The 101,106-nt window shown below is 50.2% G+C and carries 85 protein-coding genes, 2 tRNA genes and 1 riboswitch; of the genes, 19 read left to right on the top strand and 68 right to left on the bottom strand.

The genetic code is table 11. The annotated features are described in order from the left end of the window. Positions 1-181: 181 nt before the first annotated feature. The 17 genes from JKK62_RS00650 to JKK62_RS00570 form a co-directional block, all read right to left on the bottom strand. A complete protein-coding gene (locus tag JKK62_RS00650) occupies positions 182-1,480 on the bottom strand; it encodes an RING finger protein (protein WP_201426515.1) in 1,299 nt (432 codons plus the stop codon). A gap of 963 nt (positions 1,481-2,443) precedes the next feature. Next, positions 2,444-2,518: transfer RNA gene (locus JKK62_RS00645), tRNA-Gln, on the bottom strand. Between the two features lie 91 nt (positions 2,519-2,609). Then, positions 2,610-4,961, bottom strand: coding sequence for an ATP-dependent Clp protease ATP-binding subunit (locus JKK62_RS00640; protein ID WP_186833633.1), 2,352 nt, complete (start codon positions 4,959-4,961; stop codon positions 2,610-2,612). Between the two features lie 12 nt (positions 4,962-4,973). Then, on the bottom strand, positions 4,974-5,624 hold the full coding sequence (locus tag JKK62_RS00635; RefSeq protein WP_201426514.1) for a CDP-alcohol phosphatidyltransferase family protein: 651 nt from the start codon (positions 5,622-5,624) through the stop codon (positions 4,974-4,976). Between the two features lie 106 nt (positions 5,625-5,730). Beyond that, positions 5,731-6,435, bottom strand: a complete 705-nt coding sequence (locus JKK62_RS00630; RefSeq protein WP_186833631.1) for a CvpA family protein — start codon at positions 6,433-6,435, stop codon at positions 5,731-5,733. 10 nt (positions 6,436-6,445) lie between these two features. Next, positions 6,446-8,035 (bottom strand): DUF5711 family protein, encoded by a 1,590-nt coding sequence (locus JKK62_RS00625; protein WP_186833630.1) that lies wholly within the window; start codon positions 8,033-8,035, stop codon positions 6,446-6,448. 35 nt (positions 8,036-8,070) lie between these two features. After that, complete coding sequence (truA, locus tag JKK62_RS00620; protein ID WP_186833629.1) at positions 8,071-8,811, bottom strand: tRNA pseudouridine(38-40) synthase TruA; 741 nt, start codon at positions 8,809-8,811, stop codon at positions 8,071-8,073. Continuing rightward, a complete protein-coding gene (locus JKK62_RS00615; protein ID WP_186833628.1) occupies positions 8,808-9,617 on the bottom strand; it encodes an energy-coupling factor transporter transmembrane component T family protein in 810 nt (269 codons plus the stop codon). The genes truA and JKK62_RS00615 overlap by 4 nt, the downstream gene beginning before the upstream one ends. Further along, positions 9,614-10,477 carry an energy-coupling factor transporter ATPase gene (locus JKK62_RS00610; RefSeq protein ID WP_186833627.1) on the bottom strand — a complete coding sequence of 288 codons (864 nt, stop codon included), beginning with the start codon at positions 10,475-10,477 and terminating at the stop codon, positions 9,614-9,616. The genes JKK62_RS00615 and JKK62_RS00610 overlap by 4 nt, the downstream gene beginning before the upstream one ends. After that, positions 10,474-11,325 carry an energy-coupling factor transporter ATPase gene (locus JKK62_RS00605; RefSeq protein ID WP_186833626.1) on the bottom strand — a complete coding sequence of 284 codons (852 nt, stop codon included), beginning with the start codon at positions 11,323-11,325 and terminating at the stop codon, positions 10,474-10,476. The genes JKK62_RS00610 and JKK62_RS00605 overlap by 4 nt, the downstream gene beginning before the upstream one ends. Positions 11,326-11,369: 44 nt before the next feature. Next, positions 11,370-12,233: a class I SAM-dependent methyltransferase gene (locus tag JKK62_RS00600; RefSeq protein WP_186833625.1), complete on the bottom strand. Its 864-nt coding sequence runs from the start codon at positions 12,231-12,233 to the stop codon at positions 11,370-11,372. Between the two features lie 100 nt (positions 12,234-12,333). Next, a complete protein-coding gene (gene ruvB / locus JKK62_RS00595) occupies positions 12,334-13,353 on the bottom strand; it encodes a Holliday junction branch migration DNA helicase RuvB (protein WP_405357134.1) in 1,020 nt (339 codons plus the stop codon). Positions 13,354-13,541: 188 nt separating this feature from the next. Further along, positions 13,542-14,132, bottom strand: coding sequence for a Holliday junction branch migration protein RuvA (gene ruvA / locus JKK62_RS00590; RefSeq protein ID WP_186833623.1), 591 nt, complete (start codon positions 14,130-14,132; stop codon positions 13,542-13,544). Then, positions 14,132-14,641 (bottom strand): crossover junction endodeoxyribonuclease RuvC, encoded by a 510-nt coding sequence (gene ruvC / locus JKK62_RS00585; RefSeq protein WP_186833622.1) that lies wholly within the window; start codon positions 14,639-14,641, stop codon positions 14,132-14,134. Before ruvC ends, ruvA begins: the two co-directional genes overlap by 1 nt. Before the next feature lie 210 nt (positions 14,642-14,851). Further along, positions 14,852-15,493, bottom strand: a complete 642-nt coding sequence (locus JKK62_RS00580; RefSeq protein ID WP_186833621.1) for a formate/nitrite transporter family protein — start codon at positions 15,491-15,493, stop codon at positions 14,852-14,854. A gap of 120 nt (positions 15,494-15,613) precedes the next feature. Next, positions 15,614-15,874, bottom strand: coding sequence for a hypothetical protein (locus JKK62_RS00575; protein WP_201426513.1), 261 nt, complete (start codon positions 15,872-15,874; stop codon positions 15,614-15,616). A 144-nt stretch (positions 15,875-16,018) separates the two neighbouring features. Then, positions 16,019-16,504, bottom strand: coding sequence for a hypothetical protein (locus tag JKK62_RS00570; protein ID WP_186833619.1), 486 nt, complete (start codon positions 16,502-16,504; stop codon positions 16,019-16,021). A 144-nt stretch (positions 16,505-16,648) separates the two neighbouring features. Between JKK62_RS00570 and JKK62_RS00565 the strand changes: the two genes are divergently transcribed. Next, positions 16,649-18,298, top strand: a complete 1,650-nt coding sequence (locus JKK62_RS00565) for a DUF1653 domain-containing protein (protein WP_186833618.1) — start codon at positions 16,649-16,651, stop codon at positions 18,296-18,298. A 171-nt stretch (positions 18,299-18,469) separates the two neighbouring features. Here the strand turns inward: JKK62_RS00565 and JKK62_RS00560 are convergent, their stop codons facing one another. From JKK62_RS00560 to yfbR, 3 genes are all read right to left on the bottom strand, one after another. Continuing rightward, positions 18,470-18,952: a GtrA family protein gene (locus JKK62_RS00560; protein WP_186833617.1), complete on the bottom strand. Its 483-nt coding sequence runs from the start codon at positions 18,950-18,952 to the stop codon at positions 18,470-18,472. A gap of 81 nt (positions 18,953-19,033) precedes the next feature. Beyond that, positions 19,034-20,266: an LCP family protein gene (locus JKK62_RS00555; protein ID WP_186833616.1), complete on the bottom strand. Its 1,233-nt coding sequence runs from the start codon at positions 20,264-20,266 to the stop codon at positions 19,034-19,036. A gap of 311 nt (positions 20,267-20,577) precedes the next feature. Then, positions 20,578-21,150, bottom strand: a complete 573-nt coding sequence (gene yfbR / locus JKK62_RS00550) for a 5'-deoxynucleotidase (protein WP_186833615.1) — start codon at positions 21,148-21,150, stop codon at positions 20,578-20,580. 170 nt (positions 21,151-21,320) lie between these two features. Here yfbR and JKK62_RS00545 point away from each other — a divergent pair, with 170 nt between their 5' ends. The 6 genes from JKK62_RS00545 to JKK62_RS00520 all read left to right on the top strand — a co-directional run bounded on the left by JKK62_RS00545 (position 21,321) and on the right by JKK62_RS00520 (position 28,895). Continuing rightward, on the top strand, positions 21,321-23,816 hold the full coding sequence (locus JKK62_RS00545) for a YfhO family protein (RefSeq protein WP_186833614.1): 2,496 nt from the start codon (positions 21,321-21,323) through the stop codon (positions 23,814-23,816). Beyond that, positions 23,813-25,174, top strand: coding sequence for a Sapep family Mn(2+)-dependent dipeptidase (locus tag JKK62_RS00540; RefSeq protein ID WP_186833613.1), 1,362 nt, complete (start codon positions 23,813-23,815; stop codon positions 25,172-25,174). Before JKK62_RS00545 ends, JKK62_RS00540 begins: the two co-directional genes overlap by 4 nt. Positions 25,175-25,180: 6 nt before the next feature. Continuing rightward, entirely contained in the window at positions 25,181-25,954 is a 774-nt protein-coding gene (locus JKK62_RS00535; protein ID WP_186833612.1) for a DUF975 family protein, read from the top strand. Further along, complete coding sequence (locus JKK62_RS00530; protein WP_186833611.1) at positions 25,954-27,048, top strand: glycosyltransferase family 2 protein; 1,095 nt, start codon at positions 25,954-25,956, stop codon at positions 27,046-27,048. Before JKK62_RS00535 ends, JKK62_RS00530 begins: the two co-directional genes overlap by 1 nt. Continuing rightward, positions 27,045-27,890 carry a LicD family protein gene (locus JKK62_RS00525; protein WP_186833610.1) on the top strand — a complete coding sequence of 282 codons (846 nt, stop codon included), beginning with the start codon at positions 27,045-27,047 and terminating at the stop codon, positions 27,888-27,890. The genes JKK62_RS00530 and JKK62_RS00525 overlap by 4 nt, the downstream gene beginning before the upstream one ends. A 164-nt stretch (positions 27,891-28,054) precedes the next feature. After that, a riboswitch (THF riboswitch) is annotated at positions 28,055-28,249 on the top strand. 91 nt (positions 28,250-28,340) lie between these two features. Next, positions 28,341-28,895 carry a folate family ECF transporter S component gene (locus tag JKK62_RS00520; RefSeq protein ID WP_186833609.1) on the top strand — a complete coding sequence of 185 codons (555 nt, stop codon included), beginning with the start codon at positions 28,341-28,343 and terminating at the stop codon, positions 28,893-28,895. Positions 28,896-29,040: 145 nt separating this feature from the next. Here JKK62_RS00520 and JKK62_RS00515 read toward each other — a convergent pair whose 3' ends face one another. The 4 genes from JKK62_RS00515 to pulA (JKK62_RS00500) form a co-directional block, all read right to left on the bottom strand. Further along, a complete protein-coding gene (locus JKK62_RS00515; RefSeq protein WP_186833608.1) occupies positions 29,041-29,712 on the bottom strand; it encodes a hypothetical protein in 672 nt (223 codons plus the stop codon). A 25-nt stretch (positions 29,713-29,737) separates the two neighbouring features. Then, positions 29,738-30,337, bottom strand: coding sequence for a bifunctional phosphoserine phosphatase/homoserine phosphotransferase ThrH (thrH, locus tag JKK62_RS00510; RefSeq protein ID WP_186833607.1), 600 nt, complete (start codon positions 30,335-30,337; stop codon positions 29,738-29,740). A gap of 501 nt (positions 30,338-30,838) precedes the next feature. Beyond that, positions 30,839-34,012 (bottom strand): type I pullulanase, encoded by a 3,174-nt coding sequence (gene pulA, locus JKK62_RS00505; RefSeq protein ID WP_186833606.1) that lies wholly within the window; start codon positions 34,010-34,012, stop codon positions 30,839-30,841. A gap of 114 nt (positions 34,013-34,126) precedes the next feature. Then, complete coding sequence (pulA, locus tag JKK62_RS00500) at positions 34,127-37,180, bottom strand: type I pullulanase (protein ID WP_201426512.1); 3,054 nt, start codon at positions 37,178-37,180, stop codon at positions 34,127-34,129. Between the two features lie 133 nt (positions 37,181-37,313). On the opposite strand from pulA (JKK62_RS00500), the gene JKK62_RS00495 reads away from it, so the two are divergent. Beyond that, positions 37,314-37,625 (top strand): LysM peptidoglycan-binding domain-containing protein, encoded by a 312-nt coding sequence (locus tag JKK62_RS00495; RefSeq protein WP_186833604.1) that lies wholly within the window; start codon positions 37,314-37,316, stop codon positions 37,623-37,625. A gap of 137 nt (positions 37,626-37,762) precedes the next feature. Here the strand turns inward: JKK62_RS00495 and spoVM are convergent, their stop codons facing one another. After that, a complete protein-coding gene (gene spoVM / locus JKK62_RS00490) occupies positions 37,763-37,855 on the bottom strand; it encodes a stage V sporulation protein SpoVM (protein ID WP_186833603.1) in 93 nt (30 codons plus the stop codon). Between the two features lie 30 nt (positions 37,856-37,885). Further along, the gene (locus JKK62_RS00485) at positions 37,886-38,023 is read right to left on the bottom strand and encodes a hypothetical protein (protein ID WP_186833602.1); all 138 of its coding nucleotides are present in this window, start codon (positions 38,021-38,023) and stop codon (positions 37,886-37,888) included. Between the two features lie 236 nt (positions 38,024-38,259). Here JKK62_RS00485 and JKK62_RS00480 point away from each other — a divergent pair, with 236 nt between their 5' ends. Beyond that, a complete protein-coding gene (locus JKK62_RS00480) occupies positions 38,260-39,204 on the top strand; it encodes an RluA family pseudouridine synthase (RefSeq protein WP_186833601.1) in 945 nt (314 codons plus the stop codon). Between the two features lie 36 nt (positions 39,205-39,240). On the opposite strand, the gene pgeF is transcribed toward JKK62_RS00480, so the two are convergent. Further along, positions 39,241-40,068: a peptidoglycan editing factor PgeF gene (pgeF, locus tag JKK62_RS00475; protein ID WP_186833600.1), complete on the bottom strand. Its 828-nt coding sequence runs from the start codon at positions 40,066-40,068 to the stop codon at positions 39,241-39,243. 308 nt (positions 40,069-40,376) lie between these two features. On the opposite strand from pgeF, the gene JKK62_RS00470 reads away from it, so the two are divergent. Both JKK62_RS00470 and JKK62_RS00465 read left to right on the top strand, forming a co-directional pair. Beyond that, a complete protein-coding gene (locus JKK62_RS00470) occupies positions 40,377-40,583 on the top strand; it encodes a hypothetical protein (RefSeq protein WP_186833599.1) in 207 nt (68 codons plus the stop codon). 70 nt (positions 40,584-40,653) lie between these two features. After that, the gene (locus JKK62_RS00465; protein WP_186833598.1) at positions 40,654-42,237 is read left to right on the top strand and encodes a glycosyltransferase family 39 protein; all 1,584 of its coding nucleotides are present in this window, start codon (positions 40,654-40,656) and stop codon (positions 42,235-42,237) included. Between the two features lie 208 nt (positions 42,238-42,445). On the opposite strand, the gene JKK62_RS00460 is transcribed toward JKK62_RS00465, so the two are convergent. The 5 genes from JKK62_RS00460 to typA all read right to left on the bottom strand — a co-directional run bounded on the left by JKK62_RS00460 (position 42,446) and on the right by typA (position 48,119). Beyond that, positions 42,446-44,317 carry a hypothetical protein gene (locus JKK62_RS00460; protein WP_186833597.1) on the bottom strand — a complete coding sequence of 624 codons (1,872 nt, stop codon included), beginning with the start codon at positions 44,315-44,317 and terminating at the stop codon, positions 42,446-42,448. Between the two features lie 162 nt (positions 44,318-44,479). After that, entirely contained in the window at positions 44,480-44,776 is a 297-nt protein-coding gene (locus tag JKK62_RS00455; protein WP_186833596.1) for an RNA polymerase sigma factor, read from the bottom strand. Then, positions 44,766-44,984: a hypothetical protein gene (locus JKK62_RS00450; RefSeq protein ID WP_186833595.1), complete on the bottom strand. Its 219-nt coding sequence runs from the start codon at positions 44,982-44,984 to the stop codon at positions 44,766-44,768. Before JKK62_RS00450 ends, JKK62_RS00455 begins: the two co-directional genes overlap by 11 nt. Before the next feature lie 316 nt (positions 44,985-45,300). Then, entirely contained in the window at positions 45,301-46,188 is an 888-nt protein-coding gene (locus JKK62_RS00445; protein WP_186833594.1) for a 3'-5' exonuclease, read from the bottom strand. A gap of 110 nt (positions 46,189-46,298) precedes the next feature. Then, positions 46,299-48,119, bottom strand: a complete 1,821-nt coding sequence (gene typA, locus JKK62_RS00440; protein WP_186833593.1) for a translational GTPase TypA — start codon at positions 48,117-48,119, stop codon at positions 46,299-46,301. A gap of 547 nt (positions 48,120-48,666) precedes the next feature. Between typA and JKK62_RS00435 the strand changes: the two genes are divergently transcribed. The 3 genes from JKK62_RS00435 to JKK62_RS00425 all read left to right on the top strand — a co-directional run bounded on the left by JKK62_RS00435 (position 48,667) and on the right by JKK62_RS00425 (position 52,617). After that, a complete protein-coding gene (locus tag JKK62_RS00435; RefSeq protein ID WP_186833592.1) occupies positions 48,667-50,598 on the top strand; it encodes an aconitate hydratase in 1,932 nt (643 codons plus the stop codon). Positions 50,599-50,747: 149 nt separating this feature from the next. Beyond that, complete coding sequence (locus JKK62_RS00430; protein WP_186833591.1) at positions 50,748-51,962, top strand: NADP-dependent isocitrate dehydrogenase; 1,215 nt, start codon at positions 50,748-50,750, stop codon at positions 51,960-51,962. 13 nt (positions 51,963-51,975) lie between these two features. Further along, on the top strand, positions 51,976-52,617 hold the full coding sequence (locus JKK62_RS00425) for a redox-sensing transcriptional repressor Rex (RefSeq protein WP_186833590.1): 642 nt from the start codon (positions 51,976-51,978) through the stop codon (positions 52,615-52,617). Between the two features lie 128 nt (positions 52,618-52,745). Here JKK62_RS00425 and JKK62_RS00420 read toward each other — a convergent pair whose 3' ends face one another. From JKK62_RS00420 to JKK62_RS00400, 5 genes are all read right to left on the bottom strand, one after another. Next, positions 52,746-53,336 carry a hypothetical protein gene (locus JKK62_RS00420; RefSeq protein ID WP_186833589.1) on the bottom strand — a complete coding sequence of 197 codons (591 nt, stop codon included), beginning with the start codon at positions 53,334-53,336 and terminating at the stop codon, positions 52,746-52,748. A 109-nt stretch (positions 53,337-53,445) separates the two neighbouring features. After that, entirely contained in the window at positions 53,446-55,125 is a 1,680-nt protein-coding gene (locus tag JKK62_RS00415; protein ID WP_186833588.1) for an ABC transporter ATP-binding protein, read from the bottom strand. 64 nt (positions 55,126-55,189) lie between these two features. Beyond that, on the bottom strand, positions 55,190-55,861 hold the full coding sequence (locus tag JKK62_RS00410; protein ID WP_186833587.1) for a hypothetical protein: 672 nt from the start codon (positions 55,859-55,861) through the stop codon (positions 55,190-55,192). Between the two features lie 179 nt (positions 55,862-56,040). Then, positions 56,041-56,490 (bottom strand): hypothetical protein, encoded by a 450-nt coding sequence (locus JKK62_RS00405; RefSeq protein WP_186833586.1) that lies wholly within the window; start codon positions 56,488-56,490, stop codon positions 56,041-56,043. After that, entirely contained in the window at positions 56,483-56,746 is a 264-nt protein-coding gene (locus tag JKK62_RS00400; protein WP_186833585.1) for a PqqD family protein, read from the bottom strand. The genes JKK62_RS00405 and JKK62_RS00400 overlap by 8 nt, the downstream gene beginning before the upstream one ends. A gap of 1,147 nt (positions 56,747-57,893) precedes the next feature. On the opposite strand from JKK62_RS00400, the gene JKK62_RS00395 reads away from it, so the two are divergent. The 3 genes from JKK62_RS00395 to JKK62_RS00385 all read left to right on the top strand — a co-directional run bounded on the left by JKK62_RS00395 (position 57,894) and on the right by JKK62_RS00385 (position 65,260). After that, positions 57,894-63,914 (top strand): pullulanase X25 domain-containing protein, encoded by a 6,021-nt coding sequence (locus tag JKK62_RS00395; RefSeq protein WP_186833584.1) that lies wholly within the window; start codon positions 57,894-57,896, stop codon positions 63,912-63,914. A 1-nt stretch (position 63,915) separates the two neighbouring features. Beyond that, positions 63,916-64,095 (top strand): hypothetical protein, encoded by a 180-nt coding sequence (locus JKK62_RS00390; protein ID WP_186833583.1) that lies wholly within the window; start codon positions 63,916-63,918, stop codon positions 64,093-64,095. Positions 64,096-64,207: 112 nt separating this feature from the next. Beyond that, positions 64,208-65,260 carry a leucine-rich repeat protein gene (locus tag JKK62_RS00385; protein ID WP_186833582.1) on the top strand — a complete coding sequence of 351 codons (1,053 nt, stop codon included), beginning with the start codon at positions 64,208-64,210 and terminating at the stop codon, positions 65,258-65,260. Positions 65,261-65,307: 47 nt separating this feature from the next. On the opposite strand, the gene JKK62_RS00380 is transcribed toward JKK62_RS00385, so the two are convergent. The 16 genes from JKK62_RS00380 to JKK62_RS00305 all read right to left on the bottom strand — a co-directional run bounded on the left by JKK62_RS00380 (position 65,308) and on the right by JKK62_RS00305 (position 82,500). Then, positions 65,308-66,297 (bottom strand): leucine-rich repeat protein, encoded by a 990-nt coding sequence (locus JKK62_RS00380; protein ID WP_201426511.1) that lies wholly within the window; start codon positions 66,295-66,297, stop codon positions 65,308-65,310. 134 nt (positions 66,298-66,431) lie between these two features. Beyond that, positions 66,432-66,575, bottom strand: a complete 144-nt coding sequence (locus tag JKK62_RS00375) for a hypothetical protein (RefSeq protein ID WP_186833580.1) — start codon at positions 66,573-66,575, stop codon at positions 66,432-66,434. A 12-nt stretch (positions 66,576-66,587) separates the two neighbouring features. After that, entirely contained in the window at positions 66,588-72,641 is a 6,054-nt protein-coding gene (locus JKK62_RS00370; RefSeq protein WP_186833579.1) for a fibro-slime domain-containing protein, read from the bottom strand. 1,513 nt (positions 72,642-74,154) lie between these two features. Beyond that, the gene (gene rpsR / locus JKK62_RS00365; RefSeq protein ID WP_186833578.1) at positions 74,155-74,388 is read right to left on the bottom strand and encodes a 30S ribosomal protein S18; all 234 of its coding nucleotides are present in this window, start codon (positions 74,386-74,388) and stop codon (positions 74,155-74,157) included. 149 nt (positions 74,389-74,537) lie between these two features. Then, positions 74,538-75,038, bottom strand: a complete 501-nt coding sequence (locus JKK62_RS00360; RefSeq protein WP_186833577.1) for a single-stranded DNA-binding protein — start codon at positions 75,036-75,038, stop codon at positions 74,538-74,540. Between the two features lie 54 nt (positions 75,039-75,092). Then, complete coding sequence (gene rpsF, locus JKK62_RS00355; RefSeq protein WP_186833576.1) at positions 75,093-75,491, bottom strand: 30S ribosomal protein S6; 399 nt, start codon at positions 75,489-75,491, stop codon at positions 75,093-75,095. 352 nt (positions 75,492-75,843) lie between these two features. After that, entirely contained in the window at positions 75,844-76,716 is an 873-nt protein-coding gene (locus JKK62_RS00350; protein WP_186833575.1) for a YitT family protein, read from the bottom strand. Positions 76,717-76,783: 67 nt separating this feature from the next. After that, positions 76,784-77,170: a Mini-ribonuclease 3 gene (locus JKK62_RS00345; protein ID WP_186833574.1), complete on the bottom strand. Its 387-nt coding sequence runs from the start codon at positions 77,168-77,170 to the stop codon at positions 76,784-76,786. 187 nt (positions 77,171-77,357) lie between these two features. After that, on the bottom strand, positions 77,358-78,623 hold the full coding sequence (obgE, locus tag JKK62_RS00340) for a GTPase ObgE (protein WP_186833573.1): 1,266 nt from the start codon (positions 78,621-78,623) through the stop codon (positions 77,358-77,360). 138 nt (positions 78,624-78,761) lie between these two features. Next, positions 78,762-79,046, bottom strand: a complete 285-nt coding sequence (gene rpmA, locus JKK62_RS00335; RefSeq protein ID WP_186833572.1) for a 50S ribosomal protein L27 — start codon at positions 79,044-79,046, stop codon at positions 78,762-78,764. 4 nt (positions 79,047-79,050) lie between these two features. Next, complete coding sequence (locus JKK62_RS00330; RefSeq protein WP_243411701.1) at positions 79,051-79,368, bottom strand: ribosomal-processing cysteine protease Prp; 318 nt, start codon at positions 79,366-79,368, stop codon at positions 79,051-79,053. Further along, positions 79,368-79,676, bottom strand: coding sequence for a 50S ribosomal protein L21 (gene rplU / locus JKK62_RS00325; RefSeq protein ID WP_186833571.1), 309 nt, complete (start codon positions 79,674-79,676; stop codon positions 79,368-79,370). Before rplU ends, JKK62_RS00330 begins: the two co-directional genes overlap by 1 nt. 451 nt (positions 79,677-80,127) lie before the next feature. Continuing rightward, entirely contained in the window at positions 80,128-80,976 is an 849-nt protein-coding gene (folD, locus tag JKK62_RS00320) for a bifunctional methylenetetrahydrofolate dehydrogenase/methenyltetrahydrofolate cyclohydrolase FolD (RefSeq protein WP_186833570.1), read from the bottom strand. Between the two features lie 4 nt (positions 80,977-80,980). Beyond that, entirely contained in the window at positions 80,981-81,838 is an 858-nt protein-coding gene (gene lgt, locus JKK62_RS00315) for a prolipoprotein diacylglyceryl transferase (RefSeq protein WP_186833569.1), read from the bottom strand. A 63-nt stretch (positions 81,839-81,901) separates the two neighbouring features. Beyond that, a complete protein-coding gene (locus JKK62_RS00310) occupies positions 81,902-82,252 on the bottom strand; it encodes a four helix bundle protein (RefSeq protein ID WP_186833568.1) in 351 nt (116 codons plus the stop codon). Positions 82,253-82,416: 164 nt separating this feature from the next. Beyond that, positions 82,417-82,500: transfer RNA gene (locus JKK62_RS00305), tRNA-Leu, on the bottom strand. A 180-nt stretch (positions 82,501-82,680) separates the two neighbouring features. On the opposite strand from JKK62_RS00305, the gene ade reads away from it, so the two are divergent. After that, positions 82,681-84,402 (top strand): adenine deaminase, encoded by a 1,722-nt coding sequence (ade, locus tag JKK62_RS00300; protein ID WP_186833635.1) that lies wholly within the window; start codon positions 82,681-82,683, stop codon positions 84,400-84,402. A gap of 125 nt (positions 84,403-84,527) precedes the next feature. After that, entirely contained in the window at positions 84,528-85,901 is a 1,374-nt protein-coding gene (locus JKK62_RS00295) for an NAD(P)/FAD-dependent oxidoreductase (protein ID WP_186833567.1), read from the top strand. A gap of 62 nt (positions 85,902-85,963) precedes the next feature. Here JKK62_RS00295 and JKK62_RS00290 read toward each other — a convergent pair whose 3' ends face one another. The 15 genes from JKK62_RS00290 to JKK62_RS00220 all read right to left on the bottom strand — a co-directional run bounded on the left by JKK62_RS00290 (position 85,964) and on the right by JKK62_RS00220 (position 100,881). Next, positions 85,964-87,286, bottom strand: coding sequence for a D-alanyl-D-alanine carboxypeptidase family protein (locus tag JKK62_RS00290; protein WP_186833566.1), 1,323 nt, complete (start codon positions 87,284-87,286; stop codon positions 85,964-85,966). A gap of 162 nt (positions 87,287-87,448) precedes the next feature. Then, complete coding sequence (gene plsY / locus JKK62_RS00285) at positions 87,449-88,150, bottom strand: glycerol-3-phosphate 1-O-acyltransferase PlsY (protein WP_186833565.1); 702 nt, start codon at positions 88,148-88,150, stop codon at positions 87,449-87,451. After that, entirely contained in the window at positions 88,147-89,466 is a 1,320-nt protein-coding gene (der, locus tag JKK62_RS00280; protein ID WP_186833564.1) for a ribosome biogenesis GTPase Der, read from the bottom strand. The genes plsY and der overlap by 4 nt, the downstream gene beginning before the upstream one ends. A gap of 122 nt (positions 89,467-89,588) precedes the next feature. Further along, a complete protein-coding gene (locus tag JKK62_RS00275) occupies positions 89,589-90,899 on the bottom strand; it encodes a DUF512 domain-containing protein (RefSeq protein ID WP_186833563.1) in 1,311 nt (436 codons plus the stop codon). Between the two features lie 229 nt (positions 90,900-91,128). Then, positions 91,129-91,314 carry a 50S ribosomal protein L32 gene (gene rpmF, locus JKK62_RS00270; RefSeq protein ID WP_186833562.1) on the bottom strand — a complete coding sequence of 62 codons (186 nt, stop codon included), beginning with the start codon at positions 91,312-91,314 and terminating at the stop codon, positions 91,129-91,131. A gap of 59 nt (positions 91,315-91,373) precedes the next feature. Next, positions 91,374-91,868: a YceD family protein gene (locus JKK62_RS00265; RefSeq protein WP_186833561.1), complete on the bottom strand. Its 495-nt coding sequence runs from the start codon at positions 91,866-91,868 to the stop codon at positions 91,374-91,376. 599 nt (positions 91,869-92,467) lie between these two features. Continuing rightward, positions 92,468-92,884: a hypothetical protein gene (locus JKK62_RS00260; RefSeq protein ID WP_186833560.1), complete on the bottom strand. Its 417-nt coding sequence runs from the start codon at positions 92,882-92,884 to the stop codon at positions 92,468-92,470. A gap of 49 nt (positions 92,885-92,933) precedes the next feature. After that, the gene (locus JKK62_RS00255; protein WP_186833559.1) at positions 92,934-94,271 is read right to left on the bottom strand and encodes a glucose-6-phosphate isomerase; all 1,338 of its coding nucleotides are present in this window, start codon (positions 94,269-94,271) and stop codon (positions 92,934-92,936) included. 575 nt (positions 94,272-94,846) lie between these two features. Beyond that, positions 94,847-95,980: a D-alanyl-D-alanine carboxypeptidase family protein gene (locus JKK62_RS00250; RefSeq protein ID WP_186833558.1), complete on the bottom strand. Its 1,134-nt coding sequence runs from the start codon at positions 95,978-95,980 to the stop codon at positions 94,847-94,849. A gap of 217 nt (positions 95,981-96,197) precedes the next feature. Then, positions 96,198-96,671, bottom strand: a complete 474-nt coding sequence (gene ispF / locus JKK62_RS00245; RefSeq protein WP_186833557.1) for a 2-C-methyl-D-erythritol 2,4-cyclodiphosphate synthase — start codon at positions 96,669-96,671, stop codon at positions 96,198-96,200. 21 nt (positions 96,672-96,692) lie between these two features. Further along, complete coding sequence (gene ispD / locus JKK62_RS00240; RefSeq protein WP_186833556.1) at positions 96,693-97,382, bottom strand: 2-C-methyl-D-erythritol 4-phosphate cytidylyltransferase; 690 nt, start codon at positions 97,380-97,382, stop codon at positions 96,693-96,695. A 1-nt stretch (position 97,383) separates the two neighbouring features. After that, entirely contained in the window at positions 97,384-98,649 is a 1,266-nt protein-coding gene (locus tag JKK62_RS00235) for an O-acetylhomoserine aminocarboxypropyltransferase/cysteine synthase family protein (RefSeq protein ID WP_186833555.1), read from the bottom strand. 87 nt (positions 98,650-98,736) lie between these two features. Further along, positions 98,737-99,255, bottom strand: a complete 519-nt coding sequence (locus JKK62_RS00230) for a hypothetical protein (RefSeq protein ID WP_186833554.1) — start codon at positions 99,253-99,255, stop codon at positions 98,737-98,739. Positions 99,256-99,450: 195 nt separating this feature from the next. Next, positions 99,451-100,026, bottom strand: a complete 576-nt coding sequence (locus JKK62_RS00225; protein WP_186833553.1) for a dipicolinate synthase subunit B — start codon at positions 100,024-100,026, stop codon at positions 99,451-99,453. Between the two features lie 12 nt (positions 100,027-100,038). Continuing rightward, on the bottom strand, positions 100,039-100,881 hold the full coding sequence (locus JKK62_RS00220; RefSeq protein WP_186833552.1) for a dipicolinate synthase subunit DpsA: 843 nt from the start codon (positions 100,879-100,881) through the stop codon (positions 100,039-100,041). Positions 100,882-101,106 lie beyond the last annotated feature (225 nt).

Below are 101,106 nucleotides of genomic sequence, written 5' to 3'. Positions count from 1 at the left end.
GAATAATCGTGAACCAGTCACCGAAGTAATATACGATCAGCTCAATCATATTAGAGGCAGAAGCCGCCGTAAAGAATATGCCGAGAATCAGTAAAATGACATTCTTCACTTTTAAAAATGAAATAAGACCGTTTTTAAGATACATAATGAATCCTCCAACATATGAGAAGTGATTTGACTGTTAAACCTTCTCAAATCTTCTTACCACCCAATCGTGCTTATAATGCTCATACGGGCTTGAACAATGCGGGCAGCGCCTGATTCGTGAAGCGTCGAAGCTTGCGCCGCAGCTGCGGCAGGATACCGCGTGGATCGTAAAACCGTAATCGATCTCGGCGCTCGTGCTTTTGCAGAGCAGGAGATTGAATTTATCCTTTTTTCTGAAGATCCTGCTGCCTTTGCAATGGATATCGTCCATATGCACCACAACATCCAGATATACCAAGCCGTTTTCGACAAAGTATTTCTTCACATCGAAAAGACTTCCATAGCGAAGGTCGATAATATCATCAAAGGTATTTTTCATGGGTTCCCCGTCATAGACTGAGAGCTCGTCGTAATTATCCGAGTACACCATAATACTTGTCAAATAAAGGAGCTTTCCTAACAGGTGATCGATGGAAAAGTTCGGTTCGAAACTCCGCATAAAGCCCGGGAGATGCTTTCTGACGCGACGATACCGGAGAATCAGCGGCAGACTTATCAGCGATTTCAAGAGCACATAGCCTACTGTCGCTACGGCAAGAAGAATATATCCGCCTGCCAGACCGACCGCCGCGGCAACAGCGAGATAGAATATGCATTGAATGATGCCGAGGACGTCTGCGGTTTGGAACGCCTGTGCAAACAAATCCATATTCGTGAGATATGTGATCGACGGACCGAGAATGCCGCCGAGGATCACATAGGGCAGTACATGACGGGCGTAGCTGAAGGTCCCGACTGTATAATAATTGGTGATCTTCGGATAAAGATCGTTCAGCAGGAACCGCGTTCCGCAGAACTCGCAGCCTTCGGCGAGCTTTCTGACGACCGTCGGAGCGCCGCAGTGAGGGCACACATAATTGGCGTCTGCGTCGATCTCGGAGTTCTTCTGACCCTTGAGCCATAACGCAAACGCGTAGATATTCTCCTTTTCATGGATCTCCTTTTTCAGCTTGCCGTGAACGGAGTATCCGACCCTCGCGTCAACATTGTGAAAGGGGATCCTCGTCACGTAACGCGTATCGACGTCCATCTTCCACGCGATCCCCTTGAACATCTTGTCGAGATTATGTGTGTAATCCAGAGAGATGGAAGCGCCCTTTTTGTTGAGCCTTTCTCTTTGCAGAGACCGCGTATATTTCAAATCTGCCGACGCGTCGTCGGGATCGGCTTTTTCATTCGGCGTGTTCAGCTGAGAGATAAATCTGTCGAGCATGATCTTTGCCTGCTCGTCGTAGTTATAGTTGGTGTTGTTCGGATCGGAATACATTATCATATCATTCCTTTGTTAGAGTCACCCTAAGAATATCACAAAGCATGACAGGTTTCAACAACATTTCCATCTTGCAAGTCACATTTTTGGTTATCGTAATCATTGAACTGCTGCGATAATCATGCAATAATTTACTTGAACAGCTCACAAATAAGCAGTATCATTCTGCAAAATCAAAGGAGAATAATCATTTGCACACTCCTAAAACAAAAATGATGATTACTTCTTATAACAAAAAGTAATCATCACAGGAGCGAAAAAAGTCGGTTAACAACTTAGTAAAAAAACGGATTTTCAGACCAAAAATAATGGAAATGACCAGAATAGTATGTGGTAATTTCATTTTCAAAAAGAAGAAAAAGCACCTTTTACAGTGCTTAAAATAATCGAGATAAAAGAAATACTCACTATCAGATGTTGGCATCTTCCTATTTTCCCGGGCCGTCGCCAGCCAAGTATTTTCGGCACTACAGGGCTTAACTTCCGTGTTCGGGAAATGTGGTCTCCGAAAAGCCCCGCTTTTTGGAGAAAGGACGAGTGACGAAGCGATACGAGAGCGGATAGCAAGATCTGCTCTCAATGAGCGAAGTCCGCGAGGACGCGGGGTAGACCCCTGCGTCATCAACACCAACTGTTGATAGTGACATCTTTTGGCTCCCCAAGTTGGACTCGAACCAACGACCCTGCGGTTAACAGCCGCATGCTCTACCGAGTGAGTGTTAACCGAGTGATAATGTAATATTACATATATTATATAATTCTCTGTAATCTTCATACAAATAAACATGTTTTTTTGAAAAGTTTTAAGTAAAAAATGAGCTATTCGAGGGTTCGAAACCCGACAGACAGGGAAAACACCCGAAAAATATCTATGTTTCACGCAACAGAAAAACACGTTCTTTATACGACAAAAAGCCCGATAAAATCGGGCTTTTTGGGGTGAATATCTTTTTTATTCACTTAGTATGGCTGGGAAGGCGGGGTTCGAACCCACGAATGACGGAGTCAAAGTCCGTTGCCTTACCGCTTGGCTACTTCCCAACGACAGTAATAGTATACCATAATTTTTGATAATGTCAACATCATTCGCGCGGGAGAAAAAACATCCCGCGCGAATGGATTAATATCAATATCAGATCGTTTCGACCGTCAAGCCCTCGTCGTTTGACGACAGCGCGATCGCGGATATTCCGCCCTCACCGTGCAGGATCATCTGCTCGGTGATCTTATCCTCTACCTCTTTACGGATCAGGTTGCGCAGATCTCTCGCGCCGGACTGACCATTGCAGGATTTTTCGGCAAGATACTGGCAGGCGGCGTCATCATAGCGGAATTCGATACCCTTTTCGCGCAGGGTCTCGACATATTCGCTGAGCATCAGATCGGCGATCTTGATGAAGTCCTCTTCTTTCAGGCTGCGGAAGATGATGATCTCGTCAACGCGGGCGATGAACTCGGGACGGAGGAATTCGCGCAGCCCCTTCATCATGCTCTCACGCTCGGCGTTCTCCTGCGTTTTGCCGAAGCCGAGGGCATTCTCGCGATTCGCGGAACCGGCGTTCGAGGTCATGACGATGACCGTATTGGAGAAATCAACAGTCCTGCCGTGCGCGTCGGTCAGCTTGCCCTCATCGAGGATCTGGAGCAGGATATTCATCACGTCGGGATGCGCCTTTTCGATCTCGTCGAACAGCAGTACCGAATACGGTCTGCGGCGCACCTTCTCGGTGACCTGACCCGCTTCGTCATAGCCGACATAGCCGGGAGGTGAACCGATGATCTTGGAGACAGAATGCTTCTCCATGAACTCGGACATATCCAGACGGATCAGGGTCTCGGGCGTATCGAACAATTCGAGCGACAGCACCTTGACCAGCTCGGTTTTACCCACACCGGTGGGTCCGACAAAGATGAAGGACGCGGGTCTGCGGCGGGGTGAGATCTGGACGCGGGAGCGCTTGATCGCTTTGGCGAGCGCGTCGACCGCTTCATCCTGACCGATGATCTTCTTTTTCAGCGAATCCTCGATATCCTTGAGCTTCAACAGCTCGTTCTCGCGGACTCGGGACTGCGGGATACCCGTCCACAGCTCGATGACATTGGCGAGATCGACCTCGGTGACCTCAGCAGTGAGCGTCGCTTCATCAAAGCCCTTGAGCTGTTCATCGACACGCGCCAGCTCGGACGTCACGGTAGCGAGCGCTTCGTAATCGACGTTTTCTTCGCCGGAGATCGCTTCTTTTGAGGTCTGGAGCGCTTTTTTCTCGTCCATCAGGTTCTCGTATGTCTCACGCTCTTTGTTGCGCAGAGAAGCGCAGGCGCACGCTTCGTCCAGCAGGTCGATCGCCTTATCGGGCAAAAATCGATCGGTGATGTATCTTTCGGAGAAGACCGCCGCCTTGCGGATAATGTCCTCCCCTACCTTGACGTTATGATGATTCTCGTAGTATTCCTTGATACCCATCAGGATATCGATGGTATCGCCGATGCTCGGCTCCGCTACCTTGACGGGCTGGAAACGGCGCTCTAAAGCGGAATCCTTCTCGATGTATTTGCGGTATTCGTTAAAGGTGGTCGCGCCGATCACCTGGATCTCGCCGCGCGATAAAGCGGGCTTGAGGATGTTGGCGGCATTCATGGTTCCTTCGCTGTCACCGCCGCCGACCAGATTGTGTACCTCGTCGATGAACAGGATGATATTGCCGGCTTCCTTGACCTCCTTGGTCAAGCCCTTGATACGGCTCTCATACTGTCCGCGGAACTGTGTGCCCGCGATCAAAGCGGTCAGATCAAGGAGCTGGATCTCCTTATCCTTCAGGCGATGAGGGACGTTGCCCTTGGCGATACGCAGCGCGAGACCCTCCGCGATCGCGGTTTTACCGACGCCGGGTTCACCGATCAGACAGGGATTGTTCTTGGTGCGGCGGGAAAGGATCTGGATCACGCGCTCGATCTCTTTATCTCTGCCGACGACGTTATCGATATTGCCACCGCGCGCTTTGGCGGTCAGATCCTCACAGTAAAGACCGATGTACTTGCGGTTCTTTCGATTCGGCTTTTTGCCCTTACCCTTCTTATCTGAGTTATCGGCAGTTTTGTTCGCGTTATTCGCGTTGCCGAACATATTGAAGAAATTCGGGAAGGAAGGCGCGCCTCCGGGAGTAAAACCGTCCTCTTCCTCGTTGTTATCGTTATCATTATTGTCGGTGGGCTCGAGCTCCGCGTTGGGATTCTGGATACCCATATTGGCAGCCAGCTCGGACATATCACCCATGTCGCCCATATTCTCCATGATGGAATCCATCTGCTCCTGTACCGACTCAAGATCGTCGGGCGAGATACCCATCTTCTTGATGATATCTTCTACAGGTTTAATGCCCAATTCCTTGGCGCACAGCAGACAATAGCCGCGGGGCTGCTGATCGTCCTTATTGCTGGACACAAATACGACAGCGGGGCGCTTTTGACATCTTGAACAAACCATATACCTTCTCCTTTACTTTTTAGTCGTGATCGAAGCCTGAACAGGAGGATTGGAAGCGTCCTTGGTCTTCTTTTCCTTCTGCTGCTTCTGTATTCTGAAAAAGATGATAGCGTAATTGACCAACGCGAAAATCATCATGCCGGCAGTCACGCCGAGGATGGTCAGCGAAAGCGTCTCGTTTCTGAAATCAAAGATCGCCATCGCCACGACCAGCACGACGGAAACATAAAACATAAATGTACTGATCTTTCCGTACCATGATGACTTAGGCGGGATAATACCCTGATTGATGATAATAGTACCGCCGATGATCATCAACACATCCTTGATGACCATCACGATCATCAAAGGCAGTACGTACGGCTCGATGCAGATCAGGCAAACGCCGACAGCGATCAGCGTCAGCTTATCCGCCAATGGATCGAGCACCTTGCCCAGCTCGGATTCCTGATGGAACCTACGGGCGATAAACCCGTCGAAAAAATCAGAAACACCGGATATCACCAGTATGATGATCGCGGGCGTATAATCCATTGTAATGTACCTTCCAACGATAAACAACGCGACAAAAGGCGTGATCAAAATAATTCTGAAAAACGAAATCGCATTGGGTATGGTCATCAGATCCTTACTGATGACCTCGTTTTTCTGTTCGTTGCTCATAATCTTTTCCTCAAAAACTTCCATGAGATTTCCTTATCCCCTAACGTGTTAACGTCACGTACTCAGTCGAATCCATACGAAATCAACCAAAACCAATGCGGATCCATCAACTCTTTCCCGAAATCAAAGAACCGATCCAGGTAAATATATTACCACTATAGAAGTGGTAGAATATGAAGGAATTGTTAATTGTTGACTCATTGAACCATGAAGAGTTGGATCCGACGTTAACGATAATGAGTTTTGTTAAATAAGCCAGCATACATACCAGCAAGACCGCGTCGATCAATCCGATCACCGCTCCGCCGACGCGGTTGACCACGTTCAGCACCGGAAAACGGAACAGACGGACAAGCGGTCTTACCAGGATCCTCTGCAGGATCATCATCAAAAACAAGAAAATAATGATCGTGATAAAAAATGTCAGGATACCGCAGGCAACCGGCTTGACAGCAGTGTTGACCGCCTCGGTGATCGTACCGGTCGCATTGGAGATCGGCCCCGAAAACGCATTGGTGAGATCCTCTGCTTTCAGATCGGTGATCCCCGTCAGCCATGATGGCAAAGCCGAAATAATACTGTCCGCCGCTTCGGTACTGACGCCGTTTACGGCATTGGTGACCGCTTTTTCCATCGCGGGTCTTACGATAGAATTATAGGACAACAGCGAAAGCCACTGTCCGAGCGCGGTAGCGCCCAGATATGAGATCAGCGTCGCGATAAAACGTGCCAAAGATCTGGCGGCTCCGCGAAAAACATTCAAAGCGATCAAGCCGATAAAGATCAGGATGACAATAATATCAAAAATCATATAACATACCTCACATTGAAACAGCGTCGATATATCCCGTACACAGGACATATACGTCGGATGATGTATACATGATAACGGAATGCGGATCCGAATTCAGCTCTTTTTCGGAATATGCTTTACCGTCCTTGGAATACAGCATGACCGAGTCGCCTGTCAGCAGCGCGACCCTGCCTTTATATGTAGAAAGATTAATGATCTTTTTGTCGACTGAGAAAGACTTGGATTCTTCACCGGAGGCGGTATATGAAAGGATATCACAATTTCTGCCGTCGCCGGAGCTGGACAGAGACACCGTATAGGTATTGGTATCGTCGTTGATATCAAACGCCGTCAGGGAGCGACCCTCATAGGAATTGGTCTGCAAGCCACCGTCTTTACCGGTGTTCAATACATAAGAGGCGTTACGCCCGACAGCACAGGCGTATTTATCATTCAGGTACTTTACCTGATAGATGATATCGTTATTAACCTCCTGGATCATCAGCGGCTTCTCCTGTGTGAAATCAAGTACATAAAGCGCCGATATCTCGGAGCCGTTCAGTGCGGACAATCCCGCTACGACGGCCTTTGTCCCGCTTGAATTCAGTGTAACGGAGGTGACATAATAATCAGCGAACGAGTAAGCAAAGATCTGCTCATCCTTTTCATTATACACATAAAGCTTCGATAAATATCCGCTGCTCTGGGTCACCAGCGCATAGTAGCCGTTATCGATATAATCCGCCGTTAAGAGGTTATCCTTTGCTTCAAAGCTAAAGGTTTTCCCCTCTTTGTTGATCAGCTGATAGCCGGTTCCGCCCAGATTATATACCAAAGCGCCTTTATCACAGACCGTCAGCACGGGGTTGATGAAAGCGTGCTGTTCGCTGAAAAGAGATCTTCCGTAATTGTTGAGCAGCTTCGTCTTGGTGTCAGACGCATAACAGATATCCTGTCCGATCACATCAAAGTTGCCGGCGTTGACGCGTTCTCCCTTGATATCAAGAGGGAATTTTTCTTCGCTCTGTTGATTGAACACGCCATACTTGAAGAAGTTGGAGATGTTGTGGAAAGAGAATTTATCGGCGTTGAATACCGCGAACACGACCGCGAAAAGGATCACAACGATAATAGAAACCACAACGATCCTTTTGACCGGCAGCTTTTTCTTGCCGGAGGGCGCTTCCTGTTTCGCGTGACCGAAAGCGGGTCTCTTTTCGGGGAGTTCTTCTTCCTCCTCTTCTTCCTCTTCGTACTCTTCGTCCGGCACGCCCTCTACGTCGTGTATCGGTTCCTTCTCTATAGCCGGTTTTTCATCCACGGCAGATTCCTCTTCGGGATGATTGTCCGGAACTTTCTCTTCTTCCGGTTCCTCCTGAGGAGTATCCTGTGCAGGCAGTTTCTCCTCGATCTCATCCTCATCCGGGAACTTTTTACGAGCGCGAAGCTCTTTCCGTTTTTGTTTTTTCAAAAGCCTTTTCAGCTTTTTCGCGTTTTTATCTTTTAAACGCTTATCCTGTTCAAGCTTTGCGTTATCTTCGACCTCTGATTCATGCTCAGGATCTTTGAACTTGATGATCTTTTCATCATCCGCAAAGCGTCTTCCTTTTTCATCCATATTGTCACCCAATCCAGGTTTATTATTGACTGATATCACTCATAAAATACTTTGTTCAGATACAATCCGCAGGACGGCGCTGTCGGACCGGCGAGCTTACGGCTTTCTCCCTCGATGATCTGAGGAAGCGTGCCGAATTCGATCCTACCGTTGTTCATCGCGAGCAGCGTACCGACCATGATGCGAACCATATTATAGAGAAAACCGTCTGCCGCGACCGTAAAGGTCACCAGCTCGCCTTCTCGTTGGATATAAAAATACTTTACCGTGCGGGTAAAATCTCCTTTTTCACGCTTATCCAAGGTGCAGAAGGAAGTAAAATCATGCGTGCCGACAAACGCCTGCGCCTCGCGATCAAGCTCTTCCACATCCATTTCATATCGATAATGAAGCGCCAGATCCTGCAAAAACGGATTGCGCACACGGCTGTTCCACACCTTATAGACATACTCCTTGCCCTTGCAGGAATAGCGGGCATGGAAATCATCGGGCACCTGCCGCACATCGGTGACGGCAACGTCATCGGGAAGATAACGGTTCATCGCCATCATCAGGTGATCCTCGGTGATCGGATGCGCGATTTTCATCGAAACGCAGTACATATTGGCGTGGACGCCGCTGTCGGTTCGTGAACAGCCCTTGATATCCGGGCGCTCATGAATGATCTGATACAGCGCCTCCTGAAAGACCTCCTGTACGGTAAGCGCGTTGTCCTGGATCTGCCAGCCATGCAGATCCTTACCGCAGTAAGTCAGCGTTAACAGTAAGTTTCTCATACAGTAATATTGACAAATACATTCAGTAATACGACTCCCGCGATCACCAGCAGCGTGAACACGATGCTCAGGTAATCACGTGTCGCGAGGTGGAGTTGTTTCATGCGGGTACGTCCCTCACCGCCGCGGTAGCAGCGACATTCCATCGCGACCGCCAATTCATACGCGCGTCGGAACGCGGAGACAAACAGCGGAACCAGGATCGGTACCAGCGCCTTGACGCGTGTGATCAGATTACCGCTCTCCATATCGGCGCCTCTCGCCTTCTGCGCCGCCATGATCTTGTCGGTCTCCTCCAATAAGGTAGGCACAAAACGCAGCGCGATGGTCATCATCATCGCGATCTCATGCACCTTGACATGGAAGATCGTCAGCGGCTTCATCAGCCGCTCAAGCGCGTCGGTCAGATCCGTCGGAGAAGTGGTGAAGGTCAGCACGGAGCTGCACAGGATCAGACATACGATGCGCACGCAGACGAATACCGCGTTATGGATACCCGCCCATGTGACCTTGATAAAGCCCCATTGAAAGATCGGCTCACCTGTTCCGTAGAACAGATTCAAGAGCGACGTGATGATCACGATGACGATGATCACCTTCAGGCTCTTCAAATACATTTTCAGCGGCACCTTTGACAGTATCACGATCATCAACACGACCGCCGCCATCAGCGCCAACGAAACATAATTAAACGTACAGAAAACCAGTATGATGTAGGCGATCAGGCTGAGGATCTTGACGCGGGGATCCAGTCGATGGATCACAGAATCCGCGGGAAAGTACTGTCCGAGGGTAATATCTCTCATAGACGACCCTCCTTTTTCAGATACTCTGTGATATCGTGGACGGCTTTTTCAACCGTCAGCGTACCTTTTTGCAGGGGATATCCCGCGTCTATCAGAGAATCGACGATCGAGGTGATCTGCGGGATACGCAGTCCCATCTCAGCCAAACGATCTCCTTGTGAAAAGACACGTTCGCAGGAATCGATCATCTGCAGATGAGAATGATCCATCACAAGCGCCTTGTCACATACCGCCGCGACGTCCTCCATCGAATGGGATACGAGCAGGACGGTATTGCCGCGCTGTTGGTGATAACGATAGATCTGGGTGAGCAAAACATCTCTGCCCAAGGGATCCAGTCCCGCGCAGGGCTCGTCGAGGATCAGGATATCGGGATCCATCGCGATGACGCCCGCGATCGCGGCACGGCGCTTTTCGCCGCCGGAAAGATCGAACGGAGATTTTTGGAGCAGCTCTGTATCCAATCCGACAAACTGAGCGGCACTGAGCACACGCTCTTTGATCTCATTTTCACTCAGCCCCATATTCATCGGGCCGAAGGATATATCTTTTTCTACGGTTTCTTCAAACAGCTGATACTCGGGATACTGGAACACCAGTCCGACCCGGAATCGGATCTTTCTGATCTCCTTGGGCTTATCCCAAATGTCGATCCCGTCCAGTATGACGGAACCCGATGTGGGCTTTAACAAGCCATTGAGCATCTGCACCAGTGTGGATTTGCCGGAACCGGTATGACCGATAATGCCGATAAAATCACCCTGCTCCACATCAAAGCTGACATGATCAACAGCCGTATGCTGAAACGGCGTTTTCTGTGAATAGATAAAGGAAGCGTCTTTCACGCTGAGTAAACTCATCGAAGCACCTCCTTGAGCATCGAGGTACATTCTTCCTCGGTCAGGGGCAGTTCGTTGATCTCGACGCCGCAGGCGCGCAGCTTATGGCACAGCTCGGTCGCCTGCGGGACATCCAGCCGGTGCTTTTTGAGCAACTCCACCTGAGAGAAAACCTCCCGGGGTGTGCCTGATGTAAGCATCCTGCCGTTATCGACCACATAGACCCGATCGGCAAGCACCGCCTCTTCCATATAATGCGTGATCATCACGATCGTGATACCGTTCTCACGGTTGAGTTTGATGATCGTGTCGAGCACTTCCTGTCGTCCCTTGGGATCGAGCATCGCAGTCGGTTCATCCAGCACGATACAATCGGGCTTCATCGCGATGATACCGGCGATAGCGACACGCTGCTTCTGTCCGCCGCTGAGCTTATGCGGCGCGTTGAGACGACAATCATACATGTCGACAGCTTTGAGCGCGTCATCGACCCGCTTGCGGATCTCATCGGAGGGAACGCCGAGGTTCTCGGGACCGAAGGCAACGTCCTCCTCTACAATACTCGCGACAAGCTGATTGTCGGGGTTTTGCAGTACCAGACCGACCTTGCGTCGGATATCATAGGTGACCTTTTCATCGGAGGTATCCAGTCCGTCGATGAACACTTTTCCGGACGCGGGCAGCAGCATGGCGTTAAGATGCTTTGCCACCGTGCTTTTACCGGAACCGTTATGTCCTAATATCGCGACGAACTCGCCCTTCTTAATATCAAAGCTGATATCGTTAAGGACGGGATCTTTGATCACGGTACCCGATTCGTTCTGCGATTCATATTGAAATGTAACGTTTTGTACAGAAATATAATCCATATACTCTCCAAATCACTCGCAGGCTCATTTGAAGCAATATCAAATCACCTGCGCCATATCGCGGTGGAACCGCAAGGCAGGGTCAGTCCTGATTCGGTAACGTCCAGTCCGATCTCATCGGATGAAACGGCGCCGCCGAATCGGCTTTGTACGACTGTCCCCAATAAATATTCCATCACCGAGGGAGATAATCCCGTGGTGTAAGAATTCAAAATCACAAATTCCGCGTTGTCGGCGATCACACCGGAGCACAGCTCAACGAACTCGTAGATACGTTCTTCGAGCTTCCAGACCTCGCCGTTCGGACCGCGTCCGTAGGACGGAGGATCCATGATGATACCGTCGTAATGATGGCCGCGGCGGATCTCACGCGCGACGAACTTCGCGCAGTCATCCACGATCCAGCGAACCGGTCGATCGGCAACGCCGGAGGAGATCGCGTTCTCCTTTGCCCAGTTGACCATGCCCTTTGCCGCGTCGACATGACAGACCTTCGCGCCGGCTTTCAGACAGGCGATGGTCGCGCAGCCGGTATAGCCGAACAGGTTGAGGATATTCAGCTGACGGTCGGATCTGCGGATGATATCCGCCGCGAGATCCCAGTTAGCCGCCTGCTCCGGAAACACACCGGTATGCTTGAAGCCCATCGGCTTGACGTTGAAAACAAGATCACGGTATTTTACCTGCCACGAGGCGGGTACTTTTTTGAACATTTGCCACTTACCGCCGCCGGTATTCGAGCGGATGTAGCGCGCGTGGGCGTTATGCCAGAGCGGATTTTTGCGCTCGGTATTCCAGATGACCTGCGGATCGGGACGGATCAGGATGACGTCGCCCCAGCGCTCCAGACGTTCTCCGCGGGAGGAATCGATGAGCTCATAATCGCTCCAATAGGTTGTTTTTCGCATGTTGGTTTCTCTCTTTTATGAAATCGGTTGAGATTGCCACAGTCCTGACACGTGTGTCCACGCGTGTCCACGCATGTCAAGGACTTCGCAATGACGATCTTTAGTCAAACAGGCTGCCTTGCGCCGCCGCGGTATTGGCGGGGACTTTGTAGCCGAGGTGCTCATATGCCGCCGCGGTGACACAGCGTCCTCGCGGTGTGCGGGATAAAAAGCCGATCTGCATCAGATAGGGTTCATAGACGTCCTCGATGGTCACAGCCTCTTCGCCGATCGCCGCCGCCAGTGTTTCCAGTCCGACAGGGCCGCCGCGATAATACTTGATCATCGCCTCGAGCATACGTCTGTCATTCTGATCCAGACCCAGTTCGTCGATCTCTAAGCGATCAAGCGCTGTCTGCGCCACTTCAAGGGTGATCACGCCGTCGGAGATGACCTCGGAGAAATCACGCACACGCTTCAACAGGCGGTTGGCGATTCGAGGTGTGCCGCGGGATCGGGAAGCGAGCTCCAAAGCGCCTTCTTCATCGATCTTGATGTCCAGAATACCCGCGGAACGGGTGATGATCTGCGCCAGTTCTTCGGGTGTGTACATCTCCAAACGCAGTACAACGCCGAAGCGGTCGCGCAAAGGAGCAGTCAGCTGACCCGCCCTTGTCGTCGCGCCGACCAAGGTGAACTTCGGCAGCGGCAGATGATAGGAAGCCGCCATTTGACCTTTACCGGTGATGATATCGATCGCGAAGTCCTCCATCGACGGATAGAGGATCTCTTCAACGGATCGTGACAGTCGGTGGATCTCATCGATGAACAGCACGTCGCCGGGGTTCAGGTTAGTGAGCAGCGCCGCCAGATCACCGGGCTTTTCGATCGCGGGGCCCGAGGTGATGCGGATATTCACACCCATTTCATTGGCGATGATACCCGAGAGCGTCGTTTTACCCAGTCCGGGAGGGCCGTACAACAGCACGTGGTCGAGTGATTCGCCGCGCTTTTTTGCCGCTTCGATAAATATCCTAAGATTCTCTTTTGCTTTATCCTGACCGATATAATCCTCCAGCGTTTTGGGTCGCAGAGGGTTATCGGAGTCGATCGTGTCGGATGGGATCTCGGAGGTATCCATGATACGATCCTCAAAATCCATCTCAAAATCGGTATTATAATCCATTATACAGTTCCTTTCGGGAGGAGTACAGTGGCGCTTAACCAATCACAGGCTTTGCCTGTTCTTGGAGCGCTGTTGCATGAGAGTTGTAAACCAAATCAAAGATTTGGACAACTCCTCAAAGCCCCTCCCCTACACAAGTGATATTATGCCATTTGCTTCAAGGTCGCCGCGATCATCGCTTCTACCGGCATGGTCGGGTCGAGCTTGGAGAGGATCGGGGTGACGTCAGCGGCGGAATAACCCAGCACGGCGAGCGCCGCGACCGCCTTGGGCACGTTGCCGGTATCCACGATCACACTGCCCTTGCCGACGTCAAAGCCGGCTGTATCGGTCACGCCTTTGATCTTATCCTTGAGCTCCAGCACGATACGCTGTGCGAGCTTCGGTCCTACGCCGTTAGCGCGGGTCAGGGTCTTGCTGTCACCGGAGGATACGCACATCGCGATCTGCTCGCTTGTCAGATCGGACAGGATCGCCAGCGCCACCTTGGGGCCGACGCCGGTGATGCCGATCAGCATCTTGAAGGTGGATAACTCGCCCTTCGTGGCAAAGCCGAACAGCTCCATCGCATCCTCGCGGACGTTCATGTAGGTATAGAGCATGGTCTCGGTATTCAGCTTGAGCTGTTTTTGCGTGGTGATCGAGGTCTGCACCCGATAACCGACGCCGCCGCATTCCACTACGGCGAATCCGGCGTCCATCAATATCAGGTTGCCTCTGACGGAATATATCATTACTTGATCCCTCGTTTCATCATCGTATCGCGCAGATTCGTACCCGCCGCCTGCGTATGTGTGATCGCGATCGCCAAAGCGTCGGCGGTATCATCGGGCTTGGGCACTTCTTTGAGATGCAGGAGCCTGCGGGTCATCTCCATCACCTGCGGTTTGAGCGCTCTGCCGTAACCGGTCACAGCGGTTTTGACCTGCAAGGGTGTGTATTCATACACCGGGATGCGCGCTTGTTGAGCGGCTAACAGGATCACGCCGCGTGCCTGCGCGACCTGGATCGCGGTCGTGGTATTCGTGTTGAAATAGAGCTTTTCGATCGACATCGCGTCGGGCTTTGCGTGCCCGATCAGCTCGACGGTATCGTTATAGATCTGCTCAAGGCGCTGATTGAAATCCGTATGCGCTTCGGTCGTGATCGCGCCGAACGCGACGGGACGGTGCGAGGTGCCTTTGTATTCGATTACGCCCCACCCGACGATCGCGTAGCCGGGATCGATACCGAGGATGATCAAAAGCTCAGCTCCTTCTTTGATCGGTTGAAATCACTGAGGATCGACATCAATATCAACCGCTCAGAACCTCAGCAACGGCTCTCTTAAGAAAGGGAGCCTGAATGTGCATAATTTGACAGTTTATTATAACACAATTACACCGTTATAGCAATAATAAAATGAAAAAAGTCGCACCAAACTGCGACTTTTTCAACCATGATATTTATGCAATTATTTAGCTGATACCGCTTTTTTCACCATGTGGAACGCCACCGCGCCGATCAGGTTGCCGAGCGATACCAAGAGGATGTATACGATACCCTGTACCGAATACAGTGAATAGGCGGATGACGCGGCAAAATAGAACATGTCCGCTACGCTGTGTTCAAAGCCGCACAGGACGAAAGCAGGTACACAGGTAAATACCAAAATATACTTGGGAAGTGACTTCTTATCCTTATCGCTCCTGAAATAATCCACCGCGATATACACGAGGATGCCGCATAACGCGCCCAAAATGATCGTCTGCCACCACGACTGCGTGAGCTTGTTATCGCAGATCGTCTTGGCGGTTTCGGCGAGATTTGGTTTTGCGAACATGACGAGCGTTCCCATCAGCATACAGCCGAGGAGATTGCCCAGCCAGATCGTGCACAGATACGGGATGTAGGACGGCTTATTCTCGAGCAGATAGGCGGTTTTGCCGGTGAACAGCAAAAAGCCCATGATCAGGATCACCGACAGTCCCAGTGAGAACATGATCGCGCCGAGCTGTGCTTTTTCCGCCGCGACACACGCCAGATATACCGCCCCGCCGAACGAGATCATGATGCCCGCCAGCACGGCGGAAAACAGATTTTTTACAAATTTCATTTTATTAGACCCTTCTTTTATTCGTCTTTTTCACGCCACACTACTATAGCAAATCCGACTTCATTTTACAATAGCGTAAAAGAATTATAATACTAATCCTTGATAATCAGTTTAAATAATTCAATCGGATTCGTCTTTTTTCAGCGTCAGCACACTGCCGTCGCGGTTCAGCTCTACCCTATCGCCGTACAGACGATAACCAAAGGAGTAGTTCATGCCGCTGTTTTCGTCAAAAATCAACAGCTCGTCATCCGTCAGCATACATAATCCGCCGATAGAAAGAGAGCTGTCATCATTCTCGATCTCGAGATATCCTTCGGTCTGTGTAAAGGACAGTGTTACCTCCGCTCCGTGCTCAAAAGAACCGCTCCATGTATACATCTTCAATTCATCCGCGGGTCGCTGAATACTTTTGACACAGGACGAAAGACTGAGTACTACTATCAAGAGAAGTAAGATCCGCAAAAACTTACCGCGCATAACCATCACCATGACAGTATATGCGCGGGATCGTGCGATAAGAAGTTATTCGGTTTTCTCTTCCGCGTCGGCTCTTTCTCTCATGCGGGTCGCCTGGAAGCCCTGCGTCGTCATGAACATGATCACGAGGATCAGGATCAGGCTGATGATGCCGCCGTAAGCGATCGAGGAGCCGGGGCCGAAGCAGATCACAACGGCGCTGAGGATACAGGTGATATAGCTGATGACATACTTTTTCTTGGATTTTTTATCCAAAAGGAAGAAGAAGAACGATACGATCGGCAGGATGACCAGAATCGCGCCGTAGATCGCGCTCATCACCTGACCGGCACTGCCGTAACCGTTGGGCTGTATCAGGAGATTGACCGCGGTGAGGATGGAATACTGTCCCTCGTCATTCACAGGGCCGTACATCAACGGCATCCATACTTCCGTCAGCACCAAAAGAAAATACATCACAGCTAAAAATATGCGGATTTTCTTTTCGGAGCTTGACTCCTTGATCTCGTCTTTATCGAAATATTTCGCCATCATTGCACCTCAATCATGTAATTTATTGATCATCACGCTCTTTATATTAGCACAAACCGACGATTAATACAACAATAATTTGACTTTATACGAAAAAATGCTATACTTCAAAGTGAATTTGTGCAAACAAAGGAGGTATCATGTATGCACTGGATTCATAACACCGTCATCTATAATATCTACCCGATCGGCTTCTGCGGAGCACCGAAGGAGAATGATTTTCAGCTGAACTACCGACTGGACAAGATCTATGACTTTATCCCCCATTTCAAAAAGATGGGCGTAAACTGCATTTTGTTCAACCCGGTATTTGAGAGCACCCGTCACGGCTATGATACGATCGATTACAGAAAGATCGACAGCCGTCTGGGCGATAACGAGAGCTTCAAAAAGATCTGCGACACCCTGCATCAAAACGGGATCCGCGTGATCCTCGACGGCGTGTTCAACCATGTCGGACGCGATTTCTTTGCCTTTAAAGATATTCAGGAAAAAGGCATGGGCTCCCCCTATACCTCATGGTTCCAGAATATCCGTTTTGATCAGCAGAGCCCCTACGGCGATCATTTCAGCTATGAGGGCTGGGCGGGATTCTATGATCTTGTCAAGCTTAATCTGCAAAACGAGGATGTGCTGAACTATTTGTTTGACGCGGTGCGCTACTGGATCGACGAATTCGATATCGACGGTCTGCGCCTGGACGCCGCCAATGTCATGGACGTGAACTTCTTCAAGCGTCTGCGCGGCGTTACAAAAGAGAAAAAGCCTGATTTCTGGATGTTCGGCGAGATCGTCGGCGGCGATTACAACCGTCTGGCGAACGCGGAAACGCTTGATTCCGTCACCAACTACGAGATCTACAAGGGATTGTTCTCCAGTCACAACGACCGCAACTATTTTGAGTTCGCTCATTCCGTCGATCGTCAGTGCGGCGACTGGGGTATGTACAAGAACATCTACATGTACAACTTCGCGGATAATCACGACGTCACACGACTGGCGAGTATCATCCGCGATAAAGCGTTACAGAAAAATGTATACACCATGCTCTACGCAATGCCGGGTGTTCCCTCGGTCTATTACGGCAGTGAGTTCGGCATGGAGGGCAAAAAGCAGCGTCATTCCGATGATGATTTGAGAAGAGAACTGAATCTGAACGCGTTGGAGAATCCCGATTACGCGCTGTTTGAGCACATCTGCAAGCTCGGCAAGATCAGACACAGTCTGGAAGCGCTGCAGTATGGCAAGTATAAGAATGAACAGATCCAGCTTGAGCATATGTGCTTTTCGATGAAGACCGACAATCAGAAGGTCTATATCATGCTCAACCAGAGCAATGAACCGCGCAGCATCGGCGTCAACACAGACTTCAACGGCGTTCTGACCGATGTGCTCAACGGCAATCAGCAATACAGCTGCAACGGCTGGTGTGAGATCAGCGTACCGCCGATGAGCTCGATGATCCTTGTCGCGAACGACGGTTCTTTTCAGATCGATTTTTCGGACGACGAGTGCGATGTAACTCTACCTGCTGTTGAGGAATCGACCGCTCAGCCTGCTCCCGAAGAACCCGAGTTAGTGCCCGAGGAGATCGTCAAGGGACGATACAGACATTTCAAGGGCAACGAATACGAAGTGGTCGACTTTGCCAAGGACAGTGAAACGACGGAACAGATGGTCATCTACCGCGCGCTGTACGGCGAGCACGATCTGTGGGTGCGCCCCTACAAAATGTTCCAGGAGATCATCGAAAGAGACGGAAAGAAAATGAGAAGATTCGAAAGGATCGACTGAGCCGCATCATAAATTATTTAGTTTCTCCCTTCGGTTGATCAATTATGCAATTCCTCAGTCCCCATTCGGGGACAGCTCCTTTTACCAAAAGGAGCCTATGAAAGCAGCTACGAATACTGCTTTTTCAACATAACAGAAAGGCTGTCACACATTTGATGTGACAGCCTTGTTTTATGCCTGTTTATTCAGTTCCTCGTGATTCTGCTCAAGCTTCTTCTTCGCGCGCTGCGCTTCTTTTTCGATGTACTTCTTGTCATTGTCCACCTGCTTGCCGTATACAACAAATCGGGTAAACAGGAATTCGGTGATAAAGTTCAGCAGCATGCTGAGAATCTCGACCAAGTAATCATTCCAGCCCAATGTCTCGACCAGAAAATTTCCTCCGATCGTGGAGAGCGGTGTGAAGATCAAATAGTAGATAAAGACCTTGAGCATTGCGATCGGGACGTTCGCCGCCGAATGGAAGGTGAATTTACGATTGATCGTAAAGTTATAGAGCACCGACAGCACCAATGAGATCAAATAACACGGCCAGTAGCTGAGCCCCGAAAACTCGGTCAGCAGTGTAAAGCTGACGATCTGGATGATTCCCGCCGACGCGGAGAACAGCACAAATTTGATCGTGCGGATTAATTCTTTCTTTTTGTTATTCATAAAACCCTCAAAAAACCATCAATACCGATTTTCATTACATATTAAGATCGCGGAAACCGAAGCTGGTTTCCGCGATCAACATTAATATTGAGCAACAGAATTAGCGGTCGGCGCGGTAGTCGCCGCAGCGGAAGAAGAGGAAGCGGAGGAAGATCCACCGGATACAGAATCCTCATAAATGAACTTCGCAACGTCCTTACGAACACCGTCCCAGTCATGGATCGCTATAACACTCTGACCGTCGGGCGTCGTGCCGTATCCCCATTTACCCTGAGTCGGCAATGAAAGCTCCTCCATATCATATTTGATATAAGTCATCATGTTGGATACAAGGAAGGTGATATCGCCTTTCTTCAGGTTTGTGGTGACCAGAGGACCGATCTTATTCGCAATAGATACCAGTTCGGTCAAAGAAGCGTTCTCACGCAGGCTCTTGACGATCGTTTGGATCAGGTTGCGCTGACGCGAGGTACGATCCCAGTCGTCGCCGGAGAAGCTGTATTCGGGGTTACCGCCCAAGCTCTCCTCGCCGCGATCTCGTGCGTACCACAGCGCCTGATAGCCGTCGAGATGAACCATCTGCTTTTCTTTGGTCTCGTCATACTTTAAGAACGAGGTAACGTCGGTCTGATCGTTGACGTCGATCTGCGCGTTGATATACTTGATCTCCTCAAGCGTCAACTCGATATCGACGCCGCCGAGCGCCTCGATGATTTCTCTGAATGAAGAAAAGTCAACCGTCGCGTACTTATCGACCTTGATACCGAAGTTGGTTTCAATCGTATCGATCGACAATCTCTCGCCGCCGAAGGTGAAAGCGGAGTTGATCTTGTTTTCACCGTGACCGGGAATGCTGACGTAGGTATCACGCTGGAAGGAAGTCAGCTTCAGCTTCTTGTGAACGTTATCGATCGAGAGCAGGATCGTGGTATCACTGCGTCCGTGATCCTCTTCGGTCGCGGGAGAATCCTGACCGAAAAGCAGGATATTCAAAACATTATCACTCGAAAGCAATGTGTTGCCGCCGTTAGCGACGGAAACAGTCGTTTCGGTGGTGACAGTGGTAGCGGCGGGAGCCTCAGCGGGTTCTAATTCTTTGAAGTGCATCGAATCCAGAACCTTGTAGTAATAAACCAATCCGGAACCGACCAGAAGCATGATCAAGGACAGCACCAGAACAAATATCCTGCGTCCGAGACCTTTATTCTTTTTCGGCTTACGGGGAGCCGGTTCTCGCCTTTCTCTATCGTCGTATATCTTATCCATGTCATCAGATGATGAAATATCTACATAATCGTCATCATATTTAGCCATATAAGATACCGCCTTTCGTCATAAAATCTATGTAAGCGGACAAACTCTTACATTATAAATCATTCTTATATTATACTCAAAAAGAATTATTTAATTTTCTATAAAAGAATATATGTCGAAATTCATACTTTTTTTACAAGTTATGGCGTATATTAGCGCAACGGGATATGAACATATACTAAATCTACTTCTTCAATACAAGTATTCAAGCGTTCGGAAAAGCACAGTGATTCATATAGTTCGCTGTTATTTCGGTCGAGATTACCACAGCATAAACACACTTGTTTGCCCTTCGTAATGACCGTTTTCAATCAACCCAGCTCATCCAGCGTCAGATAATATGCCGGGATACACTCTTCCATAAATATCTTTAACGCGGGCAGCTCCATCTTTTCGATCGCCGCTTCGGTAGCTTCCTTTGCTTTCAGGAATTCATTATTCCCCATGCGGACTTCTTCGATACATTTGATCAGGGCGGAAAGTTTATCCGCCGCCTTGACATACCGCTCCAAAACAGCGTCATCATTGGAGATCAGCGGACGGTAGATTTCTTTCAAATCATCCGGCAGCATACTGATCAAGCGCTCCTCCGCTACCTTTTCGACCGTTTTGTACGCGTTCTTGATATCGGGGTTATAGTACTTGATCGGCGTGGGCATATCGCCGGTGACGATCTCGCTCGCGTCGTGGAACAACGCGATCACAGCCGCCTTATCAGCGTCAAGCTCCTCATGCAGACGAGTATTCGCGATCGTGACCAGCGCGTGCGCGAGGATCGCGGTTTCGAGGCTGTGCTCGGAAATATTCTCGGTTTTTGTATTATTCATCAATCCCCAGCGGTCGATATATTTCATCCGTGATATCATAGCGTAAAAACGATTCATTGACCAATCTCCTTTAATTTGACAAAAAACTTAAAATTTTTAGTGCATTTTATCATATTATGTGTTATAATACATTAGTTAAGGTGCGTATTCTTGCTGCGCCTTCCGTGTTAAGAACATTTTAACACATTTTCCTACGCTCGTAAAGACTTTTCACAGGAGGAACAGAAATGGTTTTGAATCGCATCGATCACGATAAACAACCATATTCGTTATATGCCTTTTTATGGGCGTTTCTCCTCTCTGCTGTCCTGATTGTTCCTGTCATGATCTATGATCAGGGATACTTTTTATACTACGGTGATTTTAATGTCCAGCAGATCCCTTTCTATCAACTGGCTCATGATTCCATCCAAAACGGTGAGATGGGATGGAGCCACTTGACCGATCTGGGCGCTAATTTCATCGGCAGCTACAGTTTTTATGTACTGGGATCTCCGTTTTTCTGGCTGACCGTTCTGCTGCCCTCTGCGTGGGTCCCCTACTGTATCGGACCGCTGTTGATGCTGAAGCTGGGCTTCGCGTCGTTATCCGCCTACATCTACATACGCAGATATGTACGGCATAAGAAATTCGCGGTCATCGGCGGCGTACTATACGCGTTTTCCGGATTTTCCGTCTATAATATCTTTTTCTTCCATTTTCATGAAGCGATCATCATCTTTCCGCTGCTATTAGCGGCGTTGGATGAATTTCACGCGACAAAGCGGAAAGGCGTCGTGGCGCTGGCGGTATGTGCCGCCGCATTGGTCAACTACTACTTCTTTTTCGGACAGGTCGTCTTTGTCATCATCTACTATGTTGTCAAACTGATCTCAAAATCCTATCGCTTTCATTTCCGTGAATTCTTCGCGCTCGCTTTTGAATGTGTCGCGGGATTCGCGATGTCGATGATCCTGCTCCTGCCGTCGGTCGCCGCCATTACGGGTAACTATCGTGTCGCGGAATTCCTGTACGGTTGGGACGCGGTCGTATACCCAAAGGGGCAACGATACGTCCAGATACTGGTCAGTCTGTTCTTCCCCGGTGATGTGCCGGCAAAAAACAACTTCACGCCGTCAGCGGGTGCGAAATGGTCATCCGTCGCCGCGTACATCCCGATGTTCTCCATGACCTACGTGATCGCGCATCTGCGGCTCAAGAAGCGCGGCTTCTTCCGCAGGATGATCATCATTCTGCTGATCATGGCGGGGATCCCGATCCTCAACAGTACCTTCCAGTTCCTGAACAACAATTATTACGCGCGATGGTTCTATATGCTGACGCTGTTGATGGTACTGGTCACTGTTCAGTCGCTCGATAACTTCAACATATATGAATTCAAACGCGGGTTCATTCCGACCGCTGTCATCACACTTGTCATAACGGCGTTGATCGGCTTAATGCCCGATGAAACGGACAAGCCCATCAAATCCTTCCATATCGGCATTGCGGAATCTCCTAAACGCTTCTGGGTATTCGTCATCGCTGCGATATGCGGTCTGGCTCTGACGCTGCTCATCGCTTTTTGCTATCAAAAGAAACGCAAGTGGTTCTTTCGGATCACGGTCATCGCGCTGAGCTTATTTGTCGCGACATACAGCACGATGTATATGTGGTCGGCGCGCAGCTATGCCGATCGTGACGATGAATTCATGATCAACTACGCACTCAACGGCGGTAAGGATATCACGATCGACGACGTCAAAGAGGTGCGATCCGATTTCTATCAAACCTCCGATAATATGGGAATGTTCTGGCAAATACCTAATATACAGGCTTTCCACAGCATCGTACCGGGGTCTTTGATGAATTTCTATAATAATGTCGGCGTTCAGCGTGACGTCGGCTCCCGCCCCTCAACGGATCATTACGGATTAAGGGGACTTTTATCTGTTAAGTATCTGTTCGAGGAGGATGATCCCGATGCTGCCGCTACGGCGTATTCCACACATATGCCCGGCTATCGTTACCTCAGAACCGAAAACGGCTTTGACGCCTACGAAAACGAGCATTATGTTCCGATGGGCTTCACCTATGACCGTTTCATCACTAAAGAGGAATATGATGATCTGAGTAAAGACGTCCGCCATTTAGCCTTATTGAAGGCGATGGTGCTGACGCAGGATCAGATGGAAAAATACGCGGATATCACCGGCTATACAGATGGGATGTACCTCAACCTCAACTTCTCGCATGATCCCAACAAATCACAGGACGTCCATTATCCCAAATACGAAGGCTTCAAAAGCATCACCGGTGATTTTGTTTACGATGAAACAAGCTATTTTGCGGATACAGAACAGCTCAGAGAGCACTCCTGTACCTCGTTCCGCTACACAAAAGACGGCTTTGAAGCACAGTTTGACAATCAAGGGATGGATAATCTTTTGTTTTTCAGTATTCCGTATGAAGAAGGCTGGACCGCCTATGTCAACGGAGAAAAGACTGAGGTTGAAGAGGTCGACGCCGGTCTGATGGCGGTGCGTGTACCGGGACGTCAAACCAGCGAGATCAAATTTGTCTATCACACGCCTTTGCTGAAAGAAGGCTGTATCATATCCGGCGCGGCTGTCGTCGCGCTGGCGATCTACCTGATCATCTTCAAGGGTTTTCGCGCTAAACGAAAATTCCGCAGGACATACAGAATAAAACAGAACACCAAGAAAATGAGGAGGATGTTATGAGTTTCGGCGAAAAAATACTTGACTACAAAGAGGCGATCATCACCGATCTGGCGGAACTGATCGCCATCAATTCCGTTACCGGTATCCAGGACGGCTGTAAAGAGGCGCTGGACTGGATGATGAAGAAAGCGATCAGCTTCGGGCTGAAAGCGGAAAGCATCGAAAATGAGGCGGGTCACGCTGAGTTGGGCGAAGGCGGTAAGCTCTGCGGCGTGCTGGCGCATCTGGACGTCGTTCCCGAGGGCAACAACTGGGACTCTCTGCCGTTTGAGCTGTCGATCGGAGACAACGGATATATGTACGGCCGCGGCGTTGCCGACGATAAGGGCGCCGCGCTGATCAACCTGTATTGTCTGAAAGCACTCAAGGATAACGGCGTTGTCGGTAAAAACACCCTGCGCGCCATCTTCGGCACCAGCGAGGAACGCGGCATGACCGACATGGACAAGTACTTTGAGTACGAACCGATGCCGGAGCTCTCCTTTACTCCCGATTCGGAATATGGTATTTGTGTTGGTGAAAAGGGTATTTTACAATTAGAGCTGTACGCGGATACCCATGACGGCACCACGCTGACCCAGTTCCACTCCGGCAAAGCGACCAACGCTGTCCCCGATACCGCCTACGCGCTTCTCGACTGTACCGAAAACGAGGATCATCAGCTGGCGCGTCTTGCCGACGCGAAGAGAGGTTCTTTCGAATTCTATTACACCATCGACGGCATGATGGTGCTGTCACGCGGTCAGGCGGCTCATGCCGCGGATCCCGAAAAGGGCTTGAATGCCGCTACGGCGCTGATCGATCTGCTGACCTCCAATTTCGCGCTTCCTACGATGGGCTCTCTCCCCTCTTTCATCAGCCACTACATCGGTCTGGACACCGACGGCGTGATGCTGGGCATCAAACAAAGAGATAAGGAATCCGGTTCTCTTTCCGTCAATGTCGGCACCGTCCACATCGACGAGGGCTATGCGACCTGCACGCTGGATATCCGTTATCCGGTGACTGCCGACGGCGAAAAGGTGCTCGAAAAGATCACCCGTCAGGCTCAGAGAGAAGGCATCCATGTCAAGGTGCTGTCGCACTTGAAGCCGCTGTATTTGAGCGAGGATTCCGATATCGTTCGCATCCTCTCCGAATCTTATGAGGCGGTCATGGGCGAAAAGCCGAAGCTCTATACGACCGGCGGCGGTACTTACGCGCGTAAGCTCGGCGGTAAGGGCGTCGCGTTCGGCCCCGTATTCGAGGGAGAAGTCAGCAACATACATAACGCCAACGAATGTATCAATGTTGAAAAATTCTTCCAGCATGCCCAGATCTGTCTGGAAAGCATGTACAATCTTTACACTAAGGGATGATGAACGATGTCTGCTGAAGCAATCATCAAATCACAGGCGCGCGGGATACTAAAGCAAAATTATGTGAGAGCGATCATGGCGCTTTTGATCATTTGTATCCCTTACGCCATCATTGACGGCACGACAACGATCATCTCCTGTCTGGTGCCTCAATTCGTCACGGATGAAACGACAAGTATGATCCTCGTCTATTCGATCGGTTATCCGGTAGAGGTGATTATGGGATTCCTGTTTTCACCGATCATCAACGGCTATATCCGCGCCTTTTATAAAGCGGCGTACACCGAGAAGATCGACTTAAAGGACGTATTCTTTTACTTTGGATCAGGACGTTATATCGACGCGCTCGGGCTCAACGTTCGTTTTATCCTGCGTATGCTGTTGCCGACTTTGCTCCTGTTCTCTCCGCTGATCGCGTACGGCATCATCGTTTCAGCCTTTGCGCCAAACTTTGCCAAGACCGTTATCTACTACGATTGCTACTTTATTCTGGCGGTATTATCCACGATCACGACGGTGCTGTACTCCCTGCGCTACTTTACGGTATTTACCGTCAGCGCCGATAATCCCGACTTTTCACCGAAACAGGTATTTCAATACAACAAATATATCATGAAGCACAGAACCGGCAGCGCCGCTAAGCTGATCTTCAGCTTTACGCCGTGGATACTGCTGTGTCTGTTGATTCTGCCTATGCTGTATGTCATCCCCTATATGACGCAGTCACTGTGCGTGAGCGCGAAATGGATGACAAAGGCGGCGTTGGAGGAGAATGAATAATGAGAGTTTCACTATGTACGATCGCGCGGAACGAAGAAGAAGCGCTGCAGGGCTTGCTCAGAGATTTTGAGGATCAGAACTACCCTCATAATAAGATCGAGGTCATCATGATCGACTCCGACTCCAGCGACCATACGCATGATGTGATGGAGGAGTTTAAAAACGCCGACAACGGTTTTTATGATGTGAAGATCTATAAGACCAACGGTAAAAATCAGGCGTGCGCGTGGAATGTCGCGATCGAACACGCAACCGGCGATATCATCATCCGCGTAGACGCGCACTCCAAGATCCCGCGCCAGTTCGTTTCCCGCAATGTGTTCAATATTCAGGAGGGCGAGAACATCGTCGGCGGCGGTCGTCCCAATATTTGCGCCAACCCCAATCCGTGGACAAAAACGCTGTTGGCGGCTGAAGAAAGCCTGTTCGGCTCGTCGGTAGCGGATTACCGCAGACCTGCCGCGCAAAAGGAATATCACGACAGCCTGTTCCACGCGGCGTATAAGCGCGAGGTATTCGCCACAGTCGGCGGCTTCAACGAGGATCTGGGTCGAACCGAGGACAATGAACTGCACTATCGTATCCGCAAGGCGGGCTACAAGATGTGCTGTTGCCCCGAGATCATCTCGTTCCAGCACACCAGAAGCACCTTTTCACGAATGATCAAACAGAAATACGGCAACGGCTACTGGGTCGGGCTGACGCTGGGCGTATGTCCCGGATGTCTGAGCTACTTCCACTTTATCCCCTTTGTCTTTTTGCTGAGCATCGTCGGCACGTTATTATTGTGGGCGCTGTTGAACCAGCCGGTATTTTTCGCGGTTATCATGGCGATGTATACGATGTTCAACTTCGTCAACACTGTCGGCGCGTTCGTCATCAAAAAGACCGTCAATCCGCTGTTTTTGATCTTACCGCTGCTCTTCCCCGTTCTGCACATCAGCTACGGTATCGGAACACTGATCGGATTGATCAAGCTGCCCTTCTGGAAACACAGTCTGGACGGCAGCGCGCAGAGAAGGATCGAAGAAATCAAAGAGGCGGTCAAGAACAACACCGTTATCTATGACGATGAAAAAGAAGAAATATTATGAGTGAGATCATTAATGTAGACAGAGATACGCTCAGAAAGCTCCAGCTCAAGGAGCTCGAATCACTGGTGTATTTCGATGAATTCTGTAAAAAACATGAGTTGACCTATTTTTTGCTCGGCGGCTGCGTGATCGGCGCGATCCGTCACAACGGCTTTATCCCGTGGGATGATGATATCGACGTGATGATGCCGCGCAGAGATTATGAGCGGATGCTCAAGCTCTGGAAGCAGCATGAGAGCAACGAGAGATTCCTGATGCTGAAAACCGACGGCGACAAGGTATTCACCGGCAACAGCTTCGCGACGTTGATCGATACCTCGGCGACGATGGTCAAAGAGAACCAGAAGGATATCGATGTGCCGCACGGTATCGTGACGGACGTTTTTCCGCTGGACGGATGCCCCGACAGCAAATGGCAGCGCTATTTACAATACTATCACGCGATGATGTACAGCCTGTATATTACCGAAGTGGTGCCCAGTAAGCACGGCGGTCTGATCAAATTCGTCAGCTCGGTACTGTTGAAGCTGGTACCCTCACGCGAAAGACGCACCAAAATCTGGCAAAAGCACGAGAAAAAGATGACCCGCTACGGTTTCCGCACCCATAAAAAGAGCACGGAACTTTGCGCGGGCCCCGGATATATGAAGAATGAGTATCCGCAGGAGGCGTTCAACGAGGTGATCTATCACGAGTTTGAGGGCTTGCAGATGCCGATCCCGAAGGGCTATGACGCATACCTGAAAATGGCGTTCGGCGATTATATGGAGCTGCCGCCGGAGGATAAGCAGGTACCGCACCATGATCTGGTGGCGCTGGATCTGGAAACGCCGTGTCGATAGGCTATTGACAAATCACTGTTCCATGAGTATAATGGATGACGGTTAAATTTGGTTGAAAACACCTTAGAAACCCTCAGGCGCTTCGCGCCAGCTCCCTTAGGAAAGGGAGCCTTTGATTGAGATCGGACACATGCGTCCTTATTCTCGCAATGACGATAAAAATAAACAGAGTAAAAGAATACGCGTTAAGTGTTTGCCGAACGGGGAGTTGACGGCAGAACGAAAGCGGCGCGCCGCTTTTTCAGTCAATGACTGACGCTTGATGAAAGCAACTAAAAATGCTTCAAAAAGCTGACATTCAGTCTAAGACGGAAAAAGGGCACGCGTGCCCTGCGGTGTATTCTTTGCATCCCGCTGTTGCATACGGAAACCTCCTTATGCGATGGAAGCACACGTGTTCCATACGATGACCGCACGGTGCTGAATGAGATGCGCAAAGGAGGTATTTTTATGACTTATCTGAAAAAATTCGCAAGTTCATCCAAGGAATTGACCCATGTGCAGACGCTCGCCGTATGCGCGATGATGCTGGCGCTGAGAGTGATCCTCGGCATCTTCACGAACTTCACGCTGGCGTTCATGCCGTTCGTCAAGATAGGGTTTTCCTTTATCCCCATCGTGATCACCGCCTATCTGTACGGTCCCGTATGCGCGGCGATCGTATCCGGCGCGGGTGATGTGCTGTCTATTATCCTGGCGAACCCGACCGCCTTTTCCATGAATCCCGCGCTGACGGCGTGCTATGTGTGGGAGGGCATCATCTACGGCGTAGTGCTGTATCAGAGCGAGTTCAAGCTCAAAGACATCATCATCGCCAAGGCCGCGGTATTGCTGCTGTGCTCATTGCCGCTGACTACACTGATCCTCAGCGGGATGATGAATATTCCGTACTTTACGCTGCTGCTCTATCGCGCGGCTGTGCTGATACCGTTCGGCGTGATCGAAGTACTGATCACACGATTGATCAAGCCCCTGCTCAACAGGATTAAAGCCATCAAGACATAAGATAAATCAAGGCTGTCACTTCGTTCCATTGATACAATCCCTCAGTCGTCCGACACGCGTGTCGGACGACAGCTCCCTTTACCAAAGGGAGCCACATAAAGAAAAGCACCTCGAAAAGAGGTGCTTTTTGCTTTAGATGTGAATACTATCTCACCATTTTGAAGATTACTTTTTCTCCTTTTTGATAACAAGGAATTGATGGGTCGCCATATTTTGAGTTCCATTTTTCTACAGTAAATGATTCAATAGATTCAGATTCAGATAAAAAAGGTACGGAGAAAACTTCTGAACCGGATGTAACGGTAAACGATTGTTCGTCGTGATCGTATTCAAATGGTCCTGAAAGAATGATTGTGTACTTGTTTTCTGTTGAGGCTGTCATCTCAAATCCAACATTAACATCAAAAGATATTTCAGTATTATATGCTTTGCCATCAATATAGTATTGTGCATGTGTTTTCGTGTAACCGAATGGTCCGTACTTTGCATCAAGAATAAACGAAATCTTTCCATCTGTACTTTTCCATTCTTTTGCATATTCGCTACCTGTAGTAAAAAACTCACCGTTACCTACATCTTCCGATCTTTTTACTTCTTTTTGATACATTTCATAATAGTTGAGATCGTCGGCTACTGTTGGGGGAATAGTTGTTTCCGCTTCCGTAGGAACGCTTTCGGTATCCTTTTGAATTTCGGTAGAAATAAGCTCCGTAGCCACAGTGGTTTCCTTCGTATTCCTGTCTATTTTTTCCTGCTGCTGAGAACAGGCGGTTAACAGCAAAGCTATCAATAAAACTATAATAAAATACTTTATCATCACAGTTAATCCTACTATTCAAATTTTACAGTGCCGATTTGATCAGGGTCAACAGCTCGTCATAGGTATCGCACGCGGGGATGTCGGGATAATCCGCTTTGATGCTGTCGGGAGCGCGGAAGAGGAATCCCGCCTTGCTCGCTTGGATCATTGCGAGATCGTTGAAGCTGTCGCCGGACGCGATGGTCTCAAAGCCGCAGGACTGGAGCGCGCGGACGGTAGTGAGCTTGGTCTTTTCGCAGCGGAGCTTATAATCGGTGATCTTGCCGTTTTCGTCAACGACCAATTCATTGCAGAAGATCGCCGGCCAGCCGAGTTTCTCCATTAGAGGCTTCGCGAACTGAGAGAAGGTATCACTGAGGATGACCGCCTGTGTGGTGGCACGCAGCTCATCCAAAAACTCTTTGGCGCCGGGCATGGGATCGATCGTGGCGATCGTCTTCTGGATCTCCTTGAGTCCCAGACCGTGCTGATTGAGGATATCCAGACGATATTTCATCAGCTTGTCATAATCCGGCTCGTCACGGGTCGTGCGCTTTAATTCCGGAATACCGGACGCCTCCGCGAACGCGATCCAGATCTCGGGAACCAATACGCCCTCTAAATCTAAACATACAATATTCATAGCAGTACCTTCCTTATAATAATATTACTCTATTATTAAACTACACAGAGAGATGTTTGTCAAGAGAAAAGGAAAGATGGATGGCTTGCGGATAGAACGGATATAGATACGGGAGGAGTGCAGTGGCGTTTATCCAATCACAGGCTACGCCAGTTCTTGGAACGCTGTTGCATGGGAGTTGTATACCAAATCATAGATTCGGACAACTCCTCAAAGCCCCTCCCCTACGATGTGATTTGCTTCGCGAGTAGAGAGATGAAACGGTAAGGTATCGGCGGGAACAAGCCCCCGCCCTACAGGGTTGCATCTGCTTCGCGCATAGAGAGAGGAAACGGAAAAGTGTCGGTACGTCGGCAAGCGCCGCACCCTACAATGAGTTGCATCTGCTTTGCACTTAGAGTGATAGTACGGAAGGGTTTCGGGAGAGTCAAGACCCTCCCCTACATAGAGTTTTTACAGAATGAGAGCCCATCCTTGCGGATGGGCTCCTGTCATTGATTATCAGTTTGCTTCGTCGGGATTGTAGTTGTAATACTTACACCAGTCGCCGTTGTTCTTGCCTACCAGATCATCCTGGATAACGACCCAGATCTCGGGATAATCGTCATACGAAATACCGATATTCTGACCGTCGACTACGCCGTAGTCCTTAGTCTGCGGGGTGCCGTTATTGCTGATGATGAAGTAGTAGTTCAGACCGCCGGGGATCGGGAAGGTCACATCATACCAGCCGTTTTCATCGGGATTCGTCAGCAGTAAGCCGGGCCAACCGTCATAGCAGTTGATCGCCTGACCCGCGCCGTCGTATGCCCATGCCCACAGATTGGGCGCCCATGTCTGGTCGCCGCTGTGCTTGACATGCATCTTGGGGCTTGCGACGCTGTAGGAATACCAATAGTTGACAACGATCCTCTTGTTGACGGTGCCGGAAGCGTTAGCAGGCATTTCGTCGAGCTTATAATAAGCAATGGTCAGCGGATCGGTGGAGTATTTCTCACCGTAGCGATACTTCGTAACGGTTGAGTTAGCGATCGACTTGAGAGTACCGTCATCCTGTCTGCCCAGATAGCGGGTGGTGACAGTATAGGTAGAGTTGATCATACCGGCAAGATAACGCTGGAGCAGAACGACATCAGCGATATCGGTCACGCCGTTCTGATCATAATCGCCGCGAGCGGCATGATCTTCATCCAGTTGGATCATATTAGCATCATATCTCTGGAGAGTGGTAACATCGAGGAGGTCAACAACACCGTCGTCGTTGACGTCGCCATAAGGCGCTCTGAATCTCTCGGGGATATAATCAATATAATTGAAGGTCACGGTCTTGGGCTGTTCGGAGAAGGTACCGTCGACATCGCCTTCAATGGAGTCGAGCTCATATTCGATCGGGATGGAACCGTCAGCCTCTACCGAATAACCCTCGCCGGGCTTGCCGATCAGGGTGTTGGTGGAGAGGATCTCACCGGTCTTTTTGTAGACGCTGTTGATCGTCAAAGTAGAGAAATCGGAACCGATCGCGCACTCTTCAAAGGTGCTCTTTTCAACCGCGATCACAGCGGAGTATGCGGGTACAGTAAAGGTTTTGCCCTTGAACTCGCCGAGCTTCTGTACACCCGCGACCTGATCGTTCGCGACGATGACCCACTCGGTATCATCGGTAACGCCGGAAGTCGCCTTGGTGAAACGATAGTTCTTCTCAACATTAGTGCCGTTATAGACAACAGCGATCTTGCTCCATTCACCATCGGTCCGGTTGTCAACGGTGTAAGCGATCGGGTTCACGGAACCGGTAGCGGAAGTATCGAAGTTGTACTTGTAGTTGCCGCCGTCAGCCTCTGTTACATTGGCGGTAAAGGGAGAGAACGCCTTTCTCAACTCGAACATACCTCTGTAATAGGATACGATATCGGCGTTGGTCTTTAAGAGCGACCAGTCGATCATGTTCAGGGTCGCGGCACTCTTGTAGGAGTTCTCGTCGCCGTCCTTAGAACGACCCATCTCTTCACCCGCGAGGATGAAATCCATACCCTGACAGGAGCTGATGATCGCGCCGGTGAGCTTATTCTGCTTGACAACGTTCGCAAAACGCTGACGATAGTTAGCGATCGTACCTGCCTGATCTACATAAGCGAGCTTATCGTAAAGGGTGTAGTTATCGTGGCAGGACGCATAGGTCAGGCACTGCTCGGGAGTGACCGCGTGCCATCTTGACTTACCGACGGTATTCGCGCGAATACCAAAGTTGACGCCGGGAGCGGCAGTCTTGACGTTCTGTACAAAACCGCCCTCTTCCTTATGGAAGACATTACCCTTGATCGCGTCACGGATCTGATCGTTGAAGAAACCGATTCTGGTTGAGAGCTTATCGGAGTTGCCCTGAACGGTCATGAAGGTATCGGTACCGGTGCAGGTGGTGGGATCGTATACGGTGTCGCCCGACCAGCCTTCGCCGTACATGATGATACGGGAATCGATCGCGTCCATATCATCACGGATCAGGTTCATGGTCTCGCCGTCATGTACGCCCATCAGGTCGAAGCGCAGACCGTCGATGTGATACTCTTCGGTCCAGTATTTGATCATTTCGCGCATATACTTACGATACATCGCGCGCTCGGAAGCGGTGTCGTTACCGCAGCCGGACTGCTGGCTGTAGCCGCCGTCAGCCGCCATACGATAATAATACTCGGGGACACATGCGGTGAAGCACGAGTCTACGGAGTAGGTGTGGTTGTAAACAACGTCCATGATGACGCCGATGCCAGCGTCATGGAGCGCTTTGATCATCTGCTTGCACTCGTTGATACGAACATTGCCGTCGTAGGGATTCGAGGAATACGAACCCTCGGGAACGCCGTAGTTCTTGGGATCATAACCCCAGTTGAACTGAGTGGGATCACCGGACTCGTCGATGGTCGCGAAGTCATACATCGGGTTGATCTGAACGTGGGTAACACCGAGGCTCTTTAAGTAGTCGATACCGGTGGAGATAGAACCCTCGTTGTCAAGGGTAGTACCGGTCTCGGTGAAGCCGAGGAATTTACCGCGGTTCTCAGCGCTGACGCCGGAGTTCTCCGCATAGGAGAAGTCCTTGACATGAACTTCCCAGATGATCGCGTCAGTTTGCTTGTCGGTGAAAACATGGGAATCTCTATCCCAGTCCTCGGGATCGGTCTTGCTGAGATCGACAACCATGGAACGGTTTCCGTTCACGCCTACCGCATAGGAATAAGGATCCTGCGTCTCGACCGTCTTGGTGCCGGTAGAGTTGTAGATGTGGTTGGGATTAGTGATGGTGTAGGTGTAGTAGGTGTTGACGATATCGCCGCTAACGGTGATCGTCCATACGCCTGTCCATCTTTCGTTTTCCATCAGCTTTTCCATCTCGACTGTGCCGAGATCCTGTGCGCCGTCTTCGTCATCGGAGCCGGTCGCGTAGCGGTTGAGCTTGACCTCAGTTGCCAGCGGCGCCCATACCTTAAAGGTAGTGGCGTCGGGGGTGTAGAGAGCACCCAACTCACCGTCATAGGCATATTCCGAATCCAGCGCCATAGCTGCAACACTGTAAGGATTGGCAACGGCAGCAGAGGTAGATACCATCGCTACGGATACCATCGATACAACGAGCATCACGCATAGAAGCAGAGATATGATTCTTCTTGTTTTTTTCATGCATTTTCCTCCTTAAAAAAATATTTATGAAAAAACACTTTCCAACAACTTTATTACAAACGCGGATCCGACCGCAGTCACGGCGAAAGTTCGCGTTGTCATCTTATCAGATCATCAATCCTCGATTTGGATCGACATCATCTTTCTCTTCTTCGATACGCGTCGAAGAATGATCACAGCGGCGATGATGACCGCGATGAATCCGACGAACACCAGAATGATCGTCAGCAGATTGTTTTTGACCGTCAGCCAAAATGCCCTCTGCGGATTCTGATAGTATACGAGAACATTCAGCTCGTTTTCGGAGAAAACGGCGTTTTCGTTGGAGATATCATAATATTTGTATCCGTCAAACTCCATTTCCTCGATTTCGAGCTTATCCCCTTCGACGCCCCTGTAGGATTTCAGCGACAGGATCGTGCCGTCATCCGCCAAATAGATCACGTTAGCGGGACAGGTGAATTCGGAATCCCCGTTATCCGTGCTTGCCGCGTCTTTATAGGTGTAGACCACTTCGATGGGATCCTTCGTATACAATCCGGCGCCGTTTTCGGGCAGGTTGTCCAGATCCAGTGAATATCCCTTGATACCGGGGATCGACGGCGTGTAGTACTGCTGTCCGACACGGTTCGTCATCACGATGGTATTGGCGATCACCTTATTATCCGCGTTGACGAATTTGACCGTCACCGTGGAATATTCGCCCTTGTACGCAACGCAGCTGACGTCGATGATATCAAAATCTTTGGACAAGGTTCCGCTGAGTCCAGAATCGGAGAGGATATTATAGTTGAACAGGATCTCGGAGGGAGTTGCCGCTACGTAGGATTCGTTTTTCGCACCGGTCAGGCGTTCTTCACAAACGACAGAGCCGTCATTCGCCTTATCCTTGTAGCGGATATAAAGCAAGCATTCCGGCGCTTCCTGCTCGAGATCGGCAAAGCTCTTGGCGTCCACCAAAATGCGCGCCGATGTAGCGGGTACGCTGACAGTGCCGTTGGCGTCACCGAGCTTGGTTAAGCCGGCACGCCGGTCATCCGCTACGATCACCCAATCGCCTTCGGGCAGTGAAATGGTAGAGGGCTTGGACGGATCGCCGTTGAGCGCCACGACAACAGACGGCATATCGGCTCCTGTGACGGAATACGCAATGGTATTTTTGGAGGAGCTCTCGAGATAATTCAGCTCGGTGCGTTCACCGGTGCCGTCACGCAGTGTGGGGATTGCCTTGCGGATACTGATCAGACCTTTATAATAATCGGTCATGATGGTGTATCGATAACGCGACAGCCAGTCGATCTGATTGATCTCGACCGACGACTGATAGGAATTTTCATCACCCTGCTTGGTTCTGCCGAGTTCCTCACCCGCGAGCATAAACGGTACGCCGCGCGACATGAGAACCGCCGCCGCGGACAACTGATTCATCTTCAAGAGATCCTCTCGCCGCAGGGTATACTTCCCGTCATCCTTAACAGAGGCGGTCAGCTTATCATAGAGGGTCAGGTTGTCGTGACAGGACGCGTAGTTGACGCATTGCGCGGGGATGGAAGCCCATCCGTTGCCGGTGCCCTCGATCGCGCTGCGGACGCCTCCCTTGGAGGAACCCTCCTGCACAAAGCCCTTGCCGGACGCGTCAAAGTTGGAGCCCTTGATCGCGTCGCGACCGGTATCGTTGAACGCGCCGATCCGCTTGGACATCTTATCCATGTTGTCCTGATTCGCCAGAACGGTATTGGCATTCACGGTAGTCTTCATGTTCCACGCTTCGCCGTACATGATGATATGTTCGCCGTCGGACAGCGCGTCCAGATCCGTGCGGATGCCGTTCATGGTATCGACGTCCATCAGACCCATCAAGTCGAAGCGGAAACCATCGATATGGTATTCATCCGCCCAGTACGCGACGGATTCACGAATGAACTTACGCGCCATATAGCGCTCGGTGGCGACGTCGTTACCGCAACCGGAGCCGTTCGACCATGATCCGTCCTCATTGAAGCGGTAATAATAGTAGGGCGCGATATGGTTGAAGAACGAATTATCGGATTCGTAGGTATGGTTATAGACAACATCCATGATCACGCCGATGCCGGCTTCATGGAGCGCCTTGATCATCTGCTTGCACTCGGTGATACGGGTCCTGCCGTCATAGGGATCGGACGAATAGGAGCCCTCGGGCGCGTTATAGTTCTTGGGATCATAGCCCCAGTTATACTGCATATCGAGCGAATCCGCTTCGTCGATGGACGCGAAGTCATAGAAGGGATTGATCTGCACATAATTGACGCCCAGTTCCTTGAGGTAGCTCACACAGGTCGAAACGCTGCCCTCTTCACCGTCGAGCGTAGTATCCTTCTCGGTGAACGCGAGGAACTTGCCGCGGTTCCTTTCACTAACGCCCGAGGATTCCGCCGCGGAAAAATCACGCACGCTGACTTCCCATACGATCGCGTCGGAGGCTTCACTCACACGCTTGAAGCTGTCATCCGACCAGCCCTCGGGATCGGTATCGTCCAGATCGACGATCATACCACGGTCGCCGTTCACTCCGACAGCCTTGGCGTAGGGATCGACCACTTCATAGGTATTGTCCCCGATCGTGATCTTATAGGTGTAGTACATATTCTTGAAGTCGCCCTCAAGCGTCACATACCATGTACCGACGCTTTTGGAGAAGCTCATCGGCTTGACGGCGATGGTATTGAAGCCCTCCTCCTTATCGGAACCGGTCTTATAGATGCACACCTTCACATCATCCGCCGTAGGCGACCAGACCTTGAAGGTCGTGTAGTCCTCGGTGTAGGTCGCGCCCAAGTCGGATTCACGATAGACCGTTTCATCCAGCTTAGCCGCGTATTTGGCGTAGCCCAGCCTTTTGGGATCGGGCTTCGGGGGTTCTGTGGGAGGCGGATCTGTCGGCTCCTCGGTCGGCTCTTCAGTTTCTTCTTCCGTCGGTGCTTCGGTCGGAGGCTCTGTGGGAGGCGCTTCGGTAGGCGCTTCCTCGACGACTTCTTCCACCTGCTCAGCCGGCTGCTCTTCTTCATCGGCATAAAAACAAGTCGCCGTGACAGACAGAAGCAACAGCAGCGCTAAAATCAGTGAAATCACACGTTTTAAGATCAATTTATCAACCTCGAATTTCACGTTATTATACGCGTTTATCATATCAAAAAAGTAACTATATTTAATTCTGTATTAGAAATATAATGATAATATTCAATATTTTTCTACGATGAACCGTCACGATTTTTTGTCATATTCATATAATGTAATACCGATTATGGAAAAGAGGTAGAGTATGGAAACGGTAACCTATACAGTACGCCCCGGCAACACGCTGTACGCGATCGCGCAGTTCTTCGGCACAACGGTGAAGAAGATCGCTCAGGCGAACGGGCTGAGCTGTCCTTACACGATCTATCCGGGTCAGGAGCTGATACTGCCGATCGAGCAGATCCAATCGCCGCGGTACTATGTGGTGCGGCCAGGCGATACGATCGTCGGTATTGCGGACCGCTACGGGCTGGAGATCGAAAACATATTGGCGCTGAATAATCTGGAGGATCCCAATATCATTTATCCGGGACAGATACTCAGACTGACAAAGTGAACGGAGCCGCTGCCTTTTTGGCGGCGGCTTATTCTATTGATCCGAAGCATGATAAAGAATACGGGAGGAGCACCCCTCCCCTACAATATCCATTCAAATTACAAAAGCGGCAGATGTCTGCCGCTCTATGTACTTCCCTATTCTTTTGTTTCCTTTATCTTTTTGATACCGTAGATCTTTCTGAGAAAGAAGCCCAGTATCTTTGGATGATCGAGTACGACTACCTTCATCACTGCCTCCTTATCGACCGCGCCGACACATCATCGACGGCGCGCTATACAGGTGATGATCAGAACGACCGCCGCGATCACGCACACCGCCTTTGCGGGCAAAAGCGACGCGACGAGCAGTCCGGCTGAGAACGCGATCGGTACGCTGCAATTCTTACATTTCTGCATGATCATCACCTCTTTACATACTACGCAGACAATGATCAAATGTTACAGTTGAATTGTCATAGGGATTTTGGTATAATAAACTTCCCCGGTACATTTGACCCTTTTTAATCGGTTGAGATTGCCACAGGGCGCATTACAGATTGTCATTGCGAGGAGGAACCTCGTTCCGACGCGGCAATCTCAACCTTAACCAATGCGCCCTTCGCAATGACTTTTTTGAAAAAAACGGTGAGAACATGCGACAATTAACCATCAATAAGAACGACGCGGGTCAGCGCTTGGACAAGTATTTATCCAAGCGTTTTAAAACCATGCCCAAAAGTCTGATGTACAAATATCTGCGCACCAAATATATCAAGCTCAACGGAAAGAAGGTCACCCCCGAAGTCTTTCTCAATGAGGGCGATGTGCTGACCTTCTATATCAAGGACGAGTTTTTTGAAGAAAAAAAGCATTATGACTTTCTCAAAGCGGGAAAGGAGCTCGATATCGTCTATGAGGACGAGAACATCCTCCTGCTGGACAAAAAGGTCGGCGTGATCTGTCATCAGGATAACCGCTACGACGCGGACGCGCTGAATCTGCGGGTACTGCGTTATTTATATGAAAAGGGCGATTACGATCCCGAGAAGGATCAAAGCTTCACCCCCGCTCTGTGCAATCGTATCGACCGCAACACCGGCGGCATCGTGATAGCGGCGAAGAACGCCGAGGCGCTGCGCGTGATGAATCAGAAGATCCGCGACAATGAGCTGAAAAAGTATTATCTGTGCGCGGTCAAGGGCTGTCCGAAGCCCCGGCACGCGACGCTCACCGCATATCACCGCAAGGATGAACGAACCAACACCGTGCAGATCGTCGATAAAGAGCGTGAGGGATTCAAAAAGATCATCACCGAATATACCGTATTGGAGCCATCCCCTACCCTTTCCGTGTGCGAAGTTCTGCTTCACACAGGACGCACCCACCAGATCCGCGCGCACATGGCGCATATCGGGCATCCGCTGCTGGGGGATGAAAAGTACGGCGATAAAAAATACAACGCCCGCTATCATATGAAGCGGCAAGCGCTGTATTCGTATAAGCTGCAATTCTGTTTCACGACCCCGGCGGGGTGTCTGGAAAACCTCAACGGTCAGACCTTTGAAGTCAAAAAGGTCAAATTTCTCGATAAAATATAAAGACATTCCTTCAAACAGGGAATGTCTTTTTCTGCATTATTCCGCGTTGATGCGCAGCATGGCGCACATGGTGCCGCGGTCGCCAGCTGTCGCGCGATGGCTCCACAAGAGATCGCTGTTATGCTTGGTGCATACGTCGCTGACGGTGATATTCTCCGGCTTGACGCCGCAGGAGATCAAAATCTGACGGTTACACTCGAGCATATCCACCATGAATTTGCCGTCGTCTTTCGGAAATACGAATCGATCACTGTTGAGTCCCAGCGCGTAGAATTCATCGGCACACGCCTTGTCGACCTCGTAACAGCAAACGGAGATATTCGGCCCGACGGCGCAAATCAGATCGGCGGGATCGGTACCGAAGCTGTCGCGCATGGCGTCGATCACCTTTTCGGCGATCCTGCCCACCGTACCGCGCCATCCCGCGTGCGCCAGACCGATCGCGTGAGTACGGCTGTCGACAAAGAACAGCGGCGTGCAGTCGGCATAATAGGTGCACAAGGTCACGCCCGGCTCGATCGTCACCAAGCCGTCAACACTCATGATGTCCTTTTCACGATAGATGCCGATCCCCTTCTCGGCGGAGGTCACGACGCGCACAAAGGTATGATGATCCTGTGAGGACGCGACCAATGAGCGGTAGTCAAAGCCCGCCGCTTTGCAGAACATCCGATAATTCTCCGTGACCGCCTCACGGTCATCATGGTCAAAGCTCATGTCCATCGGATGGATGGTGCGGGTACCCTCACCGTGCTTTGTCGAAAAAGCGTGACGGATGAAAGGGATCCCGGATAAACGGTCATATGTCAGGAACGACACACCGTCTACGGTATTTAAAGTAAAAACGTTCGATTGAAAGTCCATAAAAATCTCCATTAAGATATAAATAAAAGAGGAAACAAGACAACCCTCCGGCGCTTTGCGCCACCTTCCTCGCCGGAAACGGCTTCTTCTGCGAAGACAGCCGACCCTTTTGTCCGCTTTGCGGACATTTCCCCTAACAGGGGAATCTCCCCTTGTGCTTTGGACATTCCCCCAACGGGGGTACCTTAGGAAAGGGAGGCTAAAATATTATACTACGTTCATCAATGACTTGCAATAGTCAAAATATAATGCTATACTATTTTAGTTAAGTCAACTTTTACAAAGATTACTGCTATTTGGTGATAGAAATGAAAAAACAACTGTTCGGGAAGAATATTGTTCCCTCCTGCGTGTATTGTGAATATTCAAAGAATGAAGGCGAGTCACAGTTTTGTACCGTTAACAAACAGCTGAAAAACGGTAAGTGCAAAAAGTTCAAATACAATCCCATCATGCGCGAACCGAAGGGCATGGCGCCGCTGAAGTCCTTTGATAAAGAAGATTTTTCACTCTAATCCGATCCCCGCAGCCCTGATCAAAAGAAGCATAGGGCTTTATCAAGAAGTATCAACAAAGGAGAATAACGTGGATAAGACACTCAATGCGAGAACAAAAACCGTACAGATCTGCTCCTGTATCGCGATCTATCTGATCGCGGTGCTGTTTGCGTTATTGTCGGTCGCATCCATCTTACAGACCTGTCGCATCGATCCGGCGAATCCCTACGCGGAGATCGTCAACTTTGATAAGGATCTGGTGCTGACGAATATCGCGCTCATCGGCTTGACGATCTTGGGCGCGCTTGTTGCGCTGAGAAAGAACTTTTCCATCAGCAAGCTCAACACCAAATTCATCGTCGGCGTGATGCTGTTGGTGACAACGATCCTGTCGCTCGTATGGATCACGCTGGTCAAGTCGATCGCGAGCGGCGACGCGATGATCCTGCTCAATACGGCGCGTGACGCGGCGAAGAACAATTATCAGAGCTTCCACACCTCATGGGAGTATTACGGCAACCACAGCTATTACCTCTTCTATCCGTTCCAGCTGGGTTATGTATTCTTTGCCGAGATCCTGTACCGCATATTCGGCACCGGCAGCTCGGACATCCTTTTCCAGATCCCGAATGTGATCGCGCTCGACTGCATCTATGTCGGACTGGTGATGATCACCAAAAAGCTCTTTGACCGCAAATCGGTCACCAATATCACGGCGATCGCGCTGACGATCTGCTTCCAGCCGATGTTCATGACCACCTTCACCTACGGACTGATCTTAGGTCTGGCGTTCTCGGTATGGAGCGTGTACTTTGTGATCCGCTATATGCGGGAGAACAAGATCAAATTCGCCGTATTCGCCGTACTGCTGATGGCGGTTTCGGTATTGCTCAAGTATAACAACATGATCCTCATGGCGGCGGTATGTATCGCGCTTTTGCTGCACGTGATCGGCAAGAAGCGATTCCTCGCGCTGGCGGTCATCGCCGCGATGATCCTGTGCTCCGTCGGACTGCAGAAGCTCGTGATATACAGCTACTCCGCCCGCAGCGGTGTGGAGCTGAACACGCAGGTGTCGCAAAAGATGTACGCCTACATGGGCATCTGTGAATCCGGTATGGCGCCGGGCTGGTACAACGGTAAGGCGATGGAAACCATGCGAGACGCCAATATGGACGTCGAAAAAGCAAACAAGGTCGCGTCAGAGGGCATCAAACAGCGTTTTGACACGCTGACAAAGAATAATCAGTTCGTTGAGTTCTACAAGCAAAAGCTGATCAGCCAGTATAATGAACCGAGCTTTGAATCCATCTGGATCAGTCAGGTGCGCAAGCACGATTATCCCGAGGGTGAGCAATTGCCCAAGCTCGTGGACTCTGTCTACTCCGGCGGATTGTCAAAGGTATTCGACAACTGGTTCAACTACTACGTGATGATGACCTACATTTTCTTTACGGCGGGGATGATCTGGTTAATCTTCCGCAAAAAGCTCAATACGGAGAGTTTGATCCTGCCGGTCGCGATCCTCGGCGGCGCGCTGTATCACTTGATATTCGAGGGAAAAAGTCAGTATATCCTCCCCTACTTCATCCTGCTGATTCCCTTTGCCGTGTACGGATTTGTTGAGAGTATGCGAGCGCTGCACAAGAAGAGCAAGGTACTGTTTGAATAAGAATGATTCAGTAAAACCACAACAATAATCACGTATCATGGGACTGTGAAACACCTCGGTGTTTTTACAGTCCCATTTTCTTTTTTATTCTAAGTCGGGCGGGTTATTTATCCATCAACTGCTCACTGACCACTGATCACTAAAGCTGTGGACAAATCCGAACAGCATAACGAAAGACGGCGAGCTAACCCGCCGTCTTTCTATTTCGTTATACATTTTTGACTGTCGTATTGACAATGTCCATGTTGAATGTATCGTTTTGGATGAAGGTACCAGGCCATTGTGGATTTTCGTGGGAATATCTGTTAAGCGCACTGCTACCTTTCAGCGTAATATCACAGTTTTTTACATAGGCATTCGTTTTGATATCTGTTGATAAGGTACTGAACATAAACAATGCCTCGGAAAAAGGTTTTGAATCTGTTACTTTATTCAACTTCACATCGTTCACATTGAGTGTCAACCCGAAGTTGTTCCTTGAAAAGAAATCCGTTACTTCGATGCAATCAACATTCAGGGTGCTGTTCCGATCGGGATCGCCGTTGATGTTCAGCGTGTAGTCCTGCTTTGTATTAATATACGAGAGCTCCGGCCATACATCGTTTTTCCCGCCCAATGTATACCCGTTCAGATTCAGGTCAAAGGTCATGGCATAATCTCTTGTTGGCTGTTTATCATCAGTCTTTCTGTAGGCCGGAAGCATCAGCTGCGGATGTCCCATATTAGAAGCTCTTTCAGGAGAAACATCATACTTCTCCATGAGCGTTTTGTAAGCAGAAGCGGTGTTGATGCCGACGCCTTCGGGAATGAAGCCATTTTCGGCGTCCTTTACGATCCAATCTCTGTCAAGCGTGAAAGAAGCGTAGGTAACGGGCTCTGTTGTATCGTATGCCGTCATGGTATCGATCACCATCCAGCCTCTCATTGCATCGTCAACGGTGAACTGATACTCGTTTCCGCCTGCTGTGATCTTGATTTCCGCCGCCTTGCTGTTATTGAAGTCGGAAAGCATACTTTTGTAAGCTTCGGTGATACTATTCATCGTTTCGACGTCACTATTGATCTCACTCTCCAGCATGTTGTTGCTCAGGGTGATCGCGGCTCTGAAATCACTCAGCCTTGTATCTAAGGTGCTGTTGAGATAATCGGAATATGCGGTGTAATTCCTTGACTGATAATTCAGCTGCGCGATTTGCAGACAATCGAAATAATACAGAAGAGCTACACATTCGTAGCCGGTAGCCAAACCGACAACCTTTTCATCGTAATTCGGGAGCTGCTTCAACATTTCAGTGCTGCCAAAGCCCTCGCCGTTGGCTGTGATCATTCCGTCAACCGTTTCATCATAATGACGTTTGGCGATCTTTTCAATCACACTGAAGTAATCGCTTTCATAACCGCAGGTGCTTTTGTCGAGATACTTCTTCATCCGGGTAAAGCCCTTTGTGATATCGCTATGCTCGACAATATAGTCATAGGATGCTTTCGTGGTCTTATCGATCACCTTGATCGTTTCTGTGTCATTGTCATTCAATTTGATGCCTGTATCTGTCAGGTTTGAGTTAATAGCGGCTTCATTCTTTGCGATATTATTTCTGAAATACTCATGATCTGCAGCCACATCTCGTTCCATGGTATAAAAGGTTGACATTTTGATTTCGTCACCCTGCTCATCAAGCATGGATTGGATGTTGCCGAGTGTCTTCATTTCTTCATTGTGATAAGCGTCCATATTCGTTTCGATCGTCTTTAACTCCGTCATGATCTCGTCGGTCGATCGAGAGATTTGTTCGCCGGGATCCCAACCGGGTTGCTCCTCATCAAAAAGGTTAGCGCAAAGGCGCTTGAGCACCTCCATGCCGCCCGACGCCATTAGCTTTACCATCGGCGTAGAATCATCCACAGCGATATCTACCATCTTGTCTATCATTTCCACCACGTCACAAGCAGACACGTTTTTGACCGCGTTGCTGTTAACCTCGGCAGCGCAGACAGGCGTGATTACCGCGCCGGCGGTAGAAAACATTGTGATTACTGTGAGCATACCTGCAATGATCCTGGTTCTGAATTTCTTTTTCATCTTTCATTACTCCTTACAGTCGATTATTCAGAAGTTGTTTTCGCTGAACTGAATAGATAATATACGATCCACTATGACAAAACCGGGACAAAAGAAAAAGAAAGTTTTAAAGTAAGCAAAAACGCCGCTTTTCAGCGGCGTTTTCATTATTCTTTTTTCATATCAGCGCTGATAGTAGGAGGCGATCCTTTGCAGCTTATGCGTGGCTGACTGGATATGTCGAGTGACAGTGGATTTAGAAAGATGCAACGCTGTCGCGATATCCTTCATCTTCATACCTTCCAAATAATACATCGTGATACAGTCACGCTGGCGATCGGTCAGCTCGCGACGGATCGCGCGGGAGAGGATACGCTTCATCCGCTCGCGCTCCATGCGATTGGAAGAACCCTGCTGATACAGCGAATACGCGATGAGATCGCTGTTCTCTTCATCGAGGAACATCCTCTCACGCCGCATGAGCATTTCCTCCGCGCGTGCGCAAATGCTCGGCAGTTTTCAGCAACTCCCGATAGATCCGACGATATTCGATGATCGTATCGCCGATTGATTTGCGCGCGTCAGCATTCAGTTTTTTGTCATTCAATAACGCCTTTTTCTTCTCGATCACGCTTAGTACGCGACAGGCGTCCTCTCGGTACGCCGCCGCCCATTCACAATAATTCATTCAATTGTCCTTTCGATAGACTGCGTTTTAAAACATAGGTTGGCAACAGAGAACCGATTTGATCGATGACATCATCCGTTTGCGGAAAATCAAATCTGTTCCCGATCGCGTTAACGTATTCAATTGAGTATGGGGCTACTCGCGCCGTTTCGGCAGTTTCAAAAGCGTAGCATCACCGCTTTTGAACGGGATCATTACGATCGATCATATGTTCCCTACTATTATTATAGCAGAATTTCTACCGTAAATCAATAGATTTTCGAATATTTGTTCTAATTCTTTAAAAAAATATAACGGCAGAATGATCTGCCGTTTTTTATGATGTGGTTTTAGGTTCCGCGCTTTTGCGCTTTTTCTTATCCTTGCGTTCGATCTCCGCGGTCTTTTTTGAGACATTGACGTGATCGTAACACTGCTTGAATGTGATGCGTCCCTCAAAATCCCTGCGGCATCTCAGACAACGGAAGTTTGCGCGGAAGGAGCGGTTTTTCAGCCGCCATTTTGATCGGCGCAGCGCGCGTCTGCCGCATTTCTCACAGTTGAAGTACATCTCGTGCCTGTTGATATTGGGGTTCTTGAGATCACAGATATTGTAATTCTTGAAGTTGACGCGGCGATAAAAATCATCGTCACAGGTATAGATGTACTGCTGCAGCAGTTCTTTGTCATAGAGCGCCTTAAAGCATGCCGCCGTCAGCTCCGCGTCATTATACGCGCGATGCAGGCTGTTTTCCTCAAACGTGATGCCCAGCATCTCGGCGCAGGCGGACAGTCCGAGCTGTCTGGCTTTGTCGCTGTAGCCGATCGCCCTCTCGCAATACTTTTGCAGGTTGACATAGTACTTCATAAACGGCAGCTTGTCATTGCCGTAAAAATACTTGTAATTCTCGATCAGCACCAGCACATCGCTGTTGCTCCATGTCATCAAAACGCCGTCGCCGAGGAACTTGCGGAATTTCGACATCACGTGAGAGAATGAGTTGTTGCTCTTTTTCAGCTCATCGATGGTGATATGGGTCAGAGCGCTGACATGAGAATTGAGCTTTTTGGAGATCTGGGGCTTGACCAACTCCGAAAAGATCTCGATAATATTCAGTTGTTCGTCACATTTGACCGCACCGAACTCGATGATCTCGTTCACAAACTTGTGACGATGCTTCGAGTAGGTGCCGTTAAACTCCAAATCAAGTATGATGTATTCCATGGCAGTATTCAAATTATTTGGATTCTCACTTACGTTCGATCAATTATACAATCCCTCAGCCACATGACACAATGTCATGTGACAGCTCCCTTTACCAAAGGGAGCCTGAATCACTTATTCCTGAACTGGTGCTTCATGCGCTGTTCCTTGCTGAGGATCTCCTTGCGCATACGGATGCTCTCGGGTGTGACCTCGACCAGCTCATCATCCGCGATAAACTCAAGACACTGCTCGAGCGACAGGATGGACGGCGGGGTGAGCTTGAGCGCTTCATCCGAGCCCGAGGCGCGGGTGTTGGTGATATGCTTCTTTTTGCAGACGTTGACGGTGATATCCTCCGCCTTGGGACAAGCGCCGACGATCATGCCTTCATAGACGTCCACACCAGGTCCGACAAAGAGTCTGCCGCGTTCCTGAGCCGCGTACAGACCGTAGGTGACGGTCTCACCGGTCTCAAAGGCGATCAGAGAACCCTGATGACGGGTGACGATATCGCCCTTGTACGGCTCATAGGAATCGAATACGTGATTCATGATGCCGTTGCCGTTGGTATCGGTCAGAAACTCCGGACGATAGCCCATCAAACCGCGGGACGGGATGCGGAACTCGATATGAGTGGAGCCGCCCTCACGCGTGCCCATATTGATCAGCTCCGCTTTGCGGGAACCGAGCTTTTCCATGACGGCGCCGACGTAATTCTCGGGCACCTCGATCATCAGATATTCGATCGGCTCATGCAGAACGCCGTCGATCATCTTGGTGATGACCTGCGGACGACTGACCTGAAACTCGTAGCCCTCACGGCGCATGGTCTCGATCAGGATCGAAAGATGGAGCTCGCCTCTGCCGGAAACCTTGAAGGTATCGGCGGAGGCGGTCTCCTCCACGCGGAGCGCCACATTGGTCTCCACCTCTTTGAACAGCCTGTCGCGGATGTTGCGGGAGGTGACATACTTGCCCTCTCTACCCGCGAACGGCGAATTGTTGACGATGAAGTTCATCGATACGGTCGGCTCGTCGATCTTGACGAACGGAAGCGGATCGATATGATCGGGCGCGCAGATGGTTTCGCCGATGTTGATATCCGCGATACCGGAGATGCAGACGAGATCGCCCATTTTCGCCTCGTCACATTCGACGCGCTTCAAGCCCTCGAACTCATAGAGCTTGCTGACTTTTACATTGGAGGTGGTGCCGTCCTGATGGCACAGCACCGCCTGCTGACCGGACTTGATCTGTCCGCGTTCCACTCTGCCGATGCCGATGCGTCCGACATATTCATCATATTCGATATTGGATACGAGCAGCTGTAAGGGAGCGTCGATCTCACCCTCGGGAGCGGGGATCTCGCGGATGATCGCCTCAAACAGCGGCTTCATATCGGGAGTCATCTCATAGGGATCGAGCGAGGATACGCCCTCACGCGCCGACGCGTAGACAACGGGGAATTCGAGCTGATCGTCATCCGCGCCGAGCTCGATGAACAGATCAAGCACCTCGTCGATGACCTCTTCGGGACGAGCGCCGTCACGGTCGATCTTATTGACGACGACCAGCGGCTTCTTGCCCAGTCCCAGCGCCTTTTTCAGCACGAAACGCGTCTGCGGCATACAGCCCTCGAACGCGTCGACCAACAGCAGTACGCCGTCGACCATCATCAGGATACGCTCTACCTCGCCGCCGAAATCGGCATGTCCGGGGGTATCGACGATATTGATCTTGGTATCTCCGTACATGACGGAGGTGTTCTTCGACAGGATCGTGATACCGCGCTCACGCTCCAGATCGTTGCTGTCCATGACGCGCTCATTGACGACCTCATTGGTGCGGAAGATACCCGACTGTCTGAGGAGCTGATCGACCAGTGTCGTCTTGCCGTGGTCAACATGCGCGATGATCGCGATATTGCGCAGATTTTCTCTTTTCTCCATACTATCACCTTGTTTTTTCATCAACGCTCACGACAATATGCCATAAGCGCAAACTTCCTTATTTTACTTATATATTATATCATTCCCGTATGATAAATGCTATGTTAAAAATCACCGAAAAAGGAATCACTTCACCGCAGATTATGTGAGTTCCTTTGCTAATACATAGGATATATCACTTTTTTGTTATAAAAAAGCGGTGCGCCGCCTTTACTTTGTCGACAAAAAGTAGTATAATATCCATGTGTGTGAAAAGAGTGACAAGCCGGATCAGGATTTTCACTGAGCCGGTTTTGCTTTTTTATAAAAATACGATCACACAAGATTCGTAAATACATCTTCGATTCAGCGGCAACCCTCAGTCCCCTTGCGGGGACAGCTCTCCGGTGTATGGATTCTGTAACCCAAAACAAGTTTTGGAAAGAATCTCACCTTAGGAAAGGGAACCTTGAAACAATGACAAAATAAAACACCGGCGGACTGAGGGTCGCTACTTTCAGACTGCCTTACCACATATAACATTTCTTTATGATATAGGAGGAACATTATGGGCTTAACTTTAGCGGAAAAAATCATTAAAAATCATCTGGTCACCGGCGAGATGATCAAGGGCACCGACATCGGTATCCGCATCGACCAGACGCTGACACAGGACGCCACCGGTACGATGGCTTATCTGGAATTTGAGGCGATGGGTATCGACCGCGTTCGCACCGAGCGCAGTGTCGCTTACATCGACCACAACACCTTGCAGACGGGCTTTGAGAACGCCGACGACCATCGTTTCATCCAGACGGTGTGCAAAAAGCACGGCATCTGGTTCTCGCGTCCCGGTAACGGTATCTGCCATCAGGTTCATTTGGAGCGCTTCGGCATCCCGGGCAAGACCCTGATCGGCTCCGACTCCCACACTCCCACCGGCGGCGGCATCGGTATGCTGGCGATCGGTGCGGGCGGTCTGGACGTAGCGGTCGCGATGGGCGGCGGTGAGTATTACATCACCATGCCCAAGATCGTTAACGTTGAGTTACAGGGTGAGCTGCAGGAGAACGTCTCCGCAAAGGATATCATCCTTGAGGTGCTGCGCATCATGTCCGTCAAGGGCGGCGTAGGCAAGATCATTGAATATACGGGCGAAGGTATCAAGACACTGAGTGTCCCGCAGAGAGCGACCATCACCAATATGGGCGCTGAGCTCGGCGCGACCACCTCGATCTTCCCCTCTGACGAAAACACCCTCGAATTCCTGAAGGCTCAGGACAGAGCGGACGCATATACCGAGCTGAAGGCTGACGACGACGCGGTCTATGACGAGCACATCGTGATCAACCTTTCCGAGCTGGCGCCTCTGGCGGCTTGCCCCCACTCCCCCGACGCTGTCAAGAGCGTTGAAGAACTGGCGGGTATGAAGGTCGATCAGGTTTGTATCGGCTCCTGCACCAACTCCAGCTACGCCGATCTGATGAAGGTCGCGCATATCCTGAAGGGTAAGACGGTTGCCGACGGCGTATCTCTCGCGATCGCGCCCGGCTCCAAGCAGGTGCTCAATATGCTCGCGCAGAACGGCGCGCTATCCGATCTGATCGACGCGGGCGCGAGGATCCTCGAGAGCGCGTGCGGCCCCTGCATCGGCATGGGTCAGTCCCCGAACTCCAAGGGCGTTTCTCTGAGAACCTTCAACCGCAACTTCCTCGGCAGAAGCGGAACCAAGGACGCTGAGATCTATCTGGTATCTCCCGAGGTAGCGGCGGTCTCCGCACTGACCGGTGTTATGACCGACCCGAGAGCATACGCGGACGGCTACAAGGTCGATATGCCCGAGCACTTCCTGATCAACGACAACATGGTCATCGAGCCCGCGTCCGTTGACGAGATGGACAAGGTCGAGGTACTGCGCGGCCCGAATATCAAGGAATTCCCCAAGACCTCCGGGATGGCTCAGGATATCAGCGCTTCCTGCTCCTTGAAGGTTGAGGACAACATCACCACCGATCACATCATGCCCGCGGGCGCGAAGATCCTGCCCCTGCGCTCCAATATCCCCGCGATCTCCGAGCACTGCTTCACCGTATGCGATACCGAGTTCCCGACCCGCGCCAAGGCGCTGGGCTCCTCGATCATCGTCGGCGGCTCCAACTACGGTCAGGGCTCATCCCGTGAGCATGCGGCTCTCGCTCCGCTGTACCTCGGCGTTAAGGCAGTACTGGTCAAGAGCTTCGCGCGTATCCACAGAGCGAACCTGATCAACGCGGGTATCCTTCCGCTGGAATTCGCGGATGAAAACGATTACAACAACATCGATCTCGGCGATAATCTCTATATCGAAAATATCCGTGATCAGATCGCGGCAGGCAACGGCATCACCATCATCAACAAGACGAAGAATGTTGAGATCAACACCAAATGCGCGTTGACCGAGCGCCAGAAGGATATCATCCTCGCGGGCGGTCTGCTCAATTACACGATGATGAACAAATAATTCCGTTCGAACGTCACTGTCAAGCGGACGACCGATGGTCGTCCCTACGGAAGCGTATCATATGCTTCGCTGATACACATGTTCTTATCAAAGGTTCACGGGAGGAGCAAGCCCCTCCCCTACATTAACATCGATTACCGGAGGTAACTATGGCTAAAATTCAAATGAAAACACCGCTCGTCGAGATGGACGGCGACGAGATGACCAGAGTCATCTGGCAAATGTTAAAGGATAAACTCATTCTCCCCTTTGTTGACCTGAAGAGCGAGTATTATGATCTGGGTCTTGAGAAGCGCAACGCGACCGACGATCAGATCACCGTTGACTCCGCAGAGGCGACAAAGAAATACGGCGTAGCGGTCAAGTGCGCGACCATTACTCCGAACGCCGCGCGTATGGATGAATACAAGCTCAAGGAGATGTGGAAGAGCCCCAACGGTACGATCCGCGCGATCCTCGACGGCACCGTTTTCCGTCAGCCGATCCTCGTCAAGGGCATCACTCCCTACATCCCCACATGGACAAAGCCCATCTGCATCGCCCGTCACGCATACGGCGACGTTTACAAGAACACTGAAATGATCGTCAAAGAGGGTTCCAAGGCGGAGCTTTGTGTGACTGATAAAGACGGCAACGAGAGCCGTCAGCTGATCCACAGCTTTGACAACAGCGACGGTATCATCCAGGGTATGCACAACCTCGACAACTCTATCGCGTCCTTCGCGAGAGCCTGCTTCAACTACGCGCTCGATCAGAAGAAGGATGTATGGTTCGCGACCAAGGATACCATCTCCAAAAAATACGATCACACCTTCAAGGATATTTTCGCGGAGATATTCGAGAATGAATACAAGGCGAAGTTCGATGAAGCCGGTATCGAATACTTCTACACCCTGATCGACGACGCTGTCGCGCGTGTAGTACGCTCCGACGGCGGCTATATCTGGGCTTGCAAGAACTATGACGGCGACGTGATGAGCGATATGATCGCTACCGCGTTCGGCTCTCTGGCGATGATGACCAGCGTACTGGTATCCCCCACCGGCGTCTATGAATATGAGGCGGCTCACGGTACCGTACAGCGTCATTACTACAAGCACCTCAAGGGTGAAGAGACCTCCACCAACTCTGTCGCGACCATCTTCGCGTGGTCGGGCGCACTGAGAAAGCGCGGTGAGCTGGACGAGATCCCCGAGCTGGTCGATTTTGCCGACAAGCTGGAAAAAGCCACCATCGATACCATCGAGAGCGGTATCATGACCGGTGACCTCTATCTGCTGAGTACCCTCGAGAACAAGAAGAAGGTCAACACCGAGGAGTTCCTCGACGCGATCCACGACAAACTGACTGAAATCGTTGCGTAAGGAGTAAGCACCTATGCCAAAAGAAGGCGTTTCCATACAGGTCATCAGACGACTGCCCCGCTATTACCGTTACCTCTCCGAGTTGGATTCGGAGGGCATCGAGAAGATCTCTTCTACAAAGCTCGCCGTTATGATGAATTCCACCGCGTCACAGATCCGTCAGGATCTGAACTGCTTCGGCGGATTCGGACAGCAGGGCTACGGCTATTCCGTTGCGGGACTTCGCACGGAGATCGGCAAGATCCTCGGCCTGGAGCAGCAGCACAACATGATCCTGATCGGCGCGGGCAATCTCGGCAAGGCGATCGCGACGCACCTGAGCTTTGAAAAGCTCGGATTCAAGCTGACCGCGATCTTCGAGAAGGACGAAAAACTGATCGGGACATCACTGCGCGGGATCGAAGTGATGTCGGATGATAAGATCGAAGACTATGTCAAAGAGAATCAGATCGACACCGCAATCCTGACAATGCCGAAGGAGGCTGTGGAAAAGATCATCGACAAGCTCTATGCCTGCGGTATTCGCAGCTACTGGAATTTCAGTCATTATGATATTTCCAAAAAGTATCTGGACGCCACTGTCGAGAATGTACACCTCAGCGACAGCTTGATGACCCTGTGTTACAGAATCACCGAAAAGAATCAAATCGGTTAAAACACTACGGTCCTGACACACGAGGAATACGCGTATGCAAGGACTTCGCAAGAAAACATCATAAACGTTTAAAGCCGGCGCTGATCTCAGTTGAGTTCAGCGCCGGCTGTCTGTTTTTGTAAATATTATTATGCTTCGGTTACGGTGCGGCTCCATTGGAGGAACTTCGACTCATATTTCGAATACTGTTCTTTTGAAGTGTAGAACTGAACAAACCAGTAGTAATCATCACTTTCAAATGCTGTTGAAAAATACTTGTATATTGTGCCGTTGGTACCCTCAGCTTCATAGTCAAAGTATTTAAGACCGTTATCTTCTTTGATCTCACTTGTTACCGAGCCCTTCGAGTTGGCATGCTGAACCTCCAGATAATCATCAAGAGATTGCACTTTGGTCTTCGCAAAATCGCTTTTTTCCTCATTAAGCGCGGCAAAAGCCAACTCCTCTTGCATATTTGTGTAATAACACTTTATGTCAGAGTCACTCGGGATCAAGGCTTTATTATCGACGAACTCCTTGGGAAGGGTGATTTTCATATCACCGAAGACAACTTCTTTATCCGGAGATTCCGTCGGTTGGGGAGCCGTAGTGGGAGCAGCAGAAGAGGAACTGCTGCTATTATTGTTGTTATTATTGGTGTTGTTCGGTTTTTTACTGCCGCATGCCGCAAGAGCACATACCAACACAGCTGCTAATAAGACCGCGATCCATCTTTTCATTCAGTATCTCTCCTTACAGTTTATTTGCTATTATCATAACACGGGATAAACTGAATAGCAATCCAAAAAATCATTCGTGTATTTGTGTACTTTGCACACAAGAAACAAGCTATTCGTGGATCTTGATTTTTTTATTCTCTATCGTCACCGTCTTGTCGCAGAAGCGCTCGGCGGCTTTTTTATGTGAAATAAGGATACAAGTCTTATTCTTCAATTCTCTCAAATTACGCAGCAGATCAAGCTCTGTCTGCTCATCCAACGCTGACGTCGCCTCATCCAGCAGGATGATCGGCGCACCGGTCAGAATAGCGCGCGCGATCGCCACACGCTGTACCTGTCCCTCACTCAGTCCTCCGCCATGCTCTGAGATCACGGTATCGAGTCCCTGCGGCAGCTCGGCGATGAACTCCTGCGCGCAGGCGATCCGTGCCGCCTCCATGATATCGTCATCCGTCGCGTCAGGCGCTACAAACGCGATATTCTCGCGCAGTGTACCGGACAGCAGGAAATTACCCTGCGGCACATAGGAAAAGAGCTTTCTCAGGCTTTTATCCATAATGAGCTTATCATTCTCGGTTTTGATATAGATCTCACCGGATTTCGGCTGATACACGCTCAGCAACAGCTTCATCAAGGTGCTCTTGCCGATACCGGAGATACCCTCTATCGCGACAAACTCATACTTATCGATGGTCAGCGAGGTGCTGTCCAGAACGATATCCCGGTCAAAGGAGAAGCTGATATCATCGAAGCAGATCGACTTCATATCACGATAGACCTGCGCCGTGTCCACATCACTGTGAAGGATCTGCTCATCCGGCATATTCTCGATCTCCATGATCCTCTCGGCGGACGCCAACGCGTTGAAGTAGGTCGGAAAGATATTCGCCATGCCTTGGATCGGGGTGCGGATCTGACCGATCAGCGTAGTGATCTGCATCAGAACACCGTAGGAGATCAGCCCGTAGAAGAGATTATACGCGCCCCAACCGAGTCCCCATACAAACGCGAAGGAGAACACCGCGCTCATACCGGTACCGGTGATGATGGAGAAGATATTGCGCTTGCGCTGGGCACGATAGGATTCCTCCTGCAGTTCAAAGGCGGAATCTCTCATCTTTTCCTGCGCGTCAAAGGTCTTGATCATCAAAAGGGAGCTGAGACCCTCCTGCATAAAGGAGCGCACCTTGCCCTCTCTCTCCTGCACATTCTTGTGCATTCTCTTGGTCATCGGCTTAAACAGAGTGGAGATCAGGAACACAAGAGCGCCGCCGATCACAAATACCAGCGCGAAAATGACGTCGATGCGTATCAGTACGACGAAGATACCGATGATCTTGACGATAAAGAACACCAGACTCGGGATGATAGAAACAATCGCGGACGTAACGACGTTGATATCGTTAGTCAAGAGGTTCATCAATTCGCCGGAATGATACTTTGAGATATCACCGTACTCCTTCATCATCATCGTGTAGAAGAGGTCGGATTTCATACTCATATCCAGACGCGCGCTGACCTTGAAGCCAAAATCACGCGCCAGAATCAGCGTGATGATCTGAATCACCGTCACACCGAAATAGAGCAAGCCGTAGCGGATCACCTCGTCGAACGATCCGCCCTTCGCGCCGTTGACAGCCGCGTCGACCAACTCGCGCGCGTATTCGGTGTTATACACGCCGATGAACGCGTTCACGCCGTAGACGATCGCCAATATAATAATGTTGATAAACTGAGGCCTTGAGCTGCGAATGATCCAGCTCAAGGCGCTTTTATGTTTTTTGGACACAAGTCCCTCCGAAAAATAGGTTGAGATAGCCACGGAGCGAAGCTCCTCGCAATGACAGGAATAATTACACTCGCTCCAGAATGAAGTCGAGATCGTTAACGTCGCCGACGCCGAAGAACTTCACACGATGCATCACGCGCTCGAGGATAAACAGCGTATGCTTGGTGCGTTCCTGACGAACGTTCTGTGACACGGCGCGCATGAACAGCGGCACAAAATCCTTAGCGTCGATCGCTCTGAGCGAATCAAAGCGCCTGCTGTCGACAAAGACGATCGATTTCAACACGAGCTTTTTGCCGGTCACAGACAAGCCGCCGAGCTCTCCGAACGGTGTGTCAAACACATAATAATCATCGTCCTGCATACGGATGCCGGGATAGTAATAGACAAACGCCTTATCCTGCGGGATCATCAGCGACAGATCGATCGAGCTGTCATCCGGCGCGGCAAACAACGTGCATTCGCCGTCGTTCTCCACACCGACCGCACGGATGGGAAAGCCGTTGAAGTCGAAGATCGCCCATGAATACAGGGTCGCCATATACAGGGATTCCACCTTATCGGCGGTCATTCCCTCATATTCCTCCATCATCTCGATCATGCGGTCATCACTCATCTCGAGCGTGATGTTCGGATCCGCCTGATAATCCACCTCATACCGACGGATATTCTCGGCAAAGGACGGTGAATTCGTTTTGATTTCTACATTCAAATCAGAAATACGATATAAAGCCATAATGATTCTCCGTTTTCGTTTTTAGGTCATCTAATAAAGGTTAAACTTAGCATAGCAACCCTCCGCCCCTTGACACGCGTGTCTCGGGGCACCTCTCCGGTGTATGGAATCTGTTTCCCAAATCAAAGATTTGGACAGAATCTCACCTTAGGAAAGGGAGGCATGAAACGTCGCAATAACTATTTAAAAATCTTATGATAAATCATTGAAGCAAACCGTCTCAGCCGCTTTTTTAGCATCATGCGGCGGATATAGAAGCGATACGAAAGATCGCTTGTCCGATAAGTCTTTCCGTTGTGGGTAAACGAGGTCATCAGCGCGAGGACGTCGTCATCCCCTACCCCATACTCATAGTCATACTGGTTATCGCCGGAAAAAATATACGCGCCGTCCTTGGTGAAGCCGATCATCCGATGCAGGACAAGCTGGTTGGTTCTGCGGCGCACATAGAACGCGACGTCGTATTTTTTCAGCTTATCGGGCTTTTGCGAAAAGGTCACCTTATCGTTTTTGCCGTCAAGCATCGGGAACATACTGGAGCCGGACGGTGTAAAGATCAACTCCTGACCGCGCTCAAAGCTCTCTTGCATCACCGCGACAAACTCAGCGGGAGAAATGATCTCACTCAATGAGATCAGCCTCGCGGAGCTTTGCGACAAAGCGGTCGATATCAGCGGCGGCGGTAGCCTCATCCACCGCGTATTCCTCCAGCATTTTCGCGATCAGCTCTTCCCTATCGGCGCCTTTTTCCAAAAGCTTCCAAAGGAAAGCGCCGCTCTCGGTCAGCTTGATGATACCGGAAAAATCAACCGCTCTGGTGCGAACCGGAACCACGACGTAGGAACCGGCGATTTTCTTCAATACAAAGTTGTTTTTTATCTTCATATGATCACCACCAAAATTATATCCTATCACGACAGTTTTTGCAAGTATCAAATGGACTTTTCGACAAAAGAGATACGGAAATGATCGTGAGGATCTACACAAAGGATGAAGATTTTTCTTTGGCATATTATTTGGATATTTACTAACAGCATGAATACATCAGCGGTTTGCATATTATGCAAACATTTGATAATCCCCAAATGAAACATTGCTCTATATTTCGCTTTTGGAATTGTTACAAACTTGTTACACAAAATCGTCATTTTGTGCAACATGCACAAAAGCATAATAATTCAATCGTCTAATTTAACGAAAAATCGCGTATTCATTGTATGCGGCATATATGCTGAATATATGCTGCATAAACGGAGCGTGAGACACGTGGAAATCAGCTTGAATCCTATGAAATTCGGCTGTTTTTCACACACAGGCAAGTATATTTTAAGCTGTTACGGTTACCTGAGAAATGAGCCTCGGGGTGTAACACAAGCGATGTCAGGCGGAAGGGCTGATATACCAGAATTTGTGCAATCTGCACAAAAACGGTAAATTTAACAAAATCAGGTATCAGGCTCCCTTTGGTAAAGAGGCTCCCTTTGGTAAAGGGAGCTGTCACCGAACGGTGACTGAGGGATTGTATCAATCGAACGAGCTTGACCACGGTCAAGTGAGATTCATTTTTACATCGTCATCCCTGATCACAGCCCAAAGGTCAGTTCCCGCAGGACATTTGATGGATCAAATCAGTTCTCTTTTATTAGGATGAGATTGCCACAGGATGACAGCTTGTCAAATCCTTCGCAATGACAATTCTAAATCGGTTGAGATTGCCACAGCCCTTACGGGCTTCGCAACGACGATATTTTATGTCGTACCGAATCCCTCATTTGTAGGGGAGGGTCTTGACCATCTCGTATCAATCGGGTGTGGGAAGAGACCACCAAATGTAGGGGAGGGTCTCGACCCTCCCGTATCAATCGGGTGTGGGCACAGCCCACCAAAGAGGCGCCATTCATTGGCGGAGGTATGCCGGAGCATATGCCCGATCACCTCACTGATTCACCATCCGCTGACGGTTACACTGCACACATCTTCCGATCCGCATTTTGACGGTAACACGAACGTAACGAAAGGGAGGAATCTTTACATGAAACAAAAGACCAACCGTTTACACTTCAGCACGCGCACGCTCGCGATGGTGCTGAGCATCGTCATGCTCATCGGCTCTATCGCTACCGGCTCCATGCTGAATACCTTTGCCGCGTATCTGAAGGACGCCGCCGCCAACAGCGACGCTGTCTCTCAGGCTGCCACCGAGGGCGGCAATATCGCGCTGAACGCGATCCCCTCACAGGATGCGGATGCGGCAAATATCACAGATAATAATGACGCAAAAGACGCGCCCGATCTTTCCGGTTTTGAAGAGAACGAGATTGTCCGCAGCATGAAGGATGATCTGGCTGATACCGGTGCTAAGACTGATTTAGCTTCTACTGGTGATTGGGATACTTTGGGTAAAAACTCTATATACATGAAGGGCCCTGGTGAATCCAGCTTTTCAATGTATGCTAAAACTGATTCAAGCGGTAAGATGACTTTTACCCTTAATTCTTCCGGCTATTATGAATGGTATTTACAAGCTGATTATGGCGGTAGTAAAACCTTTAGATTAAAGGGTGGTGATGCACAACCTTCCGGTGCAATGGGTGATACTACTAATTATTATGCTAAATTATCCACTGGTCAGGGAGGAACTGGCGGAGAAAATTATTATATTTATTTTTCTGCCGGTGAATATACTATTCAGTATAATGGTAACTGGGATAGTGGTAAGCAGATTGAGTATACCTTTACCCGTAAACTCGTTCAAATTTTCGGCGATTTAACAGGTTCGTGGTCCAATACCAAGAAAGATATGTCTTATGATTCGAGTTCAAAAAACTATTATTATGAAGTAACCGGAGATAATGACAGATATTATAAATTTAAAGTTGATTCCAGTGATCATTATTCATGGGAAAACAATTTCGATTTGGTAGGAAACGGGTTTGACGGTTCTACTGATGCGAAAAAATATAGTGCTACAACAGATTCAGATAAGAGTGGTAACGCATTTAAGGTTAAGCAGGATGCCGCGGTGATTTATCGAATTTGGGTTAAAGATAATAAAACTTGGGTTACATCAACTGCCGTCTCTACAGATATCTATACTGTTGTCGGTGCTATGGGTGCGACTGATCAAGCTGATCCCGGTATCTTTGGAGAGGGAAACTCATGGAAAGTTGATGCTTCCAGTAACGACTTGGTATATAAATCGGATGGAACTTACGAGAAAACGTATACGGTTACTGCGGCTGACGCGGGTACGATATACTTCAAGGTAGCTAAGGATCACGCTTGGACTGAAGCTTGGCCTTCCGCAAACCAGACCTTCAAGATCAACAGTGATTCTACATGGGTGAAGTTCTCGTTTAATCCCACCACTCATGAGATCACTGTAACACAGGATGGAAACGGAACCGGCGGCGGCGGTTCGACCTCAAGCGACTGGATCGCCGGTGATAAGTATACTTCCACCGGTAAGCAAAACAGTTCGCAGAAGGTCGCCAACACCCCGATTATCGGCTCTAATACCAGCACTTATAAGTTTGTTTGGGCTGACAACGATAACGGTCCCGGTAAAAGCGGAACCACTCCTGTAAGCACCGTGGCAAACGGTACCAGCGGAAACATTGGTTACTGGGCTGACTTGACTTCTACCATAAAAGGAAACGGCGATGGTAATTTCTTCTTCGCTTTATCTAATAACGACAGTAACAGCGGTATTCGAGGCAACAAGAGCGAACAAATCAACTGTGTGACAAAATCTGCGGGCACTTCCGTCGATATTCATGATTCACAAGGTAATACCGTTTTTGTTGTTGAAATGAAGGAACGCAGCGAAACAAGCGGCAACGCTCATTTTATTCTTCTCAGAGGCTTTAAGTGGGAAAAGATCACCAACATCGGCGTTATGGCTTATTATAACAACAGCTCCGTCGACTATCAGTTCTACTTCAAAGAGCCGGGTTCTTCCGAAGATGAAGAGACGGTAGAGAAGGTCAATATCTACGCAAAGAACGGCGCGCTGCGTGATAATACCTTCAATCGCTTTACGAATCTCGCGGATACGCAGATCCTCGGCGATGCCAGCAACTATGCCGAAACCGACGTATTCTCCTACACAGAGGCTACGGCGTCCGGCGTTACCACTTATAGCACCATCGCGGCTTATAACACAGCCCATCCGAATGACCAGATCGTTATCACTCACAATGTTGCCGGCCCCAACGGTATCAGCGACTACGATAAGATGACGAACGTTCCTGTCGGCGCAAAGATCAAGATCCAGACCACCTTATCAGATAACGCCAGTGCAGCCGGCAGCTTCGACAGCAAGGCGTTCAAGGTGACGCATTATCTGAAAGCGTATACCTTCAACGGCGTCACTTATCAGGTGCATGATTATGACGCGAGCGGCGTCTACACCGAGGAGTGGACAGTAGAGTCTGTCAATACCGCGAAAATGAAGACCGAAAACGGTCATAAGGCAATCGAGGTCACGCCGATCTACTATCTGGCAGATACGAGCAACGTCAAAACCTTCTATATTGACGGTTATGACGGTTCCGTACACGGTCAGTGGGGTAATATGCTGAGTGTTTATCCTTACTATGAGGGTAAGTCGAACTCTGCGAACGCCTTCGGCGGCTATCCCGGTCAGCCGATGTTGAAATGGGGCGGTAAGTACCAGATGCAGATCCCGCTGACATCTGACGGCACCGCTTCAGGCGCGCAGGTCAAGGGTGTAACGCTGCACAACGCCTACTGGGATCTGCTGCACAGAGAGTTGGATACACAGTGTAACTCCAGCAGCCACTGCCAGACCTACGACTATGATGACTTCTATAAGCTGAACAAAGAGAAGAACCCTGATACCATCATCTTTGACTTCAAGTACAGAACAACCAAGGATAACTACGGCGATGGTTTCGATTACACGAATTACACGTTCGCTTCTTCAGAATCAACTGCTCAGGCGTCTACTTACACCGGCAGCGGCTACAACGGCGTAGAACTGTTGACCGACTACTTCGGCAGACAGGTCGACGTATTCGGCACGCTGATAAATGACTCCGATAAGTCTGATTGGCATGATGCAGATGCAGCAAACAGCATTTCAGAGAACCATGTTCAGGATAAGGAACTTTTGATCGTATCGACCGGTTATAAGGATACCTACGTCGGTGAGTATGCTACCATGTGGGCTGTTTATGCTCCAAGCGCCGGCTACACCAAAAACGGCGACGCCGCAAACAGCTTTATCGGGTATATTTCTCCCTCGATGCTGTATCTGAACAAGATCGATCGTGTCAACCAGTACACCGGCGGTACGCAGACGTCAAGCGGTCGTATGAGCTGGGGTGATTCGACGAACAAGGGTTCTGTCTATACCTATAATTATTTGAAGGAGCACTATACCGGCGTTCCCGCGCTGATCTCTTATGAAGAAGAGATTTGGAACGACTCTAAGGATAAGGCGAACCGTTCCGACGGCAGATGGTACTATTCTAACAAGGACGACAAGATATCTGCAAATATCAAGATCCAGTATGGTCCCGCGTCTAACCTGAATGCTACTGTCGACGCCGGCAATTGGACGGATGATCCGTTCTCGACCACCGCAGGCGTAGGCGGCGAGCAGAATATCGGTACCAGCACCCTGTGCTCCGCGTACTTCACCAATACTTCTCCGAGCCTGTACGGTAAGACCGAGTCAGGAGAACAATTTGCCGACAGCTCTAAGAAATTCACCTTTGAAGCGCAGGCAAACGGCGCGTATATGTTCGCCGGTTGGGTACGTTACAGCAACGGTAAGTACTATGATATCTCCGCGAAGGAGATCGCCGAGTCCGATATGTCCTCGAACGATACCTATATCGCTCGATTTGTTGAGGCGGTATCCGGCTCGCTGTCCATCCAGCACGTTGTAGAAAAAACCGGCAGCTATACCGGTGACGGTACTCCCTCTGTGACGGTTACTGTTAAGAATGGTAGCACAACAGTGTTTACAGATACAAAGGCCGATGGCTCTAAGATCGATATCTCTAAGTACATCAACACCAAATATAGAAATTATACGATCGATATCAGACTGAGCACAACGCCTGATGAGGATTGTACGCTGGAGGAGATCACCTCCAGTGTCGGTAACTTCTCAGCCGGTACCATTACCAATAACACTGCTACCGTCGGTCAGTTCACTGTACAGCAGGTTCTGGATTCCGGTGCAACCACACTTCGTTACGTATCCCACCTGACGCGTACTGCGATCACTTACAACTACAATATCACTTATACGTATGAAAGCCGTTTCTGGGGCAATCAAACTTATAGTTTAAGTGGTACTTTAGTCAGCACCAATGATACGCAGATGGCAGGAATTGTCAAAGGAACAAAGAAGGGAACAGCGAGACTGACAACGGAATTCCTCTATAACCATACACCGTATGAGAAGAACTTCCGTCAGAAGATCGCATGGAATCACGCAGAGGCAAATCAATCTGTAACCGGTTCCGGTACTACCTACACGATCACTGCTAACGTAGGCTCTACCAATACGGTAGATGACCGCGTAACAGCTGAGTTTATGTTGCCATATAAATATGATACGAAGGCTAACGGCTATAGTGCGTTAGCGATCGATAAGTATGCTTCAGCGGAATCTACTACTGCAAGCGGTACGGAGATCGTTTTTGATGACAAATCCTATGAGAGCGCACCTATTACCACTCAGGCGTATAAGCTCTTCACCTATGACGGTACCTCCGCAATCGGCGGCAGCGATTCACATGCTTCCTATATGCCGCTGGTCGAGGCTGCTCCGTATGTGGTTAAGAATGCTACAGTACATCGCAATATGACTTATAAGAAGAGATATCTGAATGCCGGCGTCGTTACCGAGAACGATACCAACTATTACTACTTCACCTATAATAGTATCAGATACTTCTATAAGAACTTACCGCCTACTCATTTGGATTCTGATCGCGCGCTGACTGAAAATGATAAGGTCACATACTATAAGACTGATGATAACGGTGACAATATCTCTTACACTTATAGTTATGCGTTGAACCTGAGCGGCACGACATATGCTGATAATGAGGATGGCAACGCTACCCGTCCTGCCGTTTATTACTGGGACTTCGGAACCGGTGAAAAGGGTCAGTATTGTGTAACTCATGAGCATTATGAAGACGACGGTATTATCACAGGCACCGGCGATAAGAAATACTTCACCCGTTGGGATATCTACAACAGCTCCGGTGATTATGTAGCCAGCACATATTATAAGAAGTTCAACTACACCGGTTATGAGAACTACACCGTTATCCCGATCTATGAGTCGGATAGCGAAACCGTAGCACAGGACAGCGATAAAAACGCCAACAAGGTTCCCACCATCAACTTCCTCGGCGACACCCGTAACCAGTGGAACAACAACGGCGGCGGTACTAACAGTGCCAGACAAGGCGACAAGCTGATGACAGACTTCGCGATCTCCTTCGATTACTACGAAGATGAGATTGCTAAGATCAAGAACAGAACTCAGGATTCCGAGAACGGCAAAGACATCCGTATCGGAATGTTGATCGAGCAGATGGGTGAACTTGACACAGCCGGCGGTAAAAAGATCACGGATCCGTCCTATTATGCGGATAAGTATAAGAGCAGTTATACAGCTGCTACGATCAGTTCCATCGAAACTGCGCTGAGTACTAACAGTAAGCCTACCGGCACCGGTGCCAACGCTATTGTCAACTCCAAGATCGCGGCTAATGTTAGCGGTTGGGGCAGATTGTTCACAGACACTACCGGCGATATCGGTAACAACCATACCGGATTAGCTCCGATCGACAACTATAACCGCTTACAGTGGTACTACACCTTCAACAATATTTTTACATCAAACGGCAATCCTACAAACGATAAGAATTATGTCTACAGAGCTTCTGCTTATCTTATCGAAACTACAGCGAGCGACACCAAAGTCACGTTATCCACTACACCGGTCTACTTTACGCTGTATGATCTTGCCAATAGACAGTTAGGAGAGTTGGATTAAAATGAGAAAAGAATATAATACTCCGACATTTGAGGTGGTTGTATTCAGCCTGAGAGACGTTATCATGCGATCTGATGCTGAGAACGTCGGCGGCGGCGGTACCGACGTCAGCGACGGCGGGTTCGGCGTGGACGATGGTTTCGGCAACGGCGGTTTTGACGTCGTCAGCGGCGGTTCCTAAACCACAACCTATCGATTCTATTTGTTAACCTATAATTGAACATTACAGGCAGTCTTAGTGCTGCCTGTAATGTTATTTCAATGAAACGCTCTTATGAAAGAAGGGTTAGGTCATGAAATCTCTCATAAAAGTATTTGCTGTATTTTTATCGATCATACTTATCGTATTATGTACAACAACAGCATTTGCGGTCAGTCTGTATGTTGACGGCGACTATACCTATGCTGATATTGACGATTACAATGTTTCGCTATACGCGTACAGCAGCGAGAATTCACTGCTGACAGTGCCTGCTGAATTCTCCGGACGAAATATATCGGAGATTTATCCCTATGCGTTTGAATACAATACTGATATCACAGGGATTGATTTCTCTCAAAATAATAATCGAATGAGGATCATCAATACAAAGGCATTTAACGAGTGTACTGAACTGAGCGGAGATTTGATTCTTCCTTCTTCGATCCGCACGTTAGGGTTTGCCGCTTTTCAGGGATGTGTCAAACTGGCATCGTTGACCGTAAACTATGGTGTAGCAGAAATACCGGCACAGTGCTTTAACCGTTGTTCCGGGCTGAAAAATATCATTCTTGCGCCAAGCGTGGAGAGTATCGGCAATCTGGCTTTTGCGAAATGCTCATCTCTCGAATCGGTATATCTCCCGTCCTCAGTAACATATATCAGCACCTCTGCGTTTAACGACAGTGCTCCGACGTTGTATGTATATTATGATAGCTATTCTCATCATTTTGCGGAAGAGAAGGGCTTTCGATATGTTGTACTAAACCCTCCGGTTGATCCGACAGAACCGCCTACAGAAGCTCCTACCGATGCTCCGACTGAGCCGGTAACAGAAGCTCCGACAGAGCCTGTCACGCCGACTGAGGAACCGACGATCGCTCCGACTGAGGCTGTAACGGAAGCTCCTACCGAGGCCTCCGGTTATTATCTCGGCGACGTCAACGGCGATAACACTGTGGACGTCATCGATTCGACCTTGATCCAGCGTTATCTGGCGTCGGTTGCTTATCCTGACACCTGCGTCATGATGCACGGTGATGTGGATGGTGACGGGGTCGTGACGATTCTCGACGCGACTTATATCGGCAGATATAACGCAAGAATCGAAGTGCGCTATCCCATTGGCGAATGGCAAGCCGAATAAAAAGACATAAAATTAGAGCGCTTCTGCTGAGAAGCGCTCTTTTTTGATTATTGATTTTGAATCGGTTCATTGACCGGATACGGGACATCAATGCCCGCCAGATACCTCATGATGTATGTGACGTCCAGTATCGTGATCGTACCGTCGCCGTCAACGTCGCCATGCGCGAAGTTGCAGTAGGCGGGGTAAGCGACGGACGCCAGATAACGCTGCATGAATGTCGCGTCGATAGTAGAAACATTTCCGTCACCGTCCACATCGCCTAAGATAGCGACCGGCGCCTCAGTAGGAGCCTCTGTTACAGGCTGAGTAGGCTCGGCAGTCGGAGCTTGAGTGGGAGGCTCAGTCGGAGGTACAGGCGCATCTAAAAGAATAAACGGAATATTATTACTCACTGCATACTGATGGGCAGCCGAGTCGGTGTAAACGCCGAGGGTGATGGTATCGCCGTCAAAAGCAGTTTGAGCAATGGCGGTTACTGATGAGGGGATCTCAACATAACTCAATTTCGAACAATTTGCAAAGGCAAAAGAGTTAATTGTAGTAGTGTTGTTATTTAATGTAACTGAGTTTAGTGAAGTGCATCCATAAAAACAATAACTCGGTATTACTTCAGCATTTGAATTCATTGTGAGTGTTTCTATTGAAGAACAATCTCGAAAAGCTGATTCTTCAATCAGATTAACGTATGAAGGTATTTTTAATTCACCCGAGATACCTGAGCACCCCATAAATGCATATGATCCGATACGTTCAAGATTCAGTGCGTTTGAGAATTCAAGGAGTGTAATGTTTTTGTTGTTCATACAGGAACGGTTACTGATGTCGACAAGCTTACGTCCGTTAAGTGTATCCGGTACGTGGACCTCAGTTTTTGAATCTTCAATACCATAAAGCGAAACCAAATCATTATTGATATAAGTATAAAGAAAACCGTAATAATAATAGACTGATTCAGCATAAAACACAGTTACGGATGAGAAGATCACCGTAATACACAAGAGCACAAGGATAACTCTTTTAAAATTTATACTCATATTCATCACCAAGAGATTGAATAAATCAGGTTGTAATAAGCACAGGCAGTACAGAGATGCACTGCCTGTACCTATTGTATTATTCAGTATTTATTCTGTCATCAATTATATTTGATTGAGTGATCAGGGATCACTTAATCAAAATCGCCACCCCAAACGTCATTACCGCCATGGGTCTCCAACTCAGGTGCTTCTGTATACTTAGAAGCAGAAAGAGTATCTTTAGTTAACGAGAGTGAGATAATATCTATCTCCGGAGAGTAATACTTCTTTTTCAACACAATCCCTCCTTAATTCTTTTGACCATTTTGAATGCTGCCAATGTCATAGATTGTGAAATATGTTGCCTCATTGTTAACCTTTAAGGTAGTCCAATCAGGATTGCCGCTAGTGCAATCAACAATATAAGCATAGGCTCTGAACACTTTAAAATGGTTATTGGAATAAGTGCTAGCAAGCTCAGGAAGAGTAGTAGCATTATACGCAACAAACGATTTGTTGTTCAAACCAAAGTAATACTGGATTCTGTTCTTGTTATCCAATTCTCTTGCATCAAATTGAGCTGTCGCGAACTGATAGCCAGAAGTACTGCCGTTGTTACTGAGATATTCTTTAATCGCATCAAAATCAGCAGACGAAACATAAGCGCCATATTGTGTTGCGTACTCAGCTTCGGTTTGTGTGCCTTCAGTCGGATCAACTGTACCGACAGGCTGGATAACTAGACCGACCTTCTTCGTTCCGAAATCCAAGAGATTCAGCTGCTGATTACCCGCGATATTATTGTATGAAAGCAGGAAATCAGAGTAGATACGGTCGCCCGCACCCTTACGAGAATTGTCAATTGTTCCACCGCCGTTATGGTTGTACTGGTTACGAGAATTCTCGATGAACGCAACAGTGATCTCGTTACTTAAGTTTTCTATTACAGGAGTCACTTTACCCATTGTATCTTTATTACGCATAACATCCGGATCAAATCTCTCGTAGTTATCCCATGAAGACGGACCGGAGGGCATATCTGACTCAGACCATCTGGTAGTGCTGTATACCGGTTCGATCGTGCAGTTCTGGAAAACAGTCAGGTTGAAAGAAGCATCATAGCAACGGGTATATTCCTTAGCTGCGCTCTTGTAGGATGACTCGGTCTTTACACTCCAATATTGGAAGTAGTAAGCCTGTTCACCATCATAATAGATCAAAGCGGGCTTGATGAACGTGGGTTCAACATCAGTACTGGTGTCTTTAGGATTCCTCTTTCCGGTAATGTTGACCCAATCGTGAGAATAGACCGTAAATGTCATCGAAGTCGTGTCGCCGGAAGATGCTTTATTTACTTTGTTGTTTCCATCTACAACAGGTGTGCAGTATGTTGAAGGAGAAAGCGCGTAAGGCATAACAAAGGTAGCATTTACCTTTGTCGGATTAGCGTCAACAGTCACTGACATTTCATACAGACCGGATGAAGCAGTGGAACCAAGATGAGAAATTGCCGCGGTAGAGAAGTCATATTCGGTTCTGAAATTCTTCTCATAGGGAGCGTTGTTGTTGACAAGAGTTTTAAAGAACGACTCTGTCTCCGAACCGGAAGATTTATCCTTTCTGTCAAGAATAAGACTGCTGTATTCCATGTATTTTTCCAGTTCGTAGTCAGTAAAGGTACCTGTATACGTATAGCTTTGATTACCGTAAGTCTTGACATAAGCCGGGTAATTATATGTGATTTGGTACTTGAATTCAGGCTTTTCTACCTCAGAGAAGTAATCCAGTTCATTTGTTTTTAATTTACCGTTAGTGAATAATTGGTTAATAGAATAAGTATTGACAAGAGTATACTCTTTATGATCGGAGGAGTGAGTCTTTGTAGATTGAGAGGAATAAAGACCTCTGTGACCCTCTGAACCATCGATCATGTAGTAATTCTCTCCGCTCGCTGTCTCAGTAACGCCATCCTGAACGGTATATTCCTTGAAATTGTAGAAATCAGCAAGGGGAGTCCTCAACGTGACTCTCAATTTATTTGATGAATCGGAAACAAGATATGTACCGTTAACGGTCAAGGGACCGTTTTTTACTTCATCAGAAGTATATTGTGGTTGATCATTGCTGTTTAATATTTCATACTTAACATAAGTGCTTGCCTTGGTACCGTCATCGGAAAGATTGTTCGGGTGCAGTGTATGGGTCAGGATCAGCTGCTTGGAGTTATTTACGGTAGCGGTCTGATCTTTATCACCCATCATGAAGGTAACGCCTTTTTCGTTGCCGGTTAAGTCTTCGGTCAAGACCGTATCACTATCTTCGTCCAGAACCGTAGTACGGATGTAGTTATAAGAGGTGTTACCGCTCAGATCCTCAACGACCTTGATCTCGGTATTCTCAGGAATACCGCTCAGCTCGATGTATTCGTTAGCCGCGAGAGTAACAGCGCCGGTAGACGGGTTAAGGTTACCGTTGATCTCGTCACCGTTTTTGTCAACCTTCTTATAGAATGCGGGGTAAACGATATAATTATTCGATCCCGGGAACTTGAAGAGCACCTTGATCGTGAATTGCTCTGTATCATCCGTACCGGTGATCGCCTTCCTCAGGGTGAGCGTATGAGCGCGCATCATGTTCTCAAAACGCGCACGCAGTCTCAGGTTATCCAGAGCGCTCGAAGAAGGAGCGGACTCGGAGAATTGGAACGCGTAATGATCAACAGCGCCGTCGGAGGTCTTTGTGATATAAGTATCCTCCGCTAACGGCTCAGTGGTGCTCACCGCGTCGTCGAAGAGAAGCAGCTTCTGATCATAAGTATAATAGTCGGTGGTTTGCGGGGTCTCGGTCAGCCTGATATAGTTACCATTATCAAATTCACCAAGGAAGTTGACGACACGGTCGTTGACCATATCGTATTTGCCTGCGGTGCCGACCGTGTTATTCGTCGATTCGGAACCGATGGTGTAAACCTTCCCCTCGGCGGTTGAATAGCTGGCGCCGCCGTTTGTACTATACTCCTGAATGAAGGAGAATTTATCCTGATTGAAGGATTCTTCAAACAGCGTCTTACCGGATTCACCGATATTATTTCTATCGGTGTTAGCGGTAAAGAAGCCGGAGTTGATGCGGGTAGAACCGTTCGCACCGTTTGTTCTGACCTTCTTCTCGGTTCTCAGCAGGTTGGGGATCGCATGGAAGGAGAAGCCGAACTTGAGGTTGGAATCGAACATACCACGTTCCATGTAATAGATGGTCATAGTGTGGATGGTGTTCGGGTTGGTGTTGTTGAACCAATTAAAGTTGGATGTCATAGCAGCGCCTGTAACATTGGTTGAAGTAGCTACAGAGCTAATAGCGGCTGCAGTATCCATAGATGCTTGCTTCGTGTTGAAGTTAATGGAACCGGTTGTTCTGCCGTGGGCGCCGCCAAGGTCAAGAACGAGCTTATCATCAACGAATACCCAAAGGTCATCGTCACCGGAGAAGTCGAAGGTCTGTGCAGAACCATCTTTGTTCAAACCATTCTCATTCAGGGTGAAAGGAATCTCCAGCTTCATACCAAAGCCAAGGTCTTTCGCTAATCCACCCTTATTTGCATAATCAAACGGGAAGAAGCCCTGTTTGTTCTCCGTGGTACCGCCGGACCATGCCGCATCATTTGCGTAATAATCAATGTTGGCGGTATGCTTATTCTCGGTTCTATCGATATTGGTGATGTATGCGTTATCTTTACCACCTGTGCTGTCATACTCGTAATAGGTATGACCTTCGGTTAATGTACAACCGGATAAACTTGTATCTAACGATGTATTAAACTTTCCTTTATCAGGGTTCCCCCCGGTCCATCCAGTGAATTTTACTTTATTTACCGCTGAACTGCCGGAAAGTGTTAATGAAATATCTTCAGATTGGCTCCATACGGAAAAACCAGAACCATGGGTATTATTTCTGGTAATAATCACCTTTTCCGCACCATTAGGAATATCTGCTACATAATCTGTTCCGGAACCGGAAAACTCCCTCCAAGTACCGGACAAATTTGCTCCCCAGAAATATGCGTCGAATACTGCATTGTCATTTGTCCAAGTTCCTCCGGTAGGATCAAGATGGAGTTTTGTGATACTACTAACAGTTTGACCAACATTTTCTTCTTTCCTTACGGGGAACGACGGAGAACGAAGAATGGTAGCAAGTACTTTACCCTTATCGTTTTCACCGGAAAGGAAGTCTTCATCAAACATTGCCATTTCCGCGCCGTTGGTTCCTGCGTAGTGGATCGTAGAATTTGTCATGGTGCTGCCTGCTAACCCTGTAATAGCGGTAGAGGCAGGATGTAAATTGATCGAGTTATTAGTGTTTAAGTTGAAATTCCAATAATAATTATTGGGGTATCCGTTGTTATATTTATCCGTAATAACAGCGCCGCCGCCATTATTGGTGTTCAAGTTACCAAAGTACAGAGGCTTATCTACAGAGAAATCATGAGCATATTCACTCAAAGCATGATTGAGCTCTTTATAAGGATTCCATTTTGTTGTAGACTGATCCGCATTTGAACCATTCGTATAATCTTTCGGGTTATCGTCGCTGATATCGGTAATCCATTCGCCGTCCACTTCGCTATCGACATAGTAGTCATAGAAGGTAGCGGTGATACCGGTGTAGATGTTGGGGTTATTCTTGATCGTATCACCATCAGAAACGGTATACTCGTTGGTTCTGGCAACATACTCGCCCCATGTGCCGCCGCCTGTTGTAGTCGTCGGATCGCTCGCATTTATGGGAGTATACTTGGGCTTGTTATTATATGTATCCCACGGGATCGTCAGCTCGCCGGTGCTGTATGATGCGGGGTTGATGTAACCGATAAAGAAGATCTTATCTACCGCATAGGGAACCTCGATGGAGTAGGTGTTGGTGTTCGCGAGCTTGGTCATACCGGTACCTGCCCAGGGACCGAGCGGCTCAAGACCCGTAGAGGTTTTTGCGTACGCGAAGACGTTCTCGTATCTTGTATAGTAGTTATTGAAGTATACGGTTCTCATGTTACCGCTCTGATCAGTCAGTGTAAAGCTGATAGCCGTAGCGGGAACATTTACCGCGGGCATCGTGAATGTATACTTCGTCGCCGGGCCAGTAGGTGCAATAACCGAGCCGGTGACTGTGCAGGACATATTGTCGCACGTATAAAGGCTATCGGGCGTCACATTGATCGTGATACTTGCGTTGGACGGAAGATCGGTCAGCGTACCGCCCTCGTTGATGGTCGTGCCGTTGTAGGTCGCCTTGACAACAGCGTGCTCAACAGTCGGCAGGCTGAAGGTATAGGTAGAGACCTCTTTGATACGGATCTTCTTGCTGCCGTTATCGATCTGGATTGTATATTCTTTGGAAGATGAACCGGCAGTAAATTTAAAAGACTTTGTACTGTTCTTTACTAAGGATACTGATGTATCCGCGGAAAGAGTATAATCCTCTGATGTAGAATTGTTACCGGAATACTGTGTGGTACCCTGAGAAACTCTGAAGTAATTATCACCTGTCCAACTTACTGTTTTTTCATAATAACCGGTAGCATTATTATAGGTGAAAACAGCAGAAGAAACAGCAGCAGTCCAAGAAGGACCTTCAACTAAATACCAGTTATTATCGGCAATCGCTGCAGAAAGGGCATAGTTAGTGGTTCCGTTAGAATGAGTAACAGCTACAGTAATCGAATCAACAGCGGTACCCAAAGAGAATCGAGCAAAATTGTAAGGATTATTGTTCTGTTTTCCGCTGCTGCTGAAAGCAGTACCGGATGTGGAAACAGTAGCATTACCGCCCTGTGACCACATATTGGTAACACTGCTACTTGAAGAAATACCGATAAAATAGTTTGTACCTGTTTTAAAGCCACCGGTCAAACCAACCTGAGAAGCAGTGAAGGTAAACGTATCGTTGGTGCTGGTAACATAATTCGACCAGTTAGACGGATTATCTGTAGTTGCGAAGAACAAATAATGAGTATCGGCTCCGGTTTGAGAAACATCTGCGTCCGCGCCGGTACCGGCTAAATCATCCTTCATACCACGGACGATCTCGTTCTCTTCAAAGCCGGAGAGATCGGGCGTGTCTTTTGCGTCATTATTATCTGTGATATTTGCCGCATCCGCATCCTGTGAGGGGATCGCAGATTTAGCGATATCGCAGCCCTCGCTGGCAGCCTGAGAGACAGCGTCGCTGTTGACGTTATCTTTCAGATACGCGGCAAAGGTGCTCAGCATGGAGCCGGTAGCGATAGAGCCAATGAGCATGATAACGCTCAGAATCATCGCGATCGTGCGCGTGCTGAAGTGTAAACGGTTGGTCTTTTGTTTCATGTAAAGATTCCTCCCTTTCGTTACGTTCGTGTTACCGGTCAAAATGCGGATCGGAAGATATGTGAAGTGTAACCGTCAGCGGATGGTGAATCGGTGAGGTGAGCGGGCAAATGCCGCATGACCTCCGTCAATGAATGGCGTCTCTTTGCGGTTGAGATTGCAACCCTCCGGCACTTCGTGCCACCTCCCTTAGGAAAGGGAGGCTTAAAGTGGTTGAGATTGCCACGGGATAAATCCCTCGCAATGACAATTTCAATAAATGAGAACTGATTTGATCCATCAAATGTCCTGCGGGAACTGACCTTTGGGCTGTGATCAGGGATGACGATGTAAAAATGAATCTCGCTTGAAGTTTTCAAGCTCGGTCGATTGATACAATCCCTCAGTCACCGTCCGGTGACAGCTCCCTTAGCAGTGGCGCTAAACCAATCGCAGAAGATCTGCTTTTGGAGCGCTGTTGCATGGGAGTTATAGACCAAATTAAAAATTTGGATAACTCCTCATACCAAAGGGAGCCTGATACCTGATTTTGTTAAATTTACCGTTTTTGTGCAGATTGCACAAATATTGGCAAATCAGCCCTTCCGCCTGACATCGCTTGTGTTACACCCCGAGACTCATTTCTCAGGTAACCGTAACAGCTTAAAATATACTTGCCTGTGTGTGAAAAACAGCTGAAAATCAAAGGATTTAAGCCGATTTTCACGTGTTTTGCGTACCGTTTATGCAGCATATATTCAGTATATATTCAGCATACGATGAATACGCGATATTTCTTTAAATTAGACGATTGAATTATTATGCTTTTGTGCATGTTGCACAAAATGACGATTCTATGTACGGGATTTCAGTAGGTACATTATTGGTCATTTTGATGCGTTTTTGCTACAAAAGGACATACTAACCCTTATCATCCAATTATTGATATTAGTATTATATCAAATCCGAGTCAAATAGTCAATAAAATGTTACAGTATTTTGAACTAAAATTTACTTTTTGTGCAAGTCGTACAGAGAATTGTGGGTAGTTTCGTGAAATACAACAATATGTGGTGTTTTTGCGGGGGAATCGGGGATTTGCCTGAGTGTGCGTCCGGAGTGGTCGAGAGAGTGTATGATCGGCTGAAAATGCATCTCGTCAACCCTCCGCCTCTGTCGAGGCACCTTCCTCGCCGGAAACGGCTTCTTCTGCGAAGACAGCCGACCCTTTTGTCCGCTTCGCGGACATTTCCCCTAACAGGGGAATCTCCCCTTGTCCTTCGGACATTCCCCCAACGGGGGCACCTTAGGAAAGGGAGGCTGATAGAAAAAGCTCCCTGCGTGAGGCGATGCCATTCAGCTTACATAATGTGAAAATGGTATTTCGTCAACCCTCCGGCGCATGACACAAGTGTCAGCGCCACCTCCCTTAGGAAAGGGAGGCTAATAAAAAAGCTCCCTGCGTGAGGGAGCTTTGATGGTAGGTTATTCGGTTGAGATTGCCACAGTCCTTATGGACTTCGCAATGACAATCTTAGTCCGAAGTATAAGGTAAAAGAGCCAGCTGGCGCGCACGCTTGATCGCGGTGGTCAGGTCGCGCTGATGCGCGGCGCAGGTACCGGTAACGCGGCGGGGCAGGATCTTAGCGCGCTCGGACATATAGCGGCGCAGACGAGCGATATCTTTATAATCGATATGCTCAACCTTATCTACACAGAAGCCGCATACCTTACGGCGGCGTCTGTTACCCATAGGTCTATCAGCCATGTTGGGTTCTCCTTTCGTAAATTAGAGATGTGTAGGGATGAGTCGGTCATCCGCGGACGAGCAATGCTCGTCCCTACATTAGTTTCATTTCAAATATGACAACCCTCCGCCTCTATCAAGGCACCTCCCTTTGGAAAAGGAGCCTGATTTTAAAACGGCAGGTCATCATCCAAAGGCATTGCCTGGAAGTCGTCGGCGGAGCCTGCGGAATACGCGGCAGGCTGCTGCGGCATTGCGGGAGCCTCGGGAACTACCTGAGAACCGCCGTATGCGCGCGTGTTCGCGGCAGGAGCCTGTGAATAACCGCCGCCATAGGTGCCGGCAGTATCACGGCGCTCACCGGTGAAGCTGACGTTATCAGCCACGACCTCGATCGCGGTGCGGTTCTGTCCGTCCTTCGTCTGATAATTGCGGGACTGGAGCTGACCGTCTACGGCGATGAGAGAGCCCTTGGAAAAATTACGGCATACAAATTCCGCCGAGCTGCGCCACGCGACGATATCAAAGAAATCAGCCTGACGCTGCTCACCCGCTTTGACGTAGTTGCGGTCGACCGCGATACGGAAAGAGGTGACGGAGATGCCTGTATTGGTTGTCTTTAACTCGGGGTCGGCTACTAAGCGACCCATCAAAATTACTCTGTTGATCATGATGTAATCCTTTCGTTCCGGCTGTACAGCCGTAGTCACACTTTATTCGTTCGATTATTCTGCGGGAGCTTCGGCAGCTTCCTCAGCGGGAGCTTCCGCGGGAGCCTCAGCGGCTTGATCAGCTTTGGGCTCTTCTTCCTTCTGAACAGGGATCTCGGAACCCTCGGGCTTGCGGATGATCAATGAACGGATTACGCCGTCCGTGATCTTGTAGATACGATCCAGCTCAGCGGGGAACTCAGCTTCACTCTCGAAGTTCATCAGCACATAGTAACCCTCAGACTCTTTGTTGATCAGATAAGCCAGCTTGCGCTTGCCCCATTCGTCAACACTCTGCAGAGTAGCGTGCTTCTCGATGAGAGCCTTGAACTTCTCGATGAGAGCCTGGATGCCATCCTCGCCCTGCTTCATTGAAAATACCATTACGGTCTCGTAATTAGCCTTCAATGCCATGTTTACACCTCCTTATGGACTATTGGCGCCGTACCAATCGATACGGCACAAGGTTTTCAGTTATGGGCATACTTGCACACATAACATGAGTCATTATAGTGGAAAAATCAGGATTTGTCAAGGGGGCACGTGTGCTTTTTCATGCTTATTTATTAACAGTTATCAAAACAGCAGCCTCACCGAGTTCGACATCAATAGGAAAGGCTGTCCCCTCATCCGTCACCTTTGGTGACACCTTCCCCCCGAGGGGAAGGCTTTTTGATATCAAATCTCCCCTTGGGATAAACCTCAGAAGTGTGATATTGGATAACACTTCATCCCAATGAGAGAATTGGTTTATCGCAATGACGATTTATATTGAAAAGCCCAATCCGGAGATCGCGGTGGCGGTGGTGGTGACGATGAAGGCGGTGGGGTCGGTATCGATGACGGCGGAATTGACGCGATAGGCGTCATGCGGTCGGACGGCGCATAGGATCACACCCTTAGGCAGATGGCTGTAGCCGCCCCGCGCCGAAAGCACGGTCACTCCCCTATTTACCCTGCCGGTAAGCTCAGCGGCGACTTCATCGGGTAAGGCGGTGATAATGATCATCAGCTTGCCGTTATCGCGGGACAGTCCGAACACGACCGCGTCGATCAGCTTTGACGAGGTAAAGATCGCGATCACGGCATAGAGGGCGTTTTCAAGACTGCCGTAGACGATCGCCGACATCGCGACGACGACCGCGTCGGATAGCAGCACGATGCTCCCGATGCTGAGATACGGCAGCTGATGGTTCAGATTACGGGCGATGATATCGGTACCGCCCGTACTGCCGCCGCGCAGGAAGATCAAGCCGAGTCCGACGCCCGATAAGATCCCGCCGAAGATGGCGGCGATGATCAGATCACCGTGATAAGCGAAACGGAACAGTGAGAACAGGTCGATCAGCAGGGATACCGCGGCTGTGATGATCATCGTGCGGATGATGAAGCGCCGACCGCTTTCGATCGCTCCCCAGATCAGCAGCGGGATATTGAGCAACAGCGCGGTCGCACCGATCGGAAGGTCGAGCAAATGATTCAGCATGGTCGCGAGACCCGTGACTCCGCCGGGAGCGATCTCATTGGGCGCGGTAAAAAAAGAGACCGACAGAGCGTAAACGGCGGCGCCGAGGATCATCACGAGATAATCCAAGGTGTACCGTCGGCAAAGGCGCCGTACTCTGTCGGTTAAGTTCATGGGATCACGCTTTCGGTTTAATAGGGGCGTTGAAAACGCCGCGGGAGGAGCAAGCCCCTCCCCTACATTAATCGGTTATAGTATTAATTATAAGCGTGAAAAGTTCATTTATGCGTTCCTGTCTGCCTTTGAGGTACAGCCAGCCGAACAACGCCTCCATACCGGTGGCGGCATGATAATCGGATAATGTCGAATGCTTGGACGCGGAGTTGACCTTGGCGTTTCTGCCGCGTTTATAAACCTCGACCTCTTCCTCGGTCAGATGCTCCATGAGCCGCTTCATGAAAGCCGCCTGACTCTTGCAGTTGACCAGATCGACCTTCATCTTGTTCAGCTCGCCGACATGAGAAGCGCTGTGGGTCACGAGATACTCGCGCACCAACAGATCGTATACGCCGTCGCCGATGAACGCGAGATTCAGCGTCGGGATAGAATTCAGTGTTTTATCATCCATCTTCATCACTCATTATTTTATAATAGTCATTGCGAAGGGCGCAAGCGTTAAGGTTGAGATCGCCACGTCGGAACAAGGTTCCTCCTCGCAATGACAATCTGAATTGCGCCCTGTGGCAATCTCAACATCTCTAAATCGTCATTACCACAGCTCGAACACGCGTGTTCGGGACTTCGAATAGACTGATTTATTCAATAAAATCAAATTCCAGATCATAAATCGAGACGGTATCGCCTTCCTGACAGCCCGCCTCACGCAGTTTGTCGATAACGCCGGACTTCTGGAGCAGGCGCTCGAAGTAGGATAAGCCGTCGTAATCGTCGAAGTTGATGCCGCGCAGGATCCGCAGCAGCCACTTGCCTTCGACCATATAAACGCCGTCCTGTACGGTGATCCTGACCTCGCCGAACGCTTCTTCATCCAGCTCGGGCATCGGCTCAGGCTCATACACCTTGATGGGCGGGAGCTTACTGAGCTCTTCGATGATTTGATTCAGCAGCGGATCGACGTCGTAGCGGATCGCCGCCATGATCGGGAAGAATTGATAGCCCTGATCCTCGACCCACGCCTTGAAATCAGCGATCTGTTCATCGGTGGCGAGGTCGCATTTATTGCCGACGACCAGCATGGGACGCTCGGCAAGCTCGGGGTTGAACTTCTTCAACTCCTCGTTGATGACGCGGAAATCCTCTTTGGGATCGCGCGCTTCACTGCCGGATACATCGACGATATGCACGAGCAGTCGACAACGCTCCACATGGCGCAGGAACTGGTGACCCAGACCCGTACCGTCGGCGGCGCCCTCGATCAGACCGGGGATATCCGCCATGACAAAGGATACGCCGTCGCCCATCGACACCACGCCCAAGGTGGGATTGATGGTGGTGAAATGGTAGTTGGCGATCTGCGGCTTCGCCTGAGAAACGACCGAGATCAAAGTGGACTTGCCGACATTGGGATAGCCGACCAAACCGACGTCCGCCAAGAGCTTGAGTTCTAATGTGACCTCGAATTCTTCACCGGGCAGACCGGGCTTCGCGAATCGGGGCGTCTGGCGGGTCGGGGTGGCAAAATGCTTATTGCCCCAGCCGCCTTTGCCGCCCTTCGCGACGATGACGGGTTCTTTACCGGAGAGATCCGCCATGATGCGGCCGGTAGCGGCATCCCTGACCAATGTGCCGACAGGGACTTTGACGATCAGATCGTCTGCCGCCTTGCCGTATTTTCTGCCGCCGGAGCCGTTGGCGCCCTTTTTGGCTTCAAACTTACGCTTATAGCGGAAATCGGCAAGGGTGGAGAGATTGGAATCCGCGACGAAGATCACGTCGCCGCCCTTTCCCCCGTCGCCGCCGTCGGGACCGCCCGCCGCAACATATTTTTCGCGGTGAAACGCCACGGCGCCGTCGCCGCCGTCACCGGCTTTTATCGTTATTTTCGCTTTATCTACAAACATGATGAAACCTCGTTCTGTAGGGATGACCATCGGTCATCCGCGGACGAGCAATGCTCGTCCCTACAACATTTCGATCGGCGGGAGCAAGCCCCCGCCCTACAATAAAAAAGGGCGGTATTTGAACCGCCCCAAAAGTCATTACTGCTCGACAGGATAAACGCTGGCGCGCTTTCTGTCCTTGCCCATACGCTCAAAGCGTACTACGCCGTCAACCTTAGCGAAGAGAGAATCATCGGAACCGCGGCCAACATTGTTACCGGGGTGGATGTGTGTACCTCTCTGCTTAACGAGGATATTGCCGGCTAATACGAACTGACCGTCAGCGCGCTTAACGCCAAGGCGCTTAGACTCACTGTCACGACCGTTCTTTGTTGAACCCATACCTTTTTTATGAGCGAACAACTGCAGATTTATTTTAAGCATTACCTTACACCTCCGAATTAGTTATTATCAAATACTTGGGATAGTCCTGAGCGATCGCGCTCAGATGAAGCTTCAAGCCGTCGAAAAGATCGCGGCACCTGATCGCTTCTTGTTCAGTCTTTACTTTCAGCATCATATCGCCGTCTGCCACCTTCAGCTCAGGCTCGAGATGAATCACATCCGTCACCGTGTTAGCTGTCATATACGCCGCGGAGCTGACCGCCGCGCACAGGATCTCGGGACCCTCGGGGTTGATATCCGAATGACCGGTGATATGAAAGCCGTAAACAGGCTCATTGCCGAAGAATTCGACCTTGATCATCAGGCGTTGATCGCCTTGATTTCAACCTTAGTGTAAGGCTGACGGTGACCCATCTTTCTCTTCTCACCCTTCTTGGGCTTGTAGGTGGATACATAGATCTTCTTCGCCTTATCGGTCTTGATGACCTTGGCGGAAACCTTTGCGCCGTCAACATAAGGTGTGCCGGCCTTGATACCGTCGTCGGTAGAAACAGCGACTACGTCAAACTCTACGGTAGCGTCATTCTCCGCATCGAGCTTCTCGATGTAGATGACGTCGCCCTCGCTGACCTTGTACTGCTTACCGCCGGTCTCGATTACTGCGAACATTTTATCATTCCTTTTACTTAGACTCGCTACTCCCGGGTGGCGGCAAAGCTGCTTTGGAAAAGCATTGTACGCGCACTTAATAAACCCACAGTATGCGGCTTATATACTATATCATAAAGGATTTTGCTTGTCAAGAAAAAGTTTTAGCCTCCCTTTGGGAAAGGGAGGTACCGAGGTACGAGGCGGAGGGATTGCATCAATTGACCGACCGAAGGGAGATACTTTTGCAATAATAACGAGGTAATATAATTGTGATACTCGCTTCGCTCAAACAATTCAATACAATCCCTCACCCGCTCTCATTCGCGGGAGCCTCCTCGCCGGAAGCGGCTTCTTCTGCGAAGACAGCCGACCCTTTTGTCCGCGCTGCGGACATTTCCCCTAACAGGGGAATCTCCCCTTGTCCTTCGGACATTCCCCCCCAACGGGGGTACCTTTACCAAAGGGAGCCTCATTTCTTCTGGATATGATACGCCTTTAAGGTGTTCTGCATCAGCATGGCGATAGTCATGGGGCCTACGCCGCCGGGTACGGGCGTGATGTAGGAGCATTTTTCTTTTACAGAATCAAAATCAACATCGCCGCAGAGCTTGCCGTTCTCGTCACGGTTCATGCCGACGTCGATCACGACAGCGCCGTCGCCCACCATATCGGCGGTGACGAACTTCGCTCTGCCGACTGCGGCTACCAGAATATCCGCCTGTTTGGTAAAGGACGCGAGATCCTTGGTGCGGCTGTGGGTCATGGTCACGGTGCCGTTCTCGTGGAGCAGGAGCATGGACATCGGCTTGCCGACGATATTGCTTCTGCCGATCACGACGCAGTTCTTGCCCTCGACGGCGATATCATAATAATGGAGCATTTCCATAACGCCCGCGGGAGTGCAGGGCAGGAAATCGTAATCGCCGATCATGATCTTGCCGACATTGAAGGATGAGAACGCGTCAACGTCCTTTTCGACGGAGATCGCGGCGATGACCGCCTTATCATCGATGTGCTTCGGAACCGGGAGCTGGCAGAGGATACCGTTGACGTCGTCACGACCGTTCAGCTCCTCGATCAAAGCGATCAGCTCATCCTGTGTGGTCTCGGCAGGCAGGGCATATTCGAGCGAACGGAAGCCGACATATTCACACGCCTTCTTTTTGTTATTGACATAAACGCGGGACGCGGGATCGTCGCCGACGATGATCACGGCGAGGGTGACCTCGTTGCCGTTCTCTTTCAGAACCGCGACCTCATCACGGATCCTGTCCTTTACGCTTTGCGATACTAATTTACCATCGATTAACTGAGCCATATGATTAACCTCTTTTCTTGGATTTTTTATGTCGTTTCGGAAAGGTTCTCCCTTTCATGCCGTCGTCCTTTTTGCGGTTGACGATCAGCAGGATGATACCGACGATCACCAATACCGCGGACAATACCTGGGATACCCGGATATCGTAGCCGAATACCTGAAACGGCAGATACAGACTGTCGGTGCGCAGACCTTCGACCACGGTGCGCTCCAAGCCGTACCATACCAAATACAGATAAAAGGCCTGTCCGTGATACTTCTGGAATTTGCGGTTGAAAATGAACAGGAACAAGAATCCCAGCGCGCACCATACCGATTCATACAGAAAGCACGGATGCACCCCTACCCCGCCGGTATTCTCACTGACCATGCGGAACACATTATCCGTGGGTGTGCCGAACGCCTCCTGATTGAAGAAGTTGCCCCAGCGTCCGATCGCCTGACCGATCAAAAAGCTGGTCATGGTGATATCGAGGATCGGCAGAAATTTCATCTTGCGGATCTTCGCCATGATCAGACCGCCGACCAGCGAGCCGATGATTGCGCCGTAGATGGCGATACCGCCGTCACGGATGTCGATGATCTCACCGGGATGCGCCGAGAAATAATCCCATTTGAAAAAAACGTAATATGCACGCGCGCCGATGATCGACGTGATGATGCCGACGATCACGCAGTCGATCAGCTTATTGCGATCGACGTCATAGTGACGGGCGTTGAAATAGGCGTAGGTCACCGCCAGGATCAGACCGATCGCGATCAGGATGCCGTACCAGTATACATTGAACGAGCCGATCGAAAAGGCTACGCGGTTGATGGGCAGGTCGTTGATCCCCAGCCCGGGAAAAGATACATGAAACATGGTTTACCTCTATATCTTTATGGTAGACGGGTTTAAGTCCCGTCAGTCTATGGTAAAAGTGAATCAGGATTCTTTTGCCGTATTGATAGAGGCGATCAGAATCCGTTTGATCTCAATACAATCACACAAAAGAGAATCAGCCATTTTCTCATCAAGGTAATCCGATTTATGAAGAACATGCAGCCAATACTCTGTTTCAGCCGTTTCCTTTAACGCAATGTGCAGCTTAACGATAAAATCAGCTTTGCTATTACCGTATTGAGCCTCATTGATATTCGCGCCGATAGAGGTGCCGCTCCTCAAAATCTGTTTTGATAAAACAGATTCATGCTGCGTTTTCACCAAATAACGATGGAGCTTTACGATACGCGCTCCAAAATCGATTGATTTTTCAATCAAGATATTTTCTTTCATCAGCTCACCGAATCACACATCAATCATTATTCATTCTTCAATATTCAGTTTTCAGTCTTCAGTTAGAAAACCCTGTCAAACGAGCTTAAAATTGAAGACTGAATACTGAAAAATGAAAAATACAAAGCAAAACCCTGCCGACTAAATCGACAGGGTTTTTGCTTTGGTGCGAGTGACGGGACTTGAACCCGTACGTCAAAGACACACGCCCCTCAAACGTGCCTGTCTGCCTATTCCAGCACACTCGCATATCGAACAGTCGAATTATAGCATTATTCTTTTCAAATGTCAATACACTAATTTTATAAATACTCAATTTTCATTTTTACTGATCAAACAATTTGACATATTCACTAAAAAACATTGATAAACCATAAAAAATATGCTATGATAATATGAAAACATACAGCGGGCAAAGGAGGAATATGATGAACCTCAAAAGAATCATTGATGTAGCGATGGGACGCGAAAAAGCGGATCTCGTGCTCAAGGGCGCGAGCGTGCTGAATGTCTTTACCGAACAGCTCGAGCATAAGGATGTGGCGATCTGCGACGGCATGATCGCGGGTCTGGGGCTTTATGACGGCGTTGAAGAAGTCGACGTCAGCGGCAAGATCATCGTCCCGGGCTTTATGGACGCGCATATGCACCTCGAGAGCACCCTGCTGACCCCGGCGCAATTTGAGAGAGGCTCTCTCCCCCGCGGCACGACCGCGGTGATGGCGGATCCGCACGAGATCGCCAACGTCGCCGGCACCGAGGGGCTCGACTATATCATGCGGCTTTGTGAAGACCTCGATATGCACATCTACTTCAACCTGCCCTCCTGTGTGCCTGCGGCGCCGCTCGAAGAAAGCGGTGAAACGCTGGAGGCTGAGGATCTCAAGCCGTATTATCAGCGTAAAAATGTCCTCGGACTTGCCGAGATGATGAACTCCGTGGGCGTATGCGAGGGTGAAGAAGCACTGCTCAACAAGCTCGCCGACGCCAAGGAATTCGGCGGGATCATCGACGGTCACGCGCCGTTCCTCGGCGGCAAAGACCTCAACGCCTATGTCGCGTCGGGCGTCAGATCCGACCACGAATGTACCGACGCGACGGAAGCGCTTGATAAGCTCGCGCGCGGACAGTGGATCATGGTGCGCGAGGGTACGGCGGCGAAGAACCTCAACGCCCTGCTCCCCATCTGCAAGCCGCCCTATTGTGACAGGGCGATGCTGTGCACCGACGACCGTCATCCCGAGGATCTGCTCAGGGAAGGTCATCTGGACGCGATCATCCGTAAGGCGGTCAACAAAGGCGTCAAGCCCGCCCACGCGATCAAGATGTGTACCCTCAACACGGCGACCTACTTCGGCTTGAAGGATTACGGCGCGATCGCTCCGGGTTATCACGCGGATCTCGTCGTGCTGAGCGACTTCATCGACTTTACGGTCGAGCAGGTCTATATCGACGGCAAGGCGGTCGCGAAAAACGGCGCTGTCCTCAACGACAATGTCAAGCCGATACCCGACTGCGATAAAGTCCTGCGCTCCTTCCATATGCAGCCTGTCAATGTCGAAAAGCTGTATCTGCCCATCAAGGAGCGTCAACGCGTGATCGGTCTCAAAAAGCGCGAGCTGCTGACGGATGAGATCATCATCCAGCCGACCGAGCACGGACTGAACAACAACGGTATCGATATCGACCGCGACGTATTGAAGGCGGCGGTATTTGAGCGCCATCACAACACCGGACACATCGGAATCGGCTTCATCAGCGGCTACGGCATCAAGCGCGGCGCGATCGCTACCAGCGTCGCTCACGATTCGCACAACCTGATCGCGGTCGGCTGCAGCGATGAGGATATCGCGGCGGCGGCGGAAGCGGTGCGTGAGATGGGCGGCGGGATGGTCGTCGTCGACAACGGCAAGGTCATCGAATCACTGCCCCTGCCGATCGCGGGACTGATGAGCACGCTGACGATCGAAGAGGTGGAAAAGCGCGTCGATCAGCTCAAAGAAGCCGCGTCGGAATTAGGCGCGTCCGCCGACATCGACCCCTTTATGACCCTTTCCTTTGTGAGCCTGCCGGTCATCCCGGTCATCCGGCTCAACGGCAAAGGCGTTATCAATGTCAACCGACAGGAGATCGTGGAAGCGACGTTCTAATAAGGTTTTTCCTGTTGAACAGAATACAAAAGGAATTGACAGCAACCCTCCGTCACTTCGTGACACCTCCCTTAGGAAAGGGAGGCTGATTCACTTCTTTATCACACCATGAGGAGATCATTCACATGAATTACGATATCATTATTATCGGCGCGGGTCCGGGAGGAATCTTCTCGGCGTATGAGCTGGCGACCAAGCGCCCCGATCTGAAAATCGCCGTGTTTGAAACCGGCAACGCGCTCGAAAAACGGAAATGTCCCATCGACGGCGACAAGGTCAAGTCCTGCATCAAATGCAAGACCTGCGCGATCATGTCGGGCTTCGGCGGCGCGGGCGCTTTCTCGGACGGCAAATACAATATCACCAATGATTTCGGCGGTACGATGCACGAGTATATCGGGCGCGACAAGGCGCTGGAGCTGATGCGCTATGTCGACAAAATCAACGTCGAAAACGGCGGCGAGGCGACCAAGCTCTATACCACCGCGGGTACGGACTTCAAGAAGATCTGCACCCAGAACCGTCTCAAGCTGCTCGACGCGTCCGTCCGTCACCTCGGCACGGATATCAACTACATCGTGCTGGGCAACATCTACAACAAGATCTGTGACGTCGTGGATTTCAAATTCAACACACCGGTCGAGCATATCGAGATCATCGACGGCGGTTATCGCGTCCATCACAAGGACGGCTCTGACGACTGCAAAGACTGCATCGTATCCGTCGGACGCTCTGGTTCGAAGTGGATGGAAAAGATCTGCGAGGAGCTGAACATCGAGACCAAATCCAACCGCGTCGATATCGGCGTGCGCGTGGAGCTGCCCGCGGTCATCTTCTCCCATCTGACCGATGAGCTCTACGAGAGCAAGATCGTGTACCGCACGCAGAAATTCGAGGACAACGTCCGCACCTTCTGCATGAACCCCAACGGCATCGTCGTCAACGAGAACACCAACGGCATCGTCACCGTCAACGGTCACAGCTTTGAGGATCCGTCCAAAAAGACCGAGAACACGAATTTCGCCCTGTTGGTGAGCAAGCATTTTTCCGAGCCCTTCGAGGACAGCAACGGCTACGGCGAGAGCATCGCGATGCTGAGCAATATGCTCGGCGGCGGCGTGATCGTCCAGCGCTTCGGCGATCTGGAACGCGGCAGGCGCTCCAATCACAGCCGTATCGCGGAAAGCACTGTGCGTCCGACATTACAGGCGACGCCGGGCGATCTGAGTCTGGTACTGCCCAAGCGTATCCTCGACGACATCATCGAGATGATCTACGCGCTCGACAAGATCGCGCCCGGTACGGCGAACGACGACACCCTGCTCTACGGCGTAGAGGTCAAGTTCTATAACATGGAGGTCGCGCTCGATGAAAACCTGATGACGAAGTACAAGGGACTGTATGTCATCGGCGACGGCTCGGGCGTCACCCATTCCCTCTCCCACGCTTCCGCCAGCGGCGTCTATGTCGCGCAGAAGATTCTGGAACAGGCTGAATAATCTGTTTGAAACACGATAAAACACCCCTTTGTCACGACGACAAAGGGGTGTTGCTATATCCATCAATAATCTCTGTATCTGCGTCTGGATCTCTCGCGTTCTCTTTTTCTCTTACGCGAGTTGGCTACCACGGCGAGAATGATGATCAGGATGATGATCACGACCGCGATGATGACGATCAGGATGAAATTCTTCTTGAACCAGTCGGCGAGGTTCGACCAAAAGACCTTCGCTTTATCGAGCTCGATATCCTTGGAGGCGATTGCCTCGGTGGTACCGACGGTCATATCGTCATACGTGACGGTGACCTTGCCGATCGCCTGACCTCTGGATACGGGAGCGTCGACACTGTCCTCACAATCGACCTCCACCTTGACCAGCGATTGATCGTAGTTCTTCGGCAAAAGCGCCGTCAACTCGCCCTGCGGCATCAGACTGACCTTATCCTCGCCCTTGCCGTAGTTGACCTTTACGGTCTTGACGACCTCAGTCGCGCTGTAGACGGTACGCTGCGCCATATTCTCAAAGACCCAGTCATAGAGATCGCAGGAGTCGAGCATGGCGTAGTTGATATCCTCCGCAAAGGAATAATCCGCGCCCAGACACACGATGAGATAGGTCAACCCGTCCTTGGAGGCGGTCGTCACCAGACACTTGCCCGCTTCATCGGTATAGCCCGTCTTGACGCCCTTGACGTTGGGGTAATAATACTTGGCGGTATCGGCGTTGTTGATCATCATGTAGTTGGTGTTGGTGAGCGGCTGATCAAAACGCGCGGGAGTATAGCTGACAGTGGAAGTGATCGTCATGAAATCCGGCTTGGAGATCGCGTATTTCGTGATGGTCGCCATATCCTTGGCGGTGGAATAATGGTTCGGATCGTGCAGACCGTGCGGATTCACAAAATTCGTACCGGTACATCCGAGCTCCTGTGCTTTGGCGTTCATCTTCTCGACAAACGCGGAGATACTGCCGCCGCCGACATAATCCGCGAGCACCAACGCCGCGTCGTTGCCCGAAGGCAGCATCATGCCGTAGAGCAGATCGCGGATGGAATACTTCTCTCCGACATGCTTCGACAGTCCCATCACGGTGCTCTCGATATCGAGATCCTTGAACACGGCTTCATTGATATCGACCATCGTGTTATCGAAATCCGTTACATGATCGGCAACGATCGCGTAGGTCATGATCTTGGTCGTGGAAGCGGGATACATCTTCTCTTCGGCGCTTTTCGTGAGGATCACCGCGCCGGTATCCAGATTTTCGAGATACACTCCCTTGGATTTGGTTTCGACATTACAGCCGTAATCGACCGCCGAGGCGGAAATCATGGTCACGCAGATCACGATCAGAACCATCACAAAACTAACGATTCGTTTCATTTTGAACCCCCAAAAGTTTGATTCAGGCAATTCCGTAATTCATATACAGATCGCATTTATACTATTATTCCATTAAACGTAATTAATGCTAAGTTGAGATTGCCACAGCTTTGAAGGAGCTTCGCAATGACAAAATAATATGTGTTTTAATGAATATCAGAATTACTTTTTCGCTTTGATGCGTTTTTCTTCTCCGCTGAACAGGCGTTTGAGATTGTCCTTGTGGCGGAAGATGATGATCGCTCCGACCAAAAAGGCACAGCCGGTCGAGATCAGCACAAAACGAAATCTCAGCTCATTCTCTGTCCCGAGCGCCGGCAGATAATCACAGAAATAGGTGATGATCAGCGTATAGACGGGATACAGCATCGCGCAGATGATGGAACCGAGGGAAATCAGCTTTGTACATACAAAGATGATCAGGAAGGTACCGAGGATCATCAGGAACACACGCCAGTCGACCACCAGCATCAAAGCGTTCGCCGTGACGACGCTTTTGCCGCCCTTGAAGCCGTAAAAGATCGGGAAGGAATGTCCGAGGATGACGAACAGACCGGCGAGATACCGTCCGTACTTGACGTACTCGATGGGAGATACGTCGTTGGTCACCGTCAGTGTGGAGAACAGCCACCATCCGATCAGCACGGCGGCGATGCCCTTGAGATAGTCAAAAACGATCGTCGCGATGGCGGGGCCCTTGCCGACGGAGCGCAGCACATTGGTAAATCCGGCGTTGCCCGAGCCCATGGTGCGGATATCCTTGCCGGTTTTCAGTTTTGTGATCATGATCGCGGGATTCAGGCTGCCGAGCAGATACGCGATGATGATCGTCGCCAGCGTACGAATAATCAAATCAACTGTCATTTGTTATTCCTCTCCCTTATGATAAATCTGATGGGTGTACCGCTGAAATCAAACGCCTCACGCAGGCGGTTCTCCAGATAGCGCTGATACGAGAAGTGGAACAGCTCAGCGTCATTGCAGAAAAAGATGAAGGTCGGCGGTTTGACGGACACCTGCGTCATATAGAAGATCTTCAAGCGTCTGCCCTTGTCCGTCGGCGGCTGTACGCGCGCCGTAGCAGTAGCCAGTACATCGTTCAAAAGACCGGTGGTGATCCGCATCGCGGAGGTGTTGGTGACATGGACGATGTTTTCAAAAAGATTGTCGAGGCGCTGACCTGTCTTTGCGGAGATGAACACCGCGGGCGCGTAGCTCATAAAGGCAAAATCGCGCTCGATATCCTTGCGGAAGTTCGGCATGGTGCTGTTGTCCTTATCGATCGCGTCCCATTTGTTGACCGCGATGATACACGCCTTGCCCGCTTCAAGAGCGAGTCCGGCGACCTTGGTATCCTGTTCGGTGATACCGGTCTCGGCGTCGAGCATGATCACACAGACGTCACAGCGCTCGATCGCCATCTTCGCGCGCAGGATGGAATAGCGCTCGATCTGGTCGGTCACCTTGCTTTTGCGGCGCATACCGGCGGTATCGATGAAATTGAACGTGCCGTGCTTGTTCTCGATCATGGTGTCGATACTGTCGCGGGTCGTGCCGGCGATATCGGAAACGATACAGCGGTTCTCACCGGTGATCTTATTGATCAGCGAGCTTTTGCCGACGTTCGGTCTGCCGATGACAGCCACCGAGATCACCTCGGGGTCGGCTTCTTCTTCTGTATAGCTTTCCAGTTCCCTGAACACCGCGTCCAAGAGGTCGCCCGTACCGTGTCCGTGAACGGAGGATACGGCGATCGGCTCGATCGGGAGCTTGTAGAATTCGTAAAATTCGGGCGGCGGATCACCGATCGAATCACATTTGTTGACACAAAGAACCAGGGGCTTGTTGCTCCTGATCAGCATATGCGCTACCTCTTCATCGGTAGCGACAAGACCGGATCGGACGTCCGTCACCATGATGATGACGTCCGCGGTATCGATGGCGAGCTGTGCCTGCTCACGCATCTGGGACAAAATGACGTCGTCCGAAAACGGCTCGATACCGCCCGTATCGATGAGCAGGGCAGCTCTTCCGTTCCAATCCACGTCGCCGTAGATACGGTCGCGCGTGACGCCGGGGGTATCGTCAACGATAGAGATACGCTCGCCGACGAGCTTATTGAACAGTGTGCTTTTGCCGACATTCGGTCTGCCGACGATCGCGACTACAGGTTTCGACATCTTCATCCTCCTTCCGTTATTGTCATTGCAGGTCGAAAGACGACCGCAATCTTAATCGATCTTAACCGATCATTGTCATTGCAAAGCTCCTGACACAAATCGGAGCTATTGCGGAAACATCCTCATTCATCGGTCGTTCCCAGAACGGCGTTCAGCAACATCACGCCGTCGTTATGGATCGGTAAGATCTCGATATGCAGCTTCCTCGAAAGATCGTCGATATGGACGTCATCGAGGAAAAGGTCATTTTCAAATCGTAGCATTGCCGAGGAAATGAGCAGGGCGTCTCCCAGCGGTTTGTTTTTGAGCTGGTGATACAGATCCTGTCCGACGATCAGTCCGCTGACGTTGATCTGCTCACCGAAAAAGTCATTGACGATCGGGTACACATTCACCTTCACGCCGGGGAATTTTGTCTGCGCTTCATCCATCAATTCCCTCAGGTACGGCGCGGCGGAGGTGCCGCAGGCGATGGATACGGCGCGTTGGATCGAAGCATCCGCCTCGCGCCAATCGAGCTCGTCACGGAAATCCTCACGCAGCTGGGCGATCAGACCGATCCCGTTCTCGATCGCCTCAAAGTCGCCGTAAAATGACGCGTCGGGAATCTCATAACCCGCCTTGATATACAATTCATCGGCGGCGTAGGCAATGCGCTTGCCGCGCGTTTCCATACACATTTCGCCGAATTCTTCGAGGATATCCACGGTCTCGCGCGCTTTCTCAACGGTGAAGGGCGTCAGCTCCGCCAAGCCCTCGCGGTATTTGGTGATCCCGACCGGCACCACGCCGATCAGGTTGACGTTCAGCTCATACAGATCGCGCAGGGAGCGCTCGAGCTCTTCCCCGTCGTTCCAGCCGGGACAGCAGACGATCTGGGTATTGATCGCGATATTGTGCTCCGACAGGCGTTTTAAGATCTTCAGCGCGTCACCGGCAAAGCGGTTGTTCATCATTTTCACCCGCAGTTCGGGGTTGGTGGTATGAACGCTGACGTTGATGGGGCTGATGTGCATCTTGATGATACGGCTGATCTCATGCTCGGTCAGGTTGGTGAGCGTGACATAATTGCCGAATAAAAAGGACAGACGGCTGTCGTCATCCTTGAAATACAGGCTCTCGCGCATCCCCTCGGGAAGCTGATCGATAAAGCAGAAAATACACTTATTGCGGCAGGATTTCTCCTTATCCATCAGATAGGTGTCGAATTCCAGACCCAGCTCCTCATACTCGGGCTTACGCACCTTGACGGTATGCACCTGACCCTTGCGGTCACGGATTTTTAATTCTAAATCAGAATTAAGCTGATAAAAACGATAGTCGAGCACATCGACGATCTCGTTCCCGTTGATCGACAGCAGGGTGTCCCCCGCCTCACAGCCCGCGCGGTAGGCATAGCTGTTACGGTATACGTCTTTAATTGTAACAGCCATACAAACCTCCAAAAGCCTTCCCCTCGAGGGGAAGGTGGGCTTTTTGGCTCAAAAGCCAAAAAGGTCGGATGAGGTGGAAACGCTTCAAACAAAAAGATTTCATTGATAAAGCAGAAATGTTTCCACCTCATCCGTCAACGATGTTGACACCTTCTCCTCAAGGAGAAGGCTGAAAAACAAAAGGGCGACCGGAAATATTCCGCCCGCCGCCGTTGTTCAATAAATTAGATTAGTCCTCGTCTACAGCGATGACCTGTCTGCCGTTGTATTTGCCGCAGTTGGGGCAGACTCTATGGGGAGCCTTATACTCACCGCACTCAGGGCAGATAGACAGAGCAGGAGCCTGGAGCTTCCATACGTTGGATCTTCTCTTCATCTTACGAGCATGTGAATGTTTTCTTGCCGGTACAGCCATGAAAAACCCTCCTTACATAATATAGGTTTAGATCACGGAGGAATTCTCCGCGATATTATTTACTCTAATAATGCTTTTAACGCCTCAAGCCGTGGGTCGATCTCTCTCTTATCACATCCGCAGTCACCCAAGTTAAGATTATGTCCACATTTTTGACAGAGACCTTGACAGTCTCCCTTGCAAAGGAACTTGGTCGGCAGCTCTAACAGGATATCGGACGAAGCAAGCTCGTCTAAATCCAGGCTCAGGTCGGGCGCTTCGATGTAGTCGTCGTTGAAATCCTCCTCCAGATTCTCGATGATCTTGTGAGAGAAGTGATATTCCATACGGCGCTCGATCGGCACAAGGCAACGGCTGCAGGAGGTGTGGTACTCAAATACGGTACAAAGCTCCAGCGTAACCATGCCCGCCTTATTCTCAACATGTGCAGAAAGCTCGACAGGTGAAGTGAATGGATGTTCACCCGCGATCTCAACATCACTGAGTGAGAGTGTATCACTGACGTCTTTAGAGGCGCCGTCGGATACGAAAATGTCTTTCAAATCTAACAGCATAACTCCTCCGAAATCAAAACGCAGTTATCTACATTAAAACGCTATTTGATATTATAATAAAACCACCGGACTTTGTCAAGTAAAAATCTTGTAATTCGTCAGGTTTTTTCCGTATTTTGTTTGACGCTCGCCGGGATACGCGTTCCAGACCGCGATCATCGGTCGTCTGTCGCGCGATGGTGGCGTACAGGTGGAGAAGGATTGCACAAGACCACCATCAAAAAACCGCGTAACCAAGCCGTTTTTCGGCGATCAGGTGGAGTTGGTGGACTTCTTTTCACTATATCTTTATCCCTATTCATCTCCACGCGGTTATATTACTGTCACGCAATGATATACCGACTTTGAATAATGCCTGTGAATTCCAATTCACTCCACCAAGTCCACCACAGGACGCGTAACCCCGCATAAACAGTGTGTTTCCTCGTGGTGGAGACGGTCAAACGCGCTCCACCTTACTCCACCATACTCCACCAACTCCGCTGTGACCGTGCATTGGATCATAAATACGCCGAAGGTTTTGCGGAACCCCCCGAGCATCATCATCCCCACACAAAAAGCCGCCCCAAAAGGAGCGGCTATGGATCGGTGTCTTATGCTCAGATCTCTTCGCAGACAGCCTTGAGGCCTGAGGGAAGATCAGCCTCGGCAGCGGATACCAGCAGGGTGATATGCGCCTCGCTCTCCTTGGAGAGCGCGTCGAGCTTGGTGATGAATTCCTCGATACCCTCAACGCCCTGGGGAGCGATCTTGAAGGTGGAATCAACAAAGATATCGGTAACGTCATAGTTGCCCGCGCAGATACCGCTGATAAAGCCGAGAAGCATCTCATAACCCTTGACGCCGTAAACGTCGGTATCGATCAGACGAGCCTTGTGGGTCACGTCATAGGTCAGTCCCGCGCCCTTTTCGATAACGACTACGTTACCGCTGGACTTCGCGACAGCCTCGTTAGCGAGCTGGATGAGCTTTTTGGTCTTGCCGGAGCCTTTCTTACCAATAATTAATGTAACCATTTTAATCATTCCTCCTGTTTTTTATATACAGTCTGTTAGCACAGAAAAATTACTTTAATCTTGCCTCAAGAGCAGCCTTCTGATCCTCATAGCCGGGCTTGCCGAGCAGAGCGAACATGTTCTTCTTGTAGCTCTCTACGCCGGGCTGGTTGAAGGGATTCACGCCGAGGATGTAGCCGGAGATCGCGCAAGCCTTCTCGAAGAAGTAGATCAGATAACCGAGGTTGTACTCGTCCATCTTGTCGACGGTGAGTACGACATTGGGAACACCGCCGTCGTTGTGCGCCAGCACGGTACCCTCAAACGCCTTGCGGTTGACGAATTCCATCGTCTTGCCGGACAGGAAGTTCAGACCGTCCACATTCTCGGGATCGGTGCCGAGCTTGATCTCTCTCTGCACGCTGTCAAAGAGCACGACGGTCTCAAAGAGATTGCGTCTGCCGTCCTGGATGTACTGACCCATAGAGTGCAGGTCGGTGGAGAAGATAACGGACGCCGGGAAGATACCCTTCTGATCCTTACCCTCGGATTCACCGTACAGCTGCTTGAACCACTCGTTCATCAGGGTGAACGCGGGCTCGTAACTGACGAGGATCTCGGTGGTCTTACCCTTGTTATAGAGCATATTGCGGATCGCCGCGTACTTGTAGCAATCATTCTTGTCAAGATCGGGATCGGCAAACTTGTCCTGCGCGTCACGAGCGCCCTGCATCAGCGCGTCGATATCCGCGCCGGATACCGCGATCGGCAGCAGACCGACTGCGGTCAGAACGCTGTAGCGTCCGCCGACGTCATCCGGAACGACAAAGGTCTCATAGCCCTCACGGTCGGCGAGCTGCTTTAAGGTGCCGCGCGCCTTATCGGTGGTGCAGAAGATACGATCCTTCGCGCCGTCCTTGCCGTACTTCTTCTCGAGCATCTCGCGGAATACGCGGAACGCGATCGCGGGCTCGGTGGTCGTGCCGGACTTGGAAATCATGTTGATGGAAACATCCTTGCCCTCACATATCTCGAGAAGCTCAGCCAGCGCGTTGGAGCTGATGGAGTTGCCGGTATAGTAGATCTGCGGTGTATCCTTGCACAGCGCGTTGTAGTTCGGGGACTTGATGAATTCGATAGCGGCACGGGCGCCCAAATAGGATCCGCCGATACCGATGACAACGAAAATATCGGAATTTGACTTGATCTTCTCCGCGGCGACCTTGATGCGCGCGAATTCGTCCTTGTCATAGTCAGTGGGCAGGTTCAGCCAGCCGATAAAGTCGTTGCCGAGACCCTTGCCGGAATGAAGCGCTTCATGAGCGGCTTTGACGGCAGGGGCGATACCGACATATTCATCGGAACCTAAAAAGCCCTGTAAATGTTTATCACTAAGAGTTGTAGGCATAAATACCCTCCTTATAATTCCCAAGAAGAAATATAGTGTATTCATGTTTCTTTGCAGGAAATATACACACTTCTTCTTATATGATTAATTGCATTATACTATATTTCGGCGGGCATTGCAACATTTTTATCCGATAAATTGTGAATGAATTCTAAATTTAGAAGGAACGCAAACCAATGACACAAGATGTTGATGGCGCGTGCGCCTTTATTTTTGTCTATCGGAAAAGCCTTCCCTATATAAAAGCCTTCCCCTCGGGGGGAAGGTGGGCAATTTGCCATAGCAAATTGGTCGGATGAGGGGCTGAGTTAGCCGAAAGATCATCTTAACAAAGAGCGAAAGGCTCTTCCTCGATTTTCGGTAGACATACAGCCTCACCGAGTCCTACATCAATAGGAAAGGTTATCCCCTCATCCGTCACCTTTGGTGACACCTTCTCCTCGCCGGAAGCGGCTCCCCCCTTGTCCTTCGGACATTCCCCCAACGGGGGTACCCCGAGGGGAAGGCTTTTTTTGATTCGTGCTACGTTACAGTGACGTAGAAAAAGACGCGCGCGTCCCCCGAGGGGAAGGCATTTACAGCTTCACCATCGACTGAAACAGCAATTTCAATATACTGCCGAAATCCTTTTCCTCCACATCCTCATCCGCCGTGATATCGAAGGACGCGATCTCCTCGTCACCGAGGGTGAAGCGCAGACTGCCGACCACATCGCCCTTTGCGACAGGGGCGGTGATGGTCTCGGGGATCTCCAAAGTCTGCTTCAATCCCCCGCCCTCGCCCTTGGGTACGGTAAGATAAGCGGAGTCGTCGCATGAGATCGTCACGGAATTTTGCATACCGCCCTCCACGGTGATCGGAGAAAGCTCCTCCTGCAAGCGCAGCTCCCGCGTTTCGAAATTCGCGAAGCCGTAATCGAGCAATGCCGCCGCGTCCTTGAAGCGCCCCTTGCCGGAATCCGCGCCCAGCACCACCGCGATCAGGCTCAGACCGTTACGCTGCGCCGTCGCCGAGATACACGATCCCGCGTCGCCGGTCGTTCCGGTTTTCAGCCCCGTGATACCGTCATAGCTTTTTAAGAGCTTATTGGTATTGACGATCTGGGTCTCTCCCCCGCGCAGCTCGTCGATCCAGATGGAGGTATAGTCATAGATCTTCTCGTGCCTGATCAGCTCGCGCGACATCAAAGCGACGTCATACGCCGAGGTGATGTGACCCTCCTCATCCAGACCGTTGCAGTTCTTAAAGGTGGTATCGTTCATCCCGAGCGCGGCGGCTTTGTCGTTCATTGCCGCGACAAAATCCTCTTCACTGCCGCATACGAATTCCGCCAGCGCGACAGCCGCGTCATTGGCGGAGGCGACGGCGGTCGCCTTGATCATATCATCCACGCTCATCTGCTCGCCCTCTTCGAGCCAGATATCGGAGCCGCCCATCGACGCGGCGTGCGCGGACGCGGTCACCACATCGTCCAGACGGATCTTGCCGCTGTCGACCGCCTCCATCACGAGCGTCAACGTCATCACCTTGGTGATGGACGCGCAGGCGCGCTGTTCATGCGCATTTTTCTCGAAAAGAATTTTACCCGAATTCGCGTCCATCAACACCGCCGCGGGCGACGGGATATCCGCCTCGCTCAGTGCGCTGACGGAAATGTTCAAAGACATCATCATCAATACAGCCAATGTGATCGCAACAAGTCTTTTCATTTTTCTGTTGCAACCCTCCGCCCCTTTCGGGGCACCTCCCTTAGGAAAGGGAGGCTTTATGATACTATAATACCATAATCTGTTATCATATTTATCCATAAAAAGCACCTCTCTCATTATGTCTATGAGAGAGGTGTGTGAATCATGATAATATTCTATTGTTGAATGAGTTGAGATCGCCACGGAACCGTTTTAACACGGTTCCCCGCAATGACAATTATACTTCATCCAATAAGCAAACAGCTGTCGCGGATATGCCCTGCATTGAGCCGGTGAAGCCTAAGCCCTCTTCCGTGGTCGCCTTGACGCTGACGGCGCTCTTCTTCAACCCGCAGGCTACCGCGATATTGGAGCGCATCTCGTCGATATACGGCGCAAGCTTCGGCGCCTGGGCGCAAATGGTGCAGTCGATATTATGGGGCTTGAAGCCGTTTTCCTCGATCAGACCGACCACATCCCAGAGTAGCTTGGTGCTCTCGGCGTCCTTGTACTTCGGATCGGTATCGGGAAAATGCTTGCCGATATCGCCGAGTGCCGCCGCGCCCAACAGCGCGTCCATCACGGCGTGGAGCAGTACATCCGCGTCGGAATGACCGTCCAGCCCCATCTCATACGGGATCTCGACGCCGCCGAGAATCAAATCTCTGCCCTTTTTTAAACGATGCACATCATATCCGTGTCCGATTCTCATACAATGACTCCCTTTCTATGATTATTTTCTCTTTTTCAGCAACGCTTCCGCCAGCGTGATATCCACCGGTGTGGTGAGCTTGATGTTGGAGTACTCGCCGCGGATCAAACGCACCTTTTCGCCGATCGCTTCGACCATCGAGCAGTCGTCCGTGACAGCGAGCTGATTTGCTTCCGCGTGATCCATAGCGCGGCGGTAAAGCTCTTTTTCAAACACCTGAGGCGTCTGTACCGACCACATGGCGGAGCGGTCGGGCGTAGATAAGATCACGCCGTTTTCATCGATCATCTTGACGGTGTCCGTCACAGGCGTTCCGGGCGCCGCGGCGTTACATTCAAATGCCGCGTTCAGCACCTTTTCGATCTGCTCGGGCGTGATCAGTACTCTCGCGCCGTCATGGATCGCGTAATGGGTCACGCGCTTATTCGCGGCGCGGATACCGCGCTTGACGCTCAAAGTACGGGTCGCGCCGCCGGAGGTGACGGAGCTGACCTTCTTGAAGTTAAAGGCGATATGCGCGATACTGTCGATGTCTGCGGATCGCGCCACGACGATGATCTCATCGATCAGGTTGCAATCCTGAAACGCCTTCAACGTATATTCGATCGCCGCGTGACCGTTGAGGGGGATCAGCTGCTTGGACATCTTGAAGCCCATGCGGGTGCTGTCACCCGCCGCAACGATGATCGCGGAGGTAAATCTGTCCGACATATTATACCTGCTCCAACGCCTGCTTGAGATCCGCGATGATATCCTCGGGATCCTCGATACCGACGGACAAGCGCACCATGTTCGGCGCGATGCCGGCTTCGATCAGCTGTTGATCGGTGAGCTGACGATGGGTCGTGGACGCGGGATGGAGCACACAGGTACGGGCGTCGGCGACATGGATGACGATCTTCGCGAGCTTGAGCCCTTCCATAAAGCGCACAGCGCCCTCTTTGCCGCCCTTGAGGCAAACAGAGATAACGCCGCAGGAGCCGTTGGGCATATACTTCTTCGCGATGTCGTAATACTGATTGGATTTAAGCCCCGGGTAATTGACCGACTCAACCTTGTCATGGTTCTCAAGGAACTCGGCGGCGGTCTGCGCGTTGGAGCAATGGCGCGCCATTCTCAGCGCCAGTGTGTCCAGACCGAGGTTGAGCAGGAACGCGTTCTGCGGCGACTGCTGCGCGCCGAAGTCACGCATGAGGTGGGTACAGCACTTTGTGATGTACGCCGCCTTGCCGAACTGGTCGGTATAGACAACGCCGTGATAGGTCTCATCGGGCGTGGTGAGCATCGGGAAATCGCCGCTTGTCCAGTCAAAGTTGCCGGAATCGACAACAACGCCGCCCAGCGCGACAGCATGACCGTCCATGTACTTGGAGGTAGAGTGAACGACGATATCGGCGCCCCACTCAAAGGGACGGCAGTTGATCGGGGTCGCGAAGGTGTTGTCCACGATCAGCGGGACATGATGCGCGTGAGCGACCTTGGCGAACATTTCGATATCGACAACATCCAGAGAGGGATTGGTGACGGTCTCGATGAATACCGCCTTGGTGTTGGGCTTAAACATCTTGTCAAGCTCTTCGGCAGTGATCACGGGGCTGACAAAATCGAAGGCGATACCGAGATCACGCAGGGTCTTGTTGAACAGGTTGAACGTACCGCCGTAGATCGCGGCGGAAGCGATGATATGATCGCCCGCCTTCGCGATATTGGTGATGCTGATCAGGGACGCCGCCTGTCCGGAGGCAGTCAGCATCGCGCCGACGCCGCCTTCGAGCGCGGCGATCTTGTTCGCGACGGTGTTGAGTGTGGGATTCGCCAGACGGGTGTAGAAACAGCCCTCCGCTTCTAAGTCAAACAGCTTGCCCATGGTCTCGGCGCTGTCATAAACAAAAGTCGTGCTCTGAGCGATCGGGAGAACGCGGGGTTCACCGTTCTTCGGCTCATAGCCTACCTGTACGCATTTAGTATCGATTTTCATATCATTGACCTCCAAATGGAATTAAATACTGAATTCGGTTGCGAGCGGACGCGCGCGTCTTTTCTCACAACGACTCTATTTGTTGGATCAGAATAAGCTCTTGATCCAGCCTGTGATTGCGTCGACGCCAAATACCGCCAGCGCGATCAGCGCCAGAAACGCCAACGCGGAAAGCACCTTGACGGTGGTGCGCATTGCGGGGCTCATGGACTTGGCCTCTTCCCTATCCGCTTTGAGACGTTCGATCCGCGCCGTGATCTCATCCATATGCGGCTCGAGATCATGAGGCAGCGTTTCAATAGTGCCGAGAAGCTCGACCGCCTTGGGCAGCGCGGAAAACGGTACCACGATCGAGATATTAGACAGCTTGACGTCATAGCCGGTGACGATCTCATTCGCGACGCCCTGCGGATAAACAGGTTCCTCCACGTAGGGGATATTCGCGTCCTTGAGCATACCGGTCAGCATCGCGCGTTCCGTACCGCCCGCGACACACAGACGGACAGGCTCGTTGATGTCCTCGATCTCCCTGAGCTTATGCTTACAGCCGTCAAACGGCAACGCTTCACCGAAACACAGCTGTTTACAGGTTTTACAATACTTCATGGTTTTCTCCTACTTGATGATGATAATTCATAATCAGAATTATCCAAATAATTCTCTAATTTGTAATTCTACCATAAATGTTCCCGCATTTCAATAAAAAAGGGCAGAAAAGTTTCACCTTCTCTGCCCGGTATCATGATTGATTAGAGATCGCCGCGGCTCCTGCATTTATTGTCACAGACTTTGCGGCGGCAGTTATGACGCGAATATCGGCTGGAGCTGCTGTCCTTTGAGCGCTTTTGCAAGGCTCTGCGGGATCAGATCGAAGTGCGCTACCAGCGAATTCGGTTTTTTGAACGGATCGTCCTGTGAGAACGGTACAAAGTACACGTTTTTGCGGTTGAGCAATCTGCCGACGTTCTCCGCCGACGCGCCGAGAGCGTCGTTGCTCGCGACACACAGCACCACCGGAGCGCCGATCCTCAGCTGAGATTTGACCGCCATGGTGACGGGCGTGTCGGTGATGCCCAGCGCGATTTTTGACAGCGTGTTGCCGGTACACGGCGCGACCAGCAGGATATCGCACATCCCGCGCGGTCCGATCGGTTCGGCGCCGCTGACGGTATGGATCACGCTCTTTTGCGTGATATTCTCGATCCGCGTTACGATGTCATGCGCTTTTCCGAAGCGTGTAGACACCGTATAGGCGTTTTCCGACATGATCGGCAGAACGTCATACTCCTGTGATACGAGCCGCGACATTTCTTTGATGCTTTTATCCAAGGTGCAAAAGGAGCCGGTCAAAGCATAGCCCAGTTTGATCTTTTCCACCGTTTTCCTCCTTTATCCGAGAAGCTCCTCTCGTTTGAGTATATTCATAATGGTATCTTTGATGATGATTCCCGCGGTGAGAGGCGCCGTTTTGCCCGGTAACGCCAACGCGTGGATACAGGTAAGCTCCCTGTCCTTTGCCGCGCTGACATCAACGCCGCCCGGCACGGAGGCGAGGTCGATGATGAACACATCCTCCCGCATTTGAGCGACCGCGTCTCTGTCGATCACCTCGGCGGGCACGGTGTTGACGATCACCTGATAACGCCGCCAGTTGATCTCGGGATAATCCGCGGCGGTCATCCCCCTGCAAATGATCATATCACGATCGGCGGGATTACGCGCCGCGACCGTCACCTTTGCGCCCATCATCCGAAGATAACCGGACAGCACCTTGCCGATCCGACCGTAGCCCGTTACCAGAATTTCGGCGCCGTATACAGCCCCCTCATACTCGTTCAGGATCAGCCCGATCGCGCCCTCGGCGGTCAGCTCGGCATTGCGCAGGGTGAAGATCTCGTCGGCGGAATAATCATAGATCTCTCCAGCGTCATACGGCTTGAGCAAAAAAGCGCTGCCGCTGAACAGAGGCTTCTGCCCTATTCTGTCGATCGTACCCGCGATACTGATCGGATGCTTTGCAAACGGCGCGAACAGCTTGTCGTCTGTTACGGGTCGCACCGGCAGTACGGCGATATCACATTCCGTTGCCGCCTCCCGCACCGTGCAGACACGGATCCCGCACAGGCTCAAAAGAGAATCAAAGCCCGTCAACAGCACCTCATGTCCGTCATCGTAAAACGCCTTAGCCGCGAACAACATCCGTTTATCGCCGCCGAATACCGCGATCTTCATACACTCACCTCACCACAGAATACATTGTATACTATGCGAAAAGATGACAAAACGTGAAAAAGCTCCCATAACGGGAGCAAATCACTAACCACTAACCACTAATCACTGTTATGTAGTGACATTTGTCAAGAGGGAAAGCGCAATTTATTTCACAACTATTTTGTTTTTTGAGAACATCTCAAAAGAGTTTTAGAAAAACAGTCATCGGCATTGGCCACTCTGTTA

The sequence above is a fragment of the Ruminococcus difficilis genome (assembly GCF_016680995.1).
Note: the sequence above shows the minus strand (reverse complement) of the source record. Positions and strands in the feature narration are given on the sequence as shown.

Excerpts from the sequence above, each read along its gene's own strand:
- rpmA (WP_186833572.1), bottom strand. The coding sequence starts at position 79,046 with ATGCTTAAAATAAATCTGCAGTTGTTCGCTCATAAAAAAGGTATGGGT.
- JKK62_RS00650 (WP_201426515.1), bottom strand. The coding sequence starts at position 1,480 with ATGATAATGTATTCCGATCCGAACAACACCAACTATAACTACGACGAG.
- rplU (WP_186833571.1), bottom strand. The coding sequence starts at position 79,676 with ATGTTCGCAGTAATCGAGACCGGCGGTAAGCAGTACAAGGTCAGCGAG.
- JKK62_RS00625 (WP_186833630.1), bottom strand. The coding sequence starts at position 8,035 with ATGGATGAAAAAGGAAGACGCTTTGCGGATGATGAAAAGATCATCAAG.
- plsY (WP_186833565.1), bottom strand. The coding sequence starts at position 88,150 with ATGACAGTTGATTTGATTATTCGTACGCTGGCGACGATCATCATCGCG.
- JKK62_RS00250 (WP_186833558.1), bottom strand. The coding sequence starts at position 95,980 with ATGAAAAGACTTGTTGCGATCACATTGGCTGTATTGATGATGATGTCT.
- JKK62_RS00610 (WP_186833627.1), bottom strand. The coding sequence starts at position 10,477 with ATGAGTTTACTCAGCGTGAAAGACGCTTCCTTTATCTATTCACAGAAA.
- JKK62_RS00290 (WP_186833566.1), bottom strand. The coding sequence starts at position 87,286 with ATGAAACGAATCGTTAGTTTTGTGATGGTTCTGATCGTGATCTGCGTG.
- JKK62_RS00480 (WP_186833601.1), top strand. The coding sequence starts at position 38,260 with ATGCGACAATTAACCATCAATAAGAACGACGCGGGTCAGCGCTTGGAC.
- JKK62_RS00435 (WP_186833592.1), top strand. The coding sequence starts at position 48,667 with ATGGGCTTAACTTTAGCGGAAAAAATCATTAAAAATCATCTGGTCACC.
- JKK62_RS00565 (WP_186833618.1), top strand. The coding sequence starts at position 16,649 with ATGCACTGGATTCATAACACCGTCATCTATAATATCTACCCGATCGGC.
- JKK62_RS00360 (WP_186833577.1), bottom strand. The coding sequence starts at position 75,038 with ATGATCAACAGAGTAATTTTGATGGGTCGCTTAGTAGCCGACCCCGAG.
- JKK62_RS00560 (WP_186833617.1), bottom strand. The coding sequence starts at position 18,952 with ATGAATAACAAAAAGAAAGAATTAATCCGCACGATCAAATTTGTGCTG.
- JKK62_RS00615 (WP_186833628.1), bottom strand. The coding sequence starts at position 9,617 with ATGAGAGATATTACCCTCGGACAGTACTTTCCCGCGGATTCTGTGATC.
- JKK62_RS00395 (WP_186833584.1), top strand. The coding sequence starts at position 57,894 with ATGAAACAAAAGACCAACCGTTTACACTTCAGCACGCGCACGCTCGCG.
- yfbR (WP_186833615.1), bottom strand. The coding sequence starts at position 21,150 with ATGAATCGTTTTTACGCTATGATATCACGGATGAAATATATCGACCGC.
- JKK62_RS00575 (WP_201426513.1), bottom strand. The coding sequence starts at position 15,874 with ATGTATACATGGAGCGGTTCTTTTGAGCACGGAGCGGAGGTAACACTG.
- rpsR (WP_186833578.1), bottom strand. The coding sequence starts at position 74,388 with ATGGCTGATAGACCTATGGGTAACAGACGCCGCCGTAAGGTATGCGGC.
- JKK62_RS00295 (WP_186833567.1), top strand. The coding sequence starts at position 84,528 with ATGAATTACGATATCATTATTATCGGCGCGGGTCCGGGAGGAATCTTC.
- JKK62_RS00400 (WP_186833585.1), bottom strand. The coding sequence starts at position 56,746 with ATGAAGATAAAAAACAACTTTGTATTGAAGAAAATCGCCGGTTCCTAC.
- JKK62_RS00445 (WP_186833594.1), bottom strand. The coding sequence starts at position 46,188 with ATGGAATACATCATACTTGATTTGGAGTTTAACGGCACCTACTCGAAG.
- JKK62_RS00390 (WP_186833583.1), top strand. The coding sequence starts at position 63,916 with ATGAGAAAAGAATATAATACTCCGACATTTGAGGTGGTTGTATTCAGC.
- folD (WP_186833570.1), bottom strand. The coding sequence starts at position 80,976 with ATGGCTCAGTTAATCGATGGTAAATTAGTATCGCAAAGCGTAAAGGAC.
- der (WP_186833564.1), bottom strand. The coding sequence starts at position 89,466 with ATGTCGAAACCTGTAGTCGCGATCGTCGGCAGACCGAATGTCGGCAAA.
- lgt (WP_186833569.1), bottom strand. The coding sequence starts at position 81,838 with ATGTTTCATGTATCTTTTCCCGGGCTGGGGATCAACGACCTGCCCATC.
- JKK62_RS00350 (WP_186833575.1), bottom strand. The coding sequence starts at position 76,716 with ATGAACTTAACCGACAGAGTACGGCGCCTTTGCCGACGGTACACCTTG.
- JKK62_RS00385 (WP_186833582.1), top strand. The coding sequence starts at position 64,208 with ATGAAATCTCTCATAAAAGTATTTGCTGTATTTTTATCGATCATACTT.
- ispF (WP_186833557.1), bottom strand. The coding sequence starts at position 96,671 with ATGAGAATCGGACACGGATATGATGTGCATCGTTTAAAAAAGGGCAGA.
- obgE (WP_186833573.1), bottom strand. The coding sequence starts at position 78,623 with ATGTTTGTAGATAAAGCGAAAATAACGATAAAAGCCGGTGACGGCGGC.
- JKK62_RS00430 (WP_186833591.1), top strand. The coding sequence starts at position 50,748 with ATGGCTAAAATTCAAATGAAAACACCGCTCGTCGAGATGGACGGCGAC.
- JKK62_RS00235 (WP_186833555.1), bottom strand. The coding sequence starts at position 98,649 with ATGAAAATCGATACTAAATGCGTACAGGTAGGCTATGAGCCGAAGAAC.
- JKK62_RS00515 (WP_186833608.1), bottom strand. The coding sequence starts at position 29,712 with ATGATAAAGTATTTTATTATAGTTTTATTGATAGCTTTGCTGTTAACC.
- JKK62_RS00545 (WP_186833614.1), top strand. The coding sequence starts at position 21,321 with ATGGTTTTGAATCGCATCGATCACGATAAACAACCATATTCGTTATAT.
- JKK62_RS00380 (WP_201426511.1), bottom strand. The coding sequence starts at position 66,297 with ATGAGTATAAATTTTAAAAGAGTTATCCTTGTGCTCTTGTGTATTACG.
- JKK62_RS00605 (WP_186833626.1), bottom strand. The coding sequence starts at position 11,325 with ATGGATTATATTTCTGTACAAAACGTTACATTTCAATATGAATCGCAG.
- JKK62_RS00630 (WP_186833631.1), bottom strand. The coding sequence starts at position 6,435 with ATGATTTTTGATATTATTGTCATCCTGATCTTTATCGGCTTGATCGCT.
- JKK62_RS00370 (WP_186833579.1), bottom strand. The coding sequence starts at position 72,641 with ATGAAACAAAAGACCAACCGTTTACACTTCAGCACGCGCACGATCGCG.
- JKK62_RS00525 (WP_186833610.1), top strand. The coding sequence starts at position 27,045 with ATGAGTGAGATCATTAATGTAGACAGAGATACGCTCAGAAAGCTCCAG.
- JKK62_RS00230 (WP_186833554.1), bottom strand. The coding sequence starts at position 99,255 with ATGAAGTATTGTAAAACCTGTAAACAGCTGTGTTTCGGTGAAGCGTTG.
- JKK62_RS00460 (WP_186833597.1), bottom strand. The coding sequence starts at position 44,317 with ATGAAAAAGAAATTCAGAACCAGGATCATTGCAGGTATGCTCACAGTA.
- JKK62_RS00420 (WP_186833589.1), bottom strand. The coding sequence starts at position 53,336 with ATGAAAAGATGGATCGCGGTCTTATTAGCAGCTGTGTTGGTATGTGCT.
- JKK62_RS00635 (WP_201426514.1), bottom strand. The coding sequence starts at position 5,624 with ATGAGCAACGAACAGAAAAACGAGGTCATCAGTAAGGATCTGATGACC.
- JKK62_RS00345 (WP_186833574.1), bottom strand. The coding sequence starts at position 77,170 with ATGGATGATAAAACACTGAATTCTATCCCGACGCTGAATCTCGCGTTC.
- JKK62_RS00530 (WP_186833611.1), top strand. The coding sequence starts at position 25,954 with ATGAGAGTTTCACTATGTACGATCGCGCGGAACGAAGAAGAAGCGCTG.
- JKK62_RS00495 (WP_186833604.1), top strand. The coding sequence starts at position 37,314 with ATGGAAACGGTAACCTATACAGTACGCCCCGGCAACACGCTGTACGCG.
- pulA (WP_186833606.1), bottom strand. The coding sequence starts at position 34,012 with ATGAAAAAAACAAGAAGAATCATATCTCTGCTTCTATGCGTGATGCTC.
- JKK62_RS00425 (WP_186833590.1), top strand. The coding sequence starts at position 51,976 with ATGCCAAAAGAAGGCGTTTCCATACAGGTCATCAGACGACTGCCCCGC.
- JKK62_RS00450 (WP_186833595.1), bottom strand. The coding sequence starts at position 44,984 with ATGAATTATTGTGAATGGGCGGCGGCGTACCGAGAGGACGCCTGTCGC.
- JKK62_RS00570 (WP_186833619.1), bottom strand. The coding sequence starts at position 16,504 with ATGGCGAAATATTTCGATAAAGACGAGATCAAGGAGTCAAGCTCCGAA.
- JKK62_RS00540 (WP_186833613.1), top strand. The coding sequence starts at position 23,813 with ATGAGTTTCGGCGAAAAAATACTTGACTACAAAGAGGCGATCATCACC.
- JKK62_RS00265 (WP_186833561.1), bottom strand. The coding sequence starts at position 91,868 with ATGCTGTTAGATTTGAAAGACATTTTCGTATCCGACGGCGCCTCTAAA.
- JKK62_RS00535 (WP_186833612.1), top strand. The coding sequence starts at position 25,181 with ATGTCTGCTGAAGCAATCATCAAATCACAGGCGCGCGGGATACTAAAG.
- JKK62_RS00640 (WP_186833633.1), bottom strand. The coding sequence starts at position 4,961 with ATGGTTTGTTCAAGATGTCAAAAGCGCCCCGCTGTCGTATTTGTGTCC.
- JKK62_RS00580 (WP_186833621.1), bottom strand. The coding sequence starts at position 15,493 with ATGAAATTTGTAAAAAATCTGTTTTCCGCCGTGCTGGCGGGCATCATG.
- rpsF (WP_186833576.1), bottom strand. The coding sequence starts at position 75,491 with ATGGCATTGAAGGCTAATTACGAGACCGTAATGGTATTTTCAATGAAG.
- JKK62_RS00470 (WP_186833599.1), top strand. The coding sequence starts at position 40,377 with ATGAAAAAACAACTGTTCGGGAAGAATATTGTTCCCTCCTGCGTGTAT.
- ruvA (WP_186833623.1), bottom strand. The coding sequence starts at position 14,132 with ATGATATATTCCGTCAGAGGCAACCTGATATTGATGGACGCCGGATTC.
- pgeF (WP_186833600.1), bottom strand. The coding sequence starts at position 40,068 with ATGGACTTTCAATCGAACGTTTTTACTTTAAATACCGTAGACGGTGTG.
- JKK62_RS00220 (WP_186833552.1), bottom strand. The coding sequence starts at position 100,881 with ATGAAGATCGCGGTATTCGGCGGCGATAAACGGATGTTGTTCGCGGCT.
- JKK62_RS00520 (WP_186833609.1), top strand. The coding sequence starts at position 28,341 with ATGACTTATCTGAAAAAATTCGCAAGTTCATCCAAGGAATTGACCCAT.
- JKK62_RS00330 (WP_243411701.1), bottom strand. The coding sequence starts at position 79,368 with ATGATCAAGGTCGAATTCTTCGGCAATGAGCCTGTTTACGGCTTTCAT.
- spoVM (WP_186833603.1), bottom strand. The coding sequence starts at position 37,855 with ATGAAGGTAGTCGTACTCGATCATCCAAAGATACTGGGCTTCTTTCTC.
- JKK62_RS00555 (WP_186833616.1), bottom strand. The coding sequence starts at position 20,266 with ATGGCTAAATATGATGACGATTATGTAGATATTTCATCATCTGATGAC.
- ruvB (WP_405357134.1), bottom strand. The coding sequence starts at position 13,353 with ATGGATACCTCCGAGATCCCATCCGACACGATCGACTCCGATAACCCT.
- rpmF (WP_186833562.1), bottom strand. The coding sequence starts at position 91,314 with ATGGCTGTACCGGCAAGAAAACATTCACATGCTCGTAAGATGAAGAGA.
- JKK62_RS00455 (WP_186833596.1), bottom strand. The coding sequence starts at position 44,776 with ATGCGGCGTGAGAGGATGTTCCTCGATGAAGAGAACAGCGATCTCATC.
- JKK62_RS00260 (WP_186833560.1), bottom strand. The coding sequence starts at position 92,884 with ATGGTTACATTAATTATTGGTAAGAAAGGCTCCGGCAAGACCAAAAAG.
- pulA (WP_201426512.1), bottom strand. The coding sequence starts at position 37,180 with ATGATAAACGCGTATAATAACGTGAAATTCGAGGTTGATAAATTGATC.
- thrH (WP_186833607.1), bottom strand. The coding sequence starts at position 30,337 with ATGAATATTGTATGTTTAGATTTAGAGGGCGTATTGGTTCCCGAGATC.
- JKK62_RS00600 (WP_186833625.1), bottom strand. The coding sequence starts at position 12,233 with ATGCGAAAAACAACCTATTGGAGCGATTATGAGCTCATCGATTCCTCC.
- JKK62_RS00310 (WP_186833568.1), bottom strand. The coding sequence starts at position 82,252 with ATGAAAGAAAATATCTTGATTGAAAAATCAATCGATTTTGGAGCGCGT.
- truA (WP_186833629.1), bottom strand. The coding sequence starts at position 8,811 with ATGAGAAACTTACTGTTAACGCTGACTTACTGCGGTAAGGATCTGCAT.
- typA (WP_186833593.1), bottom strand. The coding sequence starts at position 48,119 with ATGGAGAAAAGAGAAAATCTGCGCAATATCGCGATCATCGCGCATGTT.
- ispD (WP_186833556.1), bottom strand. The coding sequence starts at position 97,382 with ATGTCGGACAGATTTACCTCCGCGATCATCGTTGCGGCGGGTGACAGC.
- JKK62_RS00485 (WP_186833602.1), bottom strand. The coding sequence starts at position 38,023 with ATGCAGAAATGTAAGAATTGCAGCGTACCGATCGCGTTCTCAGCCGGA.
- JKK62_RS00410 (WP_186833587.1), bottom strand. The coding sequence starts at position 55,861 with ATGGCTTTATATCGTATTTCTGATTTGAATGTAGAAATCAAAACGAAT.
- ade (WP_186833635.1), top strand. The coding sequence starts at position 82,681 with ATGAACCTCAAAAGAATCATTGATGTAGCGATGGGACGCGAAAAAGCG.
- JKK62_RS00275 (WP_186833563.1), bottom strand. The coding sequence starts at position 90,899 with ATGGCTGTTACAATTAAAGACGTATACCGTAACAGCTATGCCTACCGC.
- JKK62_RS00255 (WP_186833559.1), bottom strand. The coding sequence starts at position 94,271 with ATGCCTACAACTCTTAGTGATAAACATTTACAGGGCTTTTTAGGTTCC.